Raw genomic sequence first — 115,343 nt, 5'->3', positions numbered from 1 at the left:
CATCCTCCCGGATCGGTGGCACAATCCAGCTACTTAACTACCCCGAATCTATATCCGAGCGCATCCAGTCGGCCTTGTGCCGGGCTTTTTTGTTTAACTCTGTCGAATGTGGTCGGCAAGAACCTCCCCAGGTTGATTCGGTGCGTCCTGCACCTCACCCTTCGGGCTTCGTCGAAGTCCAAATTTGATCCCGTCAAATTGGTCGATTGATTGCAAAGCAGTCCATTCTCGCGTGGCTAACACGAATCCCATATGCAAATGACGGCCCTGTGCCGGACTTTTTTGTGTAACTCTGTCGAAAAGGGTCAGCAAGAACCTCGGCCCGCTGCCATCACTACCTCGATTTAACTCAACTTCTGTGACTCACTAGACAAAATTCACCCCCCTTCGTGATGCGAAAGCTGGTTAAATTCTTTCCCTCAAATTTTCAGTTCACACCCATTTACACACTCTCTTGCAAGACATAAAGCCAATGAAAACGAATCAGCTATCTATTCCGGGTTTAATCCTTTCCATCCTTTTACTGTCGGCCTGTGGGGCTCCCAAAACGCCGCAAGCGGTGACGGAGGCTTTTTGGCAGGCGGTAGTCAGTAGCGATGCCGATACCGTGGTGGCGTTGTCCACGCTCACGGATGTGGAGGGCTTTGATGGTTTTGGCCGGGATTGGCAGGGTTTTGAAGCCAGTTGGGGCAGGGTGGTGATAGAGGACGATCGGGCCAGTGTGGTGTCGACCTTGTCGCGCGTGACTCAGGTGCGAGAAGAGCGGCGTGAGCTGGTGACCTATCTGGTGCGTCGGGAGGATGCCTGGCGGGTAGATTATGTTCGTACTGGTCGGCAGCTTACCGGTGGCGAGCTGGGCGCACTGTTCGGGCGTATTGGCGAGGCCATTTCGGAGCGGTTTGAAGCTTCGCGGCAAGAGGCCGAGCCGGAAGTCGAGCGTTTGAGCCAGCAGTTACAGGTTATGTCGGAATCGTTCGAGCAGCAGGCGACCGAGGCGATTGAGGATTACAGTGAGCAGCTCAGCGAGTATTTGGAGGCGTTTGCGGATTCGGTGGAGCAGGTGCTGGACGATAAGGAGGCGCAGTTGTCTCGCCGGGAAAAGCAGCAGCTGGAGCAGGTGGTGACCGGCCTGAGAGACAGCGGCGAGCGCCTGGATGAGCCCAGCCTGGATGCCATCGCCGAAGGCGGAATGGCCGCCGGTATGGCGCAGTCACAACTGGCCTTGCTGGATGAGCGGGTCGTGGGTGAGTATCTACAGGAGTGGCGTGAATTGAGTGAGGCATTGGCGGAAAACATGCAGGCCTTCTTCGACGATCTCCGGGGCACCGGCAGGCCATAGACTGGGTAAAGGCATAGCTTCGGTTAACCATAAAGGCTTCAATAAAGCCGCTTTATGAGCCACCCTGCGCTGGGTTCTTCATAAGGGATTGTTCATAAGGGATGTGCCCTAAAGGACTCTGCGAAAGGTGAAGCGGGTGGTGCTTCCGGGGCCGTTGTTTTGCTGTCCAGGCTGGTTGTAATTTAATCGGCTTGGCTGGCGTAGTTGAATTCAACGCCGCATTTGAGCGGTCTGTCACACCGTGTTGCTCGATGATTCGTGCTTTTCTGGTTGAGAGTCGCTGTAGGATGTTCTCTCCTAGTGCGCTACTTCAAGGAACGTATGTCAGACGCGATTTCACTGTTTTCCATCACCACCGAATCGGTTCGGGATAACCTGTATTTCAAAATACTGGAGTGGCTGACTCATTGCGAAGCCAATGTGTCTGAAAAAACGATGCAGCCCTACTCGCAGCTGCCTTGGCAGCCTTCACAAGAATCCCATGTTTTTAATTGGCAGGGTTCGTACAAAAGTTGGGTGGACATTTTACGCAGCGAGGACCAGGTGGTGCAGGTTGTCTTAAATTTGCGCTACCCGAAAAAGCGTTGGTTTTCCCAGCACAAAAAAGATTGGAAAAGCATTAAGGAAACCGCGGTTGATTTGTTTGGTGAAGGTCAGAGTTTTGATCTGAATGACCGTGAAAGTCGACTGCACAGCAATCAACATCTCAAGGTTTTGATTAAATCCTACGAAGAGGGGCGACACGCTTTTATCGAGTTAAAAGTGGCTCGAGGGGAGTTTTGTTCCTGATCACAGTCAGTCGGGGTTGAGGTTTTTTATTCAACCCGATTGTGTTTTTATTGAAAGCGTTCGCGATTTCTTTGCCTGTTAATTGATCCATTGGGCTGGATTTTAGTCCGGTGTTGGTTGGTTGTGGGCCGTTGTTTCTGCTTCTGCGTCAGTTCCAATATCTGTCTTCATCGCAATAAATTATAAAGTGTGCCTGTCATTGCGGTATAAGTTCCGAGCATAAGGCGATGTAGTTTTTATGCGAGTTGTGATCGAGTTGGTGTTTACAGAAAAGACCTCGCCAGCAGCCTGAAAACACCTGGTGAACGTCTGGTAACGGCTTGGACCGTTGTTATAATCGGCGCCACTCTGCTTGTTACTGTTTTTTCTTTGCACTTGTTTTGTCGTGTGCAGGTTTTGCAGTTTAGAAAGAAAAAAAAGAATTTCATAAACATCAGACTCTTTCATTGATGGAAAAGACTCTGCTATTGGATGGCAGGCACTGAAAAAATTCAGTCAAGCTGTCGATTTTAAAGGCTATAACGTTGGGGTTTATTGGGGGCGCCAAGTCAGCTTATGTTGAATGTTGTGAAAGTGTTGTTGTTGCTGTGTGCGGCTTCCGTGGCCTTGCCAGGTCTGGCGGCAGAGGTGTCCAAAGAGCAGATCAAGGGCCTGGATGAACAGGTTCAGGACATCAAATCCGACGTTTTGGCAATTTCTACCGAGTTAAATCTGCTCGAAGAGAAGTTGCTGTTTCCTTCCAATACCCAGGTTTCCCTGTTCATTTCTTTGGCCGCCGACGATGATTTTCAGCTTGATGCGGCTGAAATTGAAGTGGATGGCAAGTTGGTTGCTCACCACATCTATTCTTTTAAAGAGCAGGAAGCCCTGCGCGATGGGGGCTTGCAGCGGATCTATACGGGCAATGTCCGCAACGGCGAACATCTCATCAAAGTAGGATTCAAGGGTAAGTCGGCGCTGGGTAACAAGTTTACCGAAGTCGCTGATTATACGTTCAGCAAAGGTGTCGGGCCCGGTTTTGTGGAGATCAAGTTGATCGAATCTGCGATCGGTTCCAACGGCATCGAATTCTCCGATCGATAAATGATGCGCACACGTGCTCTCAGCCTGCTGTTTCTGCCATTCAGTCTGTTGGTTCAGGCTGGGTCTGAAAAAATTGATTCTCCTCGCGACGCCTTCTTTGGCGAGGCGCTGTTCTACGCGTCTCAGGATGAGTGGTTTGACGCGATCTCCCGTCTGGACACCGAATTAAAGCTGCACCATGGCGTCGATGAGCCACAGCTCGACCAGCTGCATTACTATGTCAATGATGCCGAGTTCTCGGTGGGCGATTTTGAGTTGTCCTATCGTGTGCACCGTCAGGCCGGGCGGGCTATCAAGGCCGTGATTGAGGGCAACGTTGAGCCCGAAGTGCGCAATGAGGCGATCTATCGCCTGGCAAAAATCTATTTCCAAAAAGAGCAAAACCTAAACGCCTTCCATGCCATTGAGCGAGTAGAGGGTGATCTTCCCGAGGGTTTGGAAGATGATCTGGACTACCTGAAGGGGCAGATCTATATGGTTAACGGCCGCTTTGAAGCGGCTGAAAAAATCTTTAAGTCACTGTCTGGTTCCGATGAGTATGAAGGCTATGCCGGATTCAATCAGGGCTTGTCACAGATTGCGCAGGGCAGTGTTAAGGCGGCTGGCTTAACGCTTGACAGTGTGGGTCGATTAAATTCGGATGACCGCGCTGTTTTGGCGATGAAGGACAGGGCTAACCTCACTCTGGGCAGTCGCTTGATGGACGCGGGTGAGCCCCAGGCGGCGACTCAATTTCTGGAGCGGGTTCGTCTTGATGGACCCTATTCGAACAGGGCTTTGTTGGGCTTGGGTTGGGCGAGTGCCAGCTTTGACGACTATGAAAAAGCCCTGGTCCCCTGGACGATTTTAAGTCAGCGCCATGTCACCGATCCGGCGGTGCAAAATGCCTTGCTGGGTGTGCCTTATGCCTATGGCAAGTTGGGCTTATTTGGCAAGGCGGCTCTGGGCTATGGGCATGCGCTGTCGATGATGAATGCCGAGCTGGACCGTCTGGATGCGTCTATTGCCAGCATTCGTGAAGGGAACTTTCTGGAGGCGCTGGTTCGCGAAGAAATCAAGCTCGACCGCAACTGGGTGATCAAGCTGCGCGAGCTGCCAGAAACCCCTGAAACCTATTATTTAATGGATTTGATGGCCTCCCACGACTTTCAGTCGTCGTTGCAGAACTATTTTGACCTTGAGCAGCTGCGCAAGAAGCTGGAACGCTGGGTGGATGATTATGCAGCGTTCGAAGACGTGATTGACCTGCGCCGGCGTTATTATGAGCCCTTGCTGCCGGCGATTGATGAGCAGTTCCGCAAGCTCGACTCCCTGATTAATCTGCGTCTCGAACAGCGTGACCGCATCGACCGTCGGTTGCAGGCCATGCTGGTGGCCCCGCGCCCGGATTTTCTCGCTACCTCCCAAGAACGCCTGATGATGCGCGCGATCGAAGCCGCTGAAAGTACCGATGTAGCTCGCAGTGAAGATGGGCAGAGGCGAATAAATCGATTGAAAGGGGTTCTCACCTGGCAGTGGGAAACCGAATATCATGAGCGCCTGACCACGACCTTTGAGCACCTGATTGAACTGGATAAGGACATTGCTCGTCTCAACGAAATCTACAATTCGTTTGTCCGTACTCGCCAGGCCGCGACGCAAAGTTATCAGGGCTATGACCAGCAAATCACTCATATGCGCCAGAAAACAGAGCGAGCTCAGGCAACGGTGAAGACGTTGATGTTGCGTCAGGGACGGATGCTGGAAATGATGGCGATTGATGAATTACAAAAGCGCAGTCAACAGCTGGAAGTGGCACAGGTGAAAGCCCGCTTTGCCCTGGCGGAAAGCTATGATCGCGCGACGATGAAAAAGTCGGGCATCTCCAGCGAGGGCATGGCGCAGCAAGATAAGCCGTCGTCAGAACCGCCAACCCCGGATCAGCGAACACCGGATCAACGATCACCGGGTTTACAACAGGAAGATGCCGTGCAGCCGGATGCGGCTCAATCAGATGCCGATAAGTTGAACAAGCCGCAGCCTGACAGTGCCAAGCCGGCTGCCGCCGAGGTTGAGTCGCCAATCACAGAGCCCCCATTGGTCGAGCCAACTCAAGCTGCTGCTGCTGAGCGAGGTGTGTTGTGAGTCGCTATCGTATTTCGCTGCTGTTAGGCGCCTCGCTGATGACAGCCTCCTGTAGTGTGGTGCAGGAACGCGGTACCCTCGCCGAGCTGCGCAATGTCGACATGGTGATTGAAGACGCAACGGTAGAGGATGGGCTCGACAAGGCGATGAACAGTTATCGGGTGTTTCTGGAGGAGACGCCGGAATCCGCTATGACACCGGACGCCATTCGTCGAATTGCCGACCTGTCGATCGAAAAAGAATACGGTTACGTGGGGGCTGACAACACAGGCGTGGATGCAGCGGATGCGGCCTCAAAAGCTCAACTGAGTAAGGCGCAGTTGAGCAAGCCACATCAGAGCAAGCCGCTACAGGGCATGTCACAACAGGGCATGTCAGAACAGAGTAAGCAGCAAGTGGCCAAGCTGGATGCTGCAAACGCTTCTGGCGTAATGGAGCCGGCGTCAGGCCGTCAATTGGCAGATGCCAGTCAATTTGAAGAATCTGAACAAGAATTTGAGGCGCGGGTCAGTGGGCTGAAAGGCCTGGCTGACAGTGAGAGCCCCTCGCTGCAGGATCATCCCGGCGCGGCCAGTGATCTTGAAAACGCCAATGCCCGACAGGCCATTGCCCTGTATAAAAAACTGCTGAAAGAATACCCGCTGTACGATCGTAACGATCAGGTGTTGTACCAGATGTCCAGAGCCTACGAGGAGCTGGGGCAGGTCGAAGAGGCCATGACGGTGATGAACCAGTTCATCCAGACCTATCCGGTTTCACGTTACATGGACGAGATTCAGTTTCGCCGTGCCGAGTTCTATTTTACCCGCAAGCAATATCTGAACGCAGAGCAGGCCTATCAAACCATCGTGGATATGGGGCCGAATTCCCATTATTACGAATTGGCACTGTATAAACTGGGGTGGAGCTTCTATAAGCAGCACCTCTACGGGGAAGCCATATCGCGTTACATTGCCCTGCTGGATTACAAGGTGTCTATTGGTTATGACTTCGACCAGGAGCATGACCCTATCGACAGTAAGCTGGTGGATGACACCTACCGGGTGATCAGCCTCAGTTTCTCAAATCTGGGTGGTCCAGAGGAAGTGGCAGACTTCTTTACCCGCAACGGGCCGCGCAGCTATGAAGACAAGGTTTACAGCAATCTGGGTGAATTTTATCTGGACAAGCGTCGCTATGCCGATGCGGCGGGTTCTTATAAAACCTTTATTGCCGGTCACCCGTTTGATGAAATCTCCCCGCATTTTGCCATGCGCGTGATTGAGATTTATCACCAGGGGCGGTTTGCACAATTGGTGATTGAGAGCAAAAAAGAATTTGCCCATACCTATGCTCTGGAGGCGGAGTACTGGCAGCACTTTGAGTTGGACAGTCGACCGGAAGTGGTGGGGTTCCTGAAGTCCAACCTGAAAGACCTGGCAAATCATTATCACGCACTCTATCAAGACAAGCGCTTCGTCAAAGAAAAGCCGGTGAGCTACACCGAAGCGTTGATTTGGTATCGCAAGTACCTGGCGTCTTTCCCGCAGGGTGATGAAACCCCCGGCATCAATTATCAGATGGCTGATTTGATGATGGAGAACAAGGACTTTGGCGATGCGGCCAAGGCCTATGAGATTACCTCCTACAACTATCCTCTGCATGAACAGTCTGCGGAGGCGGGCTATGCCGCAGTGTACGCCTACCGTGAACACTTGAAGGCGTTGAAAGCGGTTTCGCCAGAGGCGTTGAAACAAAAAATTGTCGAGACGTCTTTACGTTTTGCCGATACCTATCCCGATCACGAAAAGGTGGCGCTGGTACTGGGGGCGGCGGCTGATGATTTGTACGAGATGAAAAATTATTCACTGGCCGTGTCGACCGCTCAAAAACTGCTCGAACGCTATCCGGCCTCCGATGTGCAAATTACCCGTTCTGCCTGGTTGGTGGTGGGGCACGGCTCCTTTGACTTGCAAGAGTATGCTCAGGCGGAGCATGGCTATTCACAGGTGCTTGAGCTTACGCCGGTTGAGGATAAATCGCGTAAGGATCTATTCGATAACCTGGCCGGTTCTATTTACAAGCAGGGGGAGCAGGCAAATCTGGCGGGTGAATATCAAGCCGCGGCGGATCACTTTCTGCGCATTGCCGTCCTGGCGCCAGCATCTAAAATCCGGCCCAATGCCGAATTTGACGCGGCTTCAGCACTGATTGAGTTGCAGGACTGGGGAAGGGCGACAGCGGTGTTGCTGAATTTCCGGCAGAATTTCCCGGAGCATGAGTTCCAGCCTGAAATCACCAAAAAAATGGCTTTCGTCTATAAGTCAGATGGTAAGGCTGAGCTGGCGGGGGCGGAATACGAGCGGATTGCTTCCGAATCTCAAGATAATGAAGTGCGTCGTGGCGCGATGCTGTTGGCTGCAGAGCTGTATGAAGAGGCTGGGGTGCCGGATAAGCAGTTGGCGGTGTATAAGCGATTCGTCACGGCGTTTCCCTCGCCCATCGAAAGCGCTCTGGAAATTTACAGCAAGATGGCCGCAGTTTATCTGTCGAGCGGTGATGGTAAAAATCACATGGCCACACTCAGGGCGATCGTATCCATAGACCGCTCTGCCGGTAAAGAGCGAACAGACCGCACCAAATATCTGGCCGCAGAGGCCTCGCTGACCCTGACCCAGCCGCTGTTTGACCAGTTTGCTGAGGCGAAAATTGTTCTGCCGATCAAAAAGAACCTGGATCGGAAAAAAGCGTTGATGAAAAAAGCGGTTAAGGCCTACACCACGCTGCTGGATTATGAGGTGGCTGATATCACGGCGGCCTCCACCTATTACATGGCCGAGATTTATCTGAATTTCAGTCGCAGCCTGAAGGACTCTGAGCGCCCCAAAAATCTCAGTGACCTGGAGCTGGAAGAGTATGAGCTGGCACTGGAAGATCAGATTTTCCCCTTTGAAGAAAAAGCCATTGCGGTGCATCGAAAAAATATCGAGTTGCTCTATATCGGTGTTTACAGTACCTGGATAGACAAGAGCATTGCAAAGCTGGCGGTATTGTTTCCGGCGCTGTATGCGAGGGATGAGGAGCATGTTGGCTTCGTCGAGTCCATCGATTCGTTCCGTTACATCATTGAAAAGCCGGTTGTGGCGGAGGTTAAGTCCGCTGATCAGGTGCAAACCGATTCGGTGCAAGACAATTTGATGGATGATGGTTTAAGCCGCAGTGCGCAAGAGGATGCTGAGGTAGGGGTCACTGATGGTAATGAAAGCTTGGAAGCAGACGCTGCCGAAGGTTCTGTTAAGTCGGATGGCGGTGAGGAGACTGTAGCAGCGGAGCCCGTGGCTCAGGATGTGTGAGGGTATTTTTCACACAGTGATAGCGGGCGCGGTTGATGGATATTTGCCGTTCAGTTGATATTCCAAAATTCTCGCAATGGTGTTTCTTTATAAAGTTAAAAGTCTGATGCGTTGGTTAAATTGCTAGCGTGTTAACAGACTGGTCTGAACAAAACCACGATAATGTTTTACAACTAAAAAGAGTGCTTTTTTATTTGGGGTTTTTACAGGCGATCTTAAAGAGCATTCAAACAGCCATAAAAATTTAATACAGGGATTTAGGGCTTACACATTGGGGAATAAATTGGTCTTTACTCAAGCCGAACAGTTTTTGTGTCGATCCTTCCGGCTCGTTCGATTCTATCGGGCCAAGGGTCAGGTTGCCGCACTGGTTATTTCCTTCATCTTCTTTTCCGGTTGTACCTCGGTGGTGCAGCAGGCGTCTCCTCAGCAATCGGAAGACAGTATTTATCTGGTTGAAAACAGAAGTGTCGACCTGTCCGTTCGCAGAGACTTCGATAAGGCGGTCAAATTGTTGCAGGAAGGGCAGTATGAATTGGCCATTCAGCTGCTGGAATCCGTTGCCCAAAATACGGACAACAACTCTGCCCCCTACATCAATATGGGTGTGGCGTATTACCGCATGGAAAACCACGACAAGGCGGAGGCCAGTTTTCTTAAGGCGCTTGAGATCAATCCCAATCACCCGGTCACTCTGAATGAATTTGCGCTGTTTTACCGCAGTGTGGGGCGATTTCAGGAGGCGCGCGAACTGTTTGAACGAGTCGTGACTCAATATCCGGAATTTATGCCGGCTCACCGCAACTACGGCATTCTCTGTGATCTCTACCTGAATGATCCGGCGTGTGCGATCGAGCACTATGAAATCTACTATCAAGCCAATCCTGACGATGATGCGGTTAAGGTGTGGATTGCCACATTGCGTCAAAAAATACAGGGGTAGGGTGATGAGAAAATGGCTAGCGGTTAGTTGTATGGTGGTTCTTGGACTGGTTTCAGCGGAATTAATGGCCGCTGACGAGTCGGAAAAACAAGAGCCCAAGACGATCTCCGGGATGTCCATTGTTGGTAATGATGAGGCGCCAAAATCGCTCTTTATTGTGCCCTGGAAAAGTTCAGAAATTGGTTTTGAGTCGGGCCTGACGGCTCAAGGGCTTCTCGACGGGTCGTTAAGGCCCATTGATAAAGAGGTTCTGAACCGTGAGCTGGATTATTTTGAAATCAGAAGCAGTGAATAACATCATTTTTTTACGACATAAACGTCTAACGCGAGTACGCAAGGGGAAAAGTTAAATGGGCTTTATTGATACGATTGTGGCCTTCTTCCTGGAAGGTGGTTTCTGGATGTATCCGATTATGATTGTCGGTGCAATAGGTTTGGCTACCGGTATAGAACGTTTCGTCAAGTTAACCAAAATCGAACTGGCCAACAAGCAGGTTTGGGAGCGGATTCAGCCTGTACTGGCAAAAGGTGATTTTGATGCAGCGATGAAAATTACCGCAGACGACAGTTCGACGGTGAGTAAATTGCTCGAATCCGGGCTGGCTCTTCAGGGCAGTGTCCGCCGTCGTGAAGACATTGAGATTGCCATGGAAGAAGAGATGATGGGCATTATCCCGATGCTCGAAAAACGTATCGCTTCCATTGCCTTGTACGCCAATATTTCCACTTTGTTGGGCCTGTTGGGTACAATTTTGGGTTTGATCGCGGCATTTAACGCTGTGGCCAGCGCCAACCCGGCCGAGAAAGCTGACTTGCTGTCCGCCAGTATCTCCATCGCCATGAACACCACGGCTTTCGGTCTGATTACCGCCATCCCGCTGTTGTTTATTCACTCGTATATGAATTCCAAGTGTGGGGCCATTGTTGACAGTCTGGAAATGGTTTCTGTGCGCACCCTGAACGTTATTTCCCGCAAAGCCAAGCGTCCGGAGCTGGTGAAAGCCGCGTAAACAAGACTGTGTCTAAGCAGGTTATGGATTGAACGCAGCCGATATTGTGCTGCTGACAAAGCAGAAGCGCTAAGAGAATAGAAGCCGAGATATGAGAGCCAGAAGACATCATTACAAACGCAACAAGGATCAGGCAGAGATTGACGTCACCACGTTCCTTAATTTGATGGTGGTGTTGATTCCTTTTTTGCTGATTACCGCTGTGTTCTCTCGCATCACTATCCAGGAGCTGAATCTTCCCCAGCAGGCTGCCGGTGGTGCGGCGCCAGACAAACCTCTGGTAACGATTGAAGTGATTCTGAGGCAGGATAAGCTGCAGATCACCGACGGTGACAGGATTACCGACACCATCAATAAAGTAGAAGACAAACATGACTTTCAATCGCTTTCCGAAAAGTTACTGGCGTTAAAAGATCAATACAAAGAGAAAGAAGACGCGATTATTCTGATCGAGCCTGATATTGAATACGAAGATGTCATACGGGTTATGGATGCGGTGAAAATTGCCGAAGTGAAACTCCCGGAGCAGGAAGATATTGAGCGCATTTCGTTGTTTCCAAAAATTTCTCTGGGTGATGCACCATGAAAAATACCCGTCGAATTAAACGAATGGACCGGGCTCGCCGGAATAAAGCCCCGGGACTGAACCTGACCTCTTTGATGGATGTATTTACCATTCTTGTGTTGTATCTGTTGGTGAATCAATCGTCAGTGCAGGTGGTAGAACCGCCCAAGGATGTGATCCTTCCGGATTCTGTCGCCGAAGCAAAACCCAGACAGACAGTTGTTGTGATGGTGAGTCCCGAGATCGTTTCAATCGATGGTGAGCCGCTGATGAACACCATGGATGCGTTGGATAAAGACGCCAATTTAACAGCACCATTAACAGACAAGCTAACCAGTATCAAAGAAAGTGCGCTGGGTTTAAATGCTGAGTCTGAGGCGAAAAATAACGAAGTGACCATAATGGCACATCAGAAGGTCCCGTTTAATGTGTTGAAAGCCTTGATGTCAGCCTGTACGAATGTGGGGTATACCAAAATATCTCTCGCCGTTAACCAAAAAGCTACGCAAAGTTAGTGTGATTCCGTGACGATTTCTCTGGATAAAGAAAGACTGGAACTTGAAGCAAGGCTTCAGGGTGCTGAAGGCCGGCTGCAGGATTTGCATCAGCAGTTGGATGAAAAGGCACAGGAGCTGCAGGCTAAACTTGACTCTGGCCAGCAATTTCAATTGTTGGGGGACATCTGTTCGTCGTTGCATCAGCTGGACGAAATGGGTCAGGCGTCGCTTTTTTGGGGGGCGAAAATCCCGCCGGAATATCAGAAAAAGCATTTGTCCCGTGTTCAGCATCAGATTGCGGGCTTTCAGCAGCAGCTTGATGCAATCCGCAACGAACAGGAAGTGCTGCAACAGCAAGTTGATGCAGAGCACGGTGCGATAGGTGACCTGAGTTATCTGCTTGATGATGTACTGCTTCAGGAAGAGCAGCAGCAATCTGAGTATATCGTCGAGAGAGAAGAGCGGGAATTGCCTTTCCGGCCAATGCTTATGCCCTGGCTTAAGCAAAAGGAAGATCAGATCCGTTATCGCAAGGCGATGGGCGGCATGCTGGCCTTTCTGGTGCTGCTGAATATGTTGATCGTCTTTTGGGAAATACCGGAAATTCCCAAGGAAGAAATCGAGGTGCCTGAACATCTTGTGCAGATGGTGAAAAAAGATAAACCCAAGCCCAAGCCGCCGGTGAAGAAACCAGAGCCCAAGGAAGAGCCGAAGAAGAACGAGCAAAAGGTGGCAAAAGACAAGCCCAAGCCCAAACCGGCACCACAACAGAAAGAGGTGGCCCGTAAGAAAGCGGAGGCTTCCGGTGTGCTGGCCTTTAAAGACAGTTTCAGTGATTTGTTGTCCGATGACGTTGATCAGAGGCTGGGGGCATCGGCCAGCTTGACCAATAAAGCGGCTTCGGCGAAGGGTGAATCCAGTCGCAGCCTGGTGATGTCGCAGGCGAAAGCGACCAGTGGCGGGATTAACAGTGCCGCGCTCAGTCGTGGTATCGGTGGCACAGCTGGTAGCCGGATGGGTACCGGCAAGTCTTTCTCACGAGTTACCAGTGCGATTGGTACCGATATGGTGGCGGATGATCGCCCACTGAGTGACGGCGTTGGCCCTTCACGGACCGATGAAGAAATCCAGATTGTGTTTGACCGCTATAAGGCAACACTCTATCGGATTTACAACCTGGAATTGCGTAAAGACCCAATGCTGAAAGGCAAGATGGTCCTGAGAATTACCATTGAGCCGAATGGGGCCGTGTCCTTTGCCGCGGTTGAATCAACCAACATGAATTCACAGCAGTTGGTCTCCGGGGTCTTGAATCGGGTCAAGCGTTTCAACTTTGGACCCAAAGAAGGTGTGCCGACGGTCACCATTCTTTATCCAATCGATTTCCTGCCAGCGGCCTGATGGTCCTGGAAGCGACACAGGTGAAGGCATAAGTGATATTGCCACAGGGTTTTGACGTTTCGTTCTGAACCCTGTGGTATCGATAGTGGACGTGAGCCAAGCCTTCTTTATTACCAAAAAGTCGGTCCACGTCACATCCTGAAAGTAACGATTTAACACTTCAAAAATTTTACACTTGGCGCCTGATTTTTTTTTGAAAAAATAGAATAGTATCGTTTGTCCTTAATCACGTATTGATCACGTTTTGGTATCGGTTTGGTCAAGCAGTTGCGACGTACTCAGTTGAATGTTTTTTGATCGTTGCAATTTGTTAACTCAAGTTTTAACACAAGTTGTTAACAACAGCCGGTGGATAAGAAGCAGCTGTTTATAAAAGCTCCTGAGTACAACAAGCACCAGCCTGAAGTTTCGAGAAAGTTGATAACAGGCCGGAGAAACTTCTGGCAACGGCTTCAGGCTGCGGAACGTGATTGATTTAGGCAGGCAAGGAAGTTTGTTTACCCTGTATCTGGCAGGGCTGTAGATTGAATGAATTGGGGGTTAGACGGCTATGGCAGCAAGATTTTGTTCAAATCTCGACTCTCAATGTTTCCGAATCTGATTTTGCGCTGTGATTTCGCACAGTGCATTGTGTTTTTGCATAGATGTGTTTTGCATAGAGAGTGTCTGTGAATTCCAAACTGGTTATTGTTGAACGCGCTGTGACGTCAGTGCCCGGACATATTTCTGTCTGGTTGCGTCTTTTCCTTGTCACTTTGTTGTTGGGGATGGCGGGTGCAGCCCAGGCGGCAAAATACGATAGCTGCAGTGCAGACTGGCCTCTGGATCCTGATCGGGCGGATGGCGCACGCCTGATTGATGGCAGCAGCCTTCCCGCAGACCTTTCCAACTTTGGCCAGCTGGCACTCGATGCACCTTGTACCATCCGTAACTTTACCGCGTCCAATCCCTTTGAATGGAACATCAGTTACCCGGATACGATTCAGGGCTCGCTGATTATTTTTGATAACGTCTATGCAACCGGCAACATGTCCTGTGGTAACAACCTTGACTTTGTGGCGTTGTGGGCCGTCAACGGCACTGAGTTCACCAACGTCAGCGACAGCTGCCAGGATTTCTTCATCCCGGTTGAAAAAATTGACAAGCAGGTACCGGGACCCTATGCCACGGTGGGCGTGCCGTTTACCTACACGCTCAGAATTCCCATCATGTTTGTGCAGGAATTCAGTGATTACTGTGTTGAGAATCCCACGTCTGCGGCGTGTCAGGCGGTGGGTGACCCGAATCAGGGCTCACCCAACCCGCTGGGCAACATCCATGTCTGGGATGACCTGAGTGCCGCGGCCACCGGTGCCGAGATGAGTCTGGTGAGCGTGTCGGCAGTCTACGGCAGTGGTCCCAGTGCAGGCGCCTCCATTGCGGTCAGCAATAATGGCAGTGACAAACTGCTGGACTTTACCTTGCCGGACACGGTGGCTAACGAACAGATTCTCGTCAGTGTGACGGTGGTGCTGGATGATGTGCCGGGTAATACGGCCGGTACTGTGTTCACCAACAAGGCCGAGTGGGAGTTTGCCCGTAATATTGACACCGACGGTGACGGCACGGCGGATACCTTCTTTGATCCCCTACCGGGTGAGTCGGGTATCTCCGGGCAGATGATCATTGTCGCCCCGGACCTGGTGATGGAGAAAACAACCTCGACGCCTTCGGTGGGGCTGGGGCAGGTGCCCTTTACGCTGGATATACAGAACGAGGGTCTTGGCGAGGCCTGGAATATTACGGTCGAAGATCTGCTACCGAACGATACATCCGATAATTCCGGGGTGGGCTTTTGTGAGTTTGACCCTGTTGCCGGTACCGGTGCCGACCTGCAGGCCGAGGTGCGAGCTGCTGACGGTATCAGCGTGCTGCGGACCCTGAGCGCGGGCACAGACTATGTCGTCGACTGGGGCGGCACCACCGGACCCGATCGCTGTACCCTGAGTTTTGAAATGACCGACGCCGGCGGAGCGCTGTTGACGGGTGAGCACCTGGTGATCGATTTCGTCACCCAGTTGGACAGCTTTCCCCTGACCAGTCCTCCCAGCGGCGACCTGACCAATATTGCGGCAGCCACCAGCTGGTATAACGCCGACAGCAGTGTTTCAGGTCGGCTGGAAATTTCCCGCACTCTCACCAACGGCACACCCACCACCACGGACCACGAAGACAATGAAGTGGTGACGGTGGCGCTGTCGGGTTTCTATTTTGAAAAAACCGTCGAGAATCTCGCGACTGGCAGTTACCCGGCGGTGACGGCGGTGCCCGGTGAGCAGCTGCGTTACAGCATTCGTCTGTTTAACGTGGATGAAAACATTACCGACATCCGGATTTCGGATCCGCTGACGACCGTAGCAAGCCAATTTTCGGCACTGCCGACAAGCGCCGATATTGTGACCTGTGAAATTCGTCCGGCCAACGCTGGTATCACCCAGCCCGCCTGTAGTTTTTCCGGCGGTCAGTTGCAAGTGGTGGGGCAGGGCGGCGCTTCACTGGATCTTCCGGTCTTCCACGATCTGGTGATCGAGTTTGACGCGACCCTGGCGACCATTGGTCTTGCCAACGGCGACACGGTGTCCAATCAGGCGATTCTTGAAGCCACCGGTATAACCTCCGTAACTCCCGTGCCTGCCAGTTACCCCAGTGACGATCCGTTTGTGAACGGGGTGGCGGATCCTACCGTTGCCGGTGACGAAGACCCGACGGTCGTCACCATCATTGTGCCCGATGCACTCGACAAGCAAAACCCGGCCACCACCGACGTGGTGATCGGCGAGACGTTTGACTACACCTTGACAGTGCCGGCGACGCCGGTGGCGGCGCCCCTGTATGACGTCAGTATTGTTGATAGCCTGCCCGACAATCTGGAGTTCATCAGTGCCTCGGCTCTGGTCGGCGCTACCAGCCTGACCCTGCGCGATACCGACAACGGTGCAAACAACGACCTGGTACTGATTGAGACCAGCAACGCCTTCGACATTCCCGCCGGCGAGACGGCTACGGTCACTATCACCGTGCGGGTGCGCAATGACGGCACGCAAAATCAGGAAGGGGAAACGTTTTTCAATACCGCCAGCTACACCTACGCCCGTAGCAATGGCGGTGCGCAGTTGAATGGCGGCTCGGATACGACCGAGCTGATGACCGTGCGCGAGCCGCAGCTGGAGGCGCTCCCCAAGACGGTAACCAACATCACTCTGGGGGGTAATTCACCCGCAGCCACAGGGCATACGCTGGAATACGTGGTGTCCTGGGAAAACAGTGGCAGTGTCACCGCTTACGACGTCAACGTGACCGACTTTTTGCCCGCGACACTGACTCTGGATACCTCGTTCACGCCGCTGGCCACCATCGGGGGGGATGACCGGGCGGACGATGGCTTTGTGGCCACCCCGCTGGAACCCGGCGACGGTTCCCTGATCTGGGGGCGCATCAACGGCGACAATACGCTGGACGTGCCGGTCGGTCAGACATTGACGATAACCTATCGTGTCATCGTCAGCTCACCATCCACCACCGCCCTGATCAACAGTGTCTGGGCGGACTGGACCTCGCTGAACAACACCGCCACCGATGAACGTACCGGGGCCGGCTGCCCGAGTTTTCTGGCGCCGGATGATTACTGCTCCGAGGAGAGCACGTCGTCGCTCGACTTTACCGATGGCACGGCCTTCAGCAAGACCATTGTGGCCGACAGCTGGGACGACGGTGGGGTGATTACCACCGCTACCGACGGTATTCTGCGGGTGGGGGACAAGGTGGATTTTGCGCTGACAGCAACGCTGCGTGAAGGGCCCACCGCCTCGGTCGTAGTCACGGATACGTTACCCGCCGGCCTGGAATTCGACAGCGTGATTGCCATCAATGGCAATGCCAGTGCGCCCTACAGCAGTGTGGCTCCTTTCACCCATGCCAACATCGGCGCGCCCGCTGTGGCCGGTAATGTCATTACCTGGAACATCGGCGCTATCACTAACGCCGTCGACAACAACAGTGCCAACGATACGTTTGAGATTCACTATCGGGCACGGGTGGTTAACAGCACCCTGACACAAGCAGACAGTACCGTTTTGACCAATGCCGCCAGCCTCAGTTACGACAGCGGTATGGTGCTGGATAGCAGCGTCGATATCGACGTGCGTCAACCGGTGGTTGCCGCGGTCAGCAAGGTGGACGGCCTGGGTAACAGCTACCCGGACAGCACCGCGCCGCTGAGCGTGGACATCGCCACTGGGGTGATGTCGTTTGAACTGCACACCTGTAACGCCCCTGCACCGGCCGCACCGGCCTACAATGTGCAGCTGGTGGATACGCTGGCCGCCGAACTGGATGAAACCAGCGTTGCCATCCAGCAGGTCACCATCAACGGAGCCACCGCCACCGACGGCGCAGATTACACCTACACACCACCGGCGGCGCGTGGCGGTGACATGACTTTTGATCTGCTGGTGCCGCTGGCGGCGGATGAGTGTGCCACGATCAATTACGATGTCGGTTTTCATACCGACGTCGCCCCGAACCAGCTCTGGGCCAACAGCGTGGCCGCTTCCGAATACTGGTCGCTGCCCACGCCGACCACAGACGGTGAGCAGTATGCCGTGGTAGGGCCTGCGGAATTCTGGATGACCAACACCACGGCAGACCCTCTGCCGGTGAAAACTGTCGTGGCCCCGATCGCGCCAGATACCGATGTCACCATTGGCGAGACGGTGACTTACGCCATCACCATTCCCGCCATTAACGCGGTTCGCAATGACTTGCAGGTGACGGATTCCCTGCCGGCCGCCCTGGTGTATGTGAATGCGACAGCCACCGTGGGCGGTACTGCGACGGCGCTGACGGACAATACTTCGGGTCAGAACGTGGATCTGATCCTTGCCCAGGTCCCCGCCGGTGAAGAAGTGGTCATCACGCTCAATAGCTATGTGGCCAATAGCGCGGCCACCAATGCGGGAGATGTGATTGATAATACCGCCAGTTATAGCTACAGCGGTTACACCGGTGCGGTGCTCACCAGCGCTGCGGCGCCGACCCTGACGATCGTGGAGCCCACGCTTGGCATTAGCAAGGACGTCGCCAACATCACCAGTGGCAAGACGGCGACGGATCCGGCGGCCGGCGGTGATCTGCTCGAGTACACGGTCACCGTCAGCAACAGTGGCAATGCCACCGCCTTTGATAGCTCGGTTACTGACACCCTGCCGGCTGGTCTTGCACTGGTGGCCGGATCGGCCACGGCGACCATCAATGGCACTGCGGTGAGTGGCTTTGTGGCGAGCCCTACTGTAGCCGGCAATGATCTGTTGTGGGGTAACGCCAACAGCGATGCCACGCTGGATATTCCGGCGGGCCAGTCGCTGGTGCTGACTTATCAGGTCAACGTCACCGATGCGTCTGCCGGCACTCTGGATAACAGTGCGATGGCGGATGCCTCGTCGCTGGATGGGGTTAACGCCCGTGAGCGTTTCGGCGACAACTGCCCCACGCCCGTGGATCAGAACGATTACTGCGCAGGTCCGGCCGTGGCTTCGGTGACCACCCTCGACACCACGGCACTGGCGAAAACGGTCATTGCCGACAGCTGGGATGACAGTTTCAGTGCCGCCAATGATGGCGTGCTGCGCGTGGGGGATACGGTGGATTTCCAGTTGACCCTGACCCTGCGCGAAGGTCTGACGACTGCGCTGACGCTCAGCGATACCCTGCCAGCGGGCCTGGAGTTTGACAGCGTGCTCGCCATCAACAGCGACACCTCGGCACCCTACAGCAATGCCGTACCGTTCAGCCACACGGATATCGCCGCACCGTCGGTGGCCGGCAATGTCATCACCTGGTCCCTGGGCGATATCAGCAACGCCATCGACAACAACACCGCGAACGATACCTTTGTAATTCAGTACCGTGCCCGCGTGGCCAAAGATATTCTGTCGCAGACCGACAGTTTGCCTTTAACCAATGCGGCGACGCTGAACTACGACGCAGGCAGCGTACGGAACGCCAGCGCCAATATTGAAGTGCGTCAGCCGGTGATCTCTGCCGTCACCAAAATCGATGGCCTGGGTGACAGCTACCCGAACCCGGCCGCGCCGCTGATTGTGGATATCATCAACGATACCGTGTCGTTTGAACTGCAATCCTGTAATGCCGCGTTACCGGCCGCACCGGCTTACAATTTACAGTTGGTGGATACCCTCGCGTCCGAGCTGGATGAAGGCAGCATTGCCAACTTGCAGGTGACCATTAACGGGGCCGCTGCCAGCAACAACGTGGAGTACAACTACACCGCGCCTGCCGGCCGTGGCGGCAGCATGACGTTTGATCTGCTGGAACCGCTGGCACCGGGTCAGTGTGTCACCGTGAATTATGACATTGGTTTCTATGCCGATGTGCTTTCGAACCAGTACTGGGTCAACAGCGTGGCCGCCACTGACTACTGGTCACTGCCGACGCCCACCAGTGTGGGTGAACAGTACGCGCTAGCGGCACCGGCAGAGTTCTGGATGAGTAATGCCGGCAGTGACCCCCTGCCGGTCAAGACGCTGGTGTCGCCCCTGGCGGAGGTCGCCGTCGGTGAGACCGTGACCTACGAGATTGAAATCCCGGCCGTCAGCGCTTTGCGCAATGCGGTGGTGATCACCGACACATTGCCTTCGGCCCTGAGCTACGACAGCGCCTCTGCCACCGTGGCCGGAGCGCCGGCAGCGCTGACTGACAACACCTCGGGTCAGGATGTGAATTTGACCCTGGCCCAGATTCCGGCCGGTGAGGTGGCCGTGATCACCCTGATCACCCACGTCGTCAATGACAGCAACACCAACGCCGGCGACACCTTCCGCAACGAGGCGACCTACACCTACAGCGGCGGTACGCCACTGACCAGTGCACCGTCGGCCCAGCTCACCATTGTCGAGCCGTCACTGGCTATTACCAAGGTGGTCAATAACCTGACCAACCCGGGTAACCCGGCGGCGGGCGGCGACCTGCTGGAGTACGTCGTGACCCTGGCCAACAGCAGCACGGCAACGGCTTTTGACACGACGGTGACCGATACCTTGCCCAATGGTTTGGCGTTGGTGGCCGGTTCGGCTACGGCGGCCATCAATTCTGTCGCGGTTGGCGGTTTTAATTCAAACCCCACCGTCAACGGTGCCGACATGGTCTGGGGGGCGGACAACGGTGATGACAGCCTGGACGTCCCGGCGGGTCAGTCGCTGGCGTTGACCTATCAGGTCAATGTCACCGACGCCTCGGTGGGTCAATTTGATAACAGTGTCCGCTCCGACTGGACTTCCATGGAGGGCAGCAATGGGCTGGAGCGTGTGGGTGATAACTGCCCGGCACCGACAGACCACAACGATTACTGTAACGGCCCGGTGGTGGCGACCATTGCTGCGCTGGATACCACCGCGCTGGCCAAAACGGTGCTGGCCGACACCTGGGATGACGCCTTCAGCAGTGCCAATGACGGCATCCTGCGGGTTGGCGATTATGTGGAATTTGCGCTGACGCTGACTTTGCGGGAAGGGCTGACCACGGCCGTCGAAGTCACGGACACGCTACCGGCGGGCCTGGTGTTTGACAGTGTGGTCGCGATCAATGGCGAAACAAGTGCGCCTTATAGCAGCGTGGCACCTTTCACCCATACCGATATCGCCGCGCCTGCGGTGGTGGGGAATTTGATTACCTGGTCGATCGGCGACATCACCAACGCCATCAACAATAATGCAACGGACGATTCGTTCGTGATTCGCTACCGCGCACGGGTGGCGAACAGCACACTTGCCCACACCAACAGCACTGCGCTGAACAATGCGGCGGCGCTGAACTACGATGGCGGTACCGTTCTCAATGACTCGGCGGAGATTGAGGTTCGCCAACCGCAAATCGCGACCGTAACCAAGCTGGACAGCCTGGGCAACAGCTATCCGAGTGCGGCAGCGCCACTGGCGGTCGACATCGCCAATGACGTGATGTCGTATGAGTTGCGGGCCTGTAACGCCCCCACACCGGCAGCGCCGGCCTACAATCTGCAATTGGTCGACACCCTGGAACAGGAATTGGATCCGGGCACCATCAGTAATGTGCAGGTGACGATCAACGGAGCGGCCGCCACGGCCGGAGTCGATTACAACACCGCGCTGGTGTCGGGCGGGGGCGTGAGCGCCAGCACCATGACTTTCAATCTGTTGGCGCCGGTCGCGGCGGGGCAGTGTGCGACGATCCGTTACGAAGTCGGTTTTTACGCCAACCTGGCGCCCAATCAGGTGTGGAGCAACAATGTGGCGGCGACGCAATACCGGTCTCTGCCCGCGCCGGCGAGTGATGCCGAGCAGTATGGCGCCGCCGGTCAGATGGATTTCTGGATGACCAACCAGGTGGTGGATCCGCTGCCGGTGAAAACGGTGGTGGCACCCGTGGCACCTGACGCAGATGTGACCATCGGTGAAGCGGTCAACTATGAAATCACCATTGCGGCCATCAATGCCGGACGCACCAACCTGCAGATCACTGATAGCCTGCCGGCGTCGCTGGTGTATGTGGATGCCAGCGCCCAAGTCGGTGGCGTGGTCACGGCCTTGACCGACAACAGCGCGGGTCAGGACGTCGATCTGACCATCGCCCAGGTGCCGGCTGGCGAGGACGTGGTGGTGACCCTGAACACCTATGTCGCCAACTCTGCGCTCACCAACGCCGGTGACAGCATTGATAACACGGCGTCCTACACCTACGGCGGTTATACGGGGACACCGTTGACCAGTGAGCCTGCGCCGACCCTGACCATTGTCGAACCTTCACTGGGCATTGCCAAACAGGTGAGTAATCTGAGCAATCCGGGCGCGGCGCCGGTGGCCGGTGACCTGTTGCGCTACAGCATTACCTTTACTGCGGCGGGCGGAGCGGCCAACGACGAATACAGCTCGGCGTTTGACCTCACCATTGACGACGCGCTGACGTTGGGGCTGTTGTATCAACCGGGCAGCGCAGCCGTCGACAGTGGCAGCGTCGCGGATCCGGTCAGTAGCGGCGACGGGGTGACCACACCGCAGACCCTGGTCTGGAGTCTGGCCGATGGCAGTGCGGATATTGATGTGGTGGAGGGTGGCACGGTCACGCTCACCTATGACGTGCAGGTGTTGGCTGGCGTACAGGCCGGTCAGACCCTGAGTAACAGTGCCACGGTGCAGTGGACCGGTATTGACGGTGACGTCAGTGTTGAACGCGATGGTTCTACGGCGCCGGCGTATAACGATTACCTGGCCGGGCCGGCCATTGCCTCTCTGTTCACTCGGCTGGATGTGAGTCTGGTCAAAACCGTGGTTAACGAAACCAGTGGTCAGTCTCCGGCGACCGAGGCGGAACCGGGCGATGTGCTGCGCTATAGCCTGACGCTCACCAACAACAGTGTGGTTGCGGTCTCCAACGCGGTGTTTGTGGATGAGCTGGCGGCGGAATTTGAACCGGGTAGCTTGCAGCTGATTAATCCACCGGCCGCGGCCGATGTCAGTGGCACGGATGCAGCGGGCGGTGCGCAGGGCACCGGCGTGGTCGATATCCGTGGTTTTATTCTGGCGGCGCAGGGCGATGCTGCCGGTGGTGATAGCGTCACGCTCGAATACCGTGCGCGCCTGGCGTCGGTTCTGGACAGCGGCACGGCGGTTCTCAATACCGGCTATCTCAGTGGCGACAACCTGGCGGAAACTCCCAGTAATACCACCACCACCACGGTGATCTCGGCGCCGCAGATGACGGTGGAGAAAACCTCCGCCGACCTGACCGGCGATACGGCAATCTTGCAGCCCGGCGATAGGCTGCGCTATACGATCACGGTGACCAACAGCGGTAACGAAAACGCCACCGATGTGACGCTGAAAGATCTGGTGCCGGTGTTTACCACCTATGTTCCCGGCTCGACGACCTTGAACGGTATGGCCGTGAGTGATGTGGCGGCGGGGCAATCGCCGCTGCAGGATGGCCTGTCTATCCAGGCAGCCGGTACGGCAACGGTTGGCGTCATGAAGGCCGATGGCACCACCGCGACGGTCACGTTTGACGTCAGCATCAATGACGGCGTGGTGGGTGGCACCGCCATTTCGAACCAGGGTTTTGTCAACGGCAATGGTGTGGGCAGTGGCTCGTTTGATGAAACGCCTTCGGACGATCCCTCAACGCCGACGATCAACGATCCCACCGTCGACGTGGTCGGCAATGCGCCCTTACTGGACGCCCATAAAACGGTGGCGTTGAGTGTGGACAATGATCTGGATGGCCTGGTCGATCCGGGCGATCAATTGCGTTACACCATTGTGATCTCCAACCAGGGCTCGGTGGACGCCTCCGGTGTGAGTCTGGTCGATACGGTGCCGGTCAATACCACCTACGTCAGCAACAGTGTGCGCTTAAATAACCAGCCTATCGGTCAACCCGACGGCGGGGTCTCGCCGTTGATTGCCGGAATTGATATCGCCTCTGCCGACGGTGCGGCCAGCGGGGTAGTGTCCGCCGGGTCGAGCGCAACCGTCGTCTTTGAGGTGACCGTGGCGGGTTCGGTGACCCCCGGTACCGTGATCAGTAACCAGGGTGTGGTCAGCAGTACCGAACAGGACGATGAACCTACCGACGCTGACGGCATTGACAGCAACGGTGACCAGCCCACGTTGATCGTGGTCGGTGATGTCCAGTTACTGACCATTGTTGAAGAAGTGTTTGACGTAAATGGCGGTGTGGTGCTGGCCGGTGACGAGCTGGAATTCGTCGTCACGGTGAGCAACATCGGCACCTTGCCCGCCACCGATGTGATGATCAGCAGTGACCTGAGTGTCCCGGTCGCCAATCAACTGAATTTTGTCAGCGGCTTCTCGACCCTCAATGGCAGTGGCAACGGGGTCACCTTTACCGATCCCACGCTGAGTGCGGACTACGCCACCCGTTTCGGTGACCTGGCTGCGGGGGCAACCACCGTTCTGCGTTTCCGGGCCACGGCGGATGCCGCGCTGAGTTCAGGCACCACCCTCACCAACACCTCACAGGTGGTCTGGGACTCGGCCAGCCAGACGGAATCGGCCTCGGCGTCGGTGGTCATTGGCGCGCCTCCGGGCGAAGCGGCGACGGTGGGTGGACGTGTTTGGCACGATGTGAATTATAACCTCGCCGCCGACAGTAACGAGTCGTTACTGGACAGTTGGGCGGTGGAGCTTTATCGCAATGCGGTGTTGCTGGCCACCACGCAAACGGATGCCAACGGTGTCTACCAGTTTGTGGGCCTGGCCTCGAACCTGTCGTCATCGGTGCAGTACAGCATTCGGTTTATCGCACCGGGTGCCGGGGTGAACACGGCGTTGCTCGGCGTCACCGATTCGCCGTTTGTGGATGCGTTGCAATTCATCAGCGGCATTCAAGTCGGCGATAATGCGCTGTTTGATAATCTCAATCTGCCGGTGCTGCCCAACGGGGTGGTGTACGATTCGGTCAGCCGGATACCGGTAGCGGGGGCGTCACTGCGGATGCTCAACGCCTCTACGTTGCAGCCGTTGCCCGATAGCTGTTTTGACGATGCCGCTCAACAGGGTCAGGTGGTCGCGGCGCAAGGTTATTACCGTTTTGATGTCAATTTCAGTCAGTCGGCCTGTACCACGGCCAACAGTTACTTGCTGCAGGTGACCGCGCCGACGTCTGATTATGAAGCGGGCGTATCGCGTCTGATTCCGCCGCAAAGTGATGAAACCATGGCGGCGTTTGATGTTCCCGGCTGTCTCGGCGGGACCGACGACGCCGTGCCGGCCACAGCCGAACTGTGTGAAGTGGTCGGGCTGAATACCGCACCGCCCCTGTCGGTGGAGGCACGCACGTCAGGCACGAATTACTACCTGCACCTGGCGCTGAACAATTCTCTGGTACCCGGTGAGAATCAATTGTTCAACAACCACATCCCGCTGGATCCGATTCTGGATGAGGCCGTGGCGGTGCGTAAAGTCGCTGGCAAGCTGAATGTCTCACGCGGCGATCTGGTGCCCTATACCATCACCATCAATAACAATTACCTGGCGGCGTTGCAGGACCTGACCCTGGTCGACACCTTTCCAGCGGGTTTCAAGTATGTGCAAGGCTCGGCCCGATTTAACGGTCAGGCGCTGGAGCCGGAACTGTTGGGAGGGCAGCTGCGCTGGGCCGACCTGGACCTGGGCTTAAACAGCGAAAGCAAGCTGGAACTGCTGTTTATTCCTGGCGCCGGTGTGTCCGAAGGGGAATACATTAACCGCGCGCATGTGATGAGTACGCTGACCAACGAGGCGGTGTCCAATACCGCCAGTGCCACGGTGCGCGTGGTGCCGGATCCGACGCTGGATTGTTCCGACATTATCGGCAAGGTGTTTGAGGATACCAATCTCAATGGCTACCCCGACAGTGGCGAGCGCGGCATTGCCGGTGCCCGGGTGGTGAGTGCCCGGGGCTTGCTGGTGACCGCCGATGAACACGGTCGCTTCCACTTGACCTGTGCGGCCATTCCCAACGAGATGCGCGGTTCCAACTTTATTCTCAAACTGGACGAGCGCAGTTTACCCAGCGGTTACCGTACCACCACCGAAAACCCGCGCGTCGTGCGTTTAACCCGCGGTAAGGCCGGCAAGTTTAACTTTGGTGCTACCTTGCATCGGGTGGTGCGACTGGATGTGGCGGCAGGGGTGTTCGAGCCGGATTCCACCGTCATCCGTCCGCAATGGCTGCCGCGCCTGCCGCTGTTGCTGAATGAATTGCAAAAAGCCCCGTCCATCGTGCGCGTGTCCTATTTGGCGGATGTGGAAAGTGAAAGCCTGGTGAAAAAACGCGTTGCCGCCTTGAAGCAAGCCATTACGGATGAATGGCAAGAGATGGATTGCTGTTACAAGCTCAATGTGGAAACAGAAATTTACTGGCGTCGTGGTGCCCCACCGGAGCGGTCGGGAGTCTTCGAATGATAAAAACAATGAATCTGGAAAATCTGTTGATGGTGCGCCGTGTGAAGAACCTTTTCCCCTCAAGTTGGAGCTTGTTGCAGGGTGGTTTGTTCTGTAGTTCGATGCTAGTGAGATCGAAGTTGGTCAGTTCGAAACTGGTCAGTGCGGTGCTGGTCAGTGCGCTGCTGCCGAGTGCCTCGGCGTTTGCCGAAGAGACGAGTTCGGAGTCACAAGGCAGCTGGTTCATGGCGCCTTTGAGCTGGGGCAGCAGTGCCTACCAGTCAGTCACACAGCCTTTAGGCACACCGGCCAATCATCGCGACAGTGACTATGGGGATAACGCCGAACGCCAGCAGCTGAACATGAATGGCGCTCAGCAGTGGTTGCTGGAAGACGACGACAACCAGGGGGATCGCCTGGAAACGCAGCAAGTCACGGAGCAGGACGTCAACACCGTCAAGTTGCAAAATGTGGTGCCCGCGATTCACTTCGATTCCGGCAAAGCGGATATTCCGCCGGAGTATGTGGCCCTGCTGCGCGATGTACTGGCCTCCATGCAGGATCGCAACAATGTGCGCCTGCATTTTGTCGGGCACACCGACAGCGCCAGTTTGAGCCCGGAGTTGAAAAGTATTTATGGCGATAACGTGGGCTTGTCCCGCGAGCGCGCAGGTACCACGGCGGAATATTTTCAGCGCGCCATGGATTTGCCTGCAGAATCCATTTCCTATGAAGGCCTGGGCGAAGGTCGACCGATTGCCAGCAACCGCACGGCAGACGGCCGCGCAGAAAACCGCCGTGTGGAAGTGGAAGTCTGGTACGACGAGCTGAGTGAAAAGCAGGTCGAAAAAGAAGTGCTGGTGGCGGAGCAGATGAACCGCATCAAGGTGTGTCGGGTAGAAACGGTGTGTAAGCTCACGTACAAGGCCGGTCACGACAAGCGTGCCAAGGTGAAAAACCTGGTGGTGCCGCTGCACTACGATGAAAACACCACCGCCATCACACCGAAGTTTTTGGAACAATTGCAGCAGGCGTTAGCCAACCTGGGCAGCAAACAAAATGTCGTCGTACGGTTTATCGGTCACACCGATAACCTGCCGCTCAGCGGCCGGGATGCGCGTATCTATGGCAATCATTTAAGCCTGTCCCGCGCCCGTGCCCGTCGGGTGGCATTGGCGGTACAGGATCTTCTCAAACTGCCCAGCGCCGCCATCGACAGTGACGGTGAGGGGGCTGCCAAACCCATCGCCACCAACGATACCGAAAAAGGCCGTACGCTGAACCGACGTGTGGCCGTGGAATTCTGGTACGACGATCCATTGCAGGCGCTGCCGGATGAACCACAGATCTGTCCGGAACAGGCGGGTTCGGAAACCGTGACGCGGGTTTACCATCCGCCTTCGGGCGATGTGGTGCCAGTGTATTTTCAGGATGGCAAGCCGCAGATCCCACCGGGGTTCAGTCAGCGTTTACAGCGTTTGATGGGCGAAATCTCTGACAAAGCCAAGGTGCGTCTGCGCTTTACCGGTTACATCGCCAATGAACGTCTCGATCGTCGTACTGCGGCGGTTTATGGCGATGACATTGGCTTGTCCACGGCCCGTGCCCGCCGGGTCATGGAGCAGGTGAGTCAGGACATCGGTTTGAGTGAACAGCAGGCGGAGTTTGAGGGCCACGGCTATGTGCAGACCGACGATGTGGTGAATGCCGGCTTTATTGAGGCGGATCGCTCGCGAGTCAAGGTGGAAGTGATTTACGATGAGCTGGCTCTGCTGGACGATCTGGACGGCATGGACATCACCCGCATCACCCGGGAAGTGGAAACCCAGAACCCATACTCGCTGAACCTGATGCGCATTACCGTGGACGGCAAACCCCTGCACGACCCGGACAAGAGTGTGGCCGATGTGCAGCGCTGTACCGACGTGGCTCTGGAGCGCGCCAACATTCAATTCAAGCACGACAACCTGGCGTTTAAGCCGCGCTTGAACGTCACCGCCTGGCCGACCACGGTGCGCTATAACGACGACTTTAATACCCGGGTGATGGAGAACCAGGTTTTTTTCAAACTCTACAGTAACTATCGCAACCGTTTTCAACAGGCCGAAGTGCGTTTGTTTGAGGCCGGCCAGTCCACCCGTTCGGAGCCGCTGGCGGTGATCCCGCTCGATGCTGATGGTAACGGTGTCTGGAGTGCCGAATTCGAACAGTATCAGGCGCCGCGCCTGCACCTGCATTATGTGTTGCGCGTCACCAACGCGGCAGGGCTTTACGATCAGACCAAAGCGCAGTCACTGTGGGTGGTGGATGAAGTGGATACCGACGCGTTGGCCATGGCCGAAAAAGAGCGCGAACTGTTGGTGGGCTATGGGGAAAACCGTTTGGATGAACACCACATTCCCCTCCAAGGTGGCTCGATTCAGGTGGCCGGAAGGGGCATCCCCGAGGGACATTCCATCTGGTTTGCCGGCCGCCCGGTACCGCTGAGCGAAGACCGTGAATTTGTCGCCGAAGAGTTACTGCCCACCGGCTTGCACACGGTAGAAGTGGCGGTGCTGGATGAGCAGGGCAATGGCGAATTGTTTCAGCGCGATCTGCAGCTCAAGAAAAACGACTGGTTTTATGTGGGGATCGCCGACCTCACCCTGGCCCAGGACGATACCAATGGTCCTGCCCAACTGGTGACGCAGGACGACACCTACTTTGATAACGATCTCAGCATTGATGGTCGACTGGCGTTTTTCACCAACGGCAAGTTTGGTGAAGACTGGGAGCTGACCGCCAGTGCGGACACCCGCGAAGGTCCCATTGATGAAATTTTCAGTAACTTTATGGACAAAACGCCGGACGCGCTGTTTCGGCGTCTGGACCCGGATTACTACTACCCGACCTTTGGCGATGACAGCACGGTGGAAGAGGGCGCGCCGACCCTGGGCAAGTTTTATCTGAAGTTGCAGCAGCAGGACGACTACGGCTTGTGGGGCAATTTTGAGGTGGATTACTCCGACAATAGCCTGGCGCGAGTCGATCGCACCCTGTATGGGGTCAATGGTCACCTGCAAGCGGACGCTCTGACCGAGTTTGGTGAGGAGCGTTACGCGGTGGATGGCTTCTTCGCCGATCCCGGCACCATTGCCAGTCGCGACGAATTTCGCGGTACCGGTGGCTCACTCTATTATCTGCGGCATCAGGATGTGTCCCAGGGATCGGAGCAGGTGCGGGTGGAAGTTCGGGATCGCGACTCGGGCCTGGTACTCGGTGTCAAAACCCTGGTGGCCGGGCTCGACTACGACATCGATTACATTCAGGGCCGCATTCTGTTGAGTGAGCCGCTGTCGATGTCCTACGCCGATGAGATGCTGATCAACAGCGACGGTACCAACGGCAATCAGATCTATCTGGTCTCCCGCTATGAGTACACCCCGGGCTTTGATGAACTCGATACCATGGCGCTGGGTGGCCAGGCACACTACTGGTTTGGCGACAGTGTGCGCGTAGGCGCAACCCTGTACAGCAACGAAGAAGATGAAACCGAAGGCAGCCTCAGTGGCGTCGACCTGACCTGGCGCAAAAGCACCCGCACCTGGGTGAAGTTCGACGTTTCACAAACCGAAGGCAGCGGCGTGGATACCCTGAATTCGGCGGACGGCGGTTATACCTTTGATGCGTCGTCGGTGACGGATCCGGACGCCAGTGCCAGCGGTTTTCGGATTGACAGCAGTCTGGCCTTAAGTGATGTGCACGAGGCGCTGGACGGACAACTGACGTTCTATGTGCAAGATCTGGAAGCGGGCTTTTCGTCGCCGGGACTGCAGACCACCCGGGACACCCAGCAATTTGGCGGCAGTGTGGCGCTGCCCGTGACCGAGCGCATCAACCTGCGCGGCAAGCTGGATATCAAGGAGCAGGATCAGGGGCTGGAAACCTCGGCCACGGAAGTCGATGTGGACTATCTGCTCAACGATCAGTGGACGCTCAGCAGTGGGGTGCGTTACGACGAGCGCACGGATACTTCCCCGGTGGTGCCGGTGACCCAGGAACAGGGTGAACGCACGGATGTGCGGGCGCAGCTGGCGTACGATTCGAAAACCCACTGGAGCGCCTATGGCTTTGCGCAATCGACGCTGGCGTCGACGGGAAACCGCGATGAAAACGGCCGCGCCGGGGCTGGCGGCAGCTACCGGGTCAGTGAGCGCTTTGCGCTCAACGGTGAACTCTCCGGCGGCGATCTCGGGACTTTAAGCAGTGTCGGTGCCGAGTATCTGATGTCCGATCGCACCAGCCTTTACACCACCTACGCCATTGAGAACGAGCGCAGCGATAATGGCGTGCGTTCACGCCAGGGCAATCTGGTGTCGGGCTTTCGCACCAGGTATTCGGATTCCGCCAGTGTCTATCTGGAAGAGCGTTACGCCCACGGGGATGTGCCCACCGGCTTGACCCACTCGGCCGGTATCGATCTGGCGCCCAACGATCGCTGGAACTACGGCGCCAACCTGGACATCGCCACCTTAAAAGATTCCCAGACGGCGGCCGAAACCGAGCGCACGGCGTTTGGGTTGAGTGTGGGGTACAGTCTCGACAAGACTTCCTACGCCAGTGCGCTGGAATACCGCATCGACGATTCCGAAAACGCGACCACCGGGCTGGTGTCTGAGCGCACCACCTGGTTGAGCAAAAACAGCGTCAAACTGCAGCTCAGCGACAACTGGCGTTTAATCGGCAAGTTGAATATGTCCGAGAGTGAAAGTTCCCTCGGGGAGTTCTACGACGGTAACTTTACCGAGGCGGTGTTGGGCTACGCCTACCGTCCGGTGGCCAGCGACCGCTTAAACGCCCTGGTGAAGTACACCTACTTTTACAACCTGCCGGCCACGGATCAGGTCACGGTCGCCAATACCTCGGCGGAGTATGTGCAAAAGAGCCATGTGATTTCCGTGGATGGCACCTTTGATCTGACCCAGCGCTGGAGCCTGGGGGCGAAATACGCGTTCCGTCGCGGCGAATTGAGTCTCGACCGGGAAGATCCGGAGTTCTTCCGCAGTGATGCGTCTCTCTACGTGATGCGGGCTGACTGGCATTTCCTGCACCGCTGGGATTTCCTGCTGGAGGCCCGCCTGCTGGATCTGCCGGATGCCCAGGATCAGCGCAGCGGGATGCTGGCGGCTCTCTATCGTCACTTTGGCGACAACATGAAAGTGGGTGTGGGTTACAACGCCACCGACTTTTCTGACGATCTGACCGATCTCAGTTACGACAGCAAAGGTGTGTTCGTGAATGCGATCGGCAAGTTCTGATGGGGGAGTCACGATAGCTGAACCTGACAACAGTCTTGAAGCTATTTGCTGTGCTAGCGGTTAAAGTGTCTCACTGCGCCAGGGAAATGACATAAAATCCAAAGTGACATAAACCTCTTTAGCCTTTTTACACGATCAATCGGGGTGTCTTATCCTTCTTAAGACGCCCCTGCGCCTCCTGCACGTCGTTTTTTTTCATGAATATTGGTCTACAGTAAACCTAACATGGATGCTTGTGGGATGAAGAACTCCACCAGCGTCCAGATCTTGTGCACTGTTGATGTGTGTCCGATCACCGGTCGGGTGCTGTTGTTCATCCGTGCCGCCTGACGGTTGGCGGCGGAATCTTCTTAAAATGAGTACGATTGGGGTGTTGGTATGCAAGGCATTAAGCCCAAAACACGCGCGATATCGAGGGTGTTTCCCTCCCTGGCCAGCAGCGCGCTGGTAGTGGGCGCTCTACTTGTTGTCGCCTTGACAGGGTGCAGTGAGAAAGCCTCAGAGCCCGCACCGAACGCTTCACCCACGCCGGAAACGTCCGCTGCCGAGTCAGCTACGTCGGTGACGACTTCTGAAGCTGTGACAAAAAATCTCCTCAAGGATGCCTATTTCGGCGAACTGCATTTGCACACGGCTTACTCCCTGGATGCCTACATCTTTGGCAACACCATGAACGACCCGTTTACCGCCTACCGGTTTGCCAAAGGTGGCGTGGTCAAGTTGGCGAACGGGGTCGAGAAGCAGATCAGCAAACCGCTGGATTTTGCCGCGATCACCGATCACTCCGAAGCCCTGGGGGAGTACGAGGTGTGTACCAACCCGCAACAGGCAAACTACGCTTCGGAAACCTGCGAGGGTATCCGCAATTTTAATATGCAAACGTTTCAGCAGCTGTTTTCCGGCATGGCCAAAACCCCCGCCGCGCGCCTGGCAGACATTTGCGGCGAGGACGGCAGTGGCTGTATCAATGCCATTGAGGGGCCCTGGCAGCGAATTCAGCAAGCCGCTGCGCAGAGCTACGAGCCGGGTAAATTCACTTCTTTTGTCGCCTATGAGTTTTCCGCCAACGCGCCAGAGGGTGCTGGCGGTATGATGCACCGCAATGTCATTTTCAAAAACGATCAGGTGCCCGAGACGGTGTTCTCGGCGTTTGAAGGCACCGGTGAAGACCTGCACAAATGGCTGGAAGGTAACTGCATCCGGGACTGTAAAGTGTTGACCATTCCCCACAACCCGAATTTCTATTGGGGCCGGTTGTATTGGGGTAAGAACAGTGATGGCTCTGACTTCACGCAGGCGATTGTCGAGCGCCGGGCCCGCATGGATCGCCTGGTGGAAGTCATGCAAATCAAAGGCAATTCCGAGTGTCAGACCGGCATCATGACCACTGATGAAGAGTGTAATTTTGAAACGGTGTTTGAAACCTGCGCCGAAGGCGAGAATGCGGCCTGCAGCAACGACTATGCGATGGTGCGCAATGGTCTCAAGTTTGGCTTGCGGGAGCAGGAAGAATGGGGTGTGAATCCCTTTAAACAGGGCTTTGCCGGGGGCACCGACAACCACAACGGCACGCCCAGCGATACCGCCGAAGATGATTTTGAAGGCCATTACGCCAACAACGATGGCAGCCCCGAAGTGCGCCTGGGCTTAAAAGCCAATCCCACCGCCGAGGCGATGGGCATGAGTGGCGATGATGACCCGACGAAACTCTACAACCCGGGGGCGATCACCGGTGTGTGGGCCGAAAGTAACACCCGCGAAGATATCTGGGATGCCCTGCATCGCCGTGAGACCTTTGCCACCAGTGGCACCCGCACCAAAGTGCGGATGTTCGCTGGCTATAACTTTGCGGATCAGCTGCATCAAGATGCCGATTGGGTGAAAACCGCCTACGCCGACGGTGTCCCGCAGGGCGGCACTCTGCTGACGGCTGCGAACGGTAAAGTCCCCAAGCTGGTAATTTGGGCAATGCGAGACCCCATGAGTGCACCGTTGCAAAAGGTGCAGGTCATCAAGGGTTGGCGTACAGAAGAAGATGAACTTAAAGAAGCGGTATTTGACGTGGCCTGTTCCGACGGCCTGCAACCGGATCCGGCTTCGCACCGCTGCCCCGACAACGGCGCCACAGTGAATCTGGAGGACTGCTCGATCAGCTCCGACAAGGGGGCTACTGAGTTGTCCACCACCTGGACCGACCCGGGCTTCAACCCCCGCGAGCGGGCGTTTTACTATGTGCGGGTACTGGAAAATCCGGTGTGCCGCTGGAGCATGTACGACGCCAAAAAGATCGGCGTTGAGCATCCACAGGAATTGCCCAAAACCGTCAAGGAGCGCGCCTGGAGTTCACCGGTTTGGTACACGCCGTAGATATGGATAAGGGCTGTCCTGACTGGGCTCGGTTTGAGGCAGGTTATTAGCCGGTCAGATGCTTAACTGAGCGCTTGGGGTGTTTAAAAATGCACCCGTAAGCCGAAAACGAAGGGCCGCAGCTGGGCCCTTTTGTCGTTAAGGGTTGATTATGCTGACGGTCACATTCTGTTCTATGGGAAAAACGGGAGGGCCAAATTGATTGTATATCGCCACATCGGCGGCATCCCGACCATAACCGATGGCGACAGAGCCGCCGTTTTTCACGGGCTGGGTGGCGTCAAAGGTGTACCAGCGGTCCGCCACGTAGGCTTCAAACCAGGCGTGTAATTCCATCGGTTGCAGACCATAAAGATACCCCACCACCATGCGCGCGGGAATGCTGAGGCTGCGGCACAGGGCAATCCCCAAATGCGCAAAGTCCCGGCAGACGCCGATTTTCTGTTGATTGACCTCTATGGCAGATAGTGGCAGCGGGCTGCTGCCAGGCTCGAAGCTAACATTGTTGTAGAGCCAGCGCTCGATGGCCGCCACCTGATCGTAACCGAGCAGTTGATTGGCGGTAATCTCCGTGGCCATGTCGCCGAAACGGTCGGATTCACAATAGCGACTGGGCAGCAAATATTTCAACACGGTGTCCGGCAGGTTCTGGACGTCCACAAAGCCACCGCCAGGTGCCTGATCAATGACATCCGCCGTTTCGATGTTAGCGGATGTAGAAATGGTGAAATCCCCCGGCATGGCCACCAGGCGCTGGCACAGGTTGCCAAAATCGTCGGTAAATTCAAAGGCCGGGACGCTGGGGTACAACAGGTACTCTTCGCTGGCGACCCACTGCTGGGCACCGCTTCGGGGACGCAGCATCAGCACAAAGGGGGTCGGGCAGGTGATGTTGAATTTAAGTTCGCAACTGGTGTGTAACCACATAAGTTTTCCTGATGTCTCGATACAGAGTGTTGGCTGGAATAGGCCCGGCAGTGGCCAAGTCAAACGGGGTAGAAATACGAGCGAATGCTTTTTCGGTTACTGCCTTGTCAGTTACTACCTGGTCCGAACTCACGTAATCCGAATCAAGCTAGTCGAATCAACATGGTCGAATCAACCTAGTCGAATCAACATAGTCCCTATCAATTTAGACCGTAACAATTTCGCCCGCAACCACGCAGTAGTCAGTGACAACTTAGTAGCCAGTTGTAGCCAGTGACAACTAGTTAGTAGTCAGTGACAACGTGGCCCGCAGTCACTTGGTCAAATTCACAACGATGTCGTCGGTGGCTCATTGGCGGGTAATGACAACAGCCATACCCGCATTAACCGTAAAACTCCAGGGCGAGGCATACTTTCGGTGAGGTCACTTGCGCATCGGGTCTCGCCCCAACGTCGATCTTTCTGGTTGAGTCACTTGCTGACAGTGCTGTTCGGCTTGGCCGCTGTTAGAGCCAGCACGCATGAAGAGTGCACACATACACAGAGTAGACACGCATTGCGTCAGTGTCGTTTCTTTCTCTCTCGTACTCATCACCGACTGAATATTGGCGGACAAGCAGGTCTGGGTTGTTTGGACGCTGTAGGCTTTGGTCGTTTGAGCGGTTGTTGGCTTTGGTGGCGAGAGCCGTTCTGCCCCGCGCTGATTACCACCCACAGTAACAGACATGGGGCTAATTACCAGCTGCTGGCCTAATTATTCGCCACCCAGTGTCCGCAGGCCTGTTCCATGACGGGATTGCGGTTGCCCTGAATGGCCCGAATGCGATCCGCCCGGGCGCACTCCCATTGGTTGACCGGATACATTCTGTCCCAGGCTTCCATGAGCTGGCGGGTTTTGCGCGACATGGCGAAGTGCGTGTAAGTGGCGTCCATGTACAAATAGGTGCGGGCAATGCGACCTCGGGCCGATTCCGGCGGTTCGGCTTTGCGTTGATCGATCTTCATAGGGCACGAACCAAAACTGGCTGGAGTATTGGGCAAGAGTGTGAAGGTGTAATTGCTGCGCAAGGCATTCACCGCGCCGATGGCCGGAAACAGGTTGTACATGTCCGCCTGCATGTAACGGTACTCTTCCACCATCTTTTCAGCACACTTGCGACCCTTGAAAGGCTTACCCTTGCTGTTGACGCACTGTGGATGGCCGTTGCGCCACTCGCTCAGGTTTCGACCAAAATTTTCCGCCGGCACCACATGTTCCCATTCAATCCGTTGGGCGCGTTTTGTATGTTTGCTGGTGGCGAAACCCGGTGGGGCAATGACCCGCTTGCTGCTGTCGAAGCCGGCCTCGCAATAGAGGGTTTTGGGGTGGTCTTTATAGACTTCGGCCTGCAGCAGTCTTTTGGCTTTGCTGAACGAAGGGTTGTGGGTGTTGCCCGTGGCGGTGGTGGTGGTGGTGTCGAAAAAGGCGGGGCTGATCGCGAGAGCAACAGGGCCGTTGGCAAAAGACAGCGGTGGTAACGTGCTGAACGTAAACAGTAGCAACAGGGGCAGGTGTAAAAGACGCATGGCAATCCATTCTTAATGAAGATTAATGCGCCAATCATATTGGTACTTTAGCATGAGCTCAATCATGGCTTCACGCTATTGTGGAATCACTCGCGGAATTGGTTGTGAGGCTGCTGAAATTGTTTATGGCCGGGTTTGTGACATTGTTTTTGGAAGGATACGTGGAGGTTTTTTTGGAAGGGTCCGTGGAAGTGCAGTCGGCAACTCCGGGGTGTGACAGGCCATATTGAAGCCGTTGAAGGAGCGGCAGATAGAAACCGGGAAAGTGATTCAGGCCGCTGAAGGTGGACGTGTTTCGGGGGGACGGTGGTTAACCGGCAGAAGGCAACAGCAGCTGATGTTAAAACGACACCAGACAGTGAACAAGCCTGCATGGGTTTGTGGATCGCGAAAGGCAAGACGGTGTGAGGAGGGGAGGTCCCCCCTCCAGGATATTACTGCTGGCTGATCTGTGTGTGCTGATGCTGGTTTAAAAACTGCAACAAGACCTGACGGTTTTTAACGTCGTCATAGGCTGCGATATGTTCCCCTTTATAGCTCAGGAATTGTTTGGGCTCTTTGGCTTGTTCAAACAGGGCTTCACCGTAGCGGTAGGGAACCACCGTGTCTTCGGTGCCGTGCACAATCAGCAGCGGGGTGGGGGAAATATTTTCGATGTAGTCGATGAGGTCGTATTCGGAGGGAATGGTTTGCAGAACCGGGGTTTTGACGAGGTCGGTCAGCCAGTGATCATCCAGTTTTTCTGCGGAAAGATTGCGGTAACTGCCAAACCCCGAGTCCAGGATAACCGCACTGAAGGGTTTTAACAGCCGCTCGTTGGTGGCCATCACATAGCCGGCCATTGAGGCGCCATAATCCTGACCCAACAGGTACTTGGGGGTCGCACCGGAGTACTTGTCCAGAAACCAGAGGGTACTGTAGCGTATGTCGACCAGACTGCTGGAGAGTCCGGCTTGACCATGTGAACGACCGAAGCCGCGATAATCCACCATGAGGACGTCGTAACCTTCATCGGCCAGCCAGTTCACATTACTCAAATGGGTACTGATATTGTCGGCCTTGCCATGAAAAAACAGCACCGCCCCTTTGGGCTTGTTGCGTTGTGATTGACGCTGAGGCAGCAACCAGGCGCTGATCAGCTGACCATTTTCGCTGCGGATGAGTTTTTCTTCATAGTCGTAGCCCAGCTGATCGGGTGTTTCTACCCATTCGTCGCTGGGGGAGAACATCATGCGGGTACAGCCCGTCACGACAACGACAAAGGCAATAAGACAGACACGGCAAAGTGAGATTGGCATAAGTGGGTTCGGCGGTTGCAAAGGGAAAATGGCACCACGCTCAATGCGTGTTTACAGGGAAGTGTAGATAGTGAAACACAACATTTGTAGGGAAATGGGTAAAAAAAAGCATTTCAACGTCAGATGGGGCTACTACTAGATGGGGCTACTATTAGAGAGTGCTGGCCTCACCCTGATGAAGGGACAGAGAATGACCGGGGAAGTCAGGGGAGGTGTGGAAGGGCTGAGCGGTTCCTGTTCAGGCATTGCGGATGGTGACCTGAACAGGAACTTTGGTGTTGGACGGCTTCTGATCCGGTCAATGCCGTCCGAAGGCTCACTGCGCCTGGTTCAGGTAATCAACCGCCAGGGTGGTGAGGGCTTCTACCCCGATTTTGAGAGCGTCTTCGTTAACGTAAAAGTAAGGCGAGTGGTTCATATCCGCCTGACCGGGGCCGACACCCGGTTTGTTCACGCCCAGCATAAAAAATACACCGGGAATTTCTTTCTGATAATACGAGAAATCCTCAGCTCCCATAAACGGAGGAATTTCCACCAGCCCTTGTTGGCCCGTTACTTTTTGCAATGATGGCACGGCAAACTCTGTCAGTGCGGGGTCGTTGTAGGTCACGGGATAACCGCGGATGACCGTAACGTCAGCAGTGGCACCAGCGGCCTTGGCGATGTTGGTGGCAGTGACTTCCAGGCGGCGGTGCAGGTCATCTTGCATGTCGCCGTCAAACGTACGAATGGTGCCCACCAGAGTGACTTCTTCAGGAATGATGTTGCTGCGCACTCCGCCGTGGATCGAACCGGTGGAGATCACCGCCGGGGCCTTGGTGATATCCAGTTGGCGGGCAGGTATCAGCTGAATGGCATTGGCGATCTGACCGGCAACGACGATCGGATCGATACCCGTCCAGGGGGAAGAGCCGTGGGTCTGTTTGCCTTTGACAACAATTTTGAACTGGTCGGAGGCGGCCATAGTCCCCTTGACCCGATAGCCCACCATACCGGTGGGTATGGGTATGACGTGCAAACCGAAAATCGCTTCTGGTTTGGGTTTTCCGTCCAATACACCCTGTTTTATCATCAATTCTGCGCCGCCTTCTTCGCCCTCCGGAGCGCCTTCTTCGGCCGGCTGGAAAATTAAAGTAACAGAGCCTGCCAGTTGGTCGCGATGTTGAGCCAGAACTTCAGCCACGCCCATCAAAATCGAGACATGAGCATCATGGCCACAGGCGTGCATCACGCCAACCTCTTGACCGTCGTATTCGGTCTTGGCCTTGGAGGCGAACGGCAGATCCACTTTTTCGGTGACGGGCAGTGCGTCCATATCGGCGCGCAGAGCCACGGAACGGCCGGGTTTCGCGCCTTTGAGAACACCTACCACGCCAGTATGGGCGACGTTGGTTTCCACCCGGTCAAACCCCAAAGCGGTTAAGTGCTCGGCGACGATTTTGGCGGTGCGAAATTCCCGGTTACTCAGTTCCGGGTGTTGGTGAAAATCCCGACGCCAGCTGATGACTTTTTTATCCACGGCCTTGGCGGCCTCGGCCCATTCGCCAGACTGGGCATTAGTACTCAAGCCAAAAGCCAGGGCCAGGCTGGCCAGCAGGGCTGAAGGTCGAGCTCTTAAACAGGGTATTAGGGAGTGTTTCAACGTTATTGCCATTATCCTTCCTTAGGGTATTGGTTTGGTCAGGCAGTCATGTGAAGGCTCACCGCTCTTAAACAACAGCCTGAAGGTGGCTCGGCGGCAAGGTGTTTCAGATGATTCCGCTGGTTCTGATCACCACACTAAGATTAGCCTCTAACCGTGATCAGGTCACGGGTTTTGCTGCCAAAGCGGGTGCTTGACCATGATGGTTTGGAAGCGCTCGGAATTTAAAAAACCGTCAAGCCAGCGTTGTAAATGCGGGTAGGGGGTTGCGTCGAACCAGGCTTTGTTGACAAAGGCACATTGGCGCACGAACGGGAAGATGGCGTTGTCGGCCAGGCTTTCGTCATCGCCCAGTAAGTACGCGGATTGTTGCAACTGTCGGTCGAGTTTGCCGAGAAACGTTTCGCACTGTTGCCGGTAGTAGGTCTCAGGGTGTTGCGGATACCCAACCGAGTACTTGTATTTGTCGAGCCAGGGTTTGAAGTCGGTGTCATTGGCATCAATCCAGTGATCGATGCTGGCTTGTCGGGTCGCTGGCAAGCCGTAGTACCAGTGCTGGGGGTCGTGTTGCTGCAGGGCCCACAACATCACATCGCGGCTTTCCTCAATCACGGTGCCATTGGCCAGTACGACCACTGGCACCGTGCCTTTGGGGGAGGCGGCCAGCATGGCCGCGGGCTTGTTTTTGAGCAGGATTTCCCGGTGCTCTACGTCTACTTTGCTGTAATGCAGGGCCATTCTGGCGCGCATGGCATAAGGGCAGCGGCGAAAAGAGTAGAGGACAGGCAGGGCTTGAAGCATGTGATTACAGTGTCATCAAAAAGAGTCGAGGCCGGGTTATAGTACCACACACGGGTTAGGCTGCCGCGGCGTCCGCATGCCAGTGGTGAGGGCGGTCAGCTAGTTGCCTGAGCGTATCTGGGGTAACATGCCTTCCTGTTTCAATATGAGTATCGGGAGTGAGTCATGGTGAAGGTTGTAGCGGCTATTCTGGCAGTGGTGGTGTTGGTGTTTATGGTTCAGAGGGCGTTCGCCGGTAAAGATGTGTGGCAGGAAAACCTGGCGCAGGGGGCGGCCTTTCTGGAGCAAAATAAAACCAAAGACGGGGTCATAACCACGGCTTCGGGACTGCAATACCTGGTCCTGCAAGAGGGCACGGGTACAGAAAAGCCGGGGCCCCGCGACAAGGTTAAAGTCAGCTATCATGGCACGTTACTGGATGGTACCGTGTTCGACAGTTCGGTGGAGCGTGGGCGGCCGATTGAATTTGGCGTCAACCAGGTGATCAAAGGCTGGCAGGAAGGTCTTCAGCTGATGACCGTGGGTGAAAAAATCCGCATGTTTATTCCCAGTGAACTGGCCTATGGCAATCGCGCTGCAGGTCGTCTTATCACCCCCGGTTCAACCTTGATTTTTGAGGTGGAGTTGCTGGGGATTAAATAACGTTTGTTGGCGCAGGTCAGCCATCTGGTTTCAGCGCATCACTGAGACCCCATAGCGTTGTTGTCAGCGCCTACAGGGTGGGGGCCGCGCTGAACTCCATAGTTCGAGCTCAGGACTGCAGCTTGCTTCTTTGTTGAGCCAGCCTGCAGTCAGTGTCAGCTCTGCATACCTTTCAGCATTTCCTTCTGACTGCGGTTGTCATAAGCATCATTGCCTTCAGTCGGAAAAACGGTCGACCACCAATCTTGACCAGATTTTTTCGCGCAGCTCCAGGGTTTCCTTGTCGGGGGTGTAGCTCAACCAGGTGTTTTCCATGTTCGCATCCGACATATAGATGTTCGGGTCATTGCGCATGCTGGCATCGACCAGCGCGGTGGCTTTTTGGTTGGCATTGGCGTAGCGCGCATAGTTCGAAATGTCGGCGATCACGTCCGGGCGCATGAGAAAATTCAGGAACTGATGCGCATTGCCGGGGTGTTTGGCCTTTGCCGAAATGGCCATGGTATCAATCCAAAGCGCCGTGCCTTCGTTTGGCGTGACATATTTGAGTTCGACTTTGGAATTCAATTCCCTGGCCCGTTCCCGCGCCAAATCCACATCCCCGCTCCAGGCCAGGGTGACACAAATTTTTCCAGACGCCAGATCGTCAATGTAATCGCTGGAATCAAAGGACGAGATATAAGGACGTATTTTCGCCAGAAGGTTGGCCACCTGGTAATGGTAAGCCCGCTTGTGCTGTTGGGGGTCATAACCCAGGTACTTTAAACTGATGTCGAAGATGTCTTCCTGAGAGCCCAGCAAGTTTATGCCACAATTGGCAAATTGCGCCATGAACTCCGGATCAAAAAAACTGCCCCAGGTGGCTAGCGCGGTTTCATCTCCCAACTTGGCCCGAATTTTTTTGACGTTATAACCAATGCCGACACTGCCCCACAAATACGGGATGGCGTATTGGTTACCTGGGTCATAGGTCGACATTTTGTCTTGTAAGGTGGGTTCCAGGTTCGCCAGGTTGGGCAGCAGGGATTTATCCAGGCGCAATAACGAGCCTTTTTCTTCATGGAACGGTAAAAACTCACCGCTGGGGCCAATCACATCCATCTCGGTACTGTTGGAGGCGATCGCCCGATTGAGTTCATCGTTGCTTTCATAGGTGTGGTAGTTGACCTTGATTCCCGTTTCACGTTCAAACTGATCCAGGACATCGTCGGTAATGTAATCGGTCCAGTTGTAGACGTTTAAGATTGGAGGCTCATCGGCCTGTACCCATACGGTTCCAAGGCTTAACAAAACCACCCAGCTTAATCGTTTCAACCACATAGCTACATTCTCCAAAATCAGGCCGCGTCAGGCACCGCGCCACCCTACAGTTTAAAAACTGAATAATTATTCTAGAAATGAGCGGTAAGCTCAAGTCATTAAAGCGTCAAATGCGGATAAGTCGTTGTCATTGATGTGCATGGCCGGGGAGCGCGTTAAATGAGGGCGGCCTGGCACCAAAATGACACCGGTCACCTTGACCCAGTCACAGAGAGTGAAGTCATATCTGGCCAAAGTGGGACGCTGCTTTCAGTTACGGCGGTCTGATCAATGCCCCTGGAGAAATAAATAGCATGCGTCTGTTCATACCAACTTGCGGGGTGGGGCATCTTGGTGCAAAGTCTCTGTGGCTGAAAAAGGCTGTAATACAAGCATTTATTTAACGGAGAAGCACGATGATCGGATATGTAACCCTGGGTGTCAGTGACATGGAGCGGGCAAAAGCTTTTTACACGGAGCTGCTGTCAGACTTTGGTGCCACTGTTCAGTTTGATGGTGGTCGTATTGCCATGATTGGTAAATCCATGGCTGAGCCGATGTTGTCGGTGTGCATCCCTTATAACGAAGAGCCCCCAACTCCCGGTAATGGCTCTATGGTGGCGCTTCCTGCCAGCTCGAAAGCGCAGGTGGATGAGTTGTATCATAAGGCGATTAAACTAGGCGCTACCTGTGATGGGGAGCCGGGCCAACGTATCCCGGACATGTTCTATGGGGCTTATTTCCGCGATCCGGATGGCAATAAACTGGCGTTTTTTGTTTTTGGCTAAGCGGTCGCTTTAAGTTTTGTGTCTGCGGCCTGGGTTGTCGGGCTAAAGACAAAAAAAACCGGCGCATAGCCGGTTTTTTTATTGCAACCAATCAGCTGTTCATGAAACCGTATTACACGACTTCCTGACTGGCCAGGTATTCATCATAGCTACCCTGGAAATCATTCAGGGTGTGATCCTTGATCTCGATGATGCGATTGGCCAGTGACGAGACAAACTCCCGGTCGTGACTGACAAAGATCAGCGTGCCGTCGTAGTTTTCCAGCGCCAGGTTGAGCGATTCAATGGATTCCATATCCAGGTGGTTGGTGGGTTCGTCCATGATCAGGACGTTGGTGTCCTGCATCATCAGCTTGCCAAACAGCAGGCGGTTCTTTTCGCCCCCGGAGCAGACTTTCACCTTCTTTTCAAAGTCGTTGGAAGAAAACAGCAGCCGTCCCAGAGTGGCTCGAACGATCTGGTCGTCATGATTGGGCTTTTGCCACTGGCTCATCCAGTCGAACAGGTTCAGCTCACAATTGAAATCTTCGGTGCTGTCCTGCGGGCAGTAGCCGAGGGTGGCATTCTCGGCCCATTGAATGGTGCCGCTGGTCGGGGACAGCTCATTCATCAGGCAGCGCAGGAAGGTGGTTTTACCCACCCCGTTTTCACCGATGACCGCGAGTCGGGTGCCCGCTTCCAGGATCAGGTTGCCGTTGCTGAACAGTGGGCCTTCATCAAACCCTTTTTCCAGCTTTTCCAGGATGACCGCCTGGCGGTGCAGCTTCTTTTCCTGATTGAAGCGAATGTACGGGTTCACGCGACTGGACGGTTTGATGTCGTCGAGCTTAATTTTGTCGATCTGTTTGGCGCGCGAGGTGGCCTGCTTGGCTTTAGATGCGTTGGCGGAAAAGCGGCTGACAAACTGTTGTAGCTCGGCGATCTGGGCCTTTTTCTTGGCGTTTTCAGATTGCAGGCGCTCGCGGGCCTGGGTCGAGGCGCGCATGAAGTCGTCGTAGTTCCCGGGGTAGACGCGCAGCTCGCCGTAATCGATGTCGGCCATGTGAGTGCACACAGAATTCAGGAAGTGACGATCGTGCGAGATGATGATCATGGTGCTTTTGCGATCATTCAGCACGCCTTCCAACCAGCGGATGGTGTCGATGTCCAGGTTGTTGGTCGGTTCGTCGAGCAGCAGGATGTCCGGGTCGGAGAACAGGGCCTGTGCCAGCAGTACCCGCAACTTCCAGCCGGGAGCGACTTCACTCATGGGGCCAAAGTGCAGGGCTTCGTCGATACCGGCACCGAGCAGAATTTCCCCGGCGCGGCTCTCGGCACTGTAGCCATCCATTTCGGCAAACTGCACTTCGAGATCTGCGACCTTCATGCCGTCTTCTTCGGACATTTCCGGCAGTGAGTAGATGCGGTCGCGCTCTTGTTTCACTTCCCACAGTTCGGCGTGGCCCATGATGACCGTGTCGATCACATTGTGTTCTTCAAAGGCAAACTGGTCCTGACTCAACTTGCCAATGCGCTCGTTGGGGGTGATGGACACGCTGCCGGCACTGGGTGAAAGGCTGCCGTCGAGAATTTTCATGAAGGTCGATTTACCGCAACCGTTGGCCCCAATCAGACCGTAGCGGTTGCCGTCGCCGAATTTAACGGAAATGTTCTCAAACAGTGGCTTGGCGCCAAATTGCATGGTGATATTTGCGGTAGAAATCAAAAGAAAATCCTGCGAACTGTGGGTGCTTGAATATTTGAGGTGTGTACTGCGTAAATGTTGAGCTGAGTACACCTTAAATTCTGAGGTACGTACTGCTGAAATTTTAGAGGTGCGTACTTAAGAGGTGCGTACTATAGGGATTTACAGGCTCTGCGTCGAGTGCGTATGTATAAAGTTTATACAGTCTGGCTTTGTTGTTAGTCTGGGTGGCTGCTTTGAATTGTTGCTCTAGATTGTTGCTCTGGATTGTTGCCCCTGGCCCTGGGCGGGCAGGGGCGATTGGCCAGGCGATTAAACCAACAATTTGCGGGCGCCTTCCACAAACTCTTTTTTATCGACCTCAATCCGGCCGGGAACCGCGATGCCGCGCTCTACCGCCGGGCGAGCGGCAATGGCATCCAGCCAGCGGGTTAAGTGCGGAAAATCATCAATGGCCACTCCCGACCACTTGTAGGTATGGGCCCAACACCAGTTGGCCATATCGGCGATGGAGTAGTTACCTGCCAGGAATTCGCGATCCTGAAGGTGCGTATCCAGCACACCGAACAGGCGCTTAACTTCATTTTGGTAGCGGTCGATGGCCGGTTGAATAGTTTCCGGGAAATAGCGATAAAACACGTTGGCTTGCCCCATCATCGGCCCGATACCCCCCATCTGAAACATCAGCCACTGAATCACCTGGGAGCGTCCTTTGCTGTCGGTGGGCAGAAATTGTCCTGACTTTTCCGCCAGGTAGATCATGATGGCCCCGGTTTCAAAGACCGCAAACCGGTCATTGTCGGTGTCAACAATGGCGGGGATGCGACCATTGGGGCAGATGCTGAGGTAGTCCGGCTGCTTTTGCTCTCCCTCTGCCAGATTGAGGGCATGCACCTCATAGGGGATCGCCATTTCTTCCAGGGCGACTGAGGCCTTCCAGCCGTTCGGGGTGGAGGCGGTGTAAAGTTCGATCATGTCAGGCTCTCCTTGCAGTTCATGTGCAGGTTAAAGGCGATGTGCAGGTTTGGTTCAGGCCTTGGCGCTGGGACGACTGGAGACCTCGCCATACCAGCGCAGCAGGTGAGTGTACTCGTCGCTGGGTTTGATCTTGACGACCCGGGCAAAATCCAGGGCACAGAGGAGGTTGATGTCCGCAATGCTGAAGTAATCACCCACCAGAAATTGAGAGTCCGCCAGATGTTGATTGAGCTGTTTCATGTAGGCGGCGGCATTTTTACCGGCCTCCACGCCCCAGTCCATGATGGGGTTCATGCGGTCTTTGAAGTAACCGGTGGTGTGCTGGAAGCACATGCCCACTTGCAGCATGAAATAAAACTCCACTTGCCGCTGCCACATTTCGACCTGGGCTTTTTCCAGCGGGGTGCGGCCCATGAGGGCAGGCTCGGGGTGTATTTCTTCAAAGTAGCGACAGATGGCCATGGTTTCGCCAATGCAGGTGCCGTCGTCCAGCTCCAGAAACGGGATCTTGGTGGTGGGGTTCTTGGCACGCATTTCCGGGCTCAGGTTGTCACCTGCGGCGATATCCAGTTGCACGTACTCCATATCAATGCCTTTTTCGGCGAGGAACACGCGCACGCGACGCGGGTTGGGGGCAGTGCGGGTTTCGTAAATTTTCATGGGGTCTCTCTGTCCGTTAACGGGGTGGATTCTAATGTGGCTGGTCGGGGCGCAGCTGCATCGCAGCGCTTGATGTCAAAGTGAACAGTTTCTAAATGATCGGTCAGAAATATACGCGGTTTCTAAACAATCAGTCAATAATGGGGTAAACTAAATCTCCTTTTGCCGTCTGACCGCTCTGAAAGAGATTGAATTTGTGGCTCGTCCCCTCGCATTTGACCCCAACGAAAAATTGCACCAGGCGATGATGCTGTTCTGGCGGCGTGGCTATGAGGCGACCTCTCTGCAGGACCTGGTGGACGAACTGGGTATCAACCGCTTCAGTTTGTACAATACCTTTGGCGACAAGCAGACCCTTTTTGCCCGGGTGGTTGACGTCTATGAGCAGCGGGTGTTTGGCCCATTGCTCAAGACGTTGGAGCCGCCTGGTGAGGGCCTGACCAGGCTGGAAACCTATCTGGATACCCTGGCAAAAGGGTTGCGGCAACAGCCCGCGGTGAACGGGTGTTTTCTGCAAAATACGGTGTTGGCCGGTGAGGTGAGAGACACTCAGGTGCTCAATCATATTCGCGATGTCTTCCAGCGTCTGCAGGCGGCCCTGGCCGAGGTTGTGGACGGGGCAAAGGCCCAGGGCGAGATTGATGAGTCCGAGTCGACGCAAGAGCTGGCGGATTACCTGTTGATGCAGGTCCAGGGCTTGATTGCCCTGCATGGTTTGGGAGCCCCAGAGCGGGCTGAAAACGCACTGCGGCAGCTGAAACAGCAGATTCGCAAATGGTGATCTTTAAATTTTATCCCTTCGGCGGCATTTGTACGCGCGCCCACTGCACACACCTCTATAAAGCTGGCATAATCCGTCACCCCGAATCATAGGTTCGGCTCCCTGGCTAGTTTGACCATGGCTGGATAGCCCCGGCTTGATCCACAAGCTGCGCTTATGATCAGTGCTTAACTGAGCCTTTTGACATTAAATTGAGCCTTTTAAAACCAAGCCTTTTGAACGAGACAAGAGTAGAAGCCATGCAGCCTCAGGTAAAACCGAGAAACCCCAACTTTTCTTCTGGCCCTTGCAGCAAGCGTCCAGGTTACGACGTGGCCGGATTGGATATGCGGACATTGGGCCGCTCCCACCGCTCCAGCCTGGGTAAAGAGGCGCTGGGTCAGGCGTGCTCAAAAACCGCTGAATTGCTCGGGTTGCCTGAAGGCTATCGCGTGGGTGTGGTTCCGGCCTCGGATACCGGTGCGGTGGAGATGGCGCTGTGGTCACTGCTGGGACCGCGTCCAGTGGATGTGGTGCACTGGGAGTCGTTTGGTTCCGGCTGGCACACGGACATCATCAAACAGCTGAAACTGGACAATGTGCGCTCACTGACCGCCGACTACGGTGTGCTGCCGGACTTGTCCGAAGTGAATTCCGCCCACGATGTGGTGTTCACCTGGAATGGCACCACCTCGGGCGTTAAGGTGCCTAACGCTGACTGGATTGCCGACGACCGTGAAGGTCTGATGATCTGTGATGCCACGTCCGCAGTCTTCGCCATGGACATGCCGTGGGAAAAGCTGGACGTGGTGACCTTCTCCTGGCAAAAAGTGCTCGGCGGCGAAGGCGCTCATGGGATGTTGATCCTGAGCCCGCGTGCGGTAGAGCGTCTGGAAAGTTACACGCCAGCCTGGCCAATGCCTAAAATTTTCCGCATGACCAAAGGTGGCAAGCTGATTGAAGGTATTTTCCGCGGAGAAACCATTAATACGCCGTCTATGCTGGCGGTGGCCGATTACCTGGATGCTCTGGGTTGGGTTGAAGCGATCGGGGGCGTCAAAGAAGCGATTGTCCGCTCGGAGGAAAACTTGGCCGTGGTGGCTGAATTTGTTGCCGCCAATGACTGGATTCACTTTTTGGCACAAGCCCCGGAAACCCTGTCGAGCACCAGCATTTGTTTGACGGTGGATGCCACCGCTGAGCAAGTGAAGAAAATGGTCAAGTTACTCGATCAGGAAGGTGTTGCCTACGACATCGGTGCTTACCGCGATGCTCCCGATGGGTTGCGCCTGTGGGGTGGTGCCACGGTTGAAAAAGCCGACATGCAAGCGCTGATGCCCTGGTTGCAGTGGGCTTATGAGCAGGTGACGACCCAGGCCTGATCCTGGCCGCTCAGCCACTGGGGCCGGCATTCATTTTTCAAACAGTGGGTACCGCCCTGGTTTTAAGCGCCAGTAGAAAGACAAAGACATTCCGGCGTTACGATAACAATAATGATGCAGTGGAATAGACGCAGGCCAGACGATCAAAAGTTCGCCGACGTCTTTCCATCTGTGAGGAGGGAATATGTTTCATATCAAAACCTACAATGCCATTTCCAATAAAGGCCTGGATCGCTTCAACCGTGAGCTCTATCAGGTGTCTGCCGACTGTGAACAGCCCGACGCGGTTGTCCTGCGCAGTCAATCACTCCACGATCAGGATTTACCGTCCACGGTGAAAGCCATCGCTCGCGCGGGTGCCGGGGTGAATAACGTGCCGGTGGAAGCCTGCACCAAAGCCGGTGTGGTGGTTTTCAACACGCCTGGCGCTAACGCCAATGCGGTGAAAGAATTGGTGCTGGCTGGTCTGTTGTTGAGTTCGCGTGATATTACCGGGGGGATGCGCTATGTGCAGTCGCTGACGGAAATGACGGACGCGGATGCGATGGGCAAGCTGCTGGAAAAAGAGAAAAAGCGTTTTGCCGGCAACGAGCTTTATGGCCGCACCTTAGGGGTGGTGGGCCTGGGAGCTATTGGCTCCATGGTGGCCGAAATGGCTTTGGCGCTGGGGATGGACGTCGTGGGCTTTGATCCGGCGCTGTCGGTGGAAGCGGCCTGGAAGCTGCCGAGCCAAGTCGAGAAAATGGACAACCTGCAGGCATTGATGGCGCGTTCTGATTACATCACCCTGCATGTGCCGGCGATTGCGCCCACCCGCCATATGATCAATGCCGAAGTCCTGCAGGCCGTTAAAGCGGGTGCAGTGCTGTTGAATTTTGCCCGTGAGTCGATTGTCGACGCGGATGCGGTGGTGGCCTCATTGGATGAAGGCCGTTTGGGCATGTACGTGTGCGATTTTCCCGAACCGAATTTATTGCAGCGACCTGATGTTCTGGCTATGCCGCACATTGGCGCCAGTACGGCGGAAGCGGAAGAAAACTGCGCGGTGATGGCGGTGGATCAGCTGAAAGATTTTCTCGAAAGCGGCAACATCAAAAACTCCGTCAACTTTCCGCAAATTAACCTGCCGCGAAGCGGTGGCTACCGCATCACCTTTGTGAATGACAATGTCTCCGGGGTCCTGGGCAATGTGCTGTCGGTGTTCACCCAGAACAACATCAACGTTCTGGACATGATGAACAAAAGCCGGGATGACATCGCCTATAACATTCTTGACGTCGAGCAGGTGCCTTCTGCCGAGGTGATCAAGGCGATTGGCGATGTGGAGCATGTGATTGCGATTCGTGTGCTGAACTGATTGTTGGCCTGCTATCTTGCCGGGTTAACCGGGGCATCGCTGCGAGGAGGGTTGAGTGTACAAGTTGTGTTTTCATGTTCCTGCCTCACACCTGGATGCGGTCAAGTCAGCTTTGTTTGAGGCCGGTGCCGGCAAGGTGGGTGACTACGACAGTTGCTGCTGGCAAGTGTTGGGGCAGGGGCAGTTCCGTCCATTGGCGGGCAGCCAGCCCTACCTGGGTCAGCAGGGCCGGCTTGAGGCTGTGGCGGAATATCGGGTCGAAATGGTTTGCTCTGATGAGTGTATCAGGGCGGCGGTTAAGGCCTTAAAGCTGGCGCATCCCTACGAAGAACCCGCTTATGACGTGATGAAAGTCGAAGAATTCTAGGCGCTTTATCGCGCTTCCCGTTTTATCACCCCGGTCGCTTTTATCGGTCTGCTGCCTGTTGTCTTTTTGCGCTACTTTTTCGGCCTGTACAGGGCTTCGCTGCGCATGGGAAAGGTTCCCGACTTGCGGTCGGTGAAGAAATACTGCAGCGTTTTTTTCATCACCGGAAACGCCAGCTCTTCCCAGGGGATATCTTCTTCGCTAAACAGCGCCACCTCCAGCGATTCCGGTCCGGGGCCAAAATCCAGATCGATCAGCTCGCCTTTGAAAATCATATACACCTGATTGATTTCGGGCAGGCTGAAAATGGTGTAGAGACCATTCAGGGTCATTTTTGCCCGCGCCTCTTCCCAGGTTTCCCGGAGGGCGCCTTCTTCAACGCTTTCGCCATTTTCCATAAACCCGGCGGGCAGGGTCCAGAGTCCATAGCGGGGTTCGATGGCTCGTTTACACAGCAGAACCTTGTTTTCGTAGATCGGCAGGCTGCCGGCAATGATGTTGGGGTTGCGGTAGTGAATGGTTTCACATTGGATGCAGACGTGACGCTCACGGTCGTCGCCGTCCGGTACTTGTAAGGTGACGTTGGCACCACAACTGCTGCAGAACTTCATTGGAACTCCCTGAGGTAAACTATGCCGTCATTATAAGTGAGTTACACTTGTCTGTGCTGGGATTTGTTGGGGTTTTCTGAGGCGCCCAACGATTATTTTGTGTGTGGTTTTGCCGGGGCATCCGCGTTTCATGCCAATATCTGCTCTGACAGTGATAAGGTTTGTTAGGTGAGCCGGACGCAGGTGGATCTTGTCGGCGATTTCCGGTAATTTTGTAGGGGTTATGCAGTTAACTGGTTGTAAATGATGTTAGAACGTCTGCGCTTATACCTGAGTCAATCTGATTATGAGGCCCCGCCGGTGGGGGCGCTGGAAAGCCCGGCCGCCGTCTTGATTGCGATAACGGAGCATGAAGAGGCTCCGGCTGTGGTGTTGACCCGGCGGTCACTGAAGCTTAAGAACCACAGCGGTGAAGTGTCGCTGCCCGGAGGGAAGTGGGAGCCCCAGGACCGGACATTGCAAGAAACGGCGCTGCGTGAGGCAGAGGAAGAGATTGGTCTGGATCCTGGTGTCGTTGAGGTGCTGGGGGCTCTGCCGGTGTTTCAAACCTGGAAGGGGGTCAATGTGGCTCCTTTCGTGGGGGTGATCCCCCCTCATCTGGAGTTTGTCCCCAATTATGATGAATTGGATGAAATCTTTTTGGTTCCCCTCAGCTTTTTTGTCGAAGATCAGCGCATTCGAACCGATGTGTTTGAGCGGGAGGTAGGCCATGTCTGGTCGCCGGCCTATGAGTTTGACGGGTTTGAAATCTGGGGGTTTACGGCCCGGTTATTGATTAACTTTCTCAATGATGCCTTTGAAGAGGTTGAAATCCTGAGGGAGAGCCCGGCGCCGATTAAGGATTGGTCGCAGGGCTAAAGCTGTGTTTTTGGCTTGTCACCGGGATGATTCTTAGGGGATGGGTAGGGTATAATTCAGCCTTCTAAAATCATTGAATAGACGTTATGACTGATCAGGCCAAGCCCGTAAAATCCCCCTGCGTACATATTTGTGCACTGAACGAAGAGGATGTGTGCCAAGGCTGTTATCGCACCGGAAATGAGATCAGTCGCTGGGGTCGTTATAGCAATGATGAGCGGCGCGAGGTGCTGAAGCTATCCTTTGAGCGTGCGCGCAAGTCTAACCCGTTTATGTCGTGATGCGATGCCAGTGGATCTCTGTGGGGCGGCTTCCAGCCTCCGGTTGCAGGGAAATCCCTCGGCACTGAAGCCCCTGCATCTCAACATCTTTCACTCAAATCAACAACATTCACTCAAAAGCTTTCAATCGACGGCACCCCAGGGATTTATTGCCTATCTTTTCATCATGGCTGGCAGTACTTTATTGGCTGACGGCACTGCTGACAGATGATGCCAGGGGAGTTCGTCACCTTAGACTGTTGATCTGCAGAGCCGCTGGTTTTGCAGCTCACCTCACCACAAGAGACTATACCCATGCCCACGATCGGTACTCCATTTTCACCTTCTGCGACTAAGGTCATGCTCTGCGGCTCTGGCGAGCTGGGCAAAGAGGTCGCCATTGAATTGCAGCGATTGGGGGTCGAGGTCATTGCCTGTGATCGTTACGACAATGCGCCGGCGATGCAGGTGGCTGACCGCAGCTATTCCTTGTCCATGCTGGACGGCACGGCCTTGCGTCAGGTCATTGAAATGGAAAAGCCGGACTACATTGTGCCGGAAATCGAAGCGATTGCGACCGATACCCTGGTTGCTCTGGAAAAAGAAGGGTTCAATATCGTGCCCACGGCACGTGCAACCCAGTTGACCATGAACCGTGAAGGTATCCGCCGGTTGGCGGCGGAAGAGTTGAAGCTCCCGACTTCGGCCTATGAGTTTTCCGATAACTTCGAAGACTTTTCCGCCTCCATTGAGCGCATTGGCTGCCCCTGTGTAGTGAAGCCGATCATGAGCTCATCCGGTAAAGGGCAGAGTGTGGTCAAGTCCATGGCTGACGTGGAAGCGGCCTGGCAATACGCGCAGGAAGGGGGGCGTGCGGGGGCGGGGAAAGTCATTGTAGAAGGCTTCGTGGATTTTGATTATGAAATCACGCTGCTGACCGTACGCCATAAAGACGGCACCAGTTACTGTGAGCCCATTGGTCACCGTCAGGAAGACGGTGATTATCAGGAGTCCTGGCAGCCGCAGGCGATGACACCCGCTGCCCTGGAGGCCTCTCAGGAGGTGGCTCGCAAGGTGACCGAAGCGTTGGGCGGCTGGGGGTTGTTTGGCGTTGAGCTGTTTGTCAAAGGGGATCAGGTGTATTTCAGTGAAGTCTCGCCGCGACCCCATGACACCGGTTTGGTGACGCTGATTTCTCAGGACTTGTCCGAGTTTGCTCTGCACGCCCGGGCAATCCTCGGGCTGCCAATCCCCAACATTGTGCAGCATGGCCCATCCGCCTCAGCAGTGATTTTGGTGGAGGGGGAATCTGATAAGCCGTCTTTCGGCAATCTGGCAGAGGCGCTGGCCATGCCAGATACCAGTCTTAGGTTGTTTGGCAAGCCAGAGGTGGCCGGCAAACGCAGGATGGGGGTGGCTCTGGCGCGTGGAACTTCGGTTGACGGGGCGGTAGACAAGGCGCTGAATGTCGCGTCTAAAGTTCAGGTGAAGCTCTAGAGCTGTTGAATCCTGAGGCCGCCCGGGCAGCCGCAAGGTGGCTGCCCTTTGCCAGCTTTGAGTCCAGCAGCGGGTGCTTTGGGTGTTGGCACTAGGCCGCTTTGATTTTGTAGCTAGACCGCTTTGACTCTGGCACTCTCGATCATCTTGTCCGACAGGGCGACGGTCTCAATTTTATAGTCGCCAATTTTGATCCCGGTGTGGCCTGCGGGGATGTTTTGCAGTTCTTCCACAATCAACCCGTTCAGGGTTTTGGGGCCGTCAGTGGGGAGCTCCCAGCTCAGGTGACGGTTGATATCCCGAATCGACGTGCCGCCTTCTATCAGATACCAGCTGTCCTCCAGCTGGGAAATTTCCGGATTCTCTTCCTCTGCCAGATTGGTGGTGAAATCACCGACGATTTCTTCCAGCAGGTCTTCCATGGTCACGATACCCTGTACATCACCGTACTCATCCACAACGATGGCCATGCGTCGTTTTTGTCGCTGAAAGTGCATCAGCTGGGTGTGCAGTGGCGTGCCTTCGGGAATGAAGTAAGGGTCACGGGTAAACCGACGAATGGCTTCATGGGTAACGGACTTGTTGTCACCGTGAATAAAGCGCGCCGCATTGCGCAGGTGCAGAATGCCGACAATGTTGTTGATGTCGCCTTCGTAGACCGGCAGGCGGGTGTATTCGGAGGTGCGAATGCGTTTCAGCAGGGTGGGGATATCGTCTTCCAGATCCAGCCCGAATACTTCATTGCGCGGAATCATGATGTCTTCGACGGTGGCCTTTTCCAGGTCCAGTACGTTCAGCAGAATACCCTGGTGCTGATCGGGAATGAGATCGCCGTGTTCGTCCACGGCGGTGCGAAGCTCATCGGGGTGCAGCTGGTCACTGATACTGGCTTTGCTGGGGTCTACCCCGATGATTTTGGCCAGCCCGTTGGAAAAGCTGTTAACCAGCCAGACCAGCGGGTACAGCAAAATCAGCAGTGGTTTGAGTATCAGGCTGGCGGGAAAGGCGATGCTTTCCGGGTGCAGGGCGGCAATGGTCTTCGGGGTCACCTCGGCGAAAATAAGAATCACGATAGTGAGGATGATCGGCATGATGGCGAGGCCAATTTCGCCGTACAGTCGCGAGGCCAAAATTGTGGCGATGACGGTGGCAAAAATGTTGACCAGGTTGTTGCCGATCAGGATCACGCCAATCAGGCGATCTGGACGGGCGAGCAGCTCTGCGGCACGCATGGCACCTTTGTGTTGTTTTTTGGCGAGGTGTTTTAACCGGTAGCGGTTTAAAGACATCATGCCCGTCTCGGAGCTGGAGAAAAATCCGGAGAGCAAAATTAAAATGGCCAGTATCCCAAATAAGAGGCCAAGGGGAGCGTCGTTCAAAGAAGGTGGAGCCTGTATAGCCGAATAAGTTCGCGTATCTTCCCTCAGAATTTGGGTAGGCGCAACCGTTTCTTGGGCGGGGGGATTAATGCCTCTCGGGGCTGTTGGTCGCGGGGTTTGTGGCGGCTTTCGGTGCGACGCTTGCGGAGCTGGAAGAATCGGGCAGCTGCTGGGTGAGCGGGGTGCTATCGCAGGCCCGGGAAGGGGTGGCCTTCTCGGGCCTGAAAGGCGGAGTGCCGGCGGCTTGTCGCGGTATCAGCGGAGAATGATTTCCAGCACAAATTTACTGCCAAAATAGGCCAGCATCAAGGTGACGAAGCCGCCCAGTGCCCAGCGGATGGCCGTATTGCCTCTCCATCCCAGTCGCACATGTCCCCATAACAGGGTGGCGTAAATGCACCAGGCAAGTATCGTCAGAACGGTTTTGTGGACCAGGTGCTGGGCAAACAGATCTTCGATGAACAGAAAACCGGTGATGATGGAAAGGGTCAGCAAAATCTCGCCGGCCCACAAAATCTCGAAGAAAAGTGCCTCCATGGTTTGCAGGGGAGGCAGCAGGCGGATCATTCCTGCCGGATGCTTGTGTTTGAGCTGGTAGTTCTGGAAGGCCAGTGTCAGTGCCTGCAAAGTGGCAATGATCAGCAGGCTATAGGCCAGTATGGACAACAGGATGTGGGCAATCATTTCTCCGCTGACCTGAGTGATCATGGTCTCATCGTGACTGACAATCGCCATCAACAAGCAGAGGGCAGACAGGGGAAACAAAAAGATAAACAGGGTTTGCAGGGGCTTTTTCAGGCTGCTGAGGAGCACGATCAGATTCACCACCCAAAAGGTGAGTGAGACGATATTGAAAAACCCCAGGTTAATGCCTGAGGGGTGGAACAGCATGGGGTAACTGCCGGCAGCGTGCATGGCCATGGCAGAGACGGCAAACGACATTAGCCATTGCGAGGCGATAGGGCGCTTTTGAGCAATGGAGGTGATCAAATAGGCGGCGCCACACAAATACAGTGAGATGGCGGCCAGACAGAGTGCCAAATGGATAGTGATGCTCATAAATTTAGGATGATCATTCTGGATTCGTTTTTACGACCCGCAGTGTGTCACAGGGACTTTCCAATTAGAAGCCGCATGACGCTAATAATAGAAGCCACATGACGCTAAATAGAAGTTACCTAAAGCGAATGAAAAGTTTTAACCGGGTTGATGGATGGTGTCAGGCTGGTTCGTGGGTGGTGAAAAGCTGATCAGAGGCGATAAAGTGGGCAGAGAGGGGCGGGACATTGGGGACTTCAACATTTCTCAGAAGGTTGGGTGGAGGACGGGCGGGGTGGAATGCGGGTTAAGCAGAAAGAGTTGCCGCAACAGGGCGCTACGGGGAGCAACGGCTGAAAAAATTCGTTATACTTGGCCACTTTTACGGATTCAGTCAGCTGGACGGTTGTGATTCACCATGTTTGAGAACTTACAGGATCGTTTGTCCCGTACCCTGAAAAAGGTTACTGGCAAAGCCAAACTCACCGACGCCAACATCAAAGACACCTTGCGCGAAGTGCGCAAAGCGTTGCTTGAGGCCGACGTCGCCCTGCCGGTGGTTAAGGCATTTATAGAAAGTGTCCGAAAGCGCGCCGTGGGGCAGGAAGTGTCGCGGGCCCTGAACCCGGGCCAGCAGTTCATCAAAATCGTTGAGGCCGAAATGGTCGCAATGATGGGTGACGCCAACGAGACTCTGGATCTGGCGGTCAAGCCGCCAGCCGTGGTTTTGATGGCCGGCTTGCAGGGGGCGGGTAAAACGACGTCTGTGGCCAAACTGGCCAAATTCCTGAAAGAGCGGGAAAAGAAAAAGGTTGTGGTGGTGTCGGCGGATATTTACCGCCCTGCGGCCATCAAGCAGTTGGAGACTCTGGCAACAGAGGTGGGCGTCGATTTCTTCCCGTCGTCTCCAGATCAGAGGCCGGTCGACATAGCAAACGGCGCCATCATGCACGCGCGCAAGCACTACGCGGATGTTGTGATCGTGGATACGGCAGGCCGTCTCCACGTTGATGACGACCTGATGGATGAAATCAAGGAGTTGCACGCTGCAATCGAGCCTGCGGAAACCTTGTTTGTGATCGATGCCATGATTGGTCAGGATGCGGTGAATACCGCCAAGGCCTTTAATGATGCGCTGGCATTGACGGGCATCATTCTCACCAAGGCGGATGGCGATGCCCGCGGGGGTGCGGCCCTGTCTGTGCGTCACGTTACCGGCAAGCCGATCAAGTTTCTGGGCATGGGCGAAAAGATTGACGCCCTGGAACCGTTTCACCCGGATCGTATTGCCTCCCGTATTCTGGGCATGGGTGACCTGCTGTCCCTGATTGAAGACGCTGAACGCAATATCGACAAGGATAAGGCGGAAAGGCTGGTCAAAAAGGTCGCCAAGGGTCAAAAGTTTGATCTTGAGGATCTGCGGGATCAGTTGCAGCAAATGCAGAACATGGGCGGCATGGCCTCCATGCTGGAAAAGCTGCCGGGGATGGGCAACATGGCCCAATTGGCTGAAAAAAGTGACATGACCAAGCAGTTTAAGGTGATGGAGGTCATTATTGATTCCATGACGCCGGCGGAGCGTGCCAATCCCGACGTGTTGAATGGTTCGCGCAAGCGTCGCATTACCATGGGTTCGGGCACCCAGATTCAGGATCTGAACCGTTTGCTCAAGCAGCATAAGCAGATGGCCAAGATGATGAAGAAGATGAAAGGCGATGGTATGGCCAAAATGATGCGGGGCATGGGCGGCATGCTCGGCGGTGGCGGCGGAGGGATGCCCCCCGGTGGTATGCCTCCGGGTGGCTTCCCCGGCGGCGGCGGAGGTCTGCCGCCTGGCTTTAAGTAAGCATTTGCGCTGAAGTGGCCTTTATTAGCTGGGGTTTTGTGAGTTGTGCGACCCATTCGGGGTGTGCGGTTCATGAATCCTCAGTAATCCCTCATTAAACCTCTATACATCCTCAAAGCTTTCCCTTAGAATATCGCGCCTTTCGTAGGCTGTGTCTGCGTATTGCTGAAGTATTTGGCGGTTTTATTTGACTGCGTGTTACCAGAAGGTGGTGCGCTAAATTTGATTAATAGGAAGTAGACTTACATGGTAAGCATTCGTCTATCTCGTGGCGGCTCTAAGAAGCGTCCGTTTTACCACCTGAACGTAACCGACAGCCGTAGCTCACGTAACGGTCGCTACATTGAGCGCGTTGGCTTCTTTAACCCAGTGGCCCAGGGTCAAGAAGAGCGTCTGCGCATCGACAATGAGCGTATCGCCTATTGGGTAGCGCAAGGTGCTCAGTGCTCCGATCGTGTTGCCAAGCTGCTGAAAGAACAAGCTGCTGCTTAATTATCCTGTAGTTTGATTATCTTGTAGTGCGGGCCTCATGACTGATCAGAAGACTGGCAACACCAAGCAAGGCTCTAATTTGGTCGATGTTGGGCGCATTACGACGGTTTTCGGTGTTAAGGGATGGGTGAAAATCCATTCAGAAACCGAGCCGATGGAGAATATTTTCTCCTACAGCCCTTGGTGGTTAAAAACCCGCCATGGCGTCAAACCTGTCGAGGTGGAAGAGTATCGACCCCACGGCAAAGGTCTGGTGGCTCTGATTAAAGGAGTCGATGACCGGGATAAGGCGCAGGAACTCTGTCAGGTGACTATTTCGGTAGAGCGCGGGCAGATGGCGGAGCTGGAGGCAGGTGAGTATTACTGGTACCAGCTGGAAGGGTTGGCTGTAATAACTGAATTTGAGGGCCAGGTCAGCCGCTTGGGGGTTGTCAGTCGCTTGTTGGAAACCGGTGCGAACGATGTACTGGTGGTCAAGGGGGACGCGGACAGTCTTGATGATAAAGAGCGTTTGATTCCCTATATTCCGGGTCAGTTTGTGACTTCGATTGATCTGGAGGCGGGTGAAATACGAGTGGATTGGGATCCGGACTTTTGAGTCTGGGGGTAGTTTCTCCCAATGTTGTGCCTCTCATATGTTGAGCCCCTCAATTGAGCATGACAGCAACATTATCGAAAGAAGCCAGTAGGAGAGCGGCAGGCGTGACGAGTAGCTCGAAGCGAATTGCTGTTGTGACACTGTTTCCGGAAATGTTTGCCGCCATCAGTGATTACGGCATTACCAGTCGTGCGATTAAGCAGGGACTGGTTGAGCTGGAGATGTGGAATCCCCGGCAATTTACACAAGATCGCCACCAGACGGTGGATGATCGACCTTACGGTGGTGGTCCTGGCATGCTGATGATGATTCAGCCGCTCAGAGAGGCCATAGCCGAAGCCCGGGCCTGGGCCGATTGCCGTGAAGCTGGCGGTGCAGGTTGCAAAGTGGTTTATCTGTCTCCCCAGGGGCGACAGTTAGATCAACAGGGTGCCACTGCTCTGGCAGAAGGGCAAAATTTAGTGCTGATCGCTGGCCGTTATGAAGGCATTGATGAACGCCTGATTGAGCTGGAGGTGGACGAGGAGTGGTCCATCGGTGATTACGTACTGAGCGGCGGAGAACTGGCTGCGATGGTTTTGATTGACAGTGTGACCCGACTATTGCCGGGCGCATTGGGGCACGCACAATCCGCTGAGCAGGATTCCTTTACGGATGGCTTGCTGGATTGCCCGCACTATACGCGACCGGAAGTTTTTGAAGGTCGTCAGGTGCCGGAGGTGTTGTTATCCGGTAACCACGAAAAGATACGCCGCTGGCGTTTGCAGCAGGCGTTGGGCAGAACCTGGCAACGGCGCCCGGACCTGCTGGAAAAATTAGAACTGACCAGTGAGCAGCAAATGCTGTTAGATCGCTATCAGCAAGAGTTGGATACTGGTCGGGACGATTAACCGGGGAACTTACGGTTGGCTAAACCTGAAGCGGAATAATCCGCAGAAGGAACCAATTATCGTTCCTCATATAGCTGTGAAGCTACACTACTGACTCTAAAGGAGCAGACCATGAGCAACAAAATTATCCAGGAACTGGAAAACGAGCAACTGAAAAAAGACCTGCCTGAATTTTCACCAGGTGACACAGTCGTTGTCCAGGTTAAAGTAAAAGAAGGTACCCGTGAGCGTCTGCAGGCGTTTGAAGGTGTAGTGATCGGCATTCGCAGCCGTGGTCTGAACTCCGCTTTTACTGTACGTAAAATCTCACACGGTATTGGTGTTGAGCGTACTTTCCAAACACACAGCCCGCTGATTGACAGTGTTTCTGTTAAGCGTCGCGGTGATGTTCGTCAGGCCAAGTTGTACTACTTGCGCAACCTGACTGGTAAGGCTGCACGTATTAAAGAAAAACTGACTGCGAAATCTTAAGGTTTTTGTAACCTTAAGGCAGACAGCAAACTGACCAGCTGAAAGGTTGGCGGTTTAAAAAACGGCGTACCGCAAGGGCGCCGTTTTTTTGTGGGTGAACCTTAGGTGTGTGAAAACCTCTTCCACTTCATGTTTCTTCAGGTCTCAGTCTGTGAGCCATCAAAATCAGCTTGTTTCGCGCTTGTGAAATCCATTAGTGTAGGCTGATGACAAACTCTCTTATTTATTCATCTTCAGATGTTGTGGCAGGATTGTCCGCCGACCTGGTGAGGCCGGAAGATCAGCGCATGATTGAGCTTTTTCTGGATGCCATCTGGGTTGAGAAAGGGCTCAGTGACAGTACCTTGTCGTCTTACGGGCGGGATTTAAATTTATTTGCCCGCTGGTGCGCTCTGCAGCCGGTGACATTAAAAGCGGTCGATGAAATTCAATTGCGTGACTATCTCGCCTTTCGGCTGGAGAGGCAAAAGTCTTCGGCCCGTTCCACGGCTCGCTTTTTGTCCTGCTGTCGGGGCTTTTATGCCTATTGGCTGCGCGAGGGCGCGGTGAATCATGACCCGGTGGCGCTGATTGAAAACCCGAAACAGGGGCGCCCCTTGCCCAAGTCCTTAACCGAGGCGGATGTTGAGGCTTTATTGTCGGCACCGGATGTTGAAGATGCCATTGGCTTGCGGGATCGAACCATGCTGGAAGTGCTGTATGCGTGTGGGTTGCGGGTCAGTGAGCTGGTTGGGTTGCATCTGGGGGATGTGAACCTCCGTCAGGGGGTGGTTCGGGTAACCGGCAAGGGTGGCAAGGAACGTTTGATACCCTTGGGGGATGAGGCGGCTCAGTGGTTGTTGCGCTACGTCAAACAATCACGCCCGCAACTGTTAAAGAGTGCCTCGGATGTGGTGTTCCCCAGTTTGCGAGGCAAGCAGATGACCCGCCAGACATTTTGGCATCGTATTAAGCACTGGTCGCAGGTTGCGGGAATTAATAAAGATCTTTCCCCGCACACTTTACGCCATGCCTTTGCCACGCACCTGATCAACCATGGTGCCGATTTACGGGTTGTCCAGCTGCTGTTGGGTCACAGTGACTTATCGACCACTCAAATCTATACTCATGTGGCCATTGAGCGGATGAAGAGCTTGCATGGCGAGCACCACCCACGGGCATAAGTGTTTTGCCCACAGCAGGGAACTTAGGCTGGGCGGCAACCTCTTAGCTAAGGCGGTGTGGCTCGAGTTCATTGCATAGCTCTGGAATATGGTAAAGTGTTCATCAGTTAATTGTTTTTATGAGGTCAAGGAATGCGGCAGTTTTGTAGTTTGGTAGTCAGTGTATGGGTGTTTGCCCTGGGGATGGGGGTTAGCGCCGAGCCTGTTGATTCGGCCGTTTCCAACGTTATTTTGGGTAAGCTGCAGGTTGCACGCCCGGATCTGGCCTATGGTGAGGTGCAAGAGACTCCGATGGAGGGGTTGTACCAGGTGAAGGTGCAGAACGGTCCGGTTTTGTACGTGAGTGCCACGGGTGATTTCATGCTGGCGGGAACGCTCTACGGGGTCAGCTCAACAGGTTTTGTTGACTTGCAAGAGCTGGCCATGTTGCCCGTGCGCAAGTCCAAACTGGATGCCATTGCCGCCAGTGATGAGATTATTTTCCCGGCCAAAGGTGAGCGTAAGGCTTACATCTATGTCTTTACCGATGTGGATTGCGGCTACTGTCGGAAGCTGCATAAAGAAGTGCCGGCGATGAATGAGATGGGTATCGAAGTGCGCTATCTGGCTTACCCGCGAGCGGGAATAGGTTCTCCCTCCTACACCAAAATCGCAGAAGCCTGGTGCGCGAAAGATCCGCAGACGGCCTTGACGCGGCTGAAAAATGGTCAGTCAGTGGACGCCAAATACTGTGAAGACAATCCGGTCGCGGAGCAGTTTAATCTGGGCGGTGAGCTGGGGGTGCGGGGTACACCAGCCATTGTCCTGGCGGATGGCACCATGCTGCCGGGTTACGTTGAAGCGAGTAAGTTGGCGCAGATTCTGGGCCTGTAGGCGGTTTTCCCGACCGGTCAAGATCCAGCGGGTCACTCTCTCTTGAGCTGGCCCGTGTTCCGCTCATTGTGATACCACCCACGACCCCTCCCCGAAGCGTTCTCTGTGCAAAGCCCTTCTGTTTCGGTGCTGGAAGCCGTGGGGGGCTGTCTGGCGGCTTTGCCGCTACCCCCGAGCGCCCCCGGTCCCGATCAGTTGGTTGGTGCTGGCCGGCCGGTTCTCTGCCGCTTGTCCATGGCTTCTTGATGCCCTGGTCGGTTCCCTGAAACTCGTTTGTGGCCTCTCGTATGCCCGCCTGCGGCTTCTCATATACCCACCTGCGGCTTCTCACTATAACGCACCTGCGGCTTCTCTATATAATAGGGGGCTGAATCGATTGACAGGGCAGGGGTCGGGCAGTAATGTTCCCCCTTTTGTTTTCAGGCTCCGCCCTGCGGGTTCGGAGCTCTGAGAGCGACACCCAGCGCTTCGTGAACAGAGTGCTACAAAAAGAGGTAGATACGTTGAAACCGGTAAGAATAGGAATATGTGGGTTGGGCACCGTGGGTAGCGGTACCTTTAATGTTTTGACGCGCAATGCGCGTGAAATTAGCGCCCGTGCCGGTACCGACATTATTATTGAGCAGGTAGGGGCGCGTCGTGACAACCCCGCCTGCGACACGTCAAGCAGCAATGTGACCCGCGATGTGTTTGAGGTGGCTCGCAACCCGGATGTGGATGTGGTGGTTGAGCTGATTGGCGGTACCACCGTTGCCAAAGAGCTGGTGGAAGAAGCCATTGCCAGCGGCAAGCACGTGGTCACTGCGAACAAGGCGCTCATTGCCGAGTTTGGCAATGAGCTGTTTGCCAAGGCTGAAGCCAAAGGCGTTACCATCTCTTTTGAGGCGGCGGTCGCGGGTGGGATCCCCATCATTAAAGCGTTGCGAGAAGGCCTGAGCGGCAACAGAGTTGAATGGTTGGCGGGTATCATTAACGGCACCGGTAACTTCATCCTGACCGAAATGAAAGACAAGGGCCGTGCCTTTGAGGATGTCCTCAAAGAGGCTCAAAAGCTGGGTTACGCTGAAGCGGATCCTACGTTTGACGTTGAAGGCATTGATGCGGCCCATAAGCTGGTGATTTTGGCCTCGATTGCGTTTGGTATGCCGCTGCAATTCGACAAGATTTTCACTGAAGGGATCAGTGCGATCGAGCCTCAGGATCTGACTTATGCGGAATCTCTGGGCTATCGCATCAAGCATTTGGGGATTGCCCGTCAAAGCGACAAAGGGGTTGAGCTGCGGGTTCACCCCACCCTGATTCCGGCCAAGCGTCTGATTGCCAATGTTAACGGTGTCATGAACGCGGTCCTGGTGAAGGGCGATGCGGTTGGGCCAACACTGTATTACGGTGCCGGTGCCGGGGCTGAGCCTACGGCTTCTGCGGTCGTTGCGGATCTGGTGGATGTGGCTCGCGGATTCTCTGCCGCCCAGGAAAACAAAGTGGCTCACCTTGGGTTTGCGGCGGATGCGCTGCAGGATCTGCCGGTATTGCCTATCTCTGAAGTGACGACCGCTTATTACCTGAGAATGACGGCGGAAGATCGCCCGGGTGTTCTGAATAAGGTGACCCAGATCCTGAGTGATTCGGGGATCAGTATCGAAGCGGTCATTCAGAAAGAGCCGGAAGAGGGTGGAACTGAGGTGCCGTTGATTCTGTTGACCAACCGTGCGGTGGAAAAGCAGTTGATGGAAGCCATTGATGGTATTGAACGCCTGGAAGCGATTTTGGGTGAAATCACCCACATTCGGGTGGAGTCCCTGGGGTAAGCTTCTAGAAACTAGAAACTAGAAACTAGAAACTAGAAACTAGAAACTAGAAACTAGAAACTAGAAACTAGAAGCCAGAGATGGAATTCAGAGAGGGTTGCGGTCGGTGATTGTGCAGCCCCATCATAATTTTTGCAGTTGTGAACAATTGCAGTAGTAACCAATATTTGAGGTTATCGTGAAATATATCAGTACTCGTGGTGAAGCACCCCCGCTGTCCTTTGAAGATGTCGTGTTGACCGGTCTGGCCCCGGACGGCGGTTTGTATGTGCCGGAAAACCTGCCTAAGTTTTCTCAGGAAGAAATCGCCTCCTGGGCTGGCTTAAGTTATCAGGAGCTGGCGTTTAAAGTAATTTCACCTTTTGTGGCCGGTGAGGTACCTGACGCTGAACTGAAAAGCATCATCGATGCGTCCTATTCCACCTTCCGTCATGACGCCATTGCGCCATTAGTCCAAACGGCACATAACGAATGGATTCTGGAGTTGTTCCAGGGACCGACTCTGGCGTTTAAAGATTTCGCGTTGCAGTTTTTGGGCAACCTGCTGGATTACATTCTCAAGAAGCGCAACCAGAAAGTGGTTGTGATGGGGGCAACCTCGGGTGATACCGGTTCAGCGGCGATTGAGGGCTGTCGCCACTGCGACAATATTGACATTTTTATCCTGCACCCCAACAAGCGGGTCTCTGACGTGCAACGTCGTCAGATGACCACCGTACTGGAAAAGAACGTTCACAATATTGCCCTCGAAGGTAATTTCGACGATTGCCAGAACATGGTGAAAGCCAGCTTTGGTGATCAGTCCTTCCTGCCGGAAGGGCGTCAGCTGGTGGCGGTAAACTCCATCAACTGGGCGCGCATCATGGCTCAGATTGTCTACTATTTTTATGCGGGTCTGGCTTTGGGCGCTCCGGCCAGGCCGGTGTCTTTCTCCGTTCCGACCGGCAACTTTGGTGATATCTTTGCGGGCTACCTGGCCAAGCAAATGGGTCTTCCCATCGATCAGCTGGTGATTGCCACCAATGCCAATGACATTCTGCATCGCTGCATCAGTGCCAATGATCACTCCAAGAAAGAGTTGATTCATTCATTGTCGCCGAGTATGGACATCATGGTCTCCAGTAACTTCGAACGGTTGTTGTTTGACATGTATGGCCGTGATGGCAGCGCCATCAAGCAGTTGATGGAAGACTTTAAGTCCGGCTCTATGTCTCTGGATGAAGACGCGCTGAGTTCAGTGCGTGAGTTGTTCACGTCTTACCGACTCGACGATGAAGAAATGATGGACGTGATTCGCGAAGTGTTCGATCACACGGAATACTTGCTGGATCCCCACACGGCCATTGGTGTGCAGGCCGCGCGCAAGACCCGTCGCCGTCAGGACATTCCGATGGTCTGCCTGGCCACCGCGCATCCGGCTAAATTCCCGGAAGCGGTGCGCAAAGCGGGACAGGATACGGACCCGACCCTGCCACATCACATGACTGACCTGTTTGATCGTGAAGAGCGTTTTGACGTGTTGGATAACGACATGGCTGCCGTGCAGAAACACATTGCCGCAAATGTTCGGGCTTAAACTCAGCAATGAGTAGATAGAAGTTGCGCGTCATTGCGAGCGCAGCGCGACAATCTCCAGGGCCTCGTGCCCGTTTGCGTGAGATAGCGTCGTCGCCGGGCTCCCGCAATGACGCGCCACGGATTCAAAAAAAGCCCACCCCTGGTGGGCTTTTTCATTTAGGCTGGGCATTTCCCCTCGCGCCGCTCTCACGTACCTCTCTTAGGTACCATCGCCGGAGAACTATGAACACGAAAATTACCCGCCGCTCTGCACCTGAATGGACATCATCCTGGCCAGAGAATTTACACCCGCGGTTGCAGTCCATTTACGCCGCTCGGGGGGTAAACTCCCTGGGTGACATGGAGCGGTCGCTGCAAGCGATGTTGCGCCCACAGCAGTTAAAAGGCCTGCAGGGCGCGGTGGAGCGTTTGGTGAGGGCCATCATCGGGCAGGAATCCCTGCTGATCGTGGGTGATTTTGATGCCGATGGCGCCACCAGCTGTGCTGTCGGCATGTTGGCACTGCGGGACATGGGGGCCGCCAGTGTTCAGTATTTAGTGCCAAACCGGTTTGAATTTGGCTATGGCCTGACTCCGGAGATCGTGGCGGTCGCCAAAGGCTATAAGCCGGATCTGATCATCACCGTGGATAACGGTATTTCCTCCATCGAGGGGGTGGCAGCGTCAAAGGCGGCCGGCATTGGTGTGCTGGTGACAGATCACCATTTGCCGGGCCACGAACTGCCGGATGCGGAAGCGATCGTGAACCCCAATCAACCGGGGTGTGAATTTCCCAGCAAAAACCTCGCCGGTGTCGGTGTGATTTTTTATCTGATGAGTGCGCTGCGCTCGGCCTTGCGCGAACAAGGCTGGTTTGCCAGCCGGGGTATCCCCGAACCCAACATGGGCAATTATCTGGATTTGGTGGCGCTCGGAACCGTGGCGGACGTGGTGCCCCTGGACAGCAACAACCGGATTCTGGTGCATCAGGGGTTGCAGCGCATTCGCAGCGGTCGGGCACGACCGGGTATTTTGGCGCTGCTGGAGATTGCCGGGCGCCAACGTCACCGACTGGTTGCTTCGGATCTGGGGTTCACCGTGGGCCCCCGTTTGAACGCTGCCGGCCGCCTGGACGATATGTCGTTGGGCATCGAATGCCTGTTGTGTGAGAGTCCGGACCTCGCCCGGGAAATGGCCATCGAACTGGATGACCTGAACAAAGATCGCCGCTCAATTGAGGCGGGCATGCAACAGGAGGCGTTAAAGTCTTTGCAGTCCCTGGTGCTCAATGACAGCGCCGACATGCCCTGGGGGCTGTGTTTGTACGATGGGCAGTGGCATCAGGGAGTGATTGGTATTTTGGCGTCGCGCATTAAAGAGCGCTTTCACCGCCCGGTCATCGCCTTTGCGGATGCCAGTGAGGAAGAGATTAAAGGTTCGGCAAGATCAATCCCGGGTTTGCACATCCGCGATGCGCTGGACGCCGTCGCCAGTGCGCACCCAGGTCTGCTGACGAAGTTTGGTGGTCACGCGATGGCGGCAGGCATGAGTTTGAAGAAAAGCGATTTCCCACGCTTTCAGCAAGCGTTTGATGAGGTGGTGCGACAATCCCTAAGCCAGGCAGATTTGCAGGCTGAAATCTTATCCGATGGCGCACTGTCAGCGGATGAATTTAACTTACCGCTGGCGCATACCCTCCGCGAGGCGGGGCCTTGGGGGCAGCATTTTCCGGAGCCCGTGTTTGATGGCGAGTTTTATCTTGTCCAACAGCGCATTGTGGGTGAAAAGCACCTCAAACTGGTGTTGGCGATGGATCCGGCCGGGCAGCAACTGGTGGATGCCATTGCTTTTAATGTCGACGTGGACGTGTGGCCTAACCCGTCTGCTGAAAAGATTAAATTGGCGTATCGCCTGGATGTGAATGAGTTTCGGGGTCGTGAGACCGTACAGCTGATGGCCGTTCACGTTGAGGCGATTGGTTAGTGTGTCCGTTCAGCAAGAGCGGATGACTGGCCGTGATGGCTGGGGGAAATGGCTTCTGGCGACCGTCAGGACTTAGGCCCTGGGCTAAAAGGGCCTGGATTAAAAAGGGCCTAGATTAAAAAGGGCCTGGATTAAAAAGGGCCTGGATTAAAGCACCTCCGGGGGCAGGGCTGTCAGGGGCAGTTCGTGTGTTGAGGCAGGATAGGCCGTAATTCCTCCCAAACATTGTCCAGCATCCGCGGTTGTCCTTCCGCGGTGGGGTGGATGCCATCCTGCTGCATGAGGTGGGGCTGGGTTGCGATACCCTCCAGGATAAAGGGCACCACGGCAACCTGATTCTTATCTGCCAGCAGCGGGTAGCTCTCACTGAACAGGTGACTGTAGCGCGGGCCGTAATTGGGAGGGATCAGCATGCCGACCAATAAAATGTCTGCATTTTGCGAACGGCTCAAATCAATGGTTTTTTGCAGGTTATTGCGCATGGACGGTATCGGGTAGCCACGCAAGCCATCGTTTCCTCCCAGCTCTATGATCACAATACGGGGTTGAATTTCCTCCAATAAGCGCGGTAAGCGATTGACTCCACCGCTGGTGGTTTCACCGCTGACGCTGGCATTGATCACTTCCAGTGGTATTTGCTGTTCCTCTAAGCGCTGACGCAACAGAGAAACCCAGCCCGCACTTTCATCAATACCGTAACCGGCACTCAGGCTATCCCCCAGGATCAGGATGGTTCCGGCTGAACATTCCGTTTGGCTTTGCGCGGCAGAGGCAGGGCTGGCTAATCCGTTTTCAGTAATCAGTAACAGTATGAAGCATACGCCGCTAAGCACGCGAGACATCAAGCAAGAATCCTTTGGCTGGTGAGGGTTGATCATAGCTAATGGTTGCGAAGATTTTCCCGAGGGTTGCGATGACCTGTCGAACGCAATCTTCAATTCCGGTAACAGTGGCTTTGCGCCTTAGTGTCACTGTTAGCGCTGTAGATGTCCAGAGGGTGGCTCTGAGTTAGCTCTGGGGTAACTTGTGTGGTGCCCGTGAGGAAACGGTGAGAAAGGGCGAATTAAGGGGGTTGCGAGGAAAAAATGTAGGCATTTTAACGGGATACGAGTGGAATGGCCCGCCTGAGTAAAGTTCTGTGAAAATCTTGGACTCTGCTATGTGGCCCATCAACAATAGGGGTAAGTTTGCGACCCGCCATCCCACACCGGTCATTTACAGTGATCATTTAGTGAATTACAGCCCGATGGGGTTTGAGGGGCTCACCGTGGGTGAGGCAAAGAGGCTCGCGGGCATGTACCCTTAAGAGGCTCACCGGAAATGGATTTAAGAGGCTCACCGGAAGTTAATTTAAGAGGCTCACCGGAAGTGGATTTAAGAGGCTCACCGGAAGTTAATTTAAGAGACTCACCGGAAGTTGACCCAAGAGCCTTGCCGGGTTTTGAGCCACCACCAAAACTGCAATACACACGCGTTATTAACTGGACTTTTTTATGTTACAAGCACAGGCCTTGACCAAGCGAGTGACCACTGCCGCCGGTACCTTGACTATCCTGAGCGAGGTCTCTCTGCAGGTCTCTGCGGGCGATAGTCTGGCGATTACCGGTGCTTCGGGTTCAGGAAAATCGACGTTGTTGGGTATTCTGGCGGGCCTGGATCAGCCCAGCAGTGGCTCGGTGATTCTGCATCAGCATGATTTAACCGCATTAAGCGAGGAAAAACGTGCCCGAGTGCGTGCCGAACATGTCGGCTTTGTGTTCCAGTCTTTTCAGTTATTACCGGGCTTAACCGCGTTGGAAAACGTCATGATGCCGCTGGAGTTGCACGGGGTGGATAATGCCCGTGGTAAGGCCGAATTCTTTTTGACCCGAGTGGGACTGAATGACCGGTTGCAGCACTATCCACAGCAATTGTCGGGTGGCGAGCAGCAGCGGGTCGCCATAGCCCGGGCGTTTGCCAGTGAACCCGACATTTTGTTTGCGGATGAGCCTACCGGTAACCTGGATTCGACCACGGGAGCGCATGTCATTGATCTCCTGTTCGAGTTAAACCGGGAGCACAACACAACACTGGTTCTGGTGACCCATGAGCAGCGATTGGCAGAGCGTTGCCGTCAGCGTGTGAGCCTGGAAGGCGGTAAGGTGGTTGAACGTCGACCGTGTGAGGCCGCTTGATGCTGCCGTTGAGGTTGTTGTGGCGCAACTGGCGCAGTGGTGAGGTACGAATTTTAGCGGGTGCTCTGATTCTTGCCGTGGCGGTTGTTTCCTGTATTTCAATGTTCACTGATCGCCTGGATACGGCGTTAACCGCTCAAAGCCATACCTTTCTGGGCGCCGACCGCGTGGTACGAAGCAGCCAGCCGCGTCCACCGGAATGGCAGCCACTGGCGGATAAATACCAACTTGGTACCGCGACAACCATACGCTTCAATTCCATGGTGTATTCCGGTGACAACATGCACCTCGCTTCCGTGAAGGCAGTGAGTGCAGCCTACCCGCTGCTCGGGGAGTTGACGATCAGTGAGCAGCCCTTTGCCACAGACCCGGAAAAAATCTCAGTTGCTGCCGGTGGCCCACCGGCAGGTCAGGCCTGGGTAGACTCCCGCTTATTGCCGCTCTTGGATGTCTCATTGGGGGAAGAGGTGGTGGTGGGTGAGAAGCCGCTGACGATTACCCGTGTGATCATTGACGAACCTGACCGGGGCAGTAACTTCAGCGCCTTTGGGGCACGTTTGATGATGAATGAGTCGGATCTGGCGGCAACCCGGGTGATTCAGCCTGGTAGTCGGGTTCGCTATAGTTGGCTGTTGTCAGGGCCGGAAAACACGTTGCGCAGCATGCTGGCGGAGCTCAAGCCGCTGTTGTCTCCTCACGAGCGCATTGTGGATGTGGAGTCGGCTCAGCAGGGGCTGGCGAAGACATTGGATACCGGTCGCAAGTTTCTCATGTTATCGGCCATGATCAGTGTGTTGTTGGCGGGTGTTGCCATCGCCATCGCCGCGAGGCGTTTTGCCCAGCGGCACGTAGATCAGGTGGCGCTCATGAAAAGCCTGGGCGCGGGCTGTAACAAAATTCGTCGTTTGTATGCGGTACAGCTGTTGGTCCTGAGCCTGGCGGCTTCGCTGATTGGGCTGTTGCTGGGCTCAGGGCTGCAAGCGCTGGTTGCAGCCAGCGTCTCATCGTTGTTCCCTGTGCAGCTGGCTGCGCCCGGGTGGACGTCATTGCTGCCCGGTTTGCTGACAGGGATAGTGTGCCTGGTGTTTTTTGTGGCCCCCCCCCTGTGGCATCTGCCCACCGTCCCGCCGATTAAAATCCTGCGTCGGGAGTTGGCCGTCAGCAGCGTGCATTATTACTGGCAGGCTTTTCTGGGCCTGTTGGCCATGATCTTTCTGGTGGTGTTGTTTAGCCGGGATTGGTGGCTCAGTGGCAGCATTGTTTTGGCCATCATCGCGTTGCTGGTGCTGGTGGCGGCCTTTGCCACCTTGTTGCTGGGCTTGGGGCGGCAGCTGGGGCGTCGGGCCGGGAGTGTCTGGCGGCTGGCTTTGTCGGGGTTACAGCGCAATGCCCAGCAGAGTGTGGTGCAGATGATGGTCTTTGGACTGGCCATTATGTTGTTGCTCAGTTTGACCAGTTTGCGCACGACGTTACTGGAAGACTGGCAATTGCAACTCCCTTCCGGAACCCCCAATCACTTTTTAATGAACATAGCCACTGATGAAGTGCCGCAAATCACGGCGATGATGGCTCAGCGTGATTTGGAACCTCAACACATGTTTCCCATGGTGCGTGGTCGCTTGACCCACATCAATGGCCAGGAGCCGACCGATGAAATTCGTCAGCGGGCCGAAATGTTGCGCCGCGAAGTTAACCTGAGCTGGACCGACACCATGAGCAGTGACAACAAAATTGTCGCGGGTGACTGGTGGGATGGGTGGCATGAGCGGGGTGTGTACGGCGTTTCTGTAGAAGAACAGACGGCCCAGGATTTGGGGCTGGAGTTGGGGGATGATTTACAGTTCAGTCTTGGCGGCCTGCGGTTAGAAGCTCGGGTTGCCAGCATCCGTTCCCTGAAGTGGGATTCGATGAATCCTAACTTTTTCTTTTTACTGTCGCCTGGCGCACTCGATGATTTCTCTCCAACCTATTTGACCAGTGTGTATTTACCCCCGGAGCAGAAGTTATTCATCAACCAATTATTGGGGGCTTTCCCTACCGTGGTGGTGATTGAAATGGATCGGGTAATCGCCCAGATTCAGGCCATCGTTGCCCAGGTCAGTGCCGGGGTAGAATTGATGTTATGGCTGGTGGTGTTGGGCGGTTTCTTCGTGATGTGGGCCGCCGTGAGTGCCAGCATGGAAAGTCGTATGCAGGAGGCTGCTTTGCTGAGGGCTCTGGGTAGCAGCCGCCAGCGCCTGTTGGGCAGTTTGTGGATTGAGTTTTCGCTGCTGGGTTTCTTCTCCGGTGTCATGGCGGCGGTGGGGGCAGAGATTTTGCTGTTGTCGATTCAATACTGGGTACTGGATATCCCACTGCGGTTTCACTGGCAGGTTTGGCTGTTGGGCATTGCAGGGTCTGCCTTATTGATCGGCTTGTTAGGCGTGATCTCTTGCCGAAAAGTGATACATACTCCCCCGGGAAGAATGTTGCGTGAGATTGCGTAAAGCTGGTTTGCGACAGCCGCGTCCTGGTATGGGGCTATAAAACTGGTTGCCAGGCTGGCCAGAAAAAACAGCCGAAAAAGGAAAGGCACCATAGGGATGTCTATGGTGCCTGTGGAAGGAAGTATGCTGGTACGATTAACGGTTGTTGCTAACAGCTGTTGCGATTAGAGGTTGGCCTCTGCGTATTCCGCCAGAATGGAGCGTGGTACGCCTTGCAGTTTGATGTTGCCTCCGTATTGGAACCCTTTGAAGCGTTCGGTCAGATAGGTCAGGCCTGAGCTGGTGCCGTTCATAAACGGCGTGTCGATTTGCGCGAGGTTGCCCAGGCAAATGACTTTGGAGCCGCTGCCAGCGCGGGTGATGATGGTTTTGATTTGGTGGGGGGTGAGGTTTTGCGATTCATCGATCAGAATCAAGCTGTGCTGAAAGCTTCGGCCACGTATATAGTTGAGTGATTTAAAGTGCAGAGGCACTTTGTTGAGAACGTAATCGATGCTGCCGGAACAGTCTTCATCATCACAATGAAGGGCTTCCAGGTTGTCGGTAATCGCACCCAGCCAGGGTTCCATTTTCTCCGCTTCGGTACCGGGCAGAAAACCAATATCTTCATCCAGTCCCTGAGTGCTGCGTGTGGCAATGATGCGGCGATACTGCTTGGTGGCGACAGTCATTTCAATGGCGGCTGCCAAAGCCAGAATGGTTTTACCCGAGCCTGCAGCACCGGTCAGATTGACCAGGTGTACATCGGGATCCATCAACAGATTCAAAGCCATTGCCTGATAAGCATCCCTGGGTTTGAGTCCCCAGGCTTCCTGCTCCATAAAGCTGTTGGCGTCGATGTGCAGCAGCTGCACTTCGTCATTATCCACTTCAATGACTCGCCCGATAAAACCTAAGTCATCAATAATGAATTGGTTGGGAAACACTTCACACTGAATGTCCTCCTTGGGTATGCGATGAACGGTACGGCCCATCTGTTGTTGGGTCTCGACTTTTTCAACCTGATCCCAGAAATTGCCTTCAATCTCCAGATAGCCTTTGTTGAGTTGCTCAATGTCGGTAACCAGTTGGTCGCTGTGGTAATCGTCTGATTCAATGCCGCAGCCCCGGGCTTTCAGGCGCATGTTAATGTCTTTGGTGACGAGAATAACGCGGTGATTGGGGTGTTGATGACGCAGCAGACAAATGTCGTTGATGATTTTATTGTCGTTGATGTTGGTGGGTAGGATGGAAATGTTTTCAGGTGGGTTGATCATCAAGACCGAAAGTTTGCCGTTAACGTCGTTTAGGTGCTCCCGTGGGATCGGTACGCCGCCTTCAACGTCCTCGGGCGATGCCCGTCCGAGGATTTTATCAATCTCCCGAATGGCTTGCCGGCAATCGGCGGCCAGCGTTTTGTTACCTCCTTTGAGCTTGTCCAGTTCTTCCAAAACCGTCATGGGAATCATGACGTGGTGTTCTTCGAAATTCAGTATGGCAGTAGGGTCGTGGATGAGTACGTTAGTGTCGAGAACGTAGAGAATGGGTTTTTCACTGCTGAGAGGGTCAGCTAATTGCATATCTACCATAAGCGAGCATCCTTCCTTCTGGCTGATAACATCGCATTGAGCAGTTCGGCATTGCACCGTCTTACCCAGTGCTTGGAGAGTGTCTGACGGTGTTGCGGGTCGTCTTAAGACTGACATCGTTGAGTGTCAAAGCGATGAAAACACATGCAAAAATCGCTGAAACAATTTAGAGGATGACAACCTTGTGAAACACTCTTAAACAATTTGTACCAGAAAACAAACTAGGCTGGCAACATGACATTTGTGTGAAGGTGCGAAAACCATTAAATAATTTTAGCTGCAGGAAAAGTGTACAAATAACAGCACGGTTGTAGGGCGCCGCCGGGACCAGATGTGTCAACGTGGTGCGGTAAGTCAGGGGGTAATTGGAAATTGATCAAGACGCCCAATTGGCTGCAACGTGGAGGCGTTCAAGGTAGATGTGTTCGATGCGCCCCGTTGCCGGATGCCTGGAGTGGCGAAAATTATGGTGGTCGAGAGTCGATCCCATATATTCCCAGCTCAAGCCCTGATGTAAGCAGCGATGATCGCCGTTGTTGATGGCGTAGGCCGCGAGCTGTTGCCACATGCTGTTCCACTCGGGATGGGTCGAGTCTAGGTATTCCATTGGCTGCTTCCCCCTGATTTTTCTAATTATGTAAGAGATTGGTTGGGATCGAAAACAACTTCTAATAACTGTAGCTTAACTCTATGAATTCCATCAAGTTTATTCTTTTCCGTTGTGTGGTTTCAATCACACCAGGTGTGCTAACGGTCGGGCAAGTGCCGTCATTGCCGGGGCGTTGGCTTTAACAGATGGCCGGGGACACAGGGACATCTCCTAAAGGGTCAGCGTGTGACCGTGTTGATTAAGCCACTGCCGGGCCAATGCATAGTCCGGGTAGAGTGTGGCCACCAGGTTCCAGTAGGTACGACTGTGATTGTGATGGACCAGGTGGCAACACTCGTGCACCACCAGATAGTCCACCACCCATTCCGGGGCCTGGGCAATGAGCCAGTTGTACTGGATCACGCCTTGACGAGTACAGTGTCCCCATTTGCTTTTGGTCCGTCGCAACTGAGTTCGGGTGTGCTGAACGGAGTAGCCAAGCTGTTGCAGGCGGGCACAGGTTGATTGGGTCTTGGTTTCCAGCAGTGTCAGTGCCTGCTGCTGATACCAGCTTTGCAGTGCGGTTTTAATCTGATCGGCTGCCGGCTTGCGGCTGCGGGGGGACAGGCTGATGAACAGACTCTGACCGTGATGTTGTGCCCCAAGCTGCTTGCCCTGCCGAATCGACAGTGTCATGGGGTGTCCCAGCCAGGGCCAGGTTTCGCCCTCGGAAAACTGCGGGGTCGGAATTTGAGCCTGCCGTTGCGCCTGTTGCTTCAGCTTGCTGCGGATCCAATGGGCTTTCTGCTCTACCCACAGTTTCAGATCCCGTTGTGCCGTCCGGTGCGGGGCGGCCACAAGCACTTTGCCGTGGCGTATTTCAATAGCCGCACTTTGGCGCCGAGACAGCCGGATGGTGTAATCGAACCCCAGATGACCGGGATCATCAACGGCAATCATGCGGGCTTTAGGCTGCGGGGGCGTGAGGTTTTGGCGTTTTTTTAAGAATAATGGCATATCAGTATTATACCCATTGATGATTATACGGCCTATTGGATCCTGTCTGCCTTGGGGCAAAGGCGCCAAAACTCGCGAATTAACCACGGGGATCTCTTGGGTTGACCTTCCAGTAGGTGTAAGGTCTATCGTTAACGGTAACCGGTCTGACATCGCACCGGACAGAGATCCAGGAGAGGGTTATGAATATTAGCCAAGCAGCCAAGGCCAGCGGCCTGTCCCCCAAAACCATTCGGTATTACGAACGCATTGAACTTATTGGCCCCGCCAGCCGCGGGGAAAACGGGTATCGGGATTACAACACCAAAGATCTCGATGTGCTGCGCTTTGTGCAGCGGGCACGGGCGACCGGGTTCAGCGTGGAAGAGTGCCGGCAATTGCTGTCGCTGTACCAGAATCCGGAAAGACACAGTTCAGAGGTGAAGTCTCTGGTGCAGGGGAAACTGAAGCGGGTAGAGGCTCAAATTGTGGAGTTGAATCACATGCGCGATACCTTACAGGATCTGGTGCAGCGCTGCCCCGGCAATGAAGTGGCGCAATGCGCGATTATTGATAATTTGGCTGATCAGGAGACGTGTTAATGGATTGTCATGATGTCAAAGACGACAAAACCACCGGGACGGAACCGTCCGCACCGGACTGCTGTGCGTCCGCCAGGCAAGAGCCATCAGCGGAATATGAGCCATCAGCCAGACAAGAGCCATCAGCCGAACATGAGGCGGGTTATCGGCCGGTGACGGCAGGGGCTGGTGCTGAAAGCGCTGCCTCGGTCAGCGCCGCGGCCTGCTGCGGGAGCTCGCCCAGCGAGCCTGTCAAAGCCACCACGTCCTGTTGTGACAGCGAGGACAGCCAGGGTAAATCGTCTTTTGACTGGCTGCTGTGGGGTAGCCTGAGCGGTGTGCTTGTGATGTACCTGCTGCACGCCACTGGCATTGACGCGGACATGCCGGCCTGGTTACACACCATGAGTCACGGTGTGTACGACTTGATGAACACCATGTGGTGGGGGGTTGTGGCGGCTGCAGTGTTCGTGGGGCTGTTAAGCCGCATTCCTCAGGCGATGGTCACTGCGGTACTGGGGCAGGGTGGTAATTTGCGAGGGGTCTGGCGGGCGACTATGGCGGGATTGCTGATGGACTTGTGCAGTCACGGTATTTTGATGGTGGGCATGCAGCTCTACCAGCGTGGTGCCAGCTTGGGGCAGGTCATGGCTTTTCTGATTGCCAGTCCGTGGAATTCTCTGTCTCTGACGATCATTTTGGTGGCTTTAATCGGGTTGCCCTGGACGCTGGCTTTTATCGCGCTGTCGATGGTAATCGCGGTGATCAGTGGCTGCATCTTCGACCTCCTGGTGAAGAGAGGCACCTTGCCGGGCAACCCTGCCAGCACGGATTTGCCAGACGGTTACAAGCTTTGGCCTGAATGCAAGGCGGCGCTGGCAAAAGTGGAGTGGAAGCTGTCTTTGCTGACTGACATTTTATGGGACGGCATCAGAGGGTCGCGCATGGTGATCCGGTGGCTGTTGTTTGGGGTCCTGCTTGCCACCACATTGCGCAGTTTTGTGGCGCTGGAGGATTTTCAAACCTGGTTTGGCCCGACGGCACTGGGTCTGATTGTTACTCTTGTGGCGGCGACCATCATTGAGGTGTGCTCGGAGGGCTCCACGCCGATTGCGGCTGACCTGTTGACCCGGGCAGGAGCACCGGGTAACAGCTTTGCGTTTTTAATGACGGGTGTTTCCACCGACTACACCGAGGTCATGGTGCTGAAAGACACCACCCGATCCTGGAAAGTTGCGTTGTTCTTACCCTTGGTGACTGTGCCCCAGGTGGTGGTGGTGGCGTCAATTTTGAACGGTTTCTAAAGCGGTCGGTCATATTTCGTGCCAGCCTCAGCGGGGGTGGCCGCCTGGCCATTGACCGCGAGGTCTTGTCGACGGTGATCTGGGTGAGAATGCATCAAACTGGTTAACGAAAGAGTGAACTTGCACAGGGAATGTGCGGTCGCTTAACAGCTGTTCGCAGAGTAACCAATTTGCTGAAAGCGGGCATTTTGCTGGGATTGGGGCGTTTGTCGGCGGCTTGTCCACAGAGTTATCCCCAGCATCTGTGAGTTGTTTTTGACGACGGCGGTTTTGTGCTTCAAACCGCTAAGATGATTGAATATCAAGCAGTTAGACGATGTTTCGCGAAAGCGGGATGTCCGGTGGCTGGCACGTGACTCTTTTCGGTGCATAACTTTATTGAACATTGGCTGGATGGATGCAGAGCTTGGCAGGTGGCACGGATTTGTTTTGAGGGTGAGTGAGCCAGACTCTCAGTTTCTGCGTATAAAGAGGGTTGGGGAGAGGGCGGCAGCGCTCTGGCCTTATTCACGGTTAATCCATACAACCCATCATCCTGTCTAATTTTATGCCCAGCTGCTATGCCCGGCTGGGTAGACACGACTCATTATTCGGAGTAGTTACCATGATCACCTTGTACCATCTCAATAAATCTCGCTCGAAGCGTATTATCTGGTTACTGGAAGAACTGGGGGTGGATTATCAAATCGAAGCTTTTCAGCGGGACAAGGACACCTCACTTGCGCCGGATGCCCTGAAAGCTATTCACCCGCTGGGGAAGTCTCCGGTGATTAAAGACGGGGATTTGGTGGTGGCGGAGTCCGGGGCCATTACCGAATACCTGATCGAGAAATATGCGGCTGACCGTTTGGCGCCAGCGCGGGGCTCCGCCGACTATGTACAGTATCTGCAGTGGATTCATTTTGCGGAAAGCTCTGCCATGGTGCCATTGCTCCTCAAGATGTTCCTGCAAAAAGACGGGGCTAAAACCAATTTTCTGCAGGACTATGCCGATGGCGAGGCATTAAAAGTCCTGACCTACCTGAGTCAGCAGCTGGACGGCAGGCGCTATCTGGTCGGCGACACGCTCAGCGGCGCCGACATCATGGTCTACTTTGTGGTGGATGCGGTGGAGCAATCCGGTGCTCTGGCCTTTTTCCCGGTTTTGGAATCCTACCTGAAGCAACTTCGCACTCACCCGAACTGCCAGAAAGCAGAGCAGCTGGAAGCCGAGTTAGGTTGATCTCAATACCCCGTCTAAATGCCCCGCCGGTGAGAAACACCTGGGGCATGAGAAAACCAGAATAAGGTATGAGCTTTCTTTTTTTGGGGAGATTTCGTGATGCCTGTGTCTGAATTTGGGGCGACAAAGCGAGTTTTGTGATTGCGCTGGCCGATAACTTTTGGCAGTCTCTGCTGAATACATTGTGATTAGGGAATTCATTATGAAAAAGCATTATTTATCGACCGCGTTGGTGTCAGCTGCTCTTTTGAGCTCAGCCATGAGCGTCAGCGTATCAGCGGATGTTGAATCACAGATCAAACATCGGGAAGCCACCATGGAAGCCATTGGCGGCCATTTTTCTTCTGTGTTTGCTACGCTGAAAAGCCCGGAGGCTCTAGGGGACGAAAACCAGTTTCACGCGGAAAGCATTGCCCGCCTGGCTCGTATTGCGGTTGAGCGCTTCCCGGAAGGCTCAGGGGACGGGGAAACGGATGCTTTACCCGCTATCTGGGAAAAACCTGAAGAATTCAAGAAAGCGATGGATGCGTTTGTGACCAAGGCGGATGCGTTTGCGGTAGCGTCAAAGTCCGGCGATCTGAAGAGTTTTGCCGGAGCCGCTAAAGAGTTGGGCGGTACCTGTAAGGGCTGTCATGACGACTTTAAAGACTAAACTTTAAAATCTACGTTTTTAAGGCAAGTTTTAAAAAAAAAGTTTTAAAGACAAGGTGTACAGAGGGGCTTTTAACAGCGTCGTGTTAACAGCCGAGGTTTTATGCTTAGGCCTTTTTCGGCTTGTGCTGGATACGTTTACGATCAAACACAAGCCGTGCCATTCTGAACGAGCTGACGATTCGACAGGGGTCATTCTTTCATAGCCAGCCTGGCAGAAGAATGATCCCCCAGGTTAATCCGCCGGCAACTACCGCCAGCAGCCCGGCGCCCCACAAGGGAATTGGCGCTGCGGTGGTATTTTCAGACACCTTCTCCTGCTTTCGGCCGGTGACCATCGCGTTAACCAATTTCTCTTTTTTCCAGAACTGGTAAAAGACGATGGCCAGTAAATGCAGACCAGCCAATACCGCCAGAATGATCCAGTTAAGATCGTGGATTTTGCCGGCGAGCTTGACCCAGCTGTCATTGCCCCACTTTACCCAGGGGCCTTCAAAGAAAAAATCATCCGTGGTCAGAAAGCCAGAGATGATTTGGGTGGTTATGGCCATCAGCATCACAACCACCATCCAGGAGCCCATTGGGTTGTGGCCGTGAAAAGTCTGTTGCCCTGCCAGGTAGCTTTTGACGGAGCCTATGGACAGGGGAAAGCGGGAAAAGTGTCCATAATCCCGCCCGAAGATGCCGGTCAGTATGCGGAATACCATCAGCCCTAATAAGCCATAACCAAATTTGATATGCCACTCCATCCAGTCCATATCGCCATTAAGTCCGGTCCCTAACGACAGGCAAAAAAGTAGCACCAGGCTCCAGTGAAAGAGACGGGTGTGGCGATCCCATACGAAGGTGGTGGTGCTTGAATTCATGTAATCCCTATTCCTCTGCAGAACTTTTCGAATACTGGGCGGCAAAGGCTTCGACCTGTTCCATCACCCTGAGCACATTGCCTCCCAGAATTTTGGCGATATCGCTCTCCTGATAGCCGCGTTCCAGTAGGGCATCAATGAGCACCGGATACGTCGATACGTCTTTCAGTCCCTCGGGCAGGGTATCGCCGACGCCGTCGAAGTCTGAGCCTAAGCCGATATGATCAATCCCTGCGATTTTACGTGCTCGATCAATATTGGCAACCACATCTTTTACACTTGCGTAGGGGTAGGGAAAGCGCTTGCGGTAGGCCCGGTTAAAGGACTCACTGATTTGCGGTGTGAGTCGGTTACCTTGCAGCTTTTCAAACGTGGCCTTGGCTTCTTTGTAGTGTTTGCCCCACTGCATCGCTTCTTCAGTGAGAAAGAAGCTGCCAAAATTGATCATTAACACACCCCCGTTTTTGGCCAGAGCTGTCAGCATTTTATCGTCCATATTGCGCTCAAGTCCGGGAGTAAAGTGGCGCATGGAGGAGTGAGAAGCAATCACCGGTACCTGGCTGACGTCCAGGGCGTCATAAAAAGCGTCGTCTGACACATGAGAGATGTCTATCATGATGCCCAGGCGGTTCATTTCCTGCACCAGGGTTTTTCCAAACGGACTTAAACCGTTCCAGATTTTGGAACTGTCATAGGAGGAGTCAGAAATGTGGTTGGCTTTGGCGTGTGCAAGAGTGATGTAGCGGATGCCACGCCGATAGAAATGTTCCAGGTTCTTGAGGTCACCCGCTATGGCGGCGCCATTTTCCATGCCCATTGGCAGAGAAATTTTACCGGCGCTAAAATTGCTGCGGATGTCATCTGCTGTGTTAGCCAGAGCAAACTTATCCGGGGCGCGAAACACGATGGCCTGAACCTGATCGATCAACACATCAGCCAGCGCTTTGGCGCCGTTATTTTCCCGGTCAGCGGGGATATAGATGGACATGAAAGGGGCATCCAATCCGCCCAGGCGGGCGCGGGGATAATCAAAATCGCCTTTCTCGGTGGCCTGAGTCACGTCTTCCCAGTGCCTCTGCAGGCGATAGGGGACATCAATATGGCCATCGACGATTGGGTATTTGTGGGCGATGTCGATGGCCTGTTGGCTGGCATTTACTGCTGGAGTATTCTCTGCGTCGTCATCAGCGATCGCGGTGAAAGGGCTCACCACAGTGAGGGTCAGTGCGATGCCGATAAGAGTTGTACTCAACGATTTCATAGCGTCTCCGTGAGATCCGGTTGGGTCATGTGCTGCTCCACTCCCTCAGGAATGTCGAACCAGGCTTGCTTTTGGCTGACCCAGATGTGTTTACTGGGTTTTATGATCTCTGTATTCTCCAGAGAGCTGGGTTTGAGTTTGAGAAATTGCGGTTTGTCCGGGTCGTAGTGGTACAGGCGATTGACACAGGTGGGGCAAAAGGCCGCCGCGTTGATGTTGCCGCTGGCTGATGGCCGCTGCCAATGTTGGAGATCACCTTCAACTTCCAGACTCTCTCGCTTGATCATCGCGGTAATGCTGAACGCACTGGTGGACAGTTTCTGGCACTCCTTGCAATGACAGCAAGCGACAAATAACGGGGCCTCCAACAAGCGGTAGCGAACCTGACCGCATTGGCAGGCGCCGTCAAGGGGGTAGGTGGTGGAATCGGGCATGGTGAAAATCCTTTACTCTGGAAGTGGCTCAGTCATTAACACTAAAGTGTCATGAAAGCTGCCTGGAACTGCTCCGGTATTGTCCGGTAACCCCGGTTTTTACATTGACCGGTGCAGTGCTGTAAAGCTGGTTGAACTGTATCGGGAAATGAAACTCCCTGTCCGCATGAACGGAAAGATAAATTTACAGTCTGAACAAACTGTTGATTTTTGAATGCGAGGCAGCCAATACCAGACAAAACAGGTGAAACAAAGAACTTGTGTATGATAAATGACCGAATTGAGCCTGTTTTTAACACCGCAGTGGTACCCAGCTCTAAAATCAACCAGCCGTCAGGTTCCAGTTCATTGAAACATGCTGTGGTAGGCTTTTCCAGTTGCCATGCTATGCAAACCCACCGTTAACCGTTTAGGAAAAGAGCTTGTCCAAATATCCTTTTCACCTGCGAACGTCTGTGTTTTTGCTGATGGGGCTGATGTTCCTTGCGGGCTGTCAAAACAGCCCCAGAGGGGAAGTTAAAGCCCGGGACGCAAAGCGCCATGATTTCTCCGGGAGTTGGGAGATGGACTTCAGCCTGAACGACAGTGTCGACGCCAAGCTGGATGCCTACTTTTATCGGTTGCGACGTAGCATGGCGCGTCAGGCCAATGGTCGACAGATGGAAAGTAACCGTATGTCGCCCATCAATCAGCGCACGGCCCAAACGGTGGTGGCGATGGCGCAGTTTGTCGAGAAAATATCCAGGGTTCAGGTCATGGACATCGCGCAAACGGTCACAGACATTGACGTCACCCGTGAGGGGACTTTTGCCTTGAAATGTCACTTTCCCTCTCGGGGACTGCAGCAATCGGATAATCCGTTTGCCACGGAAGTGTGTGGCTGGGATGGGCATCAGCTGGTGTTTCAACTGCGTTTGCCGGAGGGCCTGGTGGTTCAGCAGCGTTTAACGTTGTCTGCCAACGGCCAACAAATCAATGTGGCTACGACGATGTACTCCGATCAGGCACCGGAACCGTTTACGTTAAATCGCTCCTACTCCAAATTTGAGAAACGGCGTCAGGGTTACTCTTGTGAGCAGACGGTAGAGAAGGGCAAGGTGTGTACGCTGACGTCAGAAGCCGAAGATGAGAGAATGGTTCCACAAGCGCCTAAGCCAGTCATTATGAATGCGGATTGATGGAATCAGGAATCAGTATGTCAAACACAGTTCTGTGGATTATGGGGTTTGCCGCGTTATTGTTGGGGGGCGTCACCGCCTGCACAACCAGCGGCCCGGCTTCGACCACCGGCGCTGTGGAGACGGTCGTGGTGGCTACCGGTTCCCAATCGGGGGCTCCCCAAAGCCAGCGTCAGACCGCTCAGCAACTCAAGGCTTTGCCCCCGTTGCCCACATCCGCATCCGCAAGCGCTGTTCGCTCTGATGCACAGCTGGATGTGGGCATCCTGATTTTTGGGTCTCAAGACGGTTCAGATCCAGCCGGTTTGAAAGAACAGGGGGTTTATCCGCTGGTCAGAAAAGCAGAAACCCGATATCTGCCCTTTTTATTGCGTCAGACCCTGGAGGCGACCTCTCAGTGGGGCGCTGTGCGAGTGATGCCGGATGCTCATGCCTCCACCGAGTTAGTGATCAGTGGCGAAATTCAGGTGTCCAATGGTGAGCAATTGCAGATTAAGATCCTGGCAAAAGACAGCAGCCAGCGCCTGTGGCTGAACAAGGTGTATCGCCAGAACGTGAATGCCGCTGCCTACGAAGATTCCCGGGTTGATCCTTTTCAGCCCCTTTTTGACCGACTGGCGTTGGACCTTAAGGCTGTCCACTCTCAATTGACGGCGTCTGAGTTGCAGGCCATTCATCAATTGGCGGTGTTACGCTATGGTCAGCAATTGGCGCCCAATGCCTTCAATACCTATTTGCAAACAAATGACCAGGGTCAGTATGTGCTTAAGCGTCTGCCAGCACGGAACGATCCGATGCTGAAACGGGTGACGCGGTTGCGTGATTACGAATACTTTTTCATTGACACCGTCGATGAGCAGTATTCAGCCCTGTTTGTCGAAATGAAGCCGACCTATCAACGCTGGCGCCAGTACAGTCGTGAGCTAATGGTCTACATGAGAGACTATAAAGCCCGTCAGGTGGGGAAAAGCAGTGGTTTTCGACGCGGCAGCCTGGCGTCCATGAATGAGGTGTACGGTGATTATGAGTGGTACCGCACTCAGCAAATGAATCTCAATGAACTGGCGGCGGGCTTTAACAACGAAGTCTTGCCAACGGTTCTTAACCTGGACGACAACGTGATTCAGTTGGATGGTAACCTCCAGGATCAGTACTCACAGTGGCAAAATATCCTCAAGGAAATTTTTCAGCTGGAACAGGGCGAGATCTAGCTGATCCGCAATACCTGGCGGAGTATTAATCGGCAAAAGTTGGTAGCGGGTAGCCTGTTAGCGGCGCCATTTAAGGAGGGGGTATTATTCTAGTGAGAAGTATCATTCGTCAGTTGCTGCAGCCATTCCCTCTGCTCGGGAAAACGCCATTCGTACTGAGCAAAGTCTTTACTGTTTAACCACATTGCCTGTCTGATTTCGAGAAAAAACGGTGGTGTGTCCAGCACCTCGCTCTGCTTTGGCGGCTGTTGCGCCTGCACTTCCGCCCCCCACTGGCATTCAAACAAGTGAAAGCCATTGTCGAACACCCTTACCAGTTTGGTTGGCCTCACGTTCAGACCGGTTTCTTCCCAGGTCTCACGGTGTGCTGTGCAGTGTGCGGGCTCTTGCGGATTGCCGCTGCCGCCGGGAATACTGATTTTTTGATTGATCCCCTGTACGACCAGCAAACGGTGTTGATGAACGGCCAGGCAGCCAGCGCTTTTCGCCGGCGACGTCACCAATGTATCGGGACAGTCTGGGGGGGCAGGAGTCTGTGTGCAGCCTGAGACGATCGGCATAACCGCCACTGACAGGATCAAACCGGGGAATGTAAACCGCTTGTACATAGACCTCTGAACACTCTTGCTGAAGGAGGGCGGGACTCAAGGGCCACCACGGAGGGTAGCCCTGAGCTTTCAGTCTGTCAGTTTACGCTGACGGAGGCCTGTTGTTCCAGTTGTGATGAATGATCTCTTCAGCTGGAATAATGACTGCGGCGGATAAACGGGTTAAACAGTCGGGCAAAGAAACCGGTAAATTGTATGGGCGCTTCCACGGACGTCAAACACACGCATTCAGCGTCCTGACTGGCAATGGGTCGATGATGCTTATCGTCTTTATTGCGGAAAATAATGTCGCCCCGGTTGTACACACCAGCACTGTCGGAAAAGCTGCCTTCCAGCACCAGGGTGATCTCTTCACCGGTGTGGTTGTGGGCGGCTACCTGGCCTCCAGGCTTGATTTTAATGACTTCGACCTTGCTGCCGTTGACGTCATTGCAGAGTTTGGCGGCTGAGATGGACGGGCTCAGGTGCTTCCAGGGCAGGGCCTTAAGGCCATCCGGTATCAATGTGTTCAAACAGCGGGGTAAATTGCCGGCCGCTTTTTTGTGCGGGTCGGCTGGTTGCTGAGAGCTGTCGGGGCTTACAGAATCACCTGATTGTTCCAATCCTTTGGTCTGTGACGGCTCATCGAGTTGTGCCAGGATACGGTTTTTGAGCTTATCCGAAACCTCCATCGGCGGTAAATCGGAAAACAGTTGTGAACCGACCTGATTCAGGGTTGTCAGGTGACGGCGGCACTGTTGGCAATACTGCAGGTGAGCACTGATACAGAGTGCCTGGCTCAAGGGCAGGGCACCGGCTGAAAATGCAGTCAGGCGGTCGGCACCTGGGTGATATTTAATGGTTTGTGTAGGCATCATTTCTCGGAACCTCGAATAATTATCTCGAGTTTTTGTAATGCTAAGCGAATACGTGATTTCACGGTTCCCAAAGGTAAGCTGAGTTCAAGCGCTGCTTCCTGCTGAGTCTTGCCCTCCATATAAATTTTTCTCAGCACCTGGGCCTGTTCGGCAGGGAGCTTGCCCAGACCGTTCTGCACTTGCTGGGATGTTTTCTTTTGTAACGTCTGTTCAAAAGGACCGCTTTGCTCATCTTCGATGTGATCAAAGATGTCCTCCGAAGTCACTTCGTTGCCAAAGCGTCCATTGCGTCGCAGATAATCAATCCGACAGTTTCGGGCCAGGGTGAATATCCAGGTGTTGGGGTTGGCCTTGCCGGCATCGTAAAGATGGGCTTTGTTCCATACTTTGATCAGAACCTCCTGAACCAGCTCATCAGCCACCAGATAGGCGCCGGGATCCCTGGCCAGGCTGTAGGATTTGAGCAGCGGGGCGTAATGTTCAAACAGGCTGGAAAAAGCCTGCCTGTCGCGCAATTTGGCCACTTGTTCAATCAGTTCCTGCAAATGGCCCAGCTCTGTGATATTTGTTTGTTTTTTCACCATTAAAGGTAGGGTCCTAAGTTGTGCCTGACGTTGCTAGGGAGGCAGCGTCAGGTCATTACTCCGCTTATGGCCATGATAAGGGCTACAGGTCTGTTTACGAGCGCCAAGCCTGATTGGATCACATTCGTGGTGTCAGCGATCTTTTTATGATCCAGCCACCAAATCATACCGTAATAAGCTAACACATTGTTCAGTTGGGCAACATTCGCCGCATTGAGGACCGGGTGGCAACCGGTAAGCTGGAACAAACTCACGCTGGAGGAGCACGAAAGGTAATGGAGCGAGCAGAAGGGTTGGAGCAAACGGGAATATTGGAGAAAACTGTGCCAAACGTCATTGTTCAATTTAAAGAGTTGTATCGGAACTTGAGTCACCTGCCGGTTGACCGGTTTGCTCTGGTGTATGCCGACAACATTATTTTTCGCGACCCGGTACATGAGCTTAGGGGGGCTGCGGATGTGTTGGGGTACCTCGAAACCCTCTGTGAGCGGGTCGAATTCTGCCAATTTGAATATCTTGATGAGCTTATCGGCGATGATAAAGCTTACATCAAATGGAATATGAATTTTCGTCACCCGAGCCTGGGGAAAGAAGTTCACAGCGTGCGCGGCATGAGTCACATTGAGTTTACGGACCGAATTCACTATCACGAAGACGTTTATGACCTCGGTGAAATGCTCTATGAGCATATTCCCGTGCTGGGCTCAGCAACACGGTTTCTTAAACGTCGATTGGCGGCCTAGGGAGAAGATTATGGCTCTGCCACACGGTGAGATCATCTGGATAACGGGGGCCAGCAGCGGTATCGGACTCGAGCTGGCTAAAAAACTGGCGGCACTGGGCAATCAGGTGTTGGTTACGGCCAGAAATGCCCAGGTCCTCGAAGCTCTGGCAGCAGAGTCTGACCAGATTATTGCTGTACCCGCGGATCTGGCTCAGCCGGATTGTATTGACAGTCTCCAGCACCAGTTACGTCAACACGTCAGCTATTTGGATCGCATTATATTGAATGCCGGCACCTGCGAATATCTCGACATCAACGCACCGGATTGGCTGATGATGGAGCGGGTTATGGAGGTCAACTTTTATGGGGCAGTGCGCAGCCTGGCGGCCGCGTTGCCTCTGTTGGAGAGCAATGCGGACGCAGCAAGGCATGTGGTTGCAGTGGGTTCTCAAGCCAGTCGGGTGATCTTCCCGCGGGCAGAAGCCTATGGGGCTTCGAAGGCGGCTTTGACCTATTTCATGGAAGCGCTGGCGGTTGACCTGGCTGCGCAAAATATAAAGGTTACGGTGGTGCAGCCCGGATTTGTTGAAACCCCTTTAACGTCAAAAAATGACTTTCCGATGCCATTTCTAGTGCCGGTGAATGAGGCCGTGGACCACATTGTCAAACGTTTGGCTTCGAAACCGGCTTTTATCCGTTTTCCCCTTGCGATGAACTGGGTGTTGGGGGTGGGCAGCTTGTTGCCGGGGCTGTGGCGGCGATGGGTAGCCCCTCAACTGACCCGCAGTACCTAAACGACAGTAGACAATCATAATCGCGAGTGCACAGTCCACAGTAGCGCGTCGACAGTAGTTGTCGACAGTAGTTATTGGCGAGCAGACAGTACTCAGTGACGAATAGACAGGAAACCGCAACAGGGAACATCTTTGTTGAGGAATCTCAAGACAAATAAAACAGTATTTGCAGGAGAATAATCAGTGAAAATAGCGGTGATTGGTTCGGGCATATCGGGGTTAAGCTGCGCGCATCGTTTGCACCAGTCTCATGACGTGACAGTGTTTGAAGCAGCGCCCACCATTGGTGGGCACACCGCGACAAAAGATATTGTGATGGACGGCGAGCGCTACGCCATCGATACCGGCTTTATTGTTTTTAATGACTGGACTTACCCTAACTTTATTCGGTTAATGGACAGTCTGCAGGTCAAGTCCAAGCCCACAGAAATGAGTTTTAGTGTCACTTGTGAAAGCACCGGCCTGGAATACAACGGCAACAATCTGAATACATTGTTTGCTCAACGATCAAATTTGGTCAAACCCAAGTTCTGGGGAATGTTGAGAGATATTGTGCGTTTTAATCGCGAAGCCATTGCCGACCTGGAGGGGGGGGTGATTTCGGCCGATGCCAGTTTGGGGGAGTACCTGCAAACCCGGGGGTACGGAGAGACCTTTATTAAGAAATACCTGGTACCGATGGGCAGTGCAATTTGGTCTGCCTCGATAGACACCATGAAGGCTTTCCCGTTGGTATTCTTCATTCGTTTTTTTAAAAACCACGGTTTGCTCAGTGTCAATCATCGCCTCCAGTGGCGAGTGATAGAAGGCGGCTCTGCCAGCTATCTGAAGCCCTTAACCGAGGGCTTCGCAGAGAAAATACGCACCAATTGTCCGGTGGACGGAGTCCTGCGTACCCCGGATGCCGTGCTGGTGAAGTTGGCGAATGGTTTTGTGGAGTCCTTTGATGAGGTGGTTTTTGCTTGTCACAGTGATCAGGCATTAGCCATACTGGATGATGTCAGTGATACTGAGCATTCGCTGCTTTCCACCATGCGCTATCAGAAAAATGAGGTAGTGTTACACACCGACACCCGTTTGTTACCCAGTCGAAAGCTGGCCTGGGCAAGTTGGAATTATCGTCTTGCAGACGAGCAGGGCGAACAGGCCGTACTGACTTATAACATGAATATTTTGCAGGGGATTGATGCTCCGCATACCTTTTGTGTCACGCTCAATTATACCGACCATATTCGTGAAGAAACGGTGTTAGGTCGCTATGAGTACAGTCACCCTGTATTCACCCTGGACTCGGTGGCAGCCTGCCAGCGCTGGAGTGAAATTAATGGTGTCAACCGGACGTGGTTTTGTGGCGCTTATTGGGCCAACGGTTTTCATGAGGATGGCTGCAGCAGTGGTCTGAAGGTTGCGGATGGGATTGCGGCACAACATAATCAATCAACCCAACTGGATGAGGAACCCGCTCATGAAATTGAGGTCGTTGAAAATGATTGAGGCTAATGATTGTGAGTGAGGAAGCCTGCCATGTTTGAAAGTGCGATTTATCAGGGGACGGTACGTCATCGCCGGTTTCACCCTCGTTCTCATCGTTTGCAATACCCGGTCTTCATGATGTATCTGGACCTTGACGAGGTGGACCAAATCTTATCGTTGACACCCTTCTGGTCTAAATCTCGCTGGTCATTGGCAAGCTTTCAGCGAAAAGATTATTTGGGGCCCACGGGGCTTTCTGTCAAAGAGGCGGTGAAAAGACTCGTAGAGGTTGAAACCGGTGTGCGGCCCTCAGGCTCGGTTAGGATGCTGACCAATGTTCGTTATTTTGCCTTTATCATCAATCCGATCACTTGTTACTACTGTTTTGATGACACGGAAAATCTGAGTCATATCGTGGCGGAAGTCACGAATACTCCCTGGGGTGAGCGGCACGCCTATGTCCTGACCTGTGAACCAACTCAAAAGGTTCAGCGTATACAGTTTAAAAAGGCCATGCATGTTTCGCCCTTTAATCCCATGTCGATGATGTACCACTGGCGTAGCCGATTGCCGGAGAAAAAACTGGTGATTCATTTGGAAAATTGGCGAGATGAAACCATGGAGATGGATGCCAGTTTGAACTTACAGCGACAAGAAATTAATGCGGGTGCCTTGAACAGAGTACTGTATCAATATCCTTTAATGACGCTAAAAATTCTCTGGTTGATCTATTGGAATGCCTTGAAGTTGTGGGTGAAAAAAGTGCCTTTTTACCCCCATTCTGAAAAGCTAATCAACCAGTAAAAATATAACACTTTCTTTTTGTGAACCGCAGGATTCAGTCACTATGAGTAACCTTAACTTTGGTGGGGTCACCGATTCGAATAAGCCTCTCAAGGAACAATCTTTTGATTTGGGGCGGTCTTTGCACCTCGGAATGGATGAGACTGCCGCGTCCAGACACATGGAGGCAACGGACCGGGTGAGCTGGTTGGACCGGTTGTCCAGAAAAATCATGCTAAACATCCTGTCTGGGTTGCAAGTCGGCCATCTCACGCTTGAAGACGCGGATGGCGTTTATCGGTTCGGAGAAGAGCGGCAGGAGTCTCAATCTCAAGTTCAATTACAGGCCCACGTACGGGTGCATTCGTTCAGTGCCTACCGGCAGTTGTTATTTGGGGGCTCTATTGGTGCGGGGGAAGCTTACATGATGGCTGAGTGGAGCACCCCCTGCCTGGTCAGCGTGGTGCGACTGATGTGTGCCAACATGCGGATTCTGGATCAGGTTGACGGTCGCTGGTCGAGGTTGAAGGGGGTTGTGAACGGCCTGGCCCATCGTTTGAACGCCAACAGCCGCTCGGGCTCGCGCAAAAATATTGCTGCCCATTACGATTTGGGAAATGATTTTTTTGAATTGTTTTTAGACCCAAAATTGATGTATTCGTCGGCCATATACCCGGCTGAACACAGTTCCCTGGAAGAGGCGTCTGTGTATAAATTGGACGCCGTCTGCCAAAAGCTGTGCCTCAGTGAAAAAGATCACCTGTTGGAAATTGGCACCGGTTGGGGGGGGCTGGCGGTCCACGCTGCCAAACATTACGGCTGTCGAGTGACTACGACCACCTTGTCCAAAGAGCAGTACGCCCACGCGCAAAAGGTGGTCAGGGCAGAAGGCCTGGAGGACCGCATTACCCTTCTGTTGAAGGATTATCGCGACTTAACCGGCAGCTACGACAAGTTAGTGTCCATCGAAATGATCGAGGCCGTCGGGCATAAGTATTACCCCACTTATTTCAGGCAGTGCTCACAGCTGTTGAAAGAGGATGGCTTGATGTTGATCCAGGCCATTACCATTGCGGATCAGCGGTTTGAGTCGGCCAGTCGTTCCGTGGATTTTATTCAGAAATACATATTCCCCGGTGGCAGCCTGCCTTCCAATTCAGTGATTGCAAGCTGCGTGGCCGACTACACCAACATGATGCTGGTTGACCTGCATGATATTGGCCTGGATTACGCCAAAACGCTGTGTGATTGGCGCACCCGTTTTCATGCAAGAATCGAAGCGGTTAAATCCCAGGGGTTTGACGAGGTGTTCTATCGCATGTGGGACTTTTATCTGGCGTATTGTGAAGGGGGCTTCAGAGAGCGTGCCATCAGTACCGTGCAGGTGGTAATGGCCAAGCCGAATGCCCGAACGATTGATGCCCGTTTTTGATCGACGCCCGTTTTTGATCGACGCTGGGGCGTTGTGGCTGAGTGGCGTCCAAGCATCGGTTGCCGTAGCCATGACGTGTTCTATTGATGAGACTGCCTATGAAGCTTGCTAACCTGCATCTGACGGACTTCCACGGCAAGTTGTTGAATGGATTGCTGTTTCAGCTCGGCTGGTTTTTAGCTGTGCTGGGCGGAGATTACTGGGCCCTGGTCGCGCTGGTGATTATGGTGTTTGTGCATGGCGCTTTCTGGGTCAGAGACCGTCGAGAGTGGTGGCTGGTTGTGACGGTAACGGTGGTTGGCAGCTGCCTGGACAGTGTGTGGGTGTTACTGGGTTTTCTCGTACCCGACCCGGTGCTTGATCATTCAGTAGAGCTGGGTTTCTTGCAATCGCAGTCCTTGCAGCCTGAGTGGTTGCAAACACGCATACCGCTTTGGCTGGTCTGCATTTGGGCCATGTTTTCGATGACGCTCACTCATGTACTGTCGTGGTTATCGCGCCGCTACCTGTTAGCCGCCCTGTTGGGGGCGATGGCCGCTCCGCTGTCGTATTGGAGCGGAGCCCAGCTCTCCGGTATGGCCATCGGTGTGCCGGTGGGGTTGTCGCTGCTGGTCATTGCTATTGGCTGGGCACTGCTGATGCCCATTTTTATGATGTGGTCCCAACGGGTGGTATCAACATGAGGTGCAAGCGTCGCGAGTCAACCGGGATTGGAGTTTTCGTCAAGGTGTTGATGGTCGTTCTGTGGTTGATGGTAACGTCATGGCATGGTACGGCGTCGGCCTCTGTGGAACATGCCAATCGCAAGGCTGAAATTATCGGTGAGGCCCGCAACCCGGTCTCCGGTGAGCTGATGTACCGAGAACTCTATTATCTGAACGCGCAAAAATTACCCGCCAAAGTGGATTATCGGCTCCCGGATGGCCGTTTGCTGGCCAGAAAAACACTGGACTTTTCTTCTGTGGGCGAGAGCCTGTATCGGTCGCGTCCTTCCGTGGAGCACAGCAATAAGTTCACCGGTCGCTTGTTTGCCGTTGACAGCCGCAGCGGTGAACTGGCGCTTACTTACAGGGAGTCTGCCAAAGAAGCCTTGCAGGCGACCACTCTGTCGATGTTGGACAATTCGGCGGTGGATGCCGGGTTTGATGAGTTTGTCCGCCTGCGTTGGGAGCAATTACTCGCAGGTCAGACCGTCATTATGAATTTCCTGCTGCCGTCGCGGCAGCGCTTTGTGTCCCTGGCGTTGCAATACCGCCACTTGCCTGCAGCTGAGGACAGTCTTGTCTGGATCCAGGCCCGGCCTGACAATGGGTTGTTGCGGTTATTTGTTGATCCTATTGATTTGTATTATGAACGGGATTCCCAGCGTTTGATCCGATATTCTGGTGTCAGTAATCTGGTGGACGCCAGCGGGGCATCAATGACCGTTGATATCAGCTACCAATACCCCAAATAATCACCCTCTCCGCAATCACTCCCTAGAGCGCATCCGTTTATAACGGTAAGATGAGTCAGGTTTACACCTGGTGAGCAGGCATGTGCCGTTTTTCCTGAAACATCAGACAGTCACTAAAATAATACAGAAAGACGTTCTATGAATACCGATGACGATTCTATGAGTACCTATGATTATATTGTAGTGGGCGCGGGTACCGCCGGTTGCGTGCTGGCTAATCGCCTGAGTGAGAATGGCAAGTTTCAGGTTTTGTTGCTGGAAGCCGGTGGCAAAGACAATTACTTCTGGATCGACATTCCGGTCGGTTATCTGTTTACCATTAACAATCCCCGCACCGACTGGTGCTTTCAAACTGAGCCTGAAGCGGGACTCAATGGGCGTTCTATAGGCTATGCCAGAGGCAAGGTGTTGGGCGGATGTTCATCCATCAATGCCATGATCTACATGCGCGGCCAGCGCAGTGACTATGATCACTGGGCGTCGTTGGGCAATCGCGGGTGGGGCTGGGATGACGTACTGCCGGTGTTTAAAAAATCCGAAAGTTATCAGCATGGCGCCAATCAGTTTCACGGGGCGGATGGTGAACTGAGAGTGGAAGAGCGCCGGGTCAATTGGGAGATCCTGGATGCCTGGCGCGACGCGGCGGAGGAGTGTGGTATCCCCAAGGTGGAAGAATTTAACCGCGGCGATAATTTTGGCAACGCGTATTTTCAAATGAATCAGCGATCCGGCAAGCGCTGGAGTGCGGCCAAAGCCTTTCTTGAGCCCGCCAAATCTCGTGACAATCTCACCATCAAAACCGGTGTCATGGTTAAGTCTCTGGAGTTTGATTCTGCCGAGTCGGCTGACAGCGGGTTGCGTGCCACGGGCGTGAAAGTGCGCTTGAAAGGTGGCGAGGTGGTGTCCTTTAAGGCCCGTCGGGAAGTGATTCTATCGGCTGGTGCCGTGGCCTCACCGCAGATTTTACAGCTGTCGGGGGTGGGTAATGGCAAGCACCTGGCCGAGCACCACATCGCGCTTCGGCATCATTTGCCCGGGGTGGGGGAAAATCTGCAGGATCATCTGCAAATCCGCAGTGTGTATAAGGTCTCCAACACGGTGACGTTGAATCAACGGGTTAACTCCCTGATGGGCAAGGCGGCGATGGGGTTGGAGTACCTGCTCTTTAAGCGCGGGCCGCTGACCATGCCACCGTCACAGCTGGGGGCCTTCGCCAAGAGCGACCCTTCCCAGCCCAGCGCCAACATGGAGTGGCACGTTCAGCCATTGTCGCTGGATAAGTTCGGTGAACCGCTGCATACCTTCAATGCCATTACGCCGGCGGTGTGTAACCTGCGGCCCACCAGCCGGGGGCATATTCGCCTGCGTACCGGGCAGTTGGGGACACCACCGGTGATCACTCTGAATTACCTGTCCACCGAGGCAGATCGACAGGTCGCGCTGGCAGGGTTGAAAATGACCCGCCAAATCATGTCGGCCAAAGCCTTGCAACCCTTCTCTCCGGTGGAGTGGTTGCCCGGGGACGAGTCCCAGTCGGATGAGGCGCTGCTGCAGAAGGCCGGTGACCTGGGAACCACCATCTTCCACCCGGTGGGCACCTGTAAAATGGGGCGCGACGAGATGGCGGTGGTGGATGAGCGCTTGTCGGTGCACGGTATCGCCGGGTTGCGGGTGGTGGATGCGTCCATCATGCCGACCATTACTTCGGGCAATACCAATGCACCGACGGTGATGATTGCCGAGCAGGGCGCGCGTTTCATTCTGGAGGACGCGCAGCGCAATCCTTGAGAACCGGTTCCCTGCAGGCGTTTTTTTGGGTTCCCTGCAGGTGTTCTTTTCGGTTTTTCTGAAGTGCTGCATTTTGCGGTTTTCTGAAGAGCTTGTGCCTGTTCAGTGTCAAAGCTCATCCTGAAAAAATTATTTGGGCGGGCCCTTGAGATGCTCGAAAATGCTATCCAGTTCAAACGTGTGGGTGCCGTTTTTCAGCGGCTGCTCGGCGCACTTGACCATCGACTGGCCCAGTTGTTGGCCGGTGATTGGCCGAAATCGCCTGAGCCCGGGAATACGGCAGAGCCCTCGTGTCACGCTCGCTGCCAGTTTCTCTCCCCAGCGCTTATCCGGCCGCACCCCTTCAATAATCGCGGGTTTGAAGAGGGCGATCGCCTTGAAATTCTGCTGGATCGCAAATTCATCCAGTTCACCTTTTATGCGGCTGTAAAACAATTTGGAGCGGGCGTTGGCGCCGGGTGCAGACACCAGGAACAGGCGATCAACGCCATGCTCAGACGCAGCCGCAATGACCTTGGCTTGAAAGGTGTAATCGACCTGATACTGACCCGCCTTGCTGCCCGCTTGCTTGCGGGTCGTGCCCAGGGCTGAAAATAAATCGTTGCCCTGAATCAGCCTCGACCATTGCGGGATCCGCTCAAAATCAACACAGTGACTGATGAGCTTTGGGTGTTTGAGTGGCTGGGCTTGAGGGGTGGTTAACGGGCGCCTGGAAAATACCACCACCTTGTCATAAGCGTCAGATTCCAGCAGGGCGGTGACAATGTGTTGGCCGGTGACACCCGTCGCACCGATTACCAGAGCGGTTTTCATCATTTTACCATCGCCAGTCAATGCGTTTACAGAAGTGAGTCTTTCGTGTCGCGATGGTACCATGGCGGGCTTAGTAAGTAGATTGATGAGCAACCATGAACGTTGAGAATGTGATTCACCATCCAGAGGTTATTGCGACTCTGGCGCCCTGGCACTTCGCGCAATGGCAAGACCTTTACCCCGACGATAGCTGTGAAAGTTTTGCCGCTGAACTGCGCCAATCCCTATCGGATCAGGCTGTGCCATCCACTTGGGTATTACTGGATGAGCGCGGCGTGTGGGGCTCAGCGTCTGTGATCGAACAGGACATGACCACCAACCAGGATCTGGGGCCCTGGCTGGCCAGCGTTTATGTGCACTCTGATCTTCGCGGCCAGCGACTCGGGCAACAGCTGGTAAAAACCGTGATGGAGGAGAGCGCCAAAGCGGGGTTGGACCAGTTGTATTTGTTTACGCCGGGGCAGGAGTATTTTTACCAAACGCTGGGCTGGACCGTGCTCAAGAAGGAGCGTTATCAAGGCCAGGATGTGACCATTATGACGGTCAGTCTATAAGGGGTAGTGCTTTAAGGGGGGGGCTTTAAGGGAGAGTGACTTTGTGCCCTGTGATTGAGGGTAGCCTCCTGAGGGGGGATGAGATTGCCGCGCTTCGCTCGCAATGACGTGCCCTTTGGGCTAACCCCATCTCGTTAAACCGGCGAAAGTGAGCAAGGGCAATGAAATCTCCGTCATTGCGAGCCGCTGTGCGGCGCGGCAATCTCTGAACAGCTGGTCGTCTTGGGGAAAATGACCGCGCTGCAGTGGTTTACTCCCCAAATGTTTTGTTCCTTGTTGGGGCGGTCGTTAAACCGTCGAGTACTCAAATTGCTGGCCGCTGACCGCCACGCTGTCATCGCCCATCAAATACAAATACAGGGGCATCAGATCTTCGGCAGGCTTCACTCCGCTGGGGTCTTCCGCCGGGTAAGCGGCGGCGCGCATCTGGGTGCGCGTGGCGCCGGGGTTGATGCTGTTGGCGCGAATTTTTGTGGTGCCTTCGAGTTCCTGCGCCAGCGTTTGCATCATGTTTTCATTGGCGGCTTTGGAGGCTGCGTACGCGCCCCAGAAAGCACGACCTTCGTAACCCACACTGGAACCGGTAAAAACTATGGAGCCGGCAGGAGCGTGGTTCATGACCGGCAGCAGCGCGCGGGTCAGCATGAAGGGCGCGTTGACGTTCACCTGCATAACCCGAATCCAGGTGTCGGGTGCGTAGTTATTGAGCGGTGTGCGCTCGCCCAGGTCCGCCGCGTTGTGCAGCAGGCCATCCACTTTGCCAAATTCGTCAAACATGGCCTGGGCTAGGTCATCGAAATCTTTCGCGCAGGCTCCTTCAAAATTGATGGGGTAGATGGCGGGTTGTGGCCCGCCAGCGGCTTCGATCTCGTCGTACACGGTTTCCAGTTTCTGAATGGTACGGCCCAGCAACACGACGGTGGCGCCGTGCGCGGCAAAACTCAGCGCTGCGCTGCGGCCAATGCCAGCTCCGGCACCAGTGACAACAATGATCTTATCTTTGAGTAGATCCGGGCGAGGGGTGTAGCCGCTAGGCAATGTGTTCATAGTCATGTTCTCAACAGTTGCGTTGTCGTCTGTATATAGTGTGAATGGGCCGAGTAGGCAGGGCAGGCGTGTCATACCTGCCAGTTCAGGGCTTTATGGCCGTGAGATTAATTATAAATACCCTTTAACGATGGGGATAATTTCCCTGGCGTGCTCGACGCGATGGTCCGCTTGCCAGTCATCAATGTTGTCGTCATGGCTGATGTAGCCGTAGGCCGCGGCTATGGTTGGGCATCCCGCCTGTCGGCCGCATTCGATGTCCCGGGCGTGATCACCCACATAAATGATTTCATTGGCCTGGCACTTCAGCAGCTCGGCCGCCAGGTACATGGATTCAGGGTGGGGTTTGCTCTGTTCAACGTGATCCGGGCAGATGACACAGTCCGGCGTCAGTTTCAGAGCCGCCAGCAGTGGCGTGGTATAGAGCTCGGGCTTGTTGGTGGCAATGCCCCAGGCCAACTGGTTGTCTTGTAAAAACGTCAGCAGATCGGCAATCCCGTCAAAGGGGGCGCTGCTGACGGCCAAGTGCTCCGCGTATAGATCCAGCAGGCGCAGGCGCAGGGGTTCAAAACCCTCGTCATCTTCCGCCAGTTGAAACCCCAGCGTCACCAGCGCCCGCGCGCCGTGCGACACGGTGTTGCGAATGGCGGTACTGTCGAGAGGCGGCAAGCCTTCCTCCTCGCGGAGTTTGTTCAGCACATACACAAAGTCCGGTGCGGTATCGAGAAAGGTACCGTCCAGATCAAAAACAACAGCTTTAATGGGTTTCTTCATAAATCAGGTCTGTTCAACATCCCGGGAATATTTATACTTTTCTAGTTTCTAGTTTCTAGTTTCTAGTTTCTAGTTTCTAGTTTCTAGTTTCTAGTTTCTAGTTTCTAGTTTCTAGTTTCTAGTTTCTAGTTTCTAGTCTCTAGTCTCTAGTAATATGCTCGCTACTCGCTACTCGCTACTCGCTACTCGCTACTCGCTACTCGCTACTCGCTACTCCAAGGTGAATGGCGCAGCCAGAGAAGGCAGCCTGGGCTGGCTACTCGCTACTCCAAGGTGAATGGCGCAGCCAGAGAAGGCAGCCTGGGCTGGCTACTCGCTACTCGCTACTCGGCCTCTTTCCTCGTATGCACCATATAGTTCACATCCACATCCCCGGCCTTTAGTTTGTAAGACTTGGTCAGCGGGTTGTAGAGCAGGCCAGTCATATCCTGTAGCTGCAGCTCTGCCTGGCGAATCCAGTTGCTGAGCTCGGACGGTTTGATGAATTTGCTGTACTCGTGAGTGCCTTTAGGGAGCATTTTGAGGATGTATTCTGCCCCAACCACCGCCATGGCATAGGCTTTGGGGTTGCGGTTGATGGTCGAAAAATACACGTGGCCGCCGGGTTTGCAGAGCTTGGCGCAGGCTTGAATGACCGAGGCCGGATCCGGTACGTGTTCCAGCATTTCCAGGCAGGTCACGACATCGTATTGGCCGGCTTCCTGCTCGGCCAGCTCTTCGGCCGTAATTTGCCGGTAATTGACGCTGACGCCACTTTCCAGGCTGTGCAGTTTGGCAACCTCTAGCGGAGCCGCGCCCATATCAATGCCGCTGACGTCCGCACCGCGCTGGGCCAGGGCTTCGCTCAGGATACCGCCGCCACAGCCGACGTCGAGAACCTTTTTGCCGGCCACTGGCGAGCGCTCATCAATGTAGTTGCAGCGCAGCGGGTTGATCTCGTGAAGGGGTTTAAATTCACTGTGTTTATCCCACCAGCGACTGGCTAAAGCTTCAAATTTGGCAATTTCTGCCTGATCGACGTTACTCATAATGTCTTTACCTAACGATTGTCTTTACCTGGCGGCTGTCTCGCCAGAGACGGCCGGATCCATGTTACAGGGTTGCCGGGCTAAGCCCCGATTCGCGTTTGCCAGAGATGGATTTTATGACGAATGTGGTTTTCATCCAGCGTCGTCAAGCGACGATCTTCCAGCAATGTATGGCCGTTGACCCAAACGTGACTCACCTGTTGTGAAATATTGCTGTAGCTCAGGGCGGACACGGGATGATACAGCGGCAACTGTTCAAGCTGATTGAGGGCGACGGCGGTGATGTCGGCCTGCTTGCCAACTTCCAGACTGCCGATCTCAGACTCCAGACCCAGGGCTTTGGCGCCGTTCAGGGTGGCCATGCGTAAGGCGGTGTGAGCATCCACCGCCTTGGCGTCACCACTGACGCCTTTGGCGAGTAAGGCGGCGGTACGCATTTCCCCAAACAGGTCCTGATCGTTATTGCTGGCGGCACCGTCGGTCCCCAGCGCCACATTGATGTCATGATCCAGCAGCGATTTAACCGGGCAGAAGCCACTGGCCAGTTTCAGATTGGATTCCGGGCAGTGCACCACATGTGCCCCGGACAGCTTAAGCAGTTCAGTGTCTTCCGCCGAGACCTGCGTCATGTGCACGCATTGGGTCAGGGGGGTTAGCAGGCCCAGGCGGTGGAGACGCTCTATGGGGCGCTCGCCGCTGGCCGCGACGGCATCTTCGACTTCGGCTGCGGTTTCGTGCAGGTGAATCTGGATGGGAGACTGCATTTCTGCTGCCAGAGTGGCGATTCGTTGCAGCGGCTCATCCGACACGGTGTAGGGCGCATGGGGTCCGAAGGCAATGTTGACGGTCGGATGTGAGCGGTAGTCGTCGTGTAAGGCTAGGCCTTTCTGGATGTACTCATCAGGCCCCTGACCCCAGGCCGTGGGGAAGTCGAACACCGGGAAGCTTAACTGGCAGCGCATGCCGCTGTGTAAGGCCACCTTAGCCACTTCTTCAGGGAAGAAATACATGTCAGAAAAGGTGGTGGTGCCACTGCGAATCATTTCGGCTGCGCTCAGCTCCGAACCATCGCGAACAAATTCGGGGGTGACCCACTGCGCTTCGGCTGGCCAGATGTGGTCACCCAGCCAGGTTTGCAGGGGGTGGTCGTCGGCAAAACCGCGCAACAGGGACATGGCCGCATGGTTGTGTGCGTTGACGAGCCCCGGGGTAATGATGTGATTGTCCAGCTGGTATTCGCGCTCGGCGGCGTATCGACGCTTGGCGTCTGCCGAGGGCGAGAGGGCCACGATTTTGCCGTTGTGAATCACCAGGGAGCAGTCACGCAAGACCGTATTGGTGGGCACAACCGGGATAATCCAGCGTGCGTGAATCATCAGATCAACCGGTGTTGTGTGCGAATCCTGGTTCATAACCGTTTCCATGTCCCGTCAATAATGTAGTGCAAGCCGTTCTCGGTTTGTGTGTGGTATTGAGGTGAAGGTTACGCAAACCGCACAAGTAGTGGGTTTTACGGTCTTTGTGTTTGATTTTTGATCGAATTTGGCGATCCTTCACGGCGATGACAGCTCGTTCGGCAAGTATACCTTGAAGGGCTGGCCGAGGGCAGTTCCGGGCGCTGGGATTGAGTTTGTGTCGATGTGCCTATGCTACTGATTTTATGGTATTATTGGCCGCTTTAATGGTTTTCGGGCTTGCATCGAAAACAGCCATTGTGTTGGGACATTTTTGTGGAAGACGAATAACGTGGTATTGGGCGATGGGGAAGGTGCGATATGGCCCCGGACCTCGCGTTATTGAAGGTGCTGTGGTTGATGCAATACGGTCGATGGGTGATCGTGTGGCGTTAAACACCAGTACAGTGTTTGAACTATCGAAGTTTGGGATATTGAATAGACCGCAACCGCAATTGCGCTGACCGATATAATAAGGAATGCCGACCCTATGGGTGATTTAGCCAAAGAACTCTTGCCCGTTAATATCGAAGACGAGCTGAAACAGTCCTACTTAGATTACGCCATGAGCGTCATTGTGGGCCGGGCCTTGCCGGATGTACGCGATGGTTTAAAGCCAGTACACCGTCGGGTTCTGTTTGCCATGAGCGAATTGAACAACGATTGGAACAAAGCCTATAAAAAGTCGGCCCGTGTGGTCGGTGACGTTATTGGTAAATATCACCCACACGGTGACTCCGCGGTCTACGATACCATCGTGCGTATGGCACAGCCGTTCTCCCTTCGATACATGCTGGTCGATGGTCAGGGTAACTTCGGCTCTATCGACGGTGACGGTGCCGCCGCTATGCGTTACACCGAAATCCGCATGCAAAAGATCGCCCACGACCTGTTGGCAGATCTGGAAAAAGAAACCGTCGATTTTGTTGACAACTACGATGGCACCGAGCAGATGCCAAGCGTATTGCCGACTCGCGTGCCCAATTTGCTGGTCAATGGCTCTTCCGGTATTGCGGTGGGGATGGCCACCAACATTCCGCCACACAACTTGCGTGAAGTGGTGCAGGGGTGCTTGGCGTATATCGACAATGAAGACATTACTATTGATGAACTGATGGAAATCATCCCCGGACCGGATTTTCCCACCGGCGGTATCATCAATGGCCGAGCCGGGATTGTGCAGGCATACCGCACCGGCCGCGGTCGGATTTACATTCGGGCCAAGGCTGAGATTGAACGCGACGACAAGGCCAACAAAGAAACCATCATCATCCATGAGATTCCTTACCAGCTGAACAAGGCGCGGTTGATCGAAAAGATCGCCGAGCTGGTAAAGGACAAGAAGATTGAAGGTATTTCCGAGCTGCGTGACGAATCGGATAAAGACGGTTTGCGCGTGGTCATCGAACTGAAACGCGGCGAAGTGGGCGAAGTGGTGTTGAACAACCTCTACGCGCAAACCCAGCTGCAAAGTGTCTTCGGCATCAACGTCGTCGCCCTGGTGGATGGTCAGCCCAAGCTGCTGAACCTGAAAGAGTTGCTGATTCACTTTGTTCGCCACCGCCGTGAAGTGGTCACGCGCCGTACGGTTTACTTGCTGCGCAAGGCTCGCGAGCGCGGTCATATCCTGGAAGGTTTGGCTGTTGCCATTTCCAATATTGACCCTGTGATCGAGATGATCAAAAACTCTGCCAGCCCCGCAGACGCCAAAGACGCGTTAATTGCCCGCGGCTGGCCGGTCGGGGACATCACTGAATTCCTTGAGCGCGCCGGCGATGATGCCTGCCGCCCAGAGGATCTCGACCCTAAATTTGGCTTGCAACAGGATGACAGTGGTGAGCGCCGCTATTATCTGTCACCCGCTCAGGCTCAGGCCATTTTGGAGTTGCGTCTGCACCGCCTGACGGGCATGGAGCACGACAAGCTGCTGGCGGAGTATAAAGAGAAGCTGGAAATGATTGCGGAGTTCCTGGATATTCTGGGTAACCCCAACCGTTTGATGGAAGTGATCCGGGAAGAGCTGGTTGAGATTGAGAGCAGCTACGGCGATGAGCGTCGTACCGACATTCAGAGCTCGCAACTGGATCTGACCATCGAGGATCTGATCACAGAAGAAGACCGTGTGGTTACTATTTCCCACGGTGGCTATGCCAAAACTCAGCCGTTGGATGCCTATCAGGCGCAGCGCCGAGGAGGCATGGGCAAGGCGGCGACCTCAGTCAAAGATGAAGACTTTGTTGAGCATCTCCTTATTGCCAGTACCCACGATACCATTCTCTGCTTTACCAATTCCGGTAAGGTCTACTGGCTGAAGGTGTACCAGATTCCGGTGGCGGGTCGTCAGTCTCGCGGTCGTCCGATGGTCAATCTGTTACCGCTGGAAGATGGTGAGCGTATTACCTCCATCCTGCCGGTCAGAGAGTACGACGACGAGCATTTCATCTTTATGGCAACGGCTAATGGTACGGTGAAGAAGACCGTGTTGAGCCAGTTCTCACGTCCGCGCAGCGTCGGTTTACGCGCTATTGACCTGGACGAAGGCGATCGCCTGGTGAGCACGGCCGTTACCGACGGTGCCTGCGATGTGGTGCTGTTTGCCTCCAGTGGCAAAGCGGCTCGATTTAAAGAAAGTGATGTTCGCGCCATGGGCCGTACCTCGCGGGGGGTCCGTGGTATCCGTATGCAGGAAGACCAGAGTGTGATTTCCATGGTGATCCCTCAGGAGGGCGGCTATGTGCTGACGGTCAGTGAGCACGGCTACGGCAAGCGTACCGGTGTTGAAGACTTTCCGACCAAGGGACGCGGCAATCAGGGTGTCATCGGCATGCAGACCACAGATCGTAACGGCGCCGTGGTCGGTGCCGTGCAGGTGTTTGATGGCGATGAAATCATGCTGATTTCAGATCAGGGCACTTTGGTTCGTACCCGTGTGAGTGAGGTCTCTGTGTTGAGCCGCAATACTCAGGGTGTGCGTTTGATCAAGCTGAAAACCGATGAACATTTGGTGGGCGTTGAGCGCATTGAAGAGGGCAGTGGCGTTGAAGTTGACGCCGAGGTTGCAGAGGGTGGCGAAGAAGGTGGCGAGGAGTAATTCTTCTCTGCTTCTTCATGACGCTCTATAGAGCGTTTTTCAACCCCGTGTAAACCTTGCCCGGTTAAGCCTTAGTCAGATTGATGCTGCTAAGCTTAATCGGGCAGTTTGGTTTTTAAGGCCACTCATTGGTGCCAAATGACGAAGCTTTGGAACCGGTTATCCGCAAGCAGTTGTTTATCAAAGAGCCAATCGTTATTTCAGGGCAGTCAAGGGTTGCATTAACTGCATGGGCGGGCCTGGCTTGGCGGTGAGCAGAACGTACGCAGCACAGACTTAATACGTAGCACGGACTTAGTTGATAGTACAGACTTGGTTGGTAGGGCAGACTTAGTTGGTAGTACAGGCTTGGTTGGTAGGGCAGACTTAGTTGGTCGTAAAGACTTGGCAGCTAGCACAGATTCAGTAGGTAGAAACATGACACAAGATACGGAAAAGCTGCAGTTGGCAGCATTGCGTGATCGCATTGATGACATTGATTTGAAAATCGGTCATTTGATCAGCGAGCGCGCCAGGTGTGCCCAGGAAGTGGCGGAAGTTAAAAAGGCGAACAGCGACGGCAGTGAAATTGTTTACTATCGTCCCGAGCGAGAGGCGCAGGTGTTGCGCAAGGCCATGGAGCGTAATCAGGGGCCGTTGGGCGATGAGGAGATGGCGCGCCTTTTTCGTGAGATCATGTCCGCCTGTCTGGCGCTGGAACATCCGATCAAGGTCGCATTCCTGGGGCCGGAAGGCACGTTTACCGAACAGGCCGCACTGAAGCATTTTGGTCACTCCGCAGTCACGCGCCCGATGTCAGCCATCGATGAAGTCTTCCGTGAGGTGGAATCCGGTGCTGTGCAGTATGGTGTGGTGCCGGTGGAAAATTCTACCGAGGGTGTGGTAAACCACACCCTGGACAGCTTCATGGATTCGAACCTGAAGATCTGTGGTGAGGTGGTGCTGCGGATTCACCAGCATTTGCTGGTTTCTGAAGTCACCAAGACGGACAGCATTACCCGTATTTATTCGCACTCCCAGTCATTGGCGCAATGTCGCAAATGGCTCGACGCGCATTACCCCAATGCTGAACGTGTGGCGGTCAACAGCAACGCGGAAGCGGCCAAGCGCCTCAGGGGTGAGTGGAATGCGGCGGCTATTGCCGGGGAGATGGCGGCGGAAAAATACGGTCTGACCAAGTTCGCTGAAAACATCGAAGATCAGCCGGATAATTCGACACGCTTCCTCATTATCGGCACTGAAGCGGTGGCACCCAGCGGAGTGGACAAGTCCTCGGTGGTGATTGCCATGCGCAATGAGCCCGGCGCCCTGCACGATCTGCTGGCCCCCTTCCAAACGCACAAAATTGACCTGACACGGGTTGAAACGCGCCCGGCACGCAGTGGCAACTGGAATTACGTGTTTTTCATCGATTTCAATGGCCATAAAGACGATGAGCGCGTCCAGGCGGCTCTGAATGAAGTGAGCCAGAAAGCGGCGGATATCAAGATGCTGGGCTCTTACCCGCAAGGTGTTTTGTAGGCCTGGGGTGTCCCGCTTTGCGGGGTAGATGGACTAATGCGTCGGTCATGATTGTGGATTGAGCGGCAACAGAGAAAACGTATTTTGGAAACCTGTGTAAATCGTCTGGTCGTTGTGGGCATTGGCCTGATTGGCGGAAGCCTGGCCGCAGCCTTAAAGCAGGTTGGTGCCTGCCGGGAAGTCATCGGTGTGGCCCGGCGCGAACAAACCTGTCTGGATGCCGTGCGTCTGGGGGTGGTGGATCGGGCGGTGTTGTCCATTGAAGAGGTTGCCGGTGAATTAACGGCAGGCGATGTGATCTTTATCGCCGTTCCGACTCTGACCGTAGAAGCTATACTGCAACGCATTAAGCGGTGTGTGTCACCGGAGGTGACCATCACCGACGGTGCCAGCGTGAAAGGTTCGGTGATGTCCGCAGTTGCGGCTGCTTACGGCTGTTTGCCGCCTCAGTTTGTGGGGGGGCATCCGATAGCCGGCTCGGAGCAAAGCGGTGTCGAAGCCAGTAACCCGGAGCTGTATAAAGATCATCGTGTGATTATTACCCCGACCCCTGAAACGGGAGATGAGCACCTTAAGCGAGTTGTCGCCATGTGGCAGGTGGTGGGGGCTGAAGTGCTGTCCATGCCGGTCGAAGAGCATGACGAGGTGTTGGCGGCAACCAGTCACTTGCCCCATGTGATTGCCTATTCGCTGGTCGATACTCTGGCGCATGATTCGGAAAATGAAAACATTTTCCGCTACGCTGCTGGTGGTTTCCGGGATTTTACCCGCATCGCTTCCAGTGATCCGGTCATGTGGCACGATATCATGAAGGCGAACAAGGACAGTGTGCTGACCGCGCTGGATCTGTTCAGTGAAAATCTACATCGTCTGCGCTCGGCCATTGCCAGCGAGGACAGCGAGCATCTGCTGGGGGTGTTTACCCGCGCCAAGGCCGCTCGCGACCACTTTACTAAAATGTTAACTAAGCAGGCATACAGTTCATCCATGCAAGATCAAGAGATTACATACACGGTTAAACCCGGTGGCAGCGTGTCCGGCGAGCTTCGCGTTCCCGGTGATAAATCCATCTCTCATCGCTCTATCATGCTCGGCTCACTGGCTGACGGCATTACCGAAGTCGAAGGGTTTCTGGAGGGGGAAGACGCCCTGGCAACCCTGCAGGCGTTCCGCGACATGGGTGTCGTGATTGAGGGGCCCGAGCAGGGGCGTGTGCGCATACACGGTGTTGGTTTGAAGGGATTACAAGCTCCTCCCGGGCCACTTTATGTGGGCAATTCCGGTACGTCGATGCGTTTATTGTCGGGCTTGCTGGCGGGGCAGTCGTTTGATTCCGAGCTGACCGGGGACGAGTCCCTGTCCAAGCGCCCCATGAATCGCGTGGCCAATCCCTTGCGTGAAATGGGGGCTTACATCGAAACCGCGGAAGGCGGTTTGCCACCGGTTAAAATCAAAGGTGGCGCCCGGCTGAAGGCCATTGATTACCAGATGCCGATGGCCAGTGCTCAGGTGAAATCCTGTGTGCTGCTGGCGGGTTTGTACGCCGAGGGCGAAACCAGAGTCACGGAGCCTGCTCCCACCCGTGATCACACTGAGCGCATGTTGACCGGTTTCGGTTATCCGGTTCAGCGCGCTGGCGCAACCGCCAGTTTGAAGTCCGGCGGCAGCCTCAGTGCCACCAAAATTGAAGTGCCGGCGGATATTTCTTCGGCCACCTTCTTTATGGTGGCTGCAGCCATTGCTCCTGGCTCCGATGTAACTCTGACTCATGTCGGTATCAACCCAACCCGCGACGGGGTGATTAATATCCTGCGCTTAATGGGGGCGGATATCACCCTGAGCAATCAGCGTGAAGTGGGCGGCGAGCCGGTGGCGGACATTCGAGTGAAGTACGCGCCACTTAAGGGCATTCATGTCCCTGAAGATCAGGTGCCGCTGGCGATTGATGAATTCCCGGCGTTGTTTGTGGCTGCGGCGTGTGCCGAAGGCAAAACGGTGCTGACGGGAGCTGAAGAATTGCGCGTCAAAGAAAGTGATCGCATTCAGGTGATGGCGGACGGTTTGGTCACTTTGGGCGTCCGCGCGGAAGCGACTCCCGACGGCATCATTATTGAAGGCGGCCCAATCGGTGGCGGCGAAGTGGAAAGTCATGGCGATCATCGTATTGCCATGTCATTCACCGTGGCGGGGCTGCGTGCGACCGATGATATTGTGGTTAAAAACTGTGCCAATGTGGCCACGTCCTTCCCTACCTTTATTGAGCTGGCTCAGCAGGCGGGGATTCATCTGGCCGTGAGTGAGGCTTAATAGCAGCCGTTAGCGCTGACGTGGGGCCTGGTGTAAGGGTCTTTCGGCCGGGCTTTAGAGGTTGGCATTGAAAGCTGAGTAAAAAGGGCGCGTAGCGCCCTTTTTTTTGTGGGTCTTTCCCATCGGTGACTCTCGAATGTCACTTTCAATCAGTCCCGTTTGGTCGTTATTTTGATGCTGCTCAGGACGGTTACTTGAGGCTGATCAGTTCGCTGTTTTTCGCCACCGTGGATTCCCCAATGCCTTTGACGGCCATCAGAGCTTCCTTGCTGGCGAACTGCCCATTACTTTCACGAAAAGCGACAATCGCCTGAGCTTTCTTCAGGCCAATGCCTTTCAGGGTGGCGGCGATCTCTTCGGCAGATGCGGTGTTGATGTTGACGGCGTAGATGGCTTGAGTGGCCGATGGCGCTGCGTTTGCCGTTTCGGCCCAGCTTACTGGTGAGCTCAGACTGAACATGCAGAGCATGGCTGTCAGGCAGATGGCAGGGATTCGCTGGATGTATTTTTTCATGGTAAACCTCCTTGTTTAGTGAATCCTAAGCCTAACCCAAAGACAGGCAAAAGAAACTTGGAAGAAAGTATGAAAATGCCCGACAGTAGGGGAGTGGTCGAGCGCAGGTGAGTGATTAAGGTGGGCGAATGGCCAAATACAGAAATGACCAGCTGCGGTTGCAGCATGACTAAGCTCGCCCGAAAAGTCCTGGCAAGGTACAATTCCCCTCCATTGTTCAAGTGACGGCCGGTAAAGTCGCTGCCCCTAGCGTCGTGGCCGGGTTGGCGATGTGCGTGAGCAGACCGCAGCGGCATTAGGCTTGGCATTACTTGGGCTTGGCGTAAATTAGGCTTGGCAGTAACAGAAAACATATTTCAGATAAGGTATCACAGTCGATGACAGACTCTCCCCGTATTCTCGTCGCAATGGATTTCGACAATCAATCCGCCTGCCTGGCGATGGCAGATCGCTTGAACCCCGAGCTGTGTCGTTTAAAGGTCGGCAAAGAGCTGTTCACGGCTGCGGGTCCACAGGTTGTTGAGGCCCTGATGCACAAGGGGTTTGATGTCTTCCTGGATTTAAAATTTCACGACATTCCCAACACCACGGCTAAAGCTGTGAAAGCCGCCGCTGAGCTGGGGGTGTGGATGGTCAATGTCCATGCCAGCGGTGGCGAGCGGATGATGGTTGCCGCCCGCAATGAGCTGGAAAAACGCAGCGGCCAAGTGCCCTTGCTGATTGCAGTCACCGTGCTGACCAGTATGGAGGCTTCTGACCTGGCTCAAATTGGCATCACCCGGGAGCCTCAGGAGCAGGTCCTGAAGCTGGCGAGTCTGGCGCAGAGTAGCGGAATGGACGGTGTGGTGTGTTCCGCACAGGAAGCCAGCATGTTGAGCAGCCAGCTGGGGTCGGAGTTTTGCCTCGTGACTCCGGGGATTCGCCCGGCAGATTCCGCCGCCGATGATCAGCGCCGGATTGTGACGCCCGCGGACGCGATTGCCGCCGGCAGCCATTATCTGGTCATCGGTCGCCCTATCACACAGGCGGCGGACCCGGTGGCCGCCTGTCGTACCATCGCTGAGTCTATTCGCTAGGAAACGATTCAATAGGGGTTGCTGTTGCCTGGGGTGAGACCAGGCTTTGGTGGGCTCGCAATATTTGTACAAAACAGCATTATTGAGGATTTAATGGTTAAAGTTATTACCATCGACGGCCCCAGCGGCGCCGGAAAGGGCACCTTGTGCCAGTTGTTGGCCAAGCAGTTGGGCTATCACCTGTTGGACAGCGGTGCCCTTTACCGTTTAACCGCGCTATCAGCCGAAAAGCAGGATGTGCCGTTTGACGATACGGAAGGTCTGGCTCGGGTTGCGGCCAGTTTGGACGTGGAGTTTCGCCCTGTTGAGAAGGGGGTGCAGGTGATCCTGGCGGGTGAGGATGTCTCCAGTGCCATTCGCCAGGAACATGTGGGCATGAATGCCTCCAAGGTGGCGGCCTGTCAGCCGGTGAGGGATGCCTTATTACAGCGCCAGCGGGGTTTCGCAGAAGCGCCGGGGTTGATAGCCGACGGTCGCGACATGGGTACGGTGGTGTTTCCGGAAGCGAAAGTGAAAGTTTTTCTGACCGCCAGTGCTGATGAGCGCGCCAGGCGCCGGGTGATGCAGTTGGAGCAGGCCGGGCTCGACGCTGATTATGCTCAAATTCTGCAGGATATCGAGTTGCGGGATAAGCAGGATCGGGAGCGAAAATCATCGCCCTTAAAGCCCGCTGAGGATGCCGTCGTTCTGGATTCCACCAGTCTGACCATTCAGCAAGTGCTGGATCGGGTGATTGCACTGACCTGAATTGAGGGACCGCGCCAGCTGCGGTTGATCGTAGGTGTTAGTTGGTTGATAGTCGGCGTTTATTGAAGCGCTGTGGATGTTGGTGAGCCGTCGCCGTGGGGAAGGCAAGTTGAGGTTAAGGCCGGGCTCAGGATGACCGGTTGATTCGGATGTCCGGGTTTCAAGGCGGTTAGGCCGTTAATCAACACGCTTTTGCTGAGCCATTTTAGGCAGGCTATGTCATTATGTTAGGCAGGCTATGTCATTATGTAGAGCAGTGGATGGCTCTTAAACGGATTGACCTGAGAGGAAGTCGGAGTGGGATTCGTAAAGAAAATAACTTTATTGCTGGTGCTTGTCATTGGGCTGGTCGTAGGTATTTGGTTCAGCACCGAAAACACTGAGGTGGTGACCGCGTCCCTGTTCGGGTTTGAGTTGCCGGCCATGACCCTGGGGTTACTGGTGTGCAGCGCGTTTGCACTCGGGACTGGCCTGGGGTATCTGGTCAGCTTGCTACCGGTGTTGACGTTGAAGAACACTAATATGTCTTTACGACGTAAGCTTAAGCGCAGAGATCAAGAGATTGAGCGTTACAAGAAAACCAAGGCTTCAGCAAAAGGATAAGCTAAGCAATGATCGATTGGGCCCTGTTGGTGTTAGTGCTCGTGGCCATTGCCATTGGCTTTGCGTTGGGGCGGCGCTCTAAGCACTTGCCTGCAGACACTGACGCCCCGGCGTTGGAGCCTCATTATATCCAGGGCCTGAATTACCTCCTCAATGAGCAGCCAGATGAAGCCATCGATACCTTTATTGATGCCCTGGAGGTCAACAAGGAGACGTTGGAAACCCATCTGGCGCTGGGCAATTTGTTGCGCAAGCGCGGCGAGGTGGGGAGGGCCATCAAGATACACCAAAACCTGTTGGCGCGACCTGGCCTGGGCAGCGAGCAGTCCCGCCAGGTTCAACTGGAGCTGGCGAGGGATTTCATCAAGTCGGGCCTGCTGGATCGGGCCGAAATGCTGCTGAAAGAGCTGATAGAGACCTCCGTTCATCCGATTCGAACCCAATGCCTGGAATACCTGGTGGAGATTTACCGGGATGAAAAGGAGTGGCAAAACGGGATTGAGATGATCAATCAGCTTCCGAGCCGCCGCTTTTCCCGGCTATCGGATGAGTGGCGCTTAATCCAGTCGCACTTCTATTGTGAACTGGCGGAGGAGGCGCTCAGGCGCTCTGACTACCTCAATGCCCGTCGCCAACTCAGATCGGCCAGCCTGGCCGATAAGCAGTCAGCGCGGGTCAGCTTGTTGTTGGCCGAGCTGGAATATCGGCTGGGGCAGTATAAGGGCGCCATAAGAGCGTTGAAGCAGGTGTTTCACCAGGACCCGGCCTTGCTGCCGGAAGCCTTGCCTCTTCTGATGACCTGTCATCGAGCAACCGGCAAGCTGCCTGAGTTGCGCGCTTACCTTAATGAATTGCTGGAGCAGGGCGCCTCCACTCCTGTGGTGATGGTCTTGGCGGACTTGATGGTGAAGGAGGAGGGGCCTTCTGAAGCCGCTCAGTTTTTAGGGCAGAGAGTCTCTGGGTCGCCCAGCTTGAAGGCGGCCGGACAGATCCTCTCGCTGGAATTGGCAGGGTCTTCCTCGCCACCGGAAGGCATGGTGATGGCGAACAGCGTGATCCGGCGTCTGCAGAAGACCGCACCACAGTATCGCTGCCACAGCTGCGGCTTCGGAGGGCAGCAAATGCACTGGCTGTGTCCGAGCTGTAAGACCTGGGGGAGTATAAAGCCGGTTGAATGAGCAGAGGCAGTTTCGAGTAACGAGTGACGAGTGACGAGTCTAGAGTAGACAGGGAAAGCAAAAGCCGGAAAAGGTTGTCTTCGTTTCTAGGTTTGTGCTTTCCTCGACCCTGTCACCTGTCACCTGTCACCTGTCACCTGTCACCTGTCACCTGTCACCTGTCACCTGTCACCTGTCACCTGTCACCTGTCACCTGTCACCTGTCACCTGTCACCTGTCACCTGTCACCTGTGTCTAATGGTCCCTTGTCCCCCCCTTCAAAATCTGCTATCCTCCGCCGCCACTGTTACTGGGTATTCCCTGTTTCAGCCGGTAAAATCATCGAGCAAGCCAGCTAGAACGGTGGTTTTATCAAATTTAATAGGCCCACGCATCTGGCTGTGTGGTTAGCAAGTTTATCGGCACAAATCAGCTGTTTGTGTAATTGTCGCCCTCAACCATTCAATGGGCCCCTCCGATAGACTTCTGCTGTTACTTATAGGTTGTCCTAATGAGCGAATCTTTCGCAGAACTCTTTGAAGAAAGCTTGAAATCCGTCGATATGGTCCCTGGTTCTATCGTAACCGGTGTTGTTATCGATCTGGATAAAGACTGGGTTACTGTTCACGCGGGTCTGAAATCTGAAGGTGTTATTCCTACCTCTCAGTTCTTAAACGACGCTGGCGAACTGAATCTGGCGATCGGCGACGAAGTTCAGGTTGCACTGGAATCCGTAGAAGACGGCTTCGGCGAGACCAAACTGTCCCGCGAAAAAGCCAAGCGCGCTGAAGCTTGGAAAGTACTGGAAGCTGCTCACGAAGCAGACGAAATTGTTAAGGGTGTTATTAATGGAAAGGTTAAGGGTGGTTTCACCGTTGACGTATCCAGCATCCGCGCGTTCCTGCCAGGTTCTTTGGTAGATGTACGCCCAGTACGCGAAACAGCTCACCTCGAAGGTAAAGAGCTGGAATTTAAAGTTATCAAACTGGATCAGAAGCGTAACAACGTTGTTGTTTCCCGTCGCGCTGTTCTGGAAAAAGCCAACTCTGCAGAGCGTGAAGAGTTGCTGGCCAGCCTGCAAGAAGGCATGTCCATTAAGGGTATCGTTAAGAACCTGACCGACTACGGTGCTTTCGTAGATCTGGGCGGTGTTGACGGCCTGCTGCACATCACTGATATGGCTTGGAAGCGTATCAAGCACCCATCAGAAATCGTTAACGTTGGCGACGAAATCGACGTTAAAGTTCTGAAGTTCGACCGTGAGCGCAACCGCGTATCTCTGGGTCTGAAGCAACTGGGTGAAGATCCATGGGTAGAAATCACTAACCGTTACCCAGAAGGTGCTCGCACCAAGGCTAAGGTTACTAACCTGACCGACTACGGCTGCTTCGCTGAAATCGAAGAAGGCGTTGAAGGCCTGGTTCACGTTTCCGAAATGGATTGGACCAACAAGAACATCCACCCATCCAAAGTTGTCAATGTTGGCGACGAGGTTGAGGTAATGGTTCTGGACATCGACGAAGAGCGTCGTCGTATCTCCCTGGGTATCAAGCAGTGTCAAGAAAACCCATGGGATGCGTTCGGTAAGCAATTCGCCAAAGGTGACAACATCTCCGGTAAGATCAAGTCTATCACTGACTTCGGTATCTTCATCGGTCTGGATGGCGGCATCGACGGTCTGGTTCACCTGTCTGACATCTCTTGGCACGAAGCCGGTGAAGAAGCCGTTCGCAAGTACAAGAAGGGCGATGAGCTGGAAACCGTTATTTTGGCCATCGATCCAGAGCGTGAGCGTATTTCTCTGGGTATCAAGCAGTTGGACAGCGATCCGTTCTCCGATTACGTTGCTACCAATGACAAAGGCGCCATCGTTACCGGTACCGTGAAAGAAGTTGATGCCAAAGCTGCTATCGTAGTACTGGCTGACGACATCGAAGCTGTACTGAAAGCCTCTGAAATCAGCCGTGACAAGGTAGAAGATGCCCGTAACGTGCTGAAAGAAGGTGACGAAGTTGAAGCCGTGATTCTGAACGTTGACCGTAAGAATCGTGCCATCAACCTGTCCATCAAGTCTAAAGATGCTGCTGAAGAGCGCGCTGCTATCAAAGAGCACTCTGGTAAAGCAACAGAACAGGCTGCTCCTGCGACCATCGGTGACCTGATCAAGGCCCAGATGCAAAGCCAGGACAAGTAATTACCAATAGGTAACTACTGAGAAAAAGGCGACCACCGGGTCGCCTTTTTTGTGCCTGCAGTTTACTCTTTTCGCCACTCCAAGGTGAATTGCGCAGCAAGAGAAGGCGCCCTGGGGTGGCCACTCGCCACTCTTTGTAAGCAATATCGCACAAACATTGCGGCGATTGTCCTCTGGTGCTGAAGGCTAAAATCGAGGATGATAATCACTCACAAGGAAGTACACATGGAAGTCATTGTTGGCCAGGATCGGTCAAAGGAAGCGTCTAATTTCGATAGGGCAAGGATGCTCGTACGAAGTGGCCGGCTGAAAAGTTAGCCATTTTGGATCGTAAATGGACAGGACAGGCCTCCCCGCAAGGGGCAGGCCTGTTTTTTTGTGCGGGCTGGCAGTGTGTATTCGGAATGGCTTGGTTCTCATTATCTCGGGATTGTCACTTGCCGTGACAGTTCTACGGGACTATACTCCTTTGAAAACAACAGGTTACAGACTTGGGGCGCTTGTAAAAGGGTTGGTATAACCCTGATGGACAGGACAAGTGATTCAATTCCAGATTTGTTAATCGAAGGAATGGGTATGACGAAGTCAGAGTTGATAGAGCGGATTGCTGAGCAACAAGACCAGTTATCACTGAAAGATGTCGAATTAGCTGTAAAGCTCATGCTTGAGCATATGTCACAAGTCCTCGCCGCTGGCGAACGAATCGAGATCCGAGGCTTTGGAAGCTTCTCCCTCCATTATCGAGCCCCCCGCGTAGGTCGCAACCCCAAAACTGGCGATTCCGTTGAATTGACCGGTAAATACGTTCCGCATTTTAAGCCCGGTAAAGAAATGCGTGATCGGGTCAATGAAAGTATTCAGCAATAGCTGGTAAGCTTTTACAGGTTTGATATAACAGGCCGCCTACGGGTGGCCGTTTTCGTTTATGGGAAGTCTATGAAAATTCTGGTAACGGGTGGGGCTGGTTTTATTGGCAGTGCCGTTGTGCGTCATTTGATAAATGATACCGACCATACAGTCATCAATGTTGATAAACTGACTTACGCAGGCAACCTGACTTCCATTGAAATGGTTTCTCGGTCGCCAAGATACAGTTTTTGCCAAGCGGATATCTGTGACCGAATGGCTATTGAGCAAATCATGGTTGAATATCAGCCAGATGCCATTATGCACTTGGCTGCCGAATCCCATGTAGACCGTTCCATTGATGGACCTGGGGAGTTTATTCAAACCAATATTGTGGGTACATATACTTTATTGGAGGTCGCCAGAAGTTATTGGCAGGGAATGAACGAAAAGCAAAAAAAAGCATTTCGATTCCACCATATCTCCACTGATGAAGTCTACGGGGATCTGGAGGGGCCAGAAGATTTGTTTACAGAGGACACCTCTTATGCCCCAAGTTCACCCTACTCTGCAAGTAAGGCGAGCTCGGACCACTTGGTCAGGGCATGGCAGCGGACTTATGATTTGCCCGTGGTGGTTACGAATTGTTCAAATAACTATGGGCCTTTTCATTTTCCTGAAAAGCTCATTCCGCATGTGATTATCAATGCGTTACAAGGCAAGCCCTTGCCAATATATGGCAAGGGCGATCAAATTCGTGATTGGTTGTATGTGGAGGATCATGCCCGAGCTTTAGTGAGGGTGTTGCAAGAGGGGGCTGTTGGTGAGACCTACAATATTGGCGGTCATAATGAACGTCAAAATATTGAGGTTGTCATAACCATCTGCTCCATTCTGGAAGAGCTGATGCCGGAGAACCCATATTCACGTACAGGTGGTAATGAATCTGGTTTCGAAGGGCTCATTACCTATGTCACAGATAGACCTGGGCATGATGTCAGGTATGCGATTGATGCGGGAAAAATCCAGCGTGACCTTGGTTGGGTGCCTGAAGAAACGTTCGAATCCGGTATTCGTAAAACCGTCGAATGGTATCTGGCGAATCAGGATTGGTGGCAAAATGTGCTAAATGGTGGGTATAAATTAGGTCGTCTCGGTAAGGGAGAAAGCTAAATGGCAATGAAAGGTATTATTCTTGCTGGAGGATCTGGGACTCGACTTTATCCTATAACACGAGGCATATCCAAGCAGTTGTTGCCGGTATACGACAAGCCGATGATTTATTATCCATTGTCGGTATTGATGCTGGCAGGGATCCAGGACGTATTGATCATTACCACACCTGAGGATAAGGAGGGCTTCACGCGATTGTTGGGGGATGGCAGCCAATTTGGTGTTTGC

The 115,343-nt window shown here is 54.3% G+C and carries 90 protein-coding genes (1 of these 90 cut by a window edge); 62 read left to right on the top strand and 28 right to left on the bottom strand.

Annotated elements, in window-relative coordinates; genetic code table 11:
• The first annotated feature begins 472 nt into the window (after window positions 1-472).
• From G8770_RS03255 to G8770_RS03190, 14 genes are all read left to right on the top strand, one after another.
• Entirely contained in the window at window positions 473-1,339 is an 867-nt protein-coding gene (locus G8770_RS03255) for a hypothetical protein (RefSeq protein WP_167181723.1), read from the top strand.
• Between the two features lie 321 nt (window positions 1,340-1,660).
• Complete coding sequence (locus tag G8770_RS03250) at window positions 1,661-2,128, top strand: hypothetical protein (RefSeq protein WP_167181721.1); 468 nt, start codon at window positions 1,661-1,663, stop codon at window positions 2,126-2,128.
• A 555-nt stretch (window positions 2,129-2,683) separates the two neighbouring features.
• The gene (locus tag G8770_RS03245; RefSeq protein WP_167181719.1) at window positions 2,684-3,211 is read left to right on the top strand and encodes a hypothetical protein; all 528 of its coding nucleotides are present in this window, start codon (window positions 2,684-2,686) and stop codon (window positions 3,209-3,211) included.
• Window positions 3,212-5,335 carry a tetratricopeptide repeat protein gene (locus G8770_RS03240; protein WP_167181717.1) on the top strand — a complete coding sequence of 708 codons (2,124 nt, stop codon included), beginning with the start codon at window positions 3,212-3,214 and terminating at the stop codon, window positions 5,333-5,335.
• Window positions 5,332-8,667 carry a tetratricopeptide repeat protein gene (locus tag G8770_RS03235; protein WP_167181714.1) on the top strand — a complete coding sequence of 1,112 codons (3,336 nt, stop codon included), beginning with the start codon at window positions 5,332-5,334 and terminating at the stop codon, window positions 8,665-8,667. Before G8770_RS03240 ends, G8770_RS03235 begins: the two co-directional genes overlap by 4 nt.
• 271 nt (window positions 8,668-8,938) lie before the next feature.
• Window positions 8,939-9,610 carry a tetratricopeptide repeat protein gene (locus G8770_RS03230; RefSeq protein ID WP_167181712.1) on the top strand — a complete coding sequence of 224 codons (672 nt, stop codon included), beginning with the start codon at window positions 8,939-8,941 and terminating at the stop codon, window positions 9,608-9,610.
• A gap of 31 nt (window positions 9,611-9,641) precedes the next feature.
• Window positions 9,642-9,905 (top strand): hypothetical protein, encoded by a 264-nt coding sequence (locus G8770_RS03225; RefSeq protein WP_208022019.1) that lies wholly within the window; start codon window positions 9,642-9,644, stop codon window positions 9,903-9,905.
• 55 nt (window positions 9,906-9,960) lie between these two features.
• Window positions 9,961-10,620, top strand: a complete 660-nt coding sequence (locus G8770_RS03220; RefSeq protein ID WP_208022018.1) for a MotA/TolQ/ExbB proton channel family protein — start codon at window positions 9,961-9,963, stop codon at window positions 10,618-10,620.
• A 91-nt stretch (window positions 10,621-10,711) separates the two neighbouring features.
• Window positions 10,712-11,206, top strand: coding sequence for an ExbD/TolR family protein (locus G8770_RS03215; protein ID WP_167181708.1), 495 nt, complete (start codon window positions 10,712-10,714; stop codon window positions 11,204-11,206).
• Entirely contained in the window at window positions 11,203-11,700 is a 498-nt protein-coding gene (locus tag G8770_RS03210) for an ExbD/TolR family protein (RefSeq protein WP_208022017.1), read from the top strand. Before G8770_RS03215 ends, G8770_RS03210 begins: the two co-directional genes overlap by 4 nt.
• 9 nt (window positions 11,701-11,709) lie before the next feature.
• Entirely contained in the window at window positions 11,710-13,083 is a 1,374-nt protein-coding gene (locus G8770_RS24490; protein WP_167181706.1) for an AgmX/PglI C-terminal domain-containing protein, read from the top strand.
• A gap of 668 nt (window positions 13,084-13,751) precedes the next feature.
• A complete protein-coding gene (locus G8770_RS03200; RefSeq protein ID WP_167181704.1) occupies window positions 13,752-26,078 on the top strand; it encodes an isopeptide-forming domain-containing fimbrial protein in 12,327 nt (4,108 codons plus the stop codon).
• Window positions 26,075-31,354 carry an OmpA family protein gene (locus tag G8770_RS03195; RefSeq protein ID WP_167181702.1) on the top strand — a complete coding sequence of 1,760 codons (5,280 nt, stop codon included), beginning with the start codon at window positions 26,075-26,077 and terminating at the stop codon, window positions 31,352-31,354. Before G8770_RS03200 ends, G8770_RS03195 begins: the two co-directional genes overlap by 4 nt.
• 378 nt (window positions 31,355-31,732) lie before the next feature.
• A complete protein-coding gene (locus G8770_RS03190) occupies window positions 31,733-33,721 on the top strand; it encodes a DUF3604 domain-containing protein (protein WP_167181700.1) in 1,989 nt (662 codons plus the stop codon).
• A gap of 138 nt (window positions 33,722-33,859) precedes the next feature.
• On the opposite strand, the gene G8770_RS03185 is transcribed toward G8770_RS03190, so the two are convergent.
• From G8770_RS03185 to G8770_RS03165, 5 genes are all read right to left on the bottom strand, one after another.
• A complete protein-coding gene (locus G8770_RS03185; RefSeq protein ID WP_167181698.1) occupies window positions 33,860-34,648 on the bottom strand; it encodes a transglutaminase-like domain-containing protein in 789 nt (262 codons plus the stop codon).
• 750 nt (window positions 34,649-35,398) lie between these two features.
• On the bottom strand, window positions 35,399-36,214 hold the full coding sequence (locus G8770_RS03180) for an endonuclease (protein WP_167181696.1): 816 nt from the start codon (window positions 36,212-36,214) through the stop codon (window positions 35,399-35,401).
• 434 nt (window positions 36,215-36,648) lie between these two features.
• Window positions 36,649-37,512: an alpha/beta hydrolase gene (locus tag G8770_RS03175; RefSeq protein WP_167181694.1), complete on the bottom strand. Its 864-nt coding sequence runs from the start codon at window positions 37,510-37,512 to the stop codon at window positions 36,649-36,651.
• Between the two features lie 316 nt (window positions 37,513-37,828).
• Window positions 37,829-39,166: an amidohydrolase gene (locus G8770_RS03170; protein ID WP_167181692.1), complete on the bottom strand. Its 1,338-nt coding sequence runs from the start codon at window positions 39,164-39,166 to the stop codon at window positions 37,829-37,831.
• 153 nt (window positions 39,167-39,319) lie between these two features.
• A complete protein-coding gene (locus tag G8770_RS03165; RefSeq protein ID WP_167181690.1) occupies window positions 39,320-39,955 on the bottom strand; it encodes a glutathione S-transferase in 636 nt (211 codons plus the stop codon).
• 165 nt (window positions 39,956-40,120) lie between these two features.
• On the opposite strand from G8770_RS03165, the gene bamJ reads away from it, so the two are divergent.
• Window positions 40,121-40,597: a BamJ family beta-barrel-assembly machinery protein gene (gene bamJ / locus G8770_RS03160; protein ID WP_167181688.1), complete on the top strand. Its 477-nt coding sequence runs from the start codon at window positions 40,121-40,123 to the stop codon at window positions 40,595-40,597.
• 216 nt (window positions 40,598-40,813) lie between these two features.
• Here bamJ and G8770_RS03155 read toward each other — a convergent pair whose 3' ends face one another.
• Window positions 40,814-41,917, bottom strand: a complete 1,104-nt coding sequence (locus G8770_RS03155; protein ID WP_167181686.1) for an extracellular solute-binding protein — start codon at window positions 41,915-41,917, stop codon at window positions 40,814-40,816.
• A gap of 395 nt (window positions 41,918-42,312) precedes the next feature.
• On the opposite strand from G8770_RS03155, the gene G8770_RS03150 reads away from it, so the two are divergent.
• Window positions 42,313-42,684 (top strand): VOC family protein, encoded by a 372-nt coding sequence (locus G8770_RS03150; RefSeq protein ID WP_167181684.1) that lies wholly within the window; start codon window positions 42,313-42,315, stop codon window positions 42,682-42,684.
• A 112-nt stretch (window positions 42,685-42,796) separates the two neighbouring features.
• On the opposite strand, the gene G8770_RS03145 is transcribed toward G8770_RS03150, so the two are convergent.
• The 3 genes from G8770_RS03145 to G8770_RS03135 all read right to left on the bottom strand — a co-directional run bounded on the left by G8770_RS03145 (window position 42,797) and on the right by G8770_RS03135 (window position 46,006).
• Window positions 42,797-44,389, bottom strand: coding sequence for an ABC-F family ATPase (locus tag G8770_RS03145; RefSeq protein WP_167181683.1), 1,593 nt, complete (start codon window positions 44,387-44,389; stop codon window positions 42,797-42,799).
• Window positions 44,390-44,680: 291 nt separating this feature from the next.
• A complete protein-coding gene (locus G8770_RS03140) occupies window positions 44,681-45,343 on the bottom strand; it encodes a glutathione S-transferase family protein (protein ID WP_167181681.1) in 663 nt (220 codons plus the stop codon).
• Window positions 45,344-45,397: 54 nt separating this feature from the next.
• Complete coding sequence (locus tag G8770_RS03135) at window positions 45,398-46,006, bottom strand: glutathione S-transferase family protein (protein ID WP_167181679.1); 609 nt, start codon at window positions 46,004-46,006, stop codon at window positions 45,398-45,400.
• Window positions 46,007-46,202: 196 nt separating this feature from the next.
• Between G8770_RS03135 and G8770_RS03130 the strand changes: the two genes are divergently transcribed.
• The 4 genes from G8770_RS03130 to G8770_RS03115 all read left to right on the top strand — a co-directional run bounded on the left by G8770_RS03130 (window position 46,203) and on the right by G8770_RS03115 (window position 49,872).
• Complete coding sequence (locus tag G8770_RS03130) at window positions 46,203-46,787, top strand: TetR family transcriptional regulator (protein ID WP_167181677.1); 585 nt, start codon at window positions 46,203-46,205, stop codon at window positions 46,785-46,787.
• A 239-nt stretch (window positions 46,788-47,026) separates the two neighbouring features.
• Window positions 47,027-48,148, top strand: coding sequence for a phosphoserine transaminase (locus G8770_RS03125; protein ID WP_167181675.1), 1,122 nt, complete (start codon window positions 47,027-47,029; stop codon window positions 48,146-48,148).
• Between the two features lie 184 nt (window positions 48,149-48,332).
• Window positions 48,333-49,505, top strand: coding sequence for a phosphoglycerate dehydrogenase (locus G8770_RS03120; protein ID WP_167181673.1), 1,173 nt, complete (start codon window positions 48,333-48,335; stop codon window positions 49,503-49,505).
• A 55-nt stretch (window positions 49,506-49,560) separates the two neighbouring features.
• On the top strand, window positions 49,561-49,872 hold the full coding sequence (locus G8770_RS03115) for a YqfO family protein (protein ID WP_167181671.1): 312 nt from the start codon (window positions 49,561-49,563) through the stop codon (window positions 49,870-49,872).
• A 71-nt stretch (window positions 49,873-49,943) separates the two neighbouring features.
• On the opposite strand, the gene G8770_RS03110 is transcribed toward G8770_RS03115, so the two are convergent.
• The gene (locus G8770_RS03110) at window positions 49,944-50,483 is read right to left on the bottom strand and encodes an NUDIX hydrolase (protein ID WP_167181669.1); all 540 of its coding nucleotides are present in this window, start codon (window positions 50,481-50,483) and stop codon (window positions 49,944-49,946) included.
• A gap of 243 nt (window positions 50,484-50,726) precedes the next feature.
• Between G8770_RS03110 and G8770_RS03105 the strand changes: the two genes are divergently transcribed.
• The 3 genes from G8770_RS03105 (at window position 50,727) to purT (ending at window position 53,098) form a co-directional block, all read left to right on the top strand.
• Window positions 50,727-51,341 (top strand): NUDIX hydrolase, encoded by a 615-nt coding sequence (locus G8770_RS03105; RefSeq protein WP_208022016.1) that lies wholly within the window; start codon window positions 50,727-50,729, stop codon window positions 51,339-51,341.
• A gap of 86 nt (window positions 51,342-51,427) precedes the next feature.
• Complete coding sequence (locus G8770_RS03100; protein ID WP_167181667.1) at window positions 51,428-51,622, top strand: DUF1289 domain-containing protein; 195 nt, start codon at window positions 51,428-51,430, stop codon at window positions 51,620-51,622.
• Window positions 51,623-51,916: 294 nt separating this feature from the next.
• Entirely contained in the window at window positions 51,917-53,098 is a 1,182-nt protein-coding gene (gene purT, locus G8770_RS03095) for a formate-dependent phosphoribosylglycinamide formyltransferase (protein WP_167181665.1), read from the top strand.
• Between the two features lie 113 nt (window positions 53,099-53,211).
• Here purT and G8770_RS03090 read toward each other — a convergent pair whose 3' ends face one another.
• Entirely contained in the window at window positions 53,212-54,477 is a 1,266-nt protein-coding gene (locus G8770_RS03090) for an HlyC/CorC family transporter (RefSeq protein WP_167181663.1), read from the bottom strand.
• Between the two features lie 119 nt (window positions 54,478-54,596).
• Between G8770_RS03090 and G8770_RS03085 the strand changes: the two genes are divergently transcribed.
• A complete protein-coding gene (locus G8770_RS03085) occupies window positions 54,597-54,746 on the top strand; it encodes a hypothetical protein (RefSeq protein ID WP_167181661.1) in 150 nt (49 codons plus the stop codon).
• Here the strand turns inward: G8770_RS03085 and G8770_RS03080 are convergent.
• A complete protein-coding gene (locus G8770_RS03080; RefSeq protein WP_167181659.1) occupies window positions 54,733-55,536 on the bottom strand; it encodes a cytochrome C assembly family protein in 804 nt (267 codons plus the stop codon). The genes G8770_RS03085 and G8770_RS03080 overlap by 14 nt on opposite strands.
• A gap of 397 nt (window positions 55,537-55,933) precedes the next feature.
• Between G8770_RS03080 and ffh the strand changes: the two genes are divergently transcribed.
• The 10 genes from ffh (at window position 55,934) to recJ (ending at window position 67,196) form a co-directional block, all read left to right on the top strand.
• Window positions 55,934-57,361, top strand: coding sequence for a signal recognition particle protein (gene ffh / locus G8770_RS03075; protein WP_167181650.1), 1,428 nt, complete (start codon window positions 55,934-55,936; stop codon window positions 57,359-57,361).
• 246 nt (window positions 57,362-57,607) lie between these two features.
• Entirely contained in the window at window positions 57,608-57,853 is a 246-nt protein-coding gene (rpsP, locus tag G8770_RS03070; RefSeq protein WP_167181648.1) for a 30S ribosomal protein S16, read from the top strand.
• Between the two features lie 37 nt (window positions 57,854-57,890).
• Window positions 57,891-58,451 (top strand): ribosome maturation factor RimM, encoded by a 561-nt coding sequence (gene rimM, locus G8770_RS03065; protein ID WP_167181646.1) that lies wholly within the window; start codon window positions 57,891-57,893, stop codon window positions 58,449-58,451.
• 104 nt (window positions 58,452-58,555) lie between these two features.
• Window positions 58,556-59,341 (top strand): tRNA (guanosine(37)-N1)-methyltransferase TrmD, encoded by a 786-nt coding sequence (gene trmD, locus G8770_RS03060; protein ID WP_425049817.1) that lies wholly within the window; start codon window positions 58,556-58,558, stop codon window positions 59,339-59,341.
• 111 nt (window positions 59,342-59,452) lie between these two features.
• Complete coding sequence (gene rplS, locus G8770_RS03055) at window positions 59,453-59,812, top strand: 50S ribosomal protein L19 (protein ID WP_167181642.1); 360 nt, start codon at window positions 59,453-59,455, stop codon at window positions 59,810-59,812.
• A gap of 206 nt (window positions 59,813-60,018) precedes the next feature.
• On the top strand, window positions 60,019-60,975 hold the full coding sequence (gene xerD, locus G8770_RS03050; protein WP_208022015.1) for a site-specific tyrosine recombinase XerD: 957 nt from the start codon (window positions 60,019-60,021) through the stop codon (window positions 60,973-60,975).
• Between the two features lie 132 nt (window positions 60,976-61,107).
• Window positions 61,108-61,848: a DsbC family protein gene (locus G8770_RS03045; protein ID WP_167181640.1), complete on the top strand. Its 741-nt coding sequence runs from the start codon at window positions 61,108-61,110 to the stop codon at window positions 61,846-61,848.
• Between the two features lie 503 nt (window positions 61,849-62,351).
• Complete coding sequence (locus G8770_RS03040) at window positions 62,352-63,656, top strand: homoserine dehydrogenase (protein WP_208022014.1); 1,305 nt, start codon at window positions 62,352-62,354, stop codon at window positions 63,654-63,656.
• Between the two features lie 178 nt (window positions 63,657-63,834).
• Window positions 63,835-65,232, top strand: coding sequence for a threonine synthase (gene thrC / locus G8770_RS03035; RefSeq protein ID WP_167181636.1), 1,398 nt, complete (start codon window positions 63,835-63,837; stop codon window positions 65,230-65,232).
• Between the two features lie 224 nt (window positions 65,233-65,456).
• Complete coding sequence (gene recJ, locus G8770_RS03030; RefSeq protein WP_167181634.1) at window positions 65,457-67,196, top strand: single-stranded-DNA-specific exonuclease RecJ; 1,740 nt, start codon at window positions 65,457-65,459, stop codon at window positions 67,194-67,196.
• 173 nt (window positions 67,197-67,369) lie between these two features.
• On the opposite strand, the gene G8770_RS03025 is transcribed toward recJ, so the two are convergent.
• Entirely contained in the window at window positions 67,370-68,038 is a 669-nt protein-coding gene (locus tag G8770_RS03025; protein ID WP_167181632.1) for an arylesterase, read from the bottom strand.
• 651 nt (window positions 68,039-68,689) lie between these two features.
• Here G8770_RS03025 and G8770_RS03020 point away from each other — a divergent pair.
• Together G8770_RS03020 and G8770_RS03015 are read left to right on the top strand one after the other, a co-directional pair.
• Window positions 68,690-69,370, top strand: coding sequence for an ABC transporter ATP-binding protein (locus tag G8770_RS03020; protein ID WP_243760244.1), 681 nt, complete (start codon window positions 68,690-68,692; stop codon window positions 69,368-69,370).
• A complete protein-coding gene (locus G8770_RS03015) occupies window positions 69,370-71,856 on the top strand; it encodes an ABC transporter permease (protein WP_167181630.1) in 2,487 nt (828 codons plus the stop codon). The genes G8770_RS03020 and G8770_RS03015 overlap by 1 nt, the downstream gene beginning before the upstream one ends.
• 164 nt (window positions 71,857-72,020) lie before the next feature.
• Here the strand turns inward: G8770_RS03015 and G8770_RS03010 are convergent, their stop codons facing one another.
• The 3 genes from G8770_RS03010 to G8770_RS03000 form a co-directional block, all read right to left on the bottom strand.
• Complete coding sequence (locus G8770_RS03010; protein WP_243760243.1) at window positions 72,021-73,424, bottom strand: PhoH family protein; 1,404 nt, start codon at window positions 73,422-73,424, stop codon at window positions 72,021-72,023.
• Between the two features lie 376 nt (window positions 73,425-73,800).
• Window positions 73,801-74,031, bottom strand: coding sequence for a 4-diphosphocytidyl-2C-methyl-D-erythritol kinase (locus tag G8770_RS03005; protein ID WP_167181628.1), 231 nt, complete (start codon window positions 74,029-74,031; stop codon window positions 73,801-73,803).
• 213 nt (window positions 74,032-74,244) lie between these two features.
• Window positions 74,245-75,030, bottom strand: a complete 786-nt coding sequence (locus G8770_RS03000; protein WP_167181626.1) for a M48 family metallopeptidase — start codon at window positions 75,028-75,030, stop codon at window positions 74,245-74,247.
• 182 nt (window positions 75,031-75,212) lie between these two features.
• Here G8770_RS03000 and cueR point away from each other — a divergent pair, with 182 nt between their 5' ends.
• The 4 genes from cueR to G8770_RS02980 all read left to right on the top strand — a co-directional run bounded on the left by cueR (window position 75,213) and on the right by G8770_RS02980 (window position 78,768).
• Complete coding sequence (gene cueR, locus G8770_RS02995) at window positions 75,213-75,611, top strand: Cu(I)-responsive transcriptional regulator (protein ID WP_167181624.1); 399 nt, start codon at window positions 75,213-75,215, stop codon at window positions 75,609-75,611.
• Window positions 75,611-76,894: a permease gene (locus G8770_RS02990; RefSeq protein WP_167181622.1), complete on the top strand. Its 1,284-nt coding sequence runs from the start codon at window positions 75,611-75,613 to the stop codon at window positions 76,892-76,894. The genes cueR and G8770_RS02990 overlap by 1 nt, the downstream gene beginning before the upstream one ends.
• Before the next feature lie 604 nt (window positions 76,895-77,498).
• Window positions 77,499-78,116, top strand: a complete 618-nt coding sequence (locus G8770_RS02985; RefSeq protein ID WP_167181620.1) for a glutathione S-transferase family protein — start codon at window positions 77,499-77,501, stop codon at window positions 78,114-78,116.
• A gap of 202 nt (window positions 78,117-78,318) precedes the next feature.
• Window positions 78,319-78,768, top strand: a complete 450-nt coding sequence (locus tag G8770_RS02980) for a c-type cytochrome (protein WP_167181618.1) — start codon at window positions 78,319-78,321, stop codon at window positions 78,766-78,768.
• Window positions 78,769-78,967: 199 nt separating this feature from the next.
• Here the strand turns inward: G8770_RS02980 and G8770_RS02975 are convergent, their stop codons facing one another.
• The 3 genes from G8770_RS02975 to G8770_RS02965 are packed head-to-tail and all read right to left on the bottom strand — an operon-like array spanning window position 78,968 to window position 81,328.
• Entirely contained in the window at window positions 78,968-79,633 is a 666-nt protein-coding gene (locus G8770_RS02975) for a cytochrome b/b6 domain-containing protein (protein WP_167181616.1), read from the bottom strand.
• A gap of 7 nt (window positions 79,634-79,640) precedes the next feature.
• Window positions 79,641-80,894: a dipeptidase gene (locus G8770_RS02970; protein ID WP_167181614.1), complete on the bottom strand. Its 1,254-nt coding sequence runs from the start codon at window positions 80,892-80,894 to the stop codon at window positions 79,641-79,643.
• Window positions 80,891-81,328 (bottom strand): GFA family protein, encoded by a 438-nt coding sequence (locus G8770_RS02965; protein ID WP_167181612.1) that lies wholly within the window; start codon window positions 81,326-81,328, stop codon window positions 80,891-80,893. The genes G8770_RS02970 and G8770_RS02965 overlap by 4 nt, the downstream gene beginning before the upstream one ends.
• 422 nt (window positions 81,329-81,750) lie before the next feature.
• On the opposite strand from G8770_RS02965, the gene G8770_RS02960 reads away from it, so the two are divergent.
• Together G8770_RS02960 and G8770_RS02955 are read left to right on the top strand one after the other, a co-directional pair.
• The gene (locus G8770_RS02960) at window positions 81,751-82,506 is read left to right on the top strand and encodes a hypothetical protein (RefSeq protein ID WP_167181610.1); all 756 of its coding nucleotides are present in this window, start codon (window positions 81,751-81,753) and stop codon (window positions 82,504-82,506) included.
• A gap of 17 nt (window positions 82,507-82,523) precedes the next feature.
• The gene (locus tag G8770_RS02955; RefSeq protein WP_167181608.1) at window positions 82,524-83,717 is read left to right on the top strand and encodes a hypothetical protein; all 1,194 of its coding nucleotides are present in this window, start codon (window positions 82,524-82,526) and stop codon (window positions 83,715-83,717) included.
• A gap of 89 nt (window positions 83,718-83,806) precedes the next feature.
• Here the strand turns inward: G8770_RS02955 and G8770_RS02950 are convergent, their stop codons facing one another.
• From G8770_RS02950 to G8770_RS02940, 3 genes are all read right to left on the bottom strand, one after another.
• The gene (locus G8770_RS02950; protein ID WP_167181606.1) at window positions 83,807-84,325 is read right to left on the bottom strand and encodes an NUDIX hydrolase; all 519 of its coding nucleotides are present in this window, start codon (window positions 84,323-84,325) and stop codon (window positions 83,807-83,809) included.
• Window positions 84,326-84,453: 128 nt separating this feature from the next.
• Complete coding sequence (locus G8770_RS02945; RefSeq protein ID WP_167181604.1) at window positions 84,454-85,182, bottom strand: ChrR family anti-sigma-E factor; 729 nt, start codon at window positions 85,180-85,182, stop codon at window positions 84,454-84,456.
• On the bottom strand, window positions 85,179-85,766 hold the full coding sequence (locus G8770_RS02940) for a sigma-70 family RNA polymerase sigma factor (protein ID WP_167181602.1): 588 nt from the start codon (window positions 85,764-85,766) through the stop codon (window positions 85,179-85,181). Before G8770_RS02940 ends, G8770_RS02945 begins: the two co-directional genes overlap by 4 nt.
• A gap of 275 nt (window positions 85,767-86,041) precedes the next feature.
• Here G8770_RS02940 and G8770_RS02935 point away from each other — a divergent pair, with 275 nt between their 5' ends.
• From G8770_RS02935 to G8770_RS02900, 8 genes are all read left to right on the top strand, one after another.
• Window positions 86,042-86,509, top strand: coding sequence for a nuclear transport factor 2 family protein (locus G8770_RS02935; protein ID WP_167181600.1), 468 nt, complete (start codon window positions 86,042-86,044; stop codon window positions 86,507-86,509).
• 10 nt (window positions 86,510-86,519) lie between these two features.
• On the top strand, window positions 86,520-87,284 hold the full coding sequence (locus G8770_RS02930; protein ID WP_167181598.1) for an SDR family NAD(P)-dependent oxidoreductase: 765 nt from the start codon (window positions 86,520-86,522) through the stop codon (window positions 87,282-87,284).
• 183 nt (window positions 87,285-87,467) lie between these two features.
• Window positions 87,468-88,778: an FAD-dependent oxidoreductase gene (locus tag G8770_RS02925; RefSeq protein ID WP_167181596.1), complete on the top strand. Its 1,311-nt coding sequence runs from the start codon at window positions 87,468-87,470 to the stop codon at window positions 88,776-88,778.
• Between the two features lie 30 nt (window positions 88,779-88,808).
• On the top strand, window positions 88,809-89,561 hold the full coding sequence (locus G8770_RS02920; protein ID WP_167181594.1) for a DUF1365 domain-containing protein: 753 nt from the start codon (window positions 88,809-88,811) through the stop codon (window positions 89,559-89,561).
• A 43-nt stretch (window positions 89,562-89,604) separates the two neighbouring features.
• Window positions 89,605-90,972 (top strand): class I SAM-dependent methyltransferase, encoded by a 1,368-nt coding sequence (locus tag G8770_RS02915; RefSeq protein ID WP_341771063.1) that lies wholly within the window; start codon window positions 89,605-89,607, stop codon window positions 90,970-90,972.
• 98 nt (window positions 90,973-91,070) lie between these two features.
• Window positions 91,071-91,655 carry a DUF2878 domain-containing protein gene (locus tag G8770_RS02910; protein ID WP_167181591.1) on the top strand — a complete coding sequence of 195 codons (585 nt, stop codon included), beginning with the start codon at window positions 91,071-91,073 and terminating at the stop codon, window positions 91,653-91,655.
• Entirely contained in the window at window positions 91,652-92,428 is a 777-nt protein-coding gene (locus G8770_RS02905) for a hypothetical protein (RefSeq protein WP_167181589.1), read from the top strand. The genes G8770_RS02910 and G8770_RS02905 overlap by 4 nt, the downstream gene beginning before the upstream one ends.
• Before the next feature lie 138 nt (window positions 92,429-92,566).
• Entirely contained in the window at window positions 92,567-94,216 is a 1,650-nt protein-coding gene (locus G8770_RS02900) for a GMC family oxidoreductase (protein ID WP_208022013.1), read from the top strand.
• A gap of 129 nt (window positions 94,217-94,345) precedes the next feature.
• Here the strand turns inward: G8770_RS02900 and G8770_RS02895 are convergent, their stop codons facing one another.
• Entirely contained in the window at window positions 94,346-95,032 is a 687-nt protein-coding gene (locus tag G8770_RS02895; protein ID WP_167181587.1) for an NAD(P)H-binding protein, read from the bottom strand.
• Window positions 95,033-95,124: 92 nt separating this feature from the next.
• Between G8770_RS02895 and G8770_RS02890 the strand changes: the two genes are divergently transcribed.
• A complete protein-coding gene (locus G8770_RS02890; protein WP_167181585.1) occupies window positions 95,125-95,583 on the top strand; it encodes a GNAT family N-acetyltransferase in 459 nt (152 codons plus the stop codon).
• 288 nt (window positions 95,584-95,871) lie between these two features.
• Here the strand turns inward: G8770_RS02890 and G8770_RS02885 are convergent, their stop codons facing one another.
• The 4 genes from G8770_RS02885 to G8770_RS02870 form a co-directional block, all read right to left on the bottom strand.
• On the bottom strand, window positions 95,872-96,636 hold the full coding sequence (locus G8770_RS02885) for a YciK family oxidoreductase (RefSeq protein ID WP_167181583.1): 765 nt from the start codon (window positions 96,634-96,636) through the stop codon (window positions 95,872-95,874).
• A gap of 105 nt (window positions 96,637-96,741) precedes the next feature.
• Entirely contained in the window at window positions 96,742-97,404 is a 663-nt protein-coding gene (locus tag G8770_RS02880) for an HAD-IA family hydrolase (protein WP_167181581.1), read from the bottom strand.
• 323 nt (window positions 97,405-97,727) lie between these two features.
• Entirely contained in the window at window positions 97,728-98,432 is a 705-nt protein-coding gene (gene ubiG / locus G8770_RS02875; protein WP_167181579.1) for a bifunctional 2-polyprenyl-6-hydroxyphenol methylase/3-demethylubiquinol 3-O-methyltransferase UbiG, read from the bottom strand.
• A gap of 80 nt (window positions 98,433-98,512) precedes the next feature.
• On the bottom strand, window positions 98,513-99,844 hold the full coding sequence (locus G8770_RS02870) for a TRZ/ATZ family hydrolase (protein WP_167181577.1): 1,332 nt from the start codon (window positions 99,842-99,844) through the stop codon (window positions 98,513-98,515).
• Between the two features lie 532 nt (window positions 99,845-100,376).
• On the opposite strand from G8770_RS02870, the gene gyrA reads away from it, so the two are divergent.
• The 3 genes from gyrA to G8770_RS02855 all read left to right on the top strand — a co-directional run bounded on the left by gyrA (window position 100,377) and on the right by G8770_RS02855 (window position 106,805).
• A complete protein-coding gene (gene gyrA, locus G8770_RS02865; protein ID WP_167181575.1) occupies window positions 100,377-102,977 on the top strand; it encodes a DNA gyrase subunit A in 2,601 nt (866 codons plus the stop codon).
• A 417-nt stretch (window positions 102,978-103,394) separates the two neighbouring features.
• Window positions 103,395-104,498 carry a prephenate dehydratase gene (pheA, locus tag G8770_RS02860; protein ID WP_167181573.1) on the top strand — a complete coding sequence of 368 codons (1,104 nt, stop codon included), beginning with the start codon at window positions 103,395-103,397 and terminating at the stop codon, window positions 104,496-104,498.
• Between the two features lie 81 nt (window positions 104,499-104,579).
• Window positions 104,580-106,805, top strand: coding sequence for a bifunctional prephenate dehydrogenase/3-phosphoshikimate 1-carboxyvinyltransferase (locus tag G8770_RS02855; protein ID WP_167182301.1), 2,226 nt, complete (start codon window positions 104,580-104,582; stop codon window positions 106,803-106,805).
• 190 nt (window positions 106,806-106,995) lie between these two features.
• On the opposite strand, the gene G8770_RS24485 is transcribed toward G8770_RS02855, so the two are convergent.
• On the bottom strand, window positions 106,996-107,319 hold the full coding sequence (locus G8770_RS24485; RefSeq protein WP_341771062.1) for a ComEA family DNA-binding protein: 324 nt from the start codon (window positions 107,317-107,319) through the stop codon (window positions 106,996-106,998).
• A 377-nt stretch (window positions 107,320-107,696) separates the two neighbouring features.
• On the opposite strand from G8770_RS24485, the gene pyrF reads away from it, so the two are divergent.
• The 8 genes from pyrF to rfbA all read left to right on the top strand — a co-directional run.
• Complete coding sequence (pyrF, locus tag G8770_RS02845) at window positions 107,697-108,395, top strand: orotidine-5'-phosphate decarboxylase (protein ID WP_167181571.1); 699 nt, start codon at window positions 107,697-107,699, stop codon at window positions 108,393-108,395.
• Window positions 108,396-108,488: 93 nt separating this feature from the next.
• Window positions 108,489-109,142 (top strand): (d)CMP kinase, encoded by a 654-nt coding sequence (gene cmk, locus G8770_RS02840; protein ID WP_167181569.1) that lies wholly within the window; start codon window positions 108,489-108,491, stop codon window positions 109,140-109,142.
• A gap of 297 nt (window positions 109,143-109,439) precedes the next feature.
• Window positions 109,440-109,745, top strand: a complete 306-nt coding sequence (locus G8770_RS24320; RefSeq protein ID WP_167181567.1) for a lipopolysaccharide assembly protein LapA domain-containing protein — start codon at window positions 109,440-109,442, stop codon at window positions 109,743-109,745.
• Between the two features lie 8 nt (window positions 109,746-109,753).
• On the top strand, window positions 109,754-110,923 hold the full coding sequence (lapB, locus tag G8770_RS02830) for a lipopolysaccharide assembly protein LapB (protein ID WP_167181565.1): 1,170 nt from the start codon (window positions 109,754-109,756) through the stop codon (window positions 110,921-110,923).
• A gap of 490 nt (window positions 110,924-111,413) precedes the next feature.
• Entirely contained in the window at window positions 111,414-113,096 is a 1,683-nt protein-coding gene (rpsA, locus tag G8770_RS02825) for a 30S ribosomal protein S1 (RefSeq protein WP_167181563.1), read from the top strand.
• 576 nt (window positions 113,097-113,672) lie between these two features.
• Entirely contained in the window at window positions 113,673-113,963 is a 291-nt protein-coding gene (gene ihfB / locus G8770_RS02820) for an integration host factor subunit beta (RefSeq protein ID WP_167181561.1), read from the top strand.
• Window positions 113,964-114,032: 69 nt separating this feature from the next.
• The gene (gene rfbB, locus G8770_RS02815) at window positions 114,033-115,115 is read left to right on the top strand and encodes a dTDP-glucose 4,6-dehydratase (RefSeq protein WP_167181559.1); all 1,083 of its coding nucleotides are present in this window, start codon (window positions 114,033-114,035) and stop codon (window positions 115,113-115,115) included.
• Window positions 115,116-115,121: 6 nt separating this feature from the next.
• Window positions 115,122-115,343 carry the start of a glucose-1-phosphate thymidylyltransferase RfbA gene (rfbA, locus tag G8770_RS02810; RefSeq protein WP_167182296.1) on the top strand. The gene runs 648 nt beyond the window's last position, so only the first 222 of its 870 coding nucleotides appear in the window; its start codon is at window positions 115,122-115,124; the stop codon falls past the right edge of the window.

The sequence above is a fragment of the Pseudomaricurvus hydrocarbonicus genome, assembly GCF_011602365.1.
Lineage (GTDB): Bacteria > Pseudomonadota > Gammaproteobacteria > Pseudomonadales > Cellvibrionaceae > Pseudomaricurvus > Pseudomaricurvus hydrocarbonicus.
Note: the sequence above shows the minus strand (reverse complement) of the source record. Positions and strands in the feature narration are given on the sequence as shown.

Bases quoted from the DNA above. Each gene is read 5' to 3' on its own strand.
- G8770_RS03240 (WP_167181717.1), top strand. From the start codon at position 3,212: ATGATGCGCACACGTGCTCTCAGCCTGCTGTTTCTGCCATTCAGTCTG.
- G8770_RS02880 (WP_167181581.1), bottom strand. From the start codon at position 97,404: ATGAAGAAACCCATTAAAGCTGTTGTTTTTGATCTGGACGGTACCTTT.
- G8770_RS03225 (WP_208022019.1), top strand. From the start codon at position 9,642: ATGGTGGTTCTTGGACTGGTTTCAGCGGAATTAATGGCCGCTGACGAG.
- G8770_RS03010 (WP_243760243.1), bottom strand. From the start codon at position 73,424: ATGGTAGATATGCAATTAGCTGACCCTCTCAGCAGTGAAAAACCCATT.
- G8770_RS02890 (WP_167181585.1), top strand. From the start codon at position 95,125: ATGAACGTTGAGAATGTGATTCACCATCCAGAGGTTATTGCGACTCTG.
- G8770_RS03165 (WP_167181690.1), bottom strand. From the start codon at position 39,955: ATGCTTCAAGCCCTGCCTGTCCTCTACTCTTTTCGCCGCTGCCCTTAT.
- G8770_RS03185 (WP_167181698.1), bottom strand. From the start codon at position 34,648: ATGTGGTTACACACCAGTTGCGAACTTAAATTCAACATCACCTGCCCG.
- G8770_RS02955 (WP_167181608.1), top strand. From the start codon at position 82,524: ATGTCAAACACAGTTCTGTGGATTATGGGGTTTGCCGCGTTATTGTTG.
- G8770_RS03080 (WP_167181659.1), bottom strand. From the start codon at position 55,536: ATGAGCATCACTATCCATTTGGCACTCTGTCTGGCCGCCATCTCACTG.
- ffh (WP_167181650.1), top strand. From the start codon at position 55,934: ATGTTTGAGAACTTACAGGATCGTTTGTCCCGTACCCTGAAAAAGGTT.
- gyrA (WP_167181575.1), top strand. From the start codon at position 100,377: ATGGGTGATTTAGCCAAAGAACTCTTGCCCGTTAATATCGAAGACGAG.
- ubiG (WP_167181579.1), bottom strand. From the start codon at position 98,432: ATGAGTAACGTCGATCAGGCAGAAATTGCCAAATTTGAAGCTTTAGCC.
- G8770_RS02930 (WP_167181598.1), top strand. From the start codon at position 86,520: ATGGCTCTGCCACACGGTGAGATCATCTGGATAACGGGGGCCAGCAGC.
- cmk (WP_167181569.1), top strand. From the start codon at position 108,489: ATGGTTAAAGTTATTACCATCGACGGCCCCAGCGGCGCCGGAAAGGGC.
- G8770_RS02975 (WP_167181616.1), bottom strand. From the start codon at position 79,633: ATGAATTCAAGCACCACCACCTTCGTATGGGATCGCCACACCCGTCTC.
- G8770_RS03120 (WP_167181673.1), top strand. From the start codon at position 48,333: ATGTTTCATATCAAAACCTACAATGCCATTTCCAATAAAGGCCTGGAT.
- rpsA (WP_167181563.1), top strand. From the start codon at position 111,414: ATGAGCGAATCTTTCGCAGAACTCTTTGAAGAAAGCTTGAAATCCGTC.
- G8770_RS03140 (WP_167181681.1), bottom strand. From the start codon at position 45,343: ATGATCGAACTTTACACCGCCTCCACCCCGAACGGCTGGAAGGCCTCA.
- G8770_RS02905 (WP_167181589.1), top strand. From the start codon at position 91,652: ATGAGGTGCAAGCGTCGCGAGTCAACCGGGATTGGAGTTTTCGTCAAG.
- G8770_RS02915 (WP_341771063.1), top strand. From the start codon at position 89,605: ATGAGTAACCTTAACTTTGGTGGGGTCACCGATTCGAATAAGCCTCTC.
- G8770_RS03220 (WP_208022018.1), top strand. From the start codon at position 9,961: ATGGGCTTTATTGATACGATTGTGGCCTTCTTCCTGGAAGGTGGTTTC.
- G8770_RS02900 (WP_208022013.1), top strand. From the start codon at position 92,567: ATGAATACCGATGACGATTCTATGAGTACCTATGATTATATTGTAGTG.
- cueR (WP_167181624.1), top strand. From the start codon at position 75,213: ATGAATATTAGCCAAGCAGCCAAGGCCAGCGGCCTGTCCCCCAAAACC.
- purT (WP_167181665.1), top strand. From the start codon at position 51,917: ATGCCCACGATCGGTACTCCATTTTCACCTTCTGCGACTAAGGTCATG.
- G8770_RS02985 (WP_167181620.1), top strand. From the start codon at position 77,499: ATGATCACCTTGTACCATCTCAATAAATCTCGCTCGAAGCGTATTATC.
- G8770_RS03105 (WP_208022016.1), top strand. From the start codon at position 50,727: ATGATGTTAGAACGTCTGCGCTTATACCTGAGTCAATCTGATTATGAG.
- rfbB (WP_167181559.1), top strand. From the start codon at position 114,033: ATGAAAATTCTGGTAACGGGTGGGGCTGGTTTTATTGGCAGTGCCGTT.
- G8770_RS03005 (WP_167181628.1), bottom strand. From the start codon at position 74,031: ATGGAATACCTAGACTCGACCCATCCCGAGTGGAACAGCATGTGGCAA.
- pyrF (WP_167181571.1), top strand. From the start codon at position 107,697: ATGACAGACTCTCCCCGTATTCTCGTCGCAATGGATTTCGACAATCAA.
- G8770_RS02940 (WP_167181602.1), bottom strand. From the start codon at position 85,766: ATGGTGAAAAAACAAACAAATATCACAGAGCTGGGCCATTTGCAGGAA.
- G8770_RS02935 (WP_167181600.1), top strand. From the start codon at position 86,042: ATGGAGCGAGCAGAAGGGTTGGAGCAAACGGGAATATTGGAGAAAACT.
- G8770_RS03155 (WP_167181686.1), bottom strand. From the start codon at position 41,917: ATGTGGTTGAAACGATTAAGCTGGGTGGTTTTGTTAAGCCTTGGAACC.
- rplS (WP_167181642.1), top strand. From the start codon at position 59,453: ATGAGCAACAAAATTATCCAGGAACTGGAAAACGAGCAACTGAAAAAA.
- G8770_RS03000 (WP_167181626.1), bottom strand. From the start codon at position 75,030: ATGCCATTATTCTTAAAAAAACGCCAAAACCTCACGCCCCCGCAGCCT.
- G8770_RS03195 (WP_167181702.1), top strand. From the start codon at position 26,075: ATGATAAAAACAATGAATCTGGAAAATCTGTTGATGGTGCGCCGTGTG.
- G8770_RS03015 (WP_167181630.1), top strand. From the start codon at position 69,370: ATGCTGCCGTTGAGGTTGTTGTGGCGCAACTGGCGCAGTGGTGAGGTA.
- xerD (WP_208022015.1), top strand. From the start codon at position 60,019: ATGACAAACTCTCTTATTTATTCATCTTCAGATGTTGTGGCAGGATTG.
- bamJ (WP_167181688.1), top strand. From the start codon at position 40,121: ATGGTGAAGGTTGTAGCGGCTATTCTGGCAGTGGTGGTGTTGGTGTTT.
- G8770_RS03245 (WP_167181719.1), top strand. From the start codon at position 2,684: ATGTTGAATGTTGTGAAAGTGTTGTTGTTGCTGTGTGCGGCTTCCGTG.
- G8770_RS03250 (WP_167181721.1), top strand. From the start codon at position 1,661: ATGTCAGACGCGATTTCACTGTTTTCCATCACCACCGAATCGGTTCGG.
- G8770_RS02920 (WP_167181594.1), top strand. From the start codon at position 88,809: ATGTTTGAAAGTGCGATTTATCAGGGGACGGTACGTCATCGCCGGTTT.
- G8770_RS03110 (WP_167181669.1), bottom strand. From the start codon at position 50,483: ATGAAGTTCTGCAGCAGTTGTGGTGCCAACGTCACCTTACAAGTACCG.
- recJ (WP_167181634.1), top strand. From the start codon at position 65,457: ATGAACACGAAAATTACCCGCCGCTCTGCACCTGAATGGACATCATCC.
- G8770_RS03100 (WP_167181667.1), top strand. From the start codon at position 51,428: ATGACTGATCAGGCCAAGCCCGTAAAATCCCCCTGCGTACATATTTGT.
- rpsP (WP_167181648.1), top strand. From the start codon at position 57,608: ATGGTAAGCATTCGTCTATCTCGTGGCGGCTCTAAGAAGCGTCCGTTT.
- lapB (WP_167181565.1), top strand. From the start codon at position 109,754: ATGATCGATTGGGCCCTGTTGGTGTTAGTGCTCGTGGCCATTGCCATT.
- G8770_RS02910 (WP_167181591.1), top strand. From the start codon at position 91,071: ATGAAGCTTGCTAACCTGCATCTGACGGACTTCCACGGCAAGTTGTTG.
- G8770_RS03020 (WP_243760244.1), top strand. From the start codon at position 68,690: ATGTTACAAGCACAGGCCTTGACCAAGCGAGTGACCACTGCCGCCGGT.
- G8770_RS02970 (WP_167181614.1), bottom strand. From the start codon at position 80,894: ATGAAATCGTTGAGTACAACTCTTATCGGCATCGCACTGACCCTCACT.
- G8770_RS03045 (WP_167181640.1), top strand. From the start codon at position 61,108: ATGCGGCAGTTTTGTAGTTTGGTAGTCAGTGTATGGGTGTTTGCCCTG.
- G8770_RS02885 (WP_167181583.1), bottom strand. From the start codon at position 96,636: ATGACTATGAACACATTGCCTAGCGGCTACACCCCTCGCCCGGATCTA.
- G8770_RS03170 (WP_167181692.1), bottom strand. From the start codon at position 39,166: ATGGCAATAACGTTGAAACACTCCCTAATACCCTGTTTAAGAGCTCGA.
- G8770_RS02950 (WP_167181606.1), bottom strand. From the start codon at position 84,325: ATGTACAAGCGGTTTACATTCCCCGGTTTGATCCTGTCAGTGGCGGTT.
- G8770_RS02945 (WP_167181604.1), bottom strand. From the start codon at position 85,182: ATGATGCCTACACAAACCATTAAATATCACCCAGGTGCCGACCGCCTG.
- G8770_RS03025 (WP_167181632.1), bottom strand. From the start codon at position 68,038: ATGTCTCGCGTGCTTAGCGGCGTATGCTTCATACTGTTACTGATTACT.
- G8770_RS03210 (WP_208022017.1), top strand. From the start codon at position 11,203: ATGAAAAATACCCGTCGAATTAAACGAATGGACCGGGCTCGCCGGAAT.
- G8770_RS03125 (WP_167181675.1), top strand. From the start codon at position 47,027: ATGCAGCCTCAGGTAAAACCGAGAAACCCCAACTTTTCTTCTGGCCCT.
- pheA (WP_167181573.1), top strand. From the start codon at position 103,395: ATGACACAAGATACGGAAAAGCTGCAGTTGGCAGCATTGCGTGATCGC.
- G8770_RS03135 (WP_167181679.1), bottom strand. From the start codon at position 46,006: ATGAAAATTTACGAAACCCGCACTGCCCCCAACCCGCGTCGCGTGCGC.
- G8770_RS02990 (WP_167181622.1), top strand. From the start codon at position 75,611: ATGGATTGTCATGATGTCAAAGACGACAAAACCACCGGGACGGAACCG.
- G8770_RS03215 (WP_167181708.1), top strand. From the start codon at position 10,712: ATGAGAGCCAGAAGACATCATTACAAACGCAACAAGGATCAGGCAGAG.
- G8770_RS03255 (WP_167181723.1), top strand. From the start codon at position 473: ATGAAAACGAATCAGCTATCTATTCCGGGTTTAATCCTTTCCATCCTT.
- G8770_RS02870 (WP_167181577.1), bottom strand. From the start codon at position 99,844: ATGAACCAGGATTCGCACACAACACCGGTTGATCTGATGATTCACGCA.
- G8770_RS02980 (WP_167181618.1), top strand. From the start codon at position 78,319: ATGAAAAAGCATTATTTATCGACCGCGTTGGTGTCAGCTGCTCTTTTG.
- G8770_RS03150 (WP_167181684.1), top strand. From the start codon at position 42,313: ATGATCGGATATGTAACCCTGGGTGTCAGTGACATGGAGCGGGCAAAA.
- ihfB (WP_167181561.1), top strand. From the start codon at position 113,673: ATGACGAAGTCAGAGTTGATAGAGCGGATTGCTGAGCAACAAGACCAG.
- G8770_RS03175 (WP_167181694.1), bottom strand. From the start codon at position 37,512: ATGCCAATCTCACTTTGCCGTGTCTGTCTTATTGCCTTTGTCGTTGTC.
- G8770_RS03190 (WP_167181700.1), top strand. From the start codon at position 31,733: ATGCAAGGCATTAAGCCCAAAACACGCGCGATATCGAGGGTGTTTCCC.
- G8770_RS24485 (WP_341771062.1), bottom strand. From the start codon at position 107,319: ATGAAAAAATACATCCAGCGAATCCCTGCCATCTGCCTGACAGCCATG.
- rimM (WP_167181646.1), top strand. From the start codon at position 57,891: ATGACTGATCAGAAGACTGGCAACACCAAGCAAGGCTCTAATTTGGTC.
- G8770_RS02895 (WP_167181587.1), bottom strand. From the start codon at position 95,032: ATGATGAAAACCGCTCTGGTAATCGGTGCGACGGGTGTCACCGGCCAA.
- G8770_RS03180 (WP_167181696.1), bottom strand. From the start codon at position 36,214: ATGCGTCTTTTACACCTGCCCCTGTTGCTACTGTTTACGTTCAGCACG.
- G8770_RS02965 (WP_167181612.1), bottom strand. From the start codon at position 81,328: ATGCCCGATTCCACCACCTACCCCCTTGACGGCGCCTGCCAATGCGGT.